This is a genomic window from Flagellimonas profundi (genome assembly GCF_017313275.1).
Taxonomy (GTDB): domain Bacteria; phylum Bacteroidota; class Bacteroidia; order Flavobacteriales; family Flavobacteriaceae; genus Flagellimonas; species Flagellimonas profundi.
In genome coordinates this window covers 115343-230685 of the sequence record NZ_JAFLNM010000001.1, presented here as the reverse complement: position 1 = coordinate 230685, position 115343 = coordinate 115343, and the positions used below count along the sequence as shown (strand labels likewise).

Annotated in this window: 112 protein-coding genes, 2 tRNA genes and 1 riboswitch (2 of these 115 running past the window's edge); of the genes, 65 read left to right on the top strand and 49 right to left on the bottom strand. The window is 43.6% G+C overall.

The window, feature by feature from the left end; all coding sequences use genetic code 11:
* Nucleotides 1–55, bottom strand: the 5' portion of a protein-coding gene (locus J0654_RS01110) for an aminotransferase class I/II-fold pyridoxal phosphate-dependent enzyme (RefSeq protein ID WP_207025878.1). It extends 2351 nt beyond the left edge of the window; the window shows 55 of its 2406 coding nt (coding positions 1–55); its start codon is at nucleotides 53–55; its stop codon lies beyond the left edge, outside the window.
* Between the two features lie 198 nt (nucleotides 56–253).
* Between J0654_RS01110 and J0654_RS01105 the strand changes: the two genes are divergently transcribed.
* The 4 genes from J0654_RS01105 (at nucleotide 254) to J0654_RS01090 (ending at nucleotide 2429) form a co-directional block, all read left to right on the top strand.
* Nucleotides 254–637, top strand: a complete 384-nt coding sequence (locus J0654_RS01105) for a DUF7793 family protein (protein ID WP_207025877.1) — start codon at nucleotides 254–256, stop codon at nucleotides 635–637.
* A gap of 41 nt (nucleotides 638–678) precedes the next feature.
* Nucleotides 679–1581: a helix-turn-helix domain-containing protein gene (locus J0654_RS01100; RefSeq protein WP_207025876.1), complete on the top strand. Its 903-nt coding sequence runs from the start codon at nucleotides 679–681 to the stop codon at nucleotides 1579–1581.
* 97 nt (nucleotides 1582–1678) lie between these two features.
* Nucleotides 1679–2131, top strand: coding sequence for a MauE/DoxX family redox-associated membrane protein (locus J0654_RS01095; protein ID WP_207025875.1), 453 nt, complete (start codon nucleotides 1679–1681; stop codon nucleotides 2129–2131).
* A gap of 61 nt (nucleotides 2132–2192) precedes the next feature.
* Nucleotides 2193–2429 carry a DUF6520 family protein gene (locus J0654_RS01090; RefSeq protein ID WP_207025874.1) on the top strand — a complete coding sequence of 79 codons (237 nt, stop codon included), beginning with the start codon at nucleotides 2193–2195 and terminating at the stop codon, nucleotides 2427–2429.
* Nucleotides 2430–2563: 134 nt separating this feature from the next.
* On the opposite strand, the gene J0654_RS01085 is transcribed toward J0654_RS01090, so the two are convergent.
* From J0654_RS01085 to J0654_RS01075, 3 genes are all read right to left on the bottom strand, one after another.
* The gene (locus J0654_RS01085; RefSeq protein ID WP_207025872.1) at nucleotides 2564–4861 is read right to left on the bottom strand and encodes a zinc-dependent metalloprotease; all 2298 of its coding nucleotides are present in this window, start codon (nucleotides 4859–4861) and stop codon (nucleotides 2564–2566) included.
* A 72-nt stretch (nucleotides 4862–4933) separates the two neighbouring features.
* The gene (locus J0654_RS01080; protein WP_207025871.1) at nucleotides 4934–6340 is read right to left on the bottom strand and encodes a RagB/SusD family nutrient uptake outer membrane protein; all 1407 of its coding nucleotides are present in this window, start codon (nucleotides 6338–6340) and stop codon (nucleotides 4934–4936) included.
* Between the two features lie 13 nt (nucleotides 6341–6353).
* Complete coding sequence (locus J0654_RS01075; protein WP_207025870.1) at nucleotides 6354–9395, bottom strand: SusC/RagA family TonB-linked outer membrane protein; 3042 nt, start codon at nucleotides 9393–9395, stop codon at nucleotides 6354–6356.
* A 767-nt stretch (nucleotides 9396–10162) separates the two neighbouring features.
* On the opposite strand from J0654_RS01075, the gene J0654_RS01070 reads away from it, so the two are divergent.
* From J0654_RS01070 to J0654_RS01045, 6 genes are all read left to right on the top strand, one after another.
* Nucleotides 10163–10447, top strand: a complete 285-nt coding sequence (locus J0654_RS01070) for a helix-turn-helix domain-containing protein (RefSeq protein ID WP_207025863.1) — start codon at nucleotides 10163–10165, stop codon at nucleotides 10445–10447.
* Between the two features lie 236 nt (nucleotides 10448–10683).
* A complete protein-coding gene (locus J0654_RS01065) occupies nucleotides 10684–11295 on the top strand; it encodes a DUF4145 domain-containing protein (RefSeq protein WP_207025862.1) in 612 nt (203 codons plus the stop codon).
* A 227-nt stretch (nucleotides 11296–11522) separates the two neighbouring features.
* Complete coding sequence (locus tag J0654_RS01060) at nucleotides 11523–12836, top strand: hypothetical protein (RefSeq protein ID WP_207025861.1); 1314 nt, start codon at nucleotides 11523–11525, stop codon at nucleotides 12834–12836.
* A 184-nt stretch (nucleotides 12837–13020) separates the two neighbouring features.
* The gene (locus J0654_RS18345) at nucleotides 13021–13503 is read left to right on the top strand and encodes a TraB/GumN family protein (protein WP_207025859.1); all 483 of its coding nucleotides are present in this window, start codon (nucleotides 13021–13023) and stop codon (nucleotides 13501–13503) included.
* Between the two features lie 32 nt (nucleotides 13504–13535).
* Nucleotides 13536–13874: a TraB/GumN family protein gene (locus J0654_RS18340; protein WP_313783524.1), complete on the top strand. Its 339-nt coding sequence runs from the start codon at nucleotides 13536–13538 to the stop codon at nucleotides 13872–13874.
* 132 nt (nucleotides 13875–14006) lie between these two features.
* Entirely contained in the window at nucleotides 14007–15080 is a 1074-nt protein-coding gene (locus J0654_RS01045; RefSeq protein WP_207025857.1) for a nuclease-related domain-containing protein, read from the top strand.
* Between the two features lie 55 nt (nucleotides 15081–15135).
* Here J0654_RS01045 and J0654_RS01040 read toward each other — a convergent pair whose 3' ends face one another.
* The 7 genes from J0654_RS01040 to J0654_RS01010 form a co-directional block, all read right to left on the bottom strand.
* Complete coding sequence (locus tag J0654_RS01040) at nucleotides 15136–16173, bottom strand: acyl-CoA dehydrogenase family protein (RefSeq protein ID WP_207025856.1); 1038 nt, start codon at nucleotides 16171–16173, stop codon at nucleotides 15136–15138.
* The gene (pnuC, locus tag J0654_RS01035; RefSeq protein ID WP_207025855.1) at nucleotides 16148–16741 is read right to left on the bottom strand and encodes a nicotinamide riboside transporter PnuC; all 594 of its coding nucleotides are present in this window, start codon (nucleotides 16739–16741) and stop codon (nucleotides 16148–16150) included. Before pnuC ends, J0654_RS01040 begins: the two co-directional genes overlap by 26 nt.
* Nucleotides 16742–16799: 58 nt before the next feature.
* Nucleotides 16800–16908, bottom strand: a riboswitch (TPP riboswitch).
* A gap of 60 nt (nucleotides 16909–16968) precedes the next feature.
* On the bottom strand, nucleotides 16969–18558 hold the full coding sequence (locus tag J0654_RS01030; RefSeq protein WP_417948390.1) for a type IV secretory system conjugative DNA transfer family protein: 1590 nt from the start codon (nucleotides 18556–18558) through the stop codon (nucleotides 16969–16971).
* 8 nt (nucleotides 18559–18566) lie between these two features.
* Nucleotides 18567–19586: a MobB family relaxase gene (gene mobB, locus J0654_RS01025; RefSeq protein ID WP_207025854.1), complete on the bottom strand. Its 1020-nt coding sequence runs from the start codon at nucleotides 19584–19586 to the stop codon at nucleotides 18567–18569.
* A gap of 1 nt (nucleotide 19587) precedes the next feature.
* The gene (locus J0654_RS01020) at nucleotides 19588–20175 is read right to left on the bottom strand and encodes a PP2C family serine/threonine-protein phosphatase (protein WP_207025852.1); all 588 of its coding nucleotides are present in this window, start codon (nucleotides 20173–20175) and stop codon (nucleotides 19588–19590) included.
* A 422-nt stretch (nucleotides 20176–20597) separates the two neighbouring features.
* On the bottom strand, nucleotides 20598–21047 hold the full coding sequence (locus J0654_RS01015) for a JAB domain-containing protein (protein ID WP_207025850.1): 450 nt from the start codon (nucleotides 21045–21047) through the stop codon (nucleotides 20598–20600).
* Between the two features lie 66 nt (nucleotides 21048–21113).
* The gene (locus J0654_RS01010; protein WP_207025848.1) at nucleotides 21114–21461 is read right to left on the bottom strand and encodes a single-stranded DNA-binding protein; all 348 of its coding nucleotides are present in this window, start codon (nucleotides 21459–21461) and stop codon (nucleotides 21114–21116) included.
* An 809-nt stretch (nucleotides 21462–22270) separates the two neighbouring features.
* On the opposite strand from J0654_RS01010, the gene J0654_RS01005 reads away from it, so the two are divergent.
* The 11 genes from J0654_RS01005 to J0654_RS00955 all read left to right on the top strand — a co-directional run bounded on the left by J0654_RS01005 (nucleotide 22271) and on the right by J0654_RS00955 (nucleotide 31197).
* Nucleotides 22271–22621, top strand: a complete 351-nt coding sequence (locus J0654_RS01005; protein ID WP_207025846.1) for a helix-turn-helix domain-containing protein — start codon at nucleotides 22271–22273, stop codon at nucleotides 22619–22621.
* Nucleotides 22615–23916 carry a type II toxin-antitoxin system HipA family toxin gene (locus J0654_RS01000; protein ID WP_207025845.1) on the top strand — a complete coding sequence of 434 codons (1302 nt, stop codon included), beginning with the start codon at nucleotides 22615–22617 and terminating at the stop codon, nucleotides 23914–23916. The genes J0654_RS01005 and J0654_RS01000 overlap by 7 nt, the downstream gene beginning before the upstream one ends.
* A gap of 65 nt (nucleotides 23917–23981) precedes the next feature.
* Entirely contained in the window at nucleotides 23982–24152 is a 171-nt protein-coding gene (locus J0654_RS00995; protein WP_207025844.1) for a hypothetical protein, read from the top strand.
* A 283-nt stretch (nucleotides 24153–24435) separates the two neighbouring features.
* The gene (locus tag J0654_RS00990) at nucleotides 24436–24723 is read left to right on the top strand and encodes a hypothetical protein (RefSeq protein ID WP_207025843.1); all 288 of its coding nucleotides are present in this window, start codon (nucleotides 24436–24438) and stop codon (nucleotides 24721–24723) included.
* Between the two features lies 1 nt (nucleotide 24724).
* The gene (locus tag J0654_RS00985) at nucleotides 24725–25003 is read left to right on the top strand and encodes a hypothetical protein (protein ID WP_207025842.1); all 279 of its coding nucleotides are present in this window, start codon (nucleotides 24725–24727) and stop codon (nucleotides 25001–25003) included.
* Nucleotides 24996–27407 carry a TraG family conjugative transposon ATPase gene (locus J0654_RS00980; protein WP_207025841.1) on the top strand — a complete coding sequence of 804 codons (2412 nt, stop codon included), beginning with the start codon at nucleotides 24996–24998 and terminating at the stop codon, nucleotides 27405–27407. Before J0654_RS00985 ends, J0654_RS00980 begins: the two co-directional genes overlap by 8 nt.
* 53 nt (nucleotides 27408–27460) lie before the next feature.
* Nucleotides 27461–28009 carry a conjugal transfer protein gene (locus J0654_RS00975; RefSeq protein WP_207027868.1) on the top strand — a complete coding sequence of 183 codons (549 nt, stop codon included), beginning with the start codon at nucleotides 27461–27463 and terminating at the stop codon, nucleotides 28007–28009.
* Complete coding sequence (locus tag J0654_RS00970) at nucleotides 28009–28848, top strand: hypothetical protein (protein WP_207025840.1); 840 nt, start codon at nucleotides 28009–28011, stop codon at nucleotides 28846–28848. Before J0654_RS00975 ends, J0654_RS00970 begins: the two co-directional genes overlap by 1 nt.
* A gap of 12 nt (nucleotides 28849–28860) precedes the next feature.
* Complete coding sequence (locus tag J0654_RS00965; protein WP_207025838.1) at nucleotides 28861–29487, top strand: conjugal transfer protein TraK; 627 nt, start codon at nucleotides 28861–28863, stop codon at nucleotides 29485–29487.
* Entirely contained in the window at nucleotides 29468–30385 is a 918-nt protein-coding gene (traM, locus tag J0654_RS00960; RefSeq protein ID WP_207025836.1) for a conjugative transposon protein TraM, read from the top strand. Before J0654_RS00965 ends, traM (J0654_RS00960) begins: the two co-directional genes overlap by 20 nt.
* A 2-nt stretch (nucleotides 30386–30387) precedes the next feature.
* Nucleotides 30388–31197 (top strand): DUF4138 domain-containing protein, encoded by an 810-nt coding sequence (locus J0654_RS00955; RefSeq protein WP_207025835.1) that lies wholly within the window; start codon nucleotides 30388–30390, stop codon nucleotides 31195–31197.
* Here the strand turns inward: J0654_RS00955 and J0654_RS18410 are convergent.
* The 6 genes from J0654_RS18410 to J0654_RS00925 all read right to left on the bottom strand — a co-directional run bounded on the left by J0654_RS18410 (nucleotide 31080) and on the right by J0654_RS00925 (nucleotide 35685).
* Nucleotides 31080–31397, bottom strand: coding sequence for a HipA N-terminal domain-containing protein (locus tag J0654_RS18410; protein ID WP_417948819.1), 318 nt, complete (start codon nucleotides 31395–31397; stop codon nucleotides 31080–31082). The genes J0654_RS00955 and J0654_RS18410 overlap by 118 nt on opposite strands.
* A gap of 25 nt (nucleotides 31398–31422) precedes the next feature.
* Nucleotides 31423–31668 carry a helix-turn-helix domain-containing protein gene (locus J0654_RS00945; RefSeq protein ID WP_207025832.1) on the bottom strand — a complete coding sequence of 82 codons (246 nt, stop codon included), beginning with the start codon at nucleotides 31666–31668 and terminating at the stop codon, nucleotides 31423–31425.
* A gap of 158 nt (nucleotides 31669–31826) precedes the next feature.
* Nucleotides 31827–33137 carry a site-specific integrase gene (locus J0654_RS00940; RefSeq protein ID WP_207025831.1) on the bottom strand — a complete coding sequence of 437 codons (1311 nt, stop codon included), beginning with the start codon at nucleotides 33135–33137 and terminating at the stop codon, nucleotides 31827–31829.
* Between the two features lie 222 nt (nucleotides 33138–33359).
* A tRNA-Pro gene (locus J0654_RS00935) sits at nucleotides 33360–33434 on the bottom strand.
* Between the two features lie 17 nt (nucleotides 33435–33451).
* Nucleotides 33452–33535: transfer RNA gene (locus J0654_RS00930), tRNA-Ser, on the bottom strand.
* A 113-nt stretch (nucleotides 33536–33648) separates the two neighbouring features.
* Nucleotides 33649–35685: an HD family phosphohydrolase gene (locus J0654_RS00925; RefSeq protein ID WP_207025830.1), complete on the bottom strand. Its 2037-nt coding sequence runs from the start codon at nucleotides 35683–35685 to the stop codon at nucleotides 33649–33651.
* A 113-nt stretch (nucleotides 35686–35798) separates the two neighbouring features.
* Between J0654_RS00925 and J0654_RS00920 the strand changes: the two genes are divergently transcribed.
* Both J0654_RS00920 and J0654_RS00915 read left to right on the top strand, forming a co-directional pair.
* On the top strand, nucleotides 35799–36974 hold the full coding sequence (locus J0654_RS00920) for an acetyl-CoA C-acyltransferase (protein ID WP_207025829.1): 1176 nt from the start codon (nucleotides 35799–35801) through the stop codon (nucleotides 36972–36974).
* Between the two features lie 20 nt (nucleotides 36975–36994).
* On the top strand, nucleotides 36995–37747 hold the full coding sequence (locus tag J0654_RS00915) for a C40 family peptidase (protein WP_207025828.1): 753 nt from the start codon (nucleotides 36995–36997) through the stop codon (nucleotides 37745–37747).
* 48 nt (nucleotides 37748–37795) lie between these two features.
* On the opposite strand, the gene J0654_RS00910 is transcribed toward J0654_RS00915, so the two are convergent.
* On the bottom strand, nucleotides 37796–39058 hold the full coding sequence (locus J0654_RS00910; protein ID WP_207025824.1) for a tetratricopeptide repeat protein: 1263 nt from the start codon (nucleotides 39056–39058) through the stop codon (nucleotides 37796–37798).
* 53 nt (nucleotides 39059–39111) lie between these two features.
* Complete coding sequence (gene gyrA, locus J0654_RS00905) at nucleotides 39112–41640, bottom strand: DNA gyrase subunit A (protein WP_207025823.1); 2529 nt, start codon at nucleotides 41638–41640, stop codon at nucleotides 39112–39114.
* Between the two features lie 261 nt (nucleotides 41641–41901).
* Between gyrA and J0654_RS00900 the strand changes: the two genes are divergently transcribed.
* A complete protein-coding gene (locus tag J0654_RS00900) occupies nucleotides 41902–44460 on the top strand; it encodes an ATP-dependent Clp protease ATP-binding subunit (RefSeq protein ID WP_207025822.1) in 2559 nt (852 codons plus the stop codon).
* Nucleotides 44461–44615: 155 nt separating this feature from the next.
* On the top strand, nucleotides 44616–45035 hold the full coding sequence (locus J0654_RS00895) for an STAS/SEC14 domain-containing protein (protein ID WP_207025820.1): 420 nt from the start codon (nucleotides 44616–44618) through the stop codon (nucleotides 45033–45035).
* A 4-nt stretch (nucleotides 45036–45039) separates the two neighbouring features.
* On the opposite strand, the gene J0654_RS00890 is transcribed toward J0654_RS00895, so the two are convergent.
* Entirely contained in the window at nucleotides 45040–46575 is a 1536-nt protein-coding gene (locus J0654_RS00890; RefSeq protein WP_207025819.1) for an NAD(P)H-hydrate dehydratase, read from the bottom strand.
* Between the two features lie 259 nt (nucleotides 46576–46834).
* Here J0654_RS00890 and thrA point away from each other — a divergent pair, with 259 nt between their 5' ends.
* Genes thrA through thrC form a run of 3 tightly spaced genes read left to right on the top strand, consistent with a single transcriptional unit; the run spans nucleotide 46835 to nucleotide 51505 of the window.
* A complete protein-coding gene (thrA, locus tag J0654_RS00885; RefSeq protein ID WP_207025818.1) occupies nucleotides 46835–49279 on the top strand; it encodes a bifunctional aspartate kinase/homoserine dehydrogenase I in 2445 nt (814 codons plus the stop codon).
* 3 nt (nucleotides 49280–49282) lie between these two features.
* Nucleotides 49283–50206 (top strand): homoserine kinase, encoded by a 924-nt coding sequence (locus J0654_RS00880; protein ID WP_207025817.1) that lies wholly within the window; start codon nucleotides 49283–49285, stop codon nucleotides 50204–50206.
* Nucleotides 50207–50209: 3 nt separating this feature from the next.
* Entirely contained in the window at nucleotides 50210–51505 is a 1296-nt protein-coding gene (thrC, locus tag J0654_RS00875; protein WP_207025816.1) for a threonine synthase, read from the top strand.
* On the opposite strand, the gene J0654_RS00870 is transcribed toward thrC, so the two are convergent.
* On the bottom strand, nucleotides 51502–53118 hold the full coding sequence (locus J0654_RS00870; RefSeq protein WP_207025815.1) for an aminopeptidase P family protein: 1617 nt from the start codon (nucleotides 53116–53118) through the stop codon (nucleotides 51502–51504). The genes thrC and J0654_RS00870 overlap by 4 nt on opposite strands.
* 140 nt (nucleotides 53119–53258) lie before the next feature.
* On the opposite strand from J0654_RS00870, the gene gcvT reads away from it, so the two are divergent.
* The 5 genes from gcvT (at nucleotide 53259) to J0654_RS00845 (ending at nucleotide 57593) form a co-directional block, all read left to right on the top strand.
* On the top strand, nucleotides 53259–54347 hold the full coding sequence (gcvT, locus tag J0654_RS00865) for a glycine cleavage system aminomethyltransferase GcvT (protein ID WP_207025814.1): 1089 nt from the start codon (nucleotides 53259–53261) through the stop codon (nucleotides 54345–54347).
* 7 nt (nucleotides 54348–54354) lie between these two features.
* Nucleotides 54355–55173 carry a sugar nucleotide-binding protein gene (locus J0654_RS00860; protein WP_207025811.1) on the top strand — a complete coding sequence of 273 codons (819 nt, stop codon included), beginning with the start codon at nucleotides 54355–54357 and terminating at the stop codon, nucleotides 55171–55173.
* Nucleotides 55174–55222: 49 nt separating this feature from the next.
* Nucleotides 55223–55510, top strand: a complete 288-nt coding sequence (locus tag J0654_RS00855) for a 4a-hydroxytetrahydrobiopterin dehydratase (protein WP_207025810.1) — start codon at nucleotides 55223–55225, stop codon at nucleotides 55508–55510.
* 65 nt (nucleotides 55511–55575) lie between these two features.
* Nucleotides 55576–56286: a YebC/PmpR family DNA-binding transcriptional regulator gene (locus J0654_RS00850; RefSeq protein WP_207025809.1), complete on the top strand. Its 711-nt coding sequence runs from the start codon at nucleotides 55576–55578 to the stop codon at nucleotides 56284–56286.
* A gap of 116 nt (nucleotides 56287–56402) precedes the next feature.
* A complete protein-coding gene (locus J0654_RS00845; RefSeq protein ID WP_036383580.1) occupies nucleotides 56403–57593 on the top strand; it encodes a site-specific integrase in 1191 nt (396 codons plus the stop codon).
* Nucleotides 57594–57612: 19 nt separating this feature from the next.
* On the opposite strand, the gene J0654_RS00840 is transcribed toward J0654_RS00845, so the two are convergent.
* The 24 genes from J0654_RS00840 to J0654_RS00730 all read right to left on the bottom strand — a co-directional run bounded on the left by J0654_RS00840 (nucleotide 57613) and on the right by J0654_RS00730 (nucleotide 82482).
* On the bottom strand, nucleotides 57613–57864 hold the full coding sequence (locus J0654_RS00840) for a hypothetical protein (RefSeq protein WP_036383578.1): 252 nt from the start codon (nucleotides 57862–57864) through the stop codon (nucleotides 57613–57615).
* A gap of 26 nt (nucleotides 57865–57890) precedes the next feature.
* Entirely contained in the window at nucleotides 57891–58940 is a 1050-nt protein-coding gene (locus tag J0654_RS00835; RefSeq protein WP_207025808.1) for a relaxase/mobilization nuclease domain-containing protein, read from the bottom strand.
* Complete coding sequence (locus tag J0654_RS00830; protein ID WP_207025805.1) at nucleotides 58930–59277, bottom strand: plasmid mobilization protein; 348 nt, start codon at nucleotides 59275–59277, stop codon at nucleotides 58930–58932. Before J0654_RS00830 ends, J0654_RS00835 begins: the two co-directional genes overlap by 11 nt.
* A 442-nt stretch (nucleotides 59278–59719) precedes the next feature.
* A complete protein-coding gene (locus J0654_RS00825) occupies nucleotides 59720–60652 on the bottom strand; it encodes an O-methyltransferase (protein ID WP_207025797.1) in 933 nt (310 codons plus the stop codon).
* 5 nt (nucleotides 60653–60657) lie between these two features.
* On the bottom strand, nucleotides 60658–62004 hold the full coding sequence (locus J0654_RS00820; RefSeq protein WP_207025795.1) for an ATP-binding protein: 1347 nt from the start codon (nucleotides 62002–62004) through the stop codon (nucleotides 60658–60660).
* Nucleotides 62005–62014: 10 nt separating this feature from the next.
* Nucleotides 62015–63604, bottom strand: a complete 1590-nt coding sequence (locus tag J0654_RS00815; protein ID WP_207025792.1) for a DndE family protein — start codon at nucleotides 63602–63604, stop codon at nucleotides 62015–62017.
* Entirely contained in the window at nucleotides 63588–65717 is a 2130-nt protein-coding gene (gene dndD, locus J0654_RS00810; RefSeq protein ID WP_207025789.1) for a DNA sulfur modification protein DndD, read from the bottom strand. The genes J0654_RS00815 and dndD overlap by 17 nt, the downstream gene beginning before the upstream one ends.
* On the bottom strand, nucleotides 65718–67037 hold the full coding sequence (gene dndC, locus J0654_RS00805) for a DNA phosphorothioation system sulfurtransferase DndC (protein WP_207025787.1): 1320 nt from the start codon (nucleotides 67035–67037) through the stop codon (nucleotides 65718–65720).
* Between the two features lie 274 nt (nucleotides 67038–67311).
* Nucleotides 67312–67797, bottom strand: coding sequence for a hypothetical protein (locus J0654_RS00800; protein ID WP_207025786.1), 486 nt, complete (start codon nucleotides 67795–67797; stop codon nucleotides 67312–67314).
* A complete protein-coding gene (locus J0654_RS00795; RefSeq protein ID WP_207025784.1) occupies nucleotides 67794–68558 on the bottom strand; it encodes a hypothetical protein in 765 nt (254 codons plus the stop codon). Before J0654_RS00795 ends, J0654_RS00800 begins: the two co-directional genes overlap by 4 nt.
* 394 nt (nucleotides 68559–68952) lie before the next feature.
* Entirely contained in the window at nucleotides 68953–69183 is a 231-nt protein-coding gene (locus J0654_RS00790; protein ID WP_207025782.1) for a hypothetical protein, read from the bottom strand.
* A gap of 101 nt (nucleotides 69184–69284) precedes the next feature.
* On the bottom strand, nucleotides 69285–69581 hold the full coding sequence (locus tag J0654_RS00785; RefSeq protein ID WP_207025781.1) for a hypothetical protein: 297 nt from the start codon (nucleotides 69579–69581) through the stop codon (nucleotides 69285–69287).
* Nucleotides 69582–69587: 6 nt separating this feature from the next.
* Complete coding sequence (locus J0654_RS00780) at nucleotides 69588–70367, bottom strand: PRTRC system ThiF family protein (protein ID WP_207025780.1); 780 nt, start codon at nucleotides 70365–70367, stop codon at nucleotides 69588–69590.
* A complete protein-coding gene (locus J0654_RS00775; RefSeq protein ID WP_207025779.1) occupies nucleotides 70357–71064 on the bottom strand; it encodes a hypothetical protein in 708 nt (235 codons plus the stop codon). The genes J0654_RS00780 and J0654_RS00775 overlap by 11 nt, the downstream gene beginning before the upstream one ends.
* A gap of 1 nt (nucleotide 71065) precedes the next feature.
* Nucleotides 71066–72121, bottom strand: coding sequence for a hypothetical protein (locus J0654_RS00770; protein ID WP_207025778.1), 1056 nt, complete (start codon nucleotides 72119–72121; stop codon nucleotides 71066–71068).
* 36 nt (nucleotides 72122–72157) lie between these two features.
* Nucleotides 72158–72376, bottom strand: a complete 219-nt coding sequence (locus tag J0654_RS00765; protein WP_207025777.1) for a PRTRC system protein C — start codon at nucleotides 72374–72376, stop codon at nucleotides 72158–72160.
* On the bottom strand, nucleotides 72363–72863 hold the full coding sequence (locus J0654_RS00760) for a PRTRC system protein E (RefSeq protein WP_207025776.1): 501 nt from the start codon (nucleotides 72861–72863) through the stop codon (nucleotides 72363–72365). The genes J0654_RS00765 and J0654_RS00760 overlap by 14 nt, the downstream gene beginning before the upstream one ends.
* A gap of 382 nt (nucleotides 72864–73245) precedes the next feature.
* The gene (locus J0654_RS00755) at nucleotides 73246–74283 is read right to left on the bottom strand and encodes a nucleotidyl transferase AbiEii/AbiGii toxin family protein (RefSeq protein WP_207025775.1); all 1038 of its coding nucleotides are present in this window, start codon (nucleotides 74281–74283) and stop codon (nucleotides 73246–73248) included.
* Nucleotides 74276–74878: a DUF6088 family protein gene (locus J0654_RS00750; RefSeq protein WP_207025774.1), complete on the bottom strand. Its 603-nt coding sequence runs from the start codon at nucleotides 74876–74878 to the stop codon at nucleotides 74276–74278. The genes J0654_RS00755 and J0654_RS00750 overlap by 8 nt, the downstream gene beginning before the upstream one ends.
* 118 nt (nucleotides 74879–74996) lie before the next feature.
* Nucleotides 74997–79868, bottom strand: a complete 4872-nt coding sequence (locus J0654_RS00745; protein WP_207025773.1) for a helicase-related protein — start codon at nucleotides 79866–79868, stop codon at nucleotides 74997–74999.
* 101 nt (nucleotides 79869–79969) lie between these two features.
* The gene (locus tag J0654_RS18335) at nucleotides 79970–80104 is read right to left on the bottom strand and encodes a hypothetical protein (RefSeq protein WP_262897155.1); all 135 of its coding nucleotides are present in this window, start codon (nucleotides 80102–80104) and stop codon (nucleotides 79970–79972) included.
* 3 nt (nucleotides 80105–80107) lie between these two features.
* Entirely contained in the window at nucleotides 80108–80392 is a 285-nt protein-coding gene (locus J0654_RS00740; RefSeq protein WP_207025770.1) for a hypothetical protein, read from the bottom strand.
* Nucleotides 80393–80395: 3 nt separating this feature from the next.
* The gene (locus J0654_RS00735; protein WP_207025769.1) at nucleotides 80396–81679 is read right to left on the bottom strand and encodes a hypothetical protein; all 1284 of its coding nucleotides are present in this window, start codon (nucleotides 81677–81679) and stop codon (nucleotides 80396–80398) included.
* A gap of 2 nt (nucleotides 81680–81681) precedes the next feature.
* Nucleotides 81682–82482 (bottom strand): M23 family metallopeptidase, encoded by an 801-nt coding sequence (locus J0654_RS00730; protein ID WP_207025768.1) that lies wholly within the window; start codon nucleotides 82480–82482, stop codon nucleotides 81682–81684.
* 75 nt (nucleotides 82483–82557) lie between these two features.
* Here J0654_RS00730 and J0654_RS00725 point away from each other — a divergent pair, with 75 nt between their 5' ends.
* The 19 genes from J0654_RS00725 (at nucleotide 82558) to J0654_RS00635 (ending at nucleotide 102920) form a co-directional block, all read left to right on the top strand.
* Nucleotides 82558–83784: a hypothetical protein gene (locus tag J0654_RS00725; protein WP_207025767.1), complete on the top strand. Its 1227-nt coding sequence runs from the start codon at nucleotides 82558–82560 to the stop codon at nucleotides 83782–83784.
* 123 nt (nucleotides 83785–83907) lie between these two features.
* Nucleotides 83908–84723 (top strand): hypothetical protein, encoded by an 816-nt coding sequence (locus J0654_RS00720; RefSeq protein WP_207025766.1) that lies wholly within the window; start codon nucleotides 83908–83910, stop codon nucleotides 84721–84723.
* A gap of 82 nt (nucleotides 84724–84805) precedes the next feature.
* Nucleotides 84806–86326: a toprim domain-containing protein gene (locus J0654_RS00715; protein WP_207025764.1), complete on the top strand. Its 1521-nt coding sequence runs from the start codon at nucleotides 84806–84808 to the stop codon at nucleotides 86324–86326.
* A gap of 96 nt (nucleotides 86327–86422) precedes the next feature.
* Nucleotides 86423–86680, top strand: a complete 258-nt coding sequence (locus J0654_RS00710; RefSeq protein WP_207025762.1) for a hypothetical protein — start codon at nucleotides 86423–86425, stop codon at nucleotides 86678–86680.
* Nucleotides 86681–86709: 29 nt separating this feature from the next.
* On the top strand, nucleotides 86710–89241 hold the full coding sequence (locus J0654_RS00705; RefSeq protein WP_207025760.1) for a TraM recognition domain-containing protein: 2532 nt from the start codon (nucleotides 86710–86712) through the stop codon (nucleotides 89239–89241).
* 2 nt (nucleotides 89242–89243) lie between these two features.
* A complete protein-coding gene (locus tag J0654_RS00700) occupies nucleotides 89244–89645 on the top strand; it encodes a helix-turn-helix domain-containing protein (RefSeq protein WP_072882370.1) in 402 nt (133 codons plus the stop codon).
* 248 nt (nucleotides 89646–89893) lie between these two features.
* A complete protein-coding gene (locus J0654_RS00695) occupies nucleotides 89894–90577 on the top strand; it encodes a ParA family protein (RefSeq protein ID WP_207025756.1) in 684 nt (227 codons plus the stop codon).
* Between the two features lie 89 nt (nucleotides 90578–90666).
* The gene (locus tag J0654_RS00690) at nucleotides 90667–91194 is read left to right on the top strand and encodes a hypothetical protein (protein ID WP_207025755.1); all 528 of its coding nucleotides are present in this window, start codon (nucleotides 90667–90669) and stop codon (nucleotides 91192–91194) included.
* Nucleotides 91195–91204: 10 nt separating this feature from the next.
* Entirely contained in the window at nucleotides 91205–91561 is a 357-nt protein-coding gene (locus J0654_RS00685) for a hypothetical protein (protein ID WP_207025753.1), read from the top strand.
* Nucleotides 91494–91850 (top strand): hypothetical protein, encoded by a 357-nt coding sequence (locus J0654_RS00680; protein ID WP_207025752.1) that lies wholly within the window; start codon nucleotides 91494–91496, stop codon nucleotides 91848–91850. The genes J0654_RS00685 and J0654_RS00680 overlap by 68 nt, the downstream gene beginning before the upstream one ends.
* Nucleotides 91851–91861: 11 nt before the next feature.
* Entirely contained in the window at nucleotides 91862–92182 is a 321-nt protein-coding gene (locus tag J0654_RS00675) for a DUF4133 domain-containing protein (RefSeq protein WP_207025751.1), read from the top strand.
* Nucleotides 92170–94731: a TraG family conjugative transposon ATPase gene (locus J0654_RS00670; RefSeq protein ID WP_207025747.1), complete on the top strand. Its 2562-nt coding sequence runs from the start codon at nucleotides 92170–92172 to the stop codon at nucleotides 94729–94731. Before J0654_RS00675 ends, J0654_RS00670 begins: the two co-directional genes overlap by 13 nt.
* The gene (locus J0654_RS00665; RefSeq protein ID WP_207025745.1) at nucleotides 94728–95360 is read left to right on the top strand and encodes a hypothetical protein; all 633 of its coding nucleotides are present in this window, start codon (nucleotides 94728–94730) and stop codon (nucleotides 95358–95360) included. The genes J0654_RS00670 and J0654_RS00665 overlap by 4 nt, the downstream gene beginning before the upstream one ends.
* Nucleotides 95357–96289, top strand: coding sequence for a TraJ family protein (locus J0654_RS00660; RefSeq protein WP_207025743.1), 933 nt, complete (start codon nucleotides 95357–95359; stop codon nucleotides 96287–96289). Before J0654_RS00665 ends, J0654_RS00660 begins: the two co-directional genes overlap by 4 nt.
* The gene (locus J0654_RS00655; RefSeq protein WP_207025739.1) at nucleotides 96286–96924 is read left to right on the top strand and encodes a hypothetical protein; all 639 of its coding nucleotides are present in this window, start codon (nucleotides 96286–96288) and stop codon (nucleotides 96922–96924) included. Before J0654_RS00660 ends, J0654_RS00655 begins: the two co-directional genes overlap by 4 nt.
* A gap of 62 nt (nucleotides 96925–96986) precedes the next feature.
* Nucleotides 96987–97997, top strand: a complete 1011-nt coding sequence (traM, locus tag J0654_RS00650; RefSeq protein ID WP_207025737.1) for a conjugative transposon protein TraM — start codon at nucleotides 96987–96989, stop codon at nucleotides 97995–97997.
* A gap of 10 nt (nucleotides 97998–98007) precedes the next feature.
* Entirely contained in the window at nucleotides 98008–99000 is a 993-nt protein-coding gene (locus tag J0654_RS00645) for a DUF4138 domain-containing protein (RefSeq protein ID WP_207025735.1), read from the top strand.
* Between the two features lie 2 nt (nucleotides 99001–99002).
* Complete coding sequence (locus tag J0654_RS00640) at nucleotides 99003–99548, top strand: conjugal transfer protein TraO (RefSeq protein ID WP_207025734.1); 546 nt, start codon at nucleotides 99003–99005, stop codon at nucleotides 99546–99548.
* A gap of 15 nt (nucleotides 99549–99563) precedes the next feature.
* A complete protein-coding gene (locus J0654_RS00635) occupies nucleotides 99564–102920 on the top strand; it encodes a TraQ conjugal transfer family protein (RefSeq protein ID WP_207025730.1) in 3357 nt (1118 codons plus the stop codon).
* Between the two features lie 41 nt (nucleotides 102921–102961).
* On the opposite strand, the gene J0654_RS00630 is transcribed toward J0654_RS00635, so the two are convergent.
* Together J0654_RS00630 and J0654_RS00625 are read right to left on the bottom strand one after the other, a co-directional pair.
* Nucleotides 102962–103438 (bottom strand): hypothetical protein, encoded by a 477-nt coding sequence (locus J0654_RS00630; RefSeq protein ID WP_207025728.1) that lies wholly within the window; start codon nucleotides 103436–103438, stop codon nucleotides 102962–102964.
* A 234-nt stretch (nucleotides 103439–103672) separates the two neighbouring features.
* Nucleotides 103673–103858 carry a hypothetical protein gene (locus tag J0654_RS00625; protein ID WP_207025727.1) on the bottom strand — a complete coding sequence of 62 codons (186 nt, stop codon included), beginning with the start codon at nucleotides 103856–103858 and terminating at the stop codon, nucleotides 103673–103675.
* 426 nt (nucleotides 103859–104284) lie between these two features.
* On the opposite strand from J0654_RS00625, the gene J0654_RS00620 reads away from it, so the two are divergent.
* The 11 genes from J0654_RS00620 to J0654_RS00570 all read left to right on the top strand — a co-directional run bounded on the left by J0654_RS00620 (nucleotide 104285) and on the right by J0654_RS00570 (nucleotide 113008).
* On the top strand, nucleotides 104285–104848 hold the full coding sequence (locus J0654_RS00620; protein WP_207025726.1) for a helix-turn-helix domain-containing protein: 564 nt from the start codon (nucleotides 104285–104287) through the stop codon (nucleotides 104846–104848).
* A gap of 90 nt (nucleotides 104849–104938) precedes the next feature.
* Complete coding sequence (locus J0654_RS00615) at nucleotides 104939–107350, top strand: heavy metal translocating P-type ATPase (protein ID WP_207025725.1); 2412 nt, start codon at nucleotides 104939–104941, stop codon at nucleotides 107348–107350.
* Nucleotides 107351–107438: 88 nt separating this feature from the next.
* Nucleotides 107439–107711, top strand: coding sequence for a DUF5661 family protein (locus tag J0654_RS00610; protein WP_207025719.1), 273 nt, complete (start codon nucleotides 107439–107441; stop codon nucleotides 107709–107711).
* An 11-nt stretch (nucleotides 107712–107722) separates the two neighbouring features.
* A complete protein-coding gene (locus J0654_RS00605; protein WP_207025717.1) occupies nucleotides 107723–108676 on the top strand; it encodes a cation diffusion facilitator family transporter in 954 nt (317 codons plus the stop codon).
* A 50-nt stretch (nucleotides 108677–108726) separates the two neighbouring features.
* Nucleotides 108727–109110: a hypothetical protein gene (locus J0654_RS00600; RefSeq protein ID WP_207025716.1), complete on the top strand. Its 384-nt coding sequence runs from the start codon at nucleotides 108727–108729 to the stop codon at nucleotides 109108–109110.
* A gap of 244 nt (nucleotides 109111–109354) precedes the next feature.
* Entirely contained in the window at nucleotides 109355–109759 is a 405-nt protein-coding gene (locus J0654_RS00595) for a hypothetical protein (protein ID WP_207025715.1), read from the top strand.
* Between the two features lie 171 nt (nucleotides 109760–109930).
* Nucleotides 109931–110275 (top strand): four-helix bundle copper-binding protein, encoded by a 345-nt coding sequence (locus tag J0654_RS00590; RefSeq protein WP_207025714.1) that lies wholly within the window; start codon nucleotides 109931–109933, stop codon nucleotides 110273–110275.
* Nucleotides 110276–110440: 165 nt separating this feature from the next.
* Entirely contained in the window at nucleotides 110441–110950 is a 510-nt protein-coding gene (locus tag J0654_RS00585; RefSeq protein ID WP_207025713.1) for a plastocyanin/azurin family copper-binding protein, read from the top strand.
* A 108-nt stretch (nucleotides 110951–111058) separates the two neighbouring features.
* Complete coding sequence (locus J0654_RS00580) at nucleotides 111059–111304, top strand: heavy-metal-associated domain-containing protein (RefSeq protein WP_207025712.1); 246 nt, start codon at nucleotides 111059–111061, stop codon at nucleotides 111302–111304.
* Nucleotides 111305–111411: 107 nt separating this feature from the next.
* Nucleotides 111412–111828, top strand: coding sequence for a hypothetical protein (locus J0654_RS00575; protein ID WP_207025711.1), 417 nt, complete (start codon nucleotides 111412–111414; stop codon nucleotides 111826–111828).
* Nucleotides 111829–111937: 109 nt separating this feature from the next.
* Complete coding sequence (locus J0654_RS00570) at nucleotides 111938–113008, top strand: flavin reductase family protein (protein ID WP_207025710.1); 1071 nt, start codon at nucleotides 111938–111940, stop codon at nucleotides 113006–113008.
* A gap of 64 nt (nucleotides 113009–113072) precedes the next feature.
* Here the strand turns inward: J0654_RS00570 and J0654_RS00565 are convergent, their stop codons facing one another.
* Complete coding sequence (locus J0654_RS00565) at nucleotides 113073–113477, bottom strand: hypothetical protein (protein ID WP_207025709.1); 405 nt, start codon at nucleotides 113475–113477, stop codon at nucleotides 113073–113075.
* Nucleotides 113429–113695 (bottom strand): hypothetical protein, encoded by a 267-nt coding sequence (locus J0654_RS00560; RefSeq protein WP_207025708.1) that lies wholly within the window; start codon nucleotides 113693–113695, stop codon nucleotides 113429–113431. Before J0654_RS00560 ends, J0654_RS00565 begins: the two co-directional genes overlap by 49 nt.
* Nucleotides 113696–113901: 206 nt before the next feature.
* On the opposite strand from J0654_RS00560, the gene J0654_RS00555 reads away from it, so the two are divergent.
* Both J0654_RS00555 and J0654_RS00550 read left to right on the top strand, forming a co-directional pair.
* Complete coding sequence (locus J0654_RS00555; RefSeq protein ID WP_207025707.1) at nucleotides 113902–114492, top strand: helix-turn-helix domain-containing protein; 591 nt, start codon at nucleotides 113902–113904, stop codon at nucleotides 114490–114492.
* A 282-nt stretch (nucleotides 114493–114774) separates the two neighbouring features.
* Nucleotides 114775–115343: the 5' portion of an efflux RND transporter periplasmic adaptor subunit gene (locus tag J0654_RS00550; RefSeq protein WP_207025705.1), read on the top strand. It continues 502 nt past the right edge of the window; the window shows 569 of its 1071 coding nt (coding positions 1–569); it begins with the start codon at nucleotides 114775–114777; its stop codon lies off the right edge, out of view.

The following is a 115343-nucleotide window of genomic DNA, read 5'->3' as shown; positions in this document are numbered from 1 at the left end:
CCGTGAACACCTCGTGTACGGTGTTCAGAAAGTTATGGTGTTTGATCTTTGCCATATGGTTTGATTTGAATTGTCATAAAATGTAATGGCATTTGTAGGAATTTCAATTATACACTAATTAAACACTCCGTTTCAGATAAGTAATAGTCCTTTTGGGATAATTAAAAGCCTTTATTGACTGGGTATCAAGGTGATTCCACAAAACAGATACCAATATTTTTGTAAATTCATTACCATTACCAGTTTTTGCATTATGAATACATCCCATGAAAACAAATACGCCGTGTATTTGTTGACCGACGATCTTTTACACATCATCTATAAAAAAGGACCTATCATTGATCTTGAAGCGGCCCAGGTCATTGTAAGGGACCGAATGATGATCCAAGAAGGCAGGTCCATGCCCGTGCTCTGCGATATCCAGCAGGTACGTATGGTCAACAAGCCGGCCAGGGACTATTTAGCGGTGGAGGGCTCACTCTTGGTCACGGCACTGGCCTTTTTGATCGACCCTCCCGTCACGGATGTCATCAGTTCCTTTTATCTCGGGACCCATCTCCTCCCCTTCCCCACGGCCTCCTTTACGAATAAAGACCAGGCCATGGCTTTTCTCACGGAACAAACAAAACAACAATAACCCTTAACTAGAAGAAGATGCCCAACCAAGATGATTTCAGTATGAAAAGAATCCAACAGATGTTGTTGGAAATGGCTCGAGGTAATTTTTTCTATAGTTTGGATCCAGGTGCCAAGAATGATAACATGGCCTCCCTAATCGTCATGCTCAATATGGTGAACGAGGAAATCCGGGCCTCCTTTGTGCACCAAGGATTTGCCACGGCCCAGGACAGCCCGAGATACCTCATACAAATGTCCCTGCTTCTCGATGCCAATGGAACCATTGAGATGGCCAACAACAAAAGCTGTTCCTTGTTGTCCCAACTCCCCAAGGACCTTATCGGGCAAAATGTTTCGGAGATCATGACGGCCAACACCCAAAAATCATGGCACAACAAACTCCCCAAACTCCTAAAAAAGGATTTTACGGATACCATCATGCCCCTGGAATTCATCACTCCGGAAGGTCTTATCATCTCCAAGGATTTCCATGTCTCCACATTTCGATCATTGGATGGGAACGACCAAAAGATCCTAATGGACACGGTATTGTTTTCCAAAGGTGAACCCATTGGAAAAGGCTTATGGAAGCATGCGCTCAAAATCAGTAAAGGTGCCAAATCCCCAAAAGTTAGACTCAGTCAAAAAGACATTCGGATGATTCGGGAAGTCCATGATATGATCCTTAACAACCTCGACCGGGACCTCCCAAAACTCAAGGACCTGGCACTCCAGATGGGCACCAATGAGTTTAAATTGAAATATGGCTTCAAACAGCTTTACGGAACCACCATTTTTAAGTTTCTGACCCAAGAACGACTCCGGAAGGCCAAGACCCTCACCCTGCACACCAGTCTTTCCCTAAAGACAATCGCCCATATGACCGGGTTCAAGAGCATCCCCCATTTCTCCAGGGCCTTCAAGGAAAAATACGGAAGGCCTCCCAGTAGCCTGCGCAAATAACCCCCCCCATAAAAACCCATTAAATCCCTATTAAGCAATTTTTTATCCCTAAGAAATAATTCCAACCCCTGAACTTTGTCATATCAATACAAAAGATATGTCAAGAAAATCGCCATATACATCCTTTATCACCCTTACTGCCTTTTTATTGGGCATCCTATTCATCTACACGGCATCCAGTAAACTCATGCATTTGGAAATCTTCCAATTACGGTTGGAGCGCATGCCACAACTACCCCCGATTGCCCATTGGATCGCTTGGCTGATACCTTTTACGGAACTGGTGATCGCAGGCCTACTGTTGATTCCGAAGTATCGATTGGCAGGAATGTACGCAAGCCTTATCCTATTAGGCATCTTCACGGGCTATATCATCCTTGTGCTGCAGACCAGCGACTCAGTCCCCTGCTCCTGTGGGGGAGTGTTATCGGCACTTGGGTGGAGGCACCATATCCTGCTGAATGCTTGCTTTATGGCCATGTCCCTCATCGCCATCATACTGAACACCAAACAATACCGGAACAAGATTTTGGACAAACATACTACGTAGTGCCAGGGGAAGCCGAAAAACTGTGGAATAGAGTAGGCATTAATTCATAATACGTAATATCATGAAAACAAGTTTTTTAAAAATCGTTTTTCCGGCCTTCGCCATCATCATGGCAGTGGGCCTCGCCTTTGCCACCGAGAAGGACAACTTGCCCCAACAAGGGTATGCAGCGACCCCTTCCGGTCCCGTGCCCGTCCAGACGGATTGTTTGGATGAGGGAATTATCCAATGTAAGGAAGGCACCTATTTCGTGTACAAGGACATCAACCTTACGATGCCTCTGTACGAGCGCGAATAGGAAATCGTCTTTCCTTTTTACATATAAAGGTGTCCCAAGGGACACCTTTATTGCTAATTCAAAAATACTAACGAAAACCTATTTCGCAGTTATTTAGTTGGCATCCAGCCCTTGATCAAGACCGGATACCATAGCTATTTCTCTTCCAACAGCTTATCCAATTTGACCAAGCACCTGGTCCAATGGCCTTCAGCTTCCGAACCTTCGACCTTTCGAAACCTTTTCTCCAGAACCGCTTTCAACGCAATCAACCGCCCCATCATGATCCCCTTGGTGTAATCACTATAGCTATATGCTTTTTTATCGGCCTCATATTCCTGTCGTTCCTGCCCTATCGCCTTCACCAACCAGTCCAGATAGGTCAATTGAAGCTCCTGTTTCCCAGGGCTCGGAATATCCTGACCCTCCCAGAGTTCTTTGAAAAGGCCCCGTTGCAGCTGTTCCAGGGATGTCTTCAAGATACCTTCGTACCCTTCATAGGCCTCCATATGTTCCAACCGCATCATCCGTTTATGGTTCAAGAGCTTCAATACCAAATATTGTTGATAGCTCAATAAGCGATCGGGATAGGTGGAATACCTAATATCGGTACCAAAGTCCGGCCGTGCCAACCAATACGGTGGATCAAAGGCCTGATCCGTCAAAAAATCCATGGCCTCTTCTTGTGACTCCACCGATATCGGTGTATACATGCGACCAGGACGGTCCAAGGCCTGATAGAAAATCTCATATCCCCCGACCAAGGAAAGGACGTTCCCCATGGTGTCATACCACAGTTCCAACATCTCCCTGTAGATCCGTTCCAACCGTACATTGTCCTTTTGCCCACGGTTCACCAGTGGCAGTAGGCCCATATTGCGTTCCATGTTCTCCAAGGCCAGCCTGGCTGCCTTGACCGGGTCATTGGTCTCAACTACTTCATTGGTCGACCCAGGGCCAATAATCTCACCCTGAACACGGTTGTAGCGGTACCAGGGAACGGTTTCCTGTAAACGGATGAGCTGTTCCAGACTATCGGCCCTTGCCCCAAGGGACATCTCCTTCGGAAATTCCATATACGCCCATCGGATACTATAGCTGTCCATGGGGCCCACCTGCTGCATCAACAAGGAGGGGGGCACACTGTCCCTGGGTTGGGCCAAGTTATTGTGCCTGGCATAGGTCATAATACTGGGAGTATGACCCATCTTGCGCAACCAAGGGATATTGCCCACTTTTTCCACAGGATAACTGTATTCCCCATAATGGGCATCTTTCATACCAAGGGCATGCCCGGTCTCATGGGCCGTCACTGACTGGATCAACTCCCCCAACAGTTCATCAGGGAAAGGATAGGTCCGAGCACGGGAATCCAATGCCGCACATCGGATAAAATATTCATCCATATATCGGGTATAATGGCTTCCCATCAGGATGTCCGATTTTATCAGCTCACCGGACCTTAGATCGATGACCGTAGCAACAGTTGCCCCTCCGCGCCGCTCTTCGAAGGTCCTGATATTCTTGTTACCGGTCCACCGCACTACGGAACTCCCCAAACTATGGGCGCTCCATTCGTCCAGGCTATCCGTTTCCATGACACGAATGGCATCCTTGAAGCCTGCAGCCTCAAATGCGGGCAACCACTCCTCGATTCCCGCCTTGATATACGGACGCCATTGCTTTGGGATATCAGGGGAGAGTAAAAAGACAATAGGCTTGATGGGCACACTGACCTTCCGGTCCGCATGCTTCTTTTCCAAACGCCACTTGATCACGTTCCCTATATCATTTTTAGTACCATTACGGACCACACCTTTTTCCTCTAACCAATATCCCATGCGATAATCAAATCTTCTGGGATCCATAGGTCGGGGCAACGGCATAAAGCTGTAATACACATCCTGGACCGTTTTGGACCCATTCTTCAAAAGGCCCCATTGGACCTTGACCATGAGTTCGTCCTTTAGGTATCGGGTATCCACCACTTTGGTCAAGGAAGGGATTTTGGGCGTATCCGGAACATGGGCCCACCCCATCCCATCACCCCAAAAAAGCTCGGTCACATCCAAGCGATACACAGCTTCCCTGTCCTCACCCATAGGAAATACCGCCAGGACTACTTTTTCCAAGGTAGGGTCACTTCGCAAGGGTATCCAGATACCCGCCTCGGACCAGACCCGATGCTCCTCCAAATAAATCTCGTCCCCATATCGATTAAAAGTCACCTGTTTGGTCCCATATTGGTACCTGGCCTCCGTTCTCGTCCAAAGGAAGGGTTCGCCCAACATGGATTCGGGAAGATCCATCAACAATTGGCCATCCACCAGAGATGCCTTCAAAAAAGCATCCGGTCCCATTCCTCCATTATGGGATTGTACCCCATCATCGGTTGCCGCCTTAGTTCCCATCAATGACAGGACCCACATCGCACAAATCAATATATACTTCATTGTTCTGTTTTTATAGTGCCCCCCTAGCTGAACCACTGACATCTGGTTCACCCAAGGGGCATATCAATAATTTTAATAGCCTGGGTTCTGTGGCAACAGATTGGGATTGGCTTCCAATTCGCTCTCCGGGATCGGCAGCAGCATATCGGTGGTTTGCCAATTGGGTTTTAAAGCCCCCAGCACTTCATCCACCCTGTCCATCAACACCAAATCGAACCATCGGTGCCCCTGTTCGGCAAAAAGTTCCGCACGTCGTTCCCTCAGTATTGCCCCCAATAGCTCCGACTCCGTGGATGCCATGGTATCGGCAAGTCCCGCCCGGTTCCGAATGGCATTGAGATCCTGTTGTGCACCGGGAATGTCGCCTAAACGGGCCCTGGCCTCCGCTCGGATCAAATAGAATTCTGCCAACCGGAACTGGATGGAATATTCCAAGGATTCCGTCTCACTGAAACTGGCCCTGTACTTGTATGGATAATGGAAGGTAAGGGTGTTTTCCGCATCCGAAATACTTTCGACCCAGGCCTCCCGGCGTCCATCACCGTCCTCGAATGCCGACAACAATCCTTCGCTCATGGCATAGGTCTGGCCGGGAACCGTGAAAATGATCAATTGGTTGGCCTCCTGGGTGTTCCTTGGCTCTTCCCCTGGCTTCAATTGCCATATCGTTTCAGTGGATGCCTTGAGAAACACCCCCTCCAGATCATCTTCCAGACCAAATGAGGAGATCAGCTCCGTGGCCAAGTTGGCCGCCCGATCCCACTCCTCGGTATGTCGGTACATACGTGACAGCAGCGCCTTGACCACATAGCGGTCCACAAAGGTCCGTTCTCCGTTCTCCACCTCCGAGTTCTCCAATAAGGATTCGGCCATCAAAAGATCATCGATGATACGCCCGTAAACCTCAGATTCCGGCATTCGTGACACCTCATTGTTTACGGTATAGTCCGTGGTGGTGACATAGGGCACATCCCCAAAGAGGGACACCAAGAGACTGTGCATAAAGCCACGGACAAACAGGGCCTGTCCGATGAACCTATCCTTCTCCCCTTGGTCCAAGCCAGTGGACGCATCGACCCCAATAATGATATCATTGGCACCATAGATAACGCCATAGGCTTGGCTCCACCAGGCCAAGATTTCCCCATTGTCGGGCAGGACGGCATTCTGATAAAGTCCCAACAGATCAAGGTCATTGCCAAAATAATCAAGTTCATCGCTATAGATGGCCAAGCGGGTGGTCAACCCTTGGTTACCGGAGACCATGCCCTCTTCCCTCATGGCATAGTACAGGTTCGCCAAGGCGGCCTCCACAGTGGCCGGGTCCTCGAACACCGTTTCCGAGACCATGATGTTCTTGGGCGGGTCAACCGTTACAAAATCGGAACAGCCCAAGACCATAAAAAGTAATGGCCATAGCAACCCAATCCCAAGGGTCCGCCCTTTATACAACATCGTATTGTGTTTCAATCTTTTCATATCGTTCATTTTTTTAAAAGCCCACTTGTAGGCCCAAGGTTAATTGTCTTAATTGTGGCAATCTCGTATTGGCGGTCTGTTCCGGGTCAGGCCCCTTATAGTCGGTCAACGTAAAGAGGTTCTGTCCCTGCAGGTATACATTGATGTCCAGCCCATTGTCCAGGTTCGGCACCCTATAGTTCAAGGAAATGTTCCGTACCCGGACAAAGGAGGCGTCCGAAACGGCCGCGCTGCTCCTGCGTTGCTGGGTATCGGCACTGTTCCCACCAATGACCAATCCTGCGGAGGCTCGCTGAAACGATGTGATATCCCCTGCCTCCTGCCACCTATCGTACAGCTCCACACTGGCATTTCCGGAATAGCCCGGGGTCGCATTGAAGCGAACGGTATTGTAGGCCCGCTGCTTTTTGAACTGTAGAAAGACATCGAGGGTCAGGTTCCCCCAAGTAAGGGTGTTGCCCAGACCCCCATATAAACGGGGTGCCAGGTCCTCCACCCATTCACGGTCATCGGTACTGCTGATCTCCCCGTCCCCATTGTAGTCCTCAAAACGGTACATCCCGGTCTCGGGGTCCACCCCAAGGGAATGGTACAGTTTGACGATGGTCAAGGGTTCTCCAATGACATACCGATCGGCAAAGGTGGAGGTTTCCAAGCCATCAAAACGGACCAATTTACTACGTGGCACTGCCATATTGAAACTGGTGGACCATTTGAAACGGTCCGTACTCACATTGACCGAACGCAGATCCACTTCGACACCGGAGTTCTCCACTGTGGCATCAAAATTCCCCGTAAGTTCAGAGAAACCCGTGGTTGCAGCCAAGGGAATACCGATTAACTGGTTGGAGGAGCGGTTCCTATACCAAGAGCCATTGATGAACACCCTGTCCTTGAAAAACCCAAGTTCCAGGCCCATTTCCAGCTTCCGGTTCTCCTCCCATCCGAACAAGGGATTGAATATCCCCGAGGGCCTTAGGATGGCCACCCCATCATAATCCTCCCCATCAACGGTATAGGTGTCCAGGAACCGGTAGTCCCCGATATTGTCACTGCCCGTGGTCCCGTAACTGCCCCTTAGTTTCCCAAAACTGAGCACGGAACCTTCACCGAACAAGGGCTCCTTGGAAAATATCCAGGCCAGCCCTGCGGCGCCAAAATTGCCGAACTGACGTCCGGGCCCAAAACGGGAGGAACCGTCCCTTCTACCGGTAAGGTTCAGGATATACCTATCCTTGAATTTCAGATTGACCCTTCCAAAGATGGCATTGTACCGATATTCGCTGTCCTGATCGTTAAGTACTTGGACCGTTTCAGCGGCATTGAGGTTATAGATCAAACGGTTGTTCGGAAAACCCCGCCCCCTGACCACCAACTGTTCGGTGGCCTGTTGTTGAAAGGTGGTTCCCATGAGCAAGTCCAATGATAACTCCCCGAATTTCTTCTTCCATTGTAACTGGGGCTCCACGATCCAAGACTGTCTTAAAGAGGTATTGGTCGTGATGCTCGAATAACTTTGGGGCGTCAGGTTAAAACTCGGGTTCCGTGCCGTATGGGGCAATGTCCGATAAGAACTCAATCGGTAATCGGTAAAGCCAAGACTGGTCTTTAGCACCAACCTGTCCACAATCCTATAGGAGAGCATGGCATTGGCCATCAAGGTATTGGTCTTTACCGCATATTCCTCCTCCAGGGAGGCCAAGGGGTTGTCCCATGTATTGTTCTCCCAATTGAGATTTCCCTCCGAATCGTACAAGGCCGGGGCATTGGGGGCCAAGGTATAGGCCTGAAGGGTAAAATCGGCCCTTGGCATGAGGTTGTCCTCGATGGTATACATGGTGGACAGGTCCAGTTGAAAACGGTCATCCTTGGAACGATGACCTATATTACTATGGAAGTTCGCCTTTTTATAACGTGACTCGCCCGGGAACACCGTGGTTTCCCGTTGATAGGTCCCACTGACCAGATATTGGGTCCGGGCACTGCCCCCTGACACGGACAACTGTGCGTTGTTCCGAAAGGCCGTCCCTCCGATCAGTTCCTTTTGCCAGTCCGTATAACGGTCATTGTCCCAAAGGTTGATATCCGGCCAAAAACCATCGAACACGGGATTCTCCAACAAGGCCCCGAACCCATCGTTGTTGACCCCTTCCCTGCGCAGTTCCAGATACTGTGGGGTGCTCAACAGGTCCAAGTAATGGGAGACCTGGCTCAAGGAAGTGCTCAAATGGGCATCGAAGCGGGTCGCACCGGCCCTGCCCTTTTTGGTCGTGATCAGCACCACGCCATTGGCACCACGGGACCCATAGATGGCCGTGGCATCCGCATCCTTCAACACCTCGATACTTTCGATATCATTCGGATTGATGGCATTGAGCGGACTGATGTTCCCTGAAAAAATCTGGCCAGACACATCAAAGGAACCCAGGGATTGGGAACCGAAGGGCACCCCGTCCACAATGAACAAGGGGTCGGATTCCCCATTGATAAAATTGCGCCCACGGATCTCAACGGAGAACCCACCGCCGGGCACCCCTGAATTTTGTACAATGTTCACTCCCGACAGATGGCCTTGCATAGCCGCCAAGGGATTGCTCACGGGCTGCTTTTCCATCACCTCGGACTTGATGGTGGCAATGTTCCCCGTACGCTCCTGTTCGGAGACCGTATAGTACCCTGCATTGAGCACCACCTCGCCCAAAGCGGTCACATCCTCTTCCATCTGTACCAGGATATCCTCCCTACCGGCCACGGCGACCATTTCGGATGTATAGCCCAACATGGAAAAGACCAGCATATCATCGGCTGCGGCCTCTATGGAAAAAGAGCCGTCCAAACCTGATATCGTACCAATGTCCTTGGACTCCACCACAATGTTGACACCGGGCAAAGGCTCCCCGTCCATATCGGTCACGGTGCCGGACACTCTGGACTGGAAATCAGCGGGACCAAAATCCATACCCGCTTCAAGGCTCTCCACAAGCCATGGGGCCAATAAAAAATAAAACAATAGGAACAGGTTGAATCTGCCCCGATAAATAGATAATTTCTTCATAATTTTGAATTAGTTGATTAATTAATTTGTTTTTCAATCACACCTCTGGACAAACACTACCCCGTCCGGAGGTTTTTTTATGGACACTACCCACAAGTCACGACAAAGTCGTAACTTACCTATGGGCCTAGGTTCAGATATAGGACACCCTGTCCAAGCAAAAACAGTACTTGGAAATAGGGTTCCAAAAAGGAAAAAGACTATGAAAATGTGGTAGGGCCGGATACCCCAAAGTGTATTCGTCAGTTATGGGACAAAGGGATAAAATGAATCCGAAAAAAAAAGATCAACGGGTATCCCATAACTATAGCCACAAAGATTAAATGGGATTCTTGGGCTTTTTACGGAACAGGATATCGAACACCGAGTGTGAAGTCCCAAATACAGGACAAAAACACGATGTGAACCCTACATAAAAAAGTTGCCAAATGTTTCCCATAACCAAAATAAGGTCAGCGACACTTCGAAAAACAAATACAAAAGAAAGAAACGCCAAGAAACAAGTTGGGCGTGAAAACTCAACTTATCAATCTGAGGTACTGGTATACCGTGCAACGATAAGAGAGCCCACGCCCGGGTCGTGAGCCATCTGCTTATTGTCTCGTTGCAAAAATTACCAGTTTTCAGATTGAGACTCCAAGCGAAAGCTTCAAATATTGTCTATACGAAGAATCGCAAAATATGTAATTCTAGACGAATATAACAATATTATTTAATATGTACTATAGTACATAATTATTCTTTGAGAATTTGTTTCACTTTGATGGATGCACGAATCGCTGGATGAAATAGAACGTTATATAATATCTAGAGTTAGAGAAATTCGAGAAGCCAAAGATGTGACGCAAGAAGAATTATCTCTAGCTATTGGAAAAAATATTGGTTTTATCTCACAGATAGAAGCACCTTCTAAAAAGGCCAAATACAATACAATTCACTTGAATTTAATTGCAATAGCATTGGAGTGCTCACCTAAAGACTTTTGGCCTGAATACCCTATAAAAGAAGAAAGATATAAAAACATCAAAGCCGCTCTACCCAAAAACAGTTAGGGATTAAAGTAAATATTCGGTTAGCCCTTTCACCACTTTAAGTCTCTTACAGAAATTCACATTTTCCTTTTCTAGAAAATTCTTATATTTAACATAATCACTCCAAGTTTTTATTGAACAACAAGAAACTATGCTTTTACATTGAAAGGTAACTTGGGCATAGCCATCCAATTCAATATAACTATGCTGAAAAAAGTTAAGCATATAATCTAGTTGGCAAACATTAAAAACAAAAAATGGCATTTTTCAATATATCTCAACATCAGTGGCACCAATTTCAAAAAATTACAAACAAATCATTTAAATGTGGGTATTGTGGAGATAAAGTAGCTTCTGACAGAGGTTATCGAATTGGCGAGAACAGTAATGGGACCGGAGCCCAAAGAGGAGGGATTTATATCTGTCCAAATTGTAATGGACCAAATTTTAATGATTTGAACAGTAATTGGCATCCTGGTCATCCCTTTGGACGGAATGTTGAAAATGTACCTAAATTATTAAATGATTTATATGAGGAATCTCGAAAATGCCATAAGGAAAATTGCTTTACTGCGTCGGTATTATTGTGTAGAAAAATGCTAATGAATATTGCAGTAGAGCAAGGTGCAAAACCAAATCTCCAGTTCATTAAGTATGTCAAATACTTATCCGAAAATGGATTCATTCCGCCAAATGGCAAAAAATGGGTAGATCACATTAGAAAAAAAGGCAATGAGGCAACTCATGAAATAGATCTCATGACCGAAAATGATTCTAAGGATTTGATTTCATTTACCGAAATGATGTTAGTTTTTCTTTATGAATTTCCTTCTCGAATACCCGATATTGAGGAAGAGGGAAAAGAATAAAAACGTTTACCAACAAAACCTATAAACAATACGGGCCTAGGTTTTAAACGGCAAGGTCTACGTATATTTATAATGTCGCGAAATCTATTGGATTTCGCTTTGACAGTAAAAAAGAAAAAACAAAACAAAAAGATTTCGCTAGGTGCCTGGCGGAAAGCAAACACGAGTTTGCTCCCGTACTGTTCATAAATCAACCGTTGTACGCAAGCTGAAAAAACCAACATCATTTGAAAAAACAAATTGAAAATAAAGTATATGACTTCTTTGTGAATTCAAGTGATTTCAATGGAATGCCTTTAAGACAAGTAAGTGAAGAGTTAAAAATTGAATATGAAAATTCTATTGACATTATAAAAACTCTTGTATCTGATGATATAATAACAATACAATCCAGTACAAATCCTCACATAATTTACTCACGGCTTTACCCAATTGACATTCAATTAAAAATTCTTGAAGATGCTAAATCTTGGAAAGTTACGGTTACGAAAATTGGAGAAATATCTTTTGCTTCAGAAAGCACGGAATTTCCTATTTGTTTATATCCAACCGAAAACCTTATAAAATTAAAAAGGGATTTAACGGAGTTTGGAAATGCCGTTTACACTAAAGAATTAGCTATTGCTCAACCACATTTAAAACCTATTTTCTTCGAAATAGAAGTTTTAGAAAGATATGCTAACGACCCACGTTTTGACTTTGAATTCAAAGATTACTCTGGTAGAATTTCTTGTAAATATGATGAAAATGAAAAACCCTATGTTAGGAAGGAAGATGAAGTTTTCCTAAAAACTTTTGGTTTGGGATTTGATAAAAATGGAAAAAGAGTTGCAGTAGCATATTTGAGATATTTAAGTGACTTAACACCTGAACATCAAATTTATTGGAAAAGCCGTGAAAAGAGGGAAGATTGTAAAATGCTTGAGGAATATCATCAAAATACAATTCAAGGAAATTGGACGTCATCCTATTCAATATTTAGTGGTTTAATTGGAGAGTTAAATTGCTTAAATGAAATATCAGAAACCATCTTCTCAAAATCATTATTCAGGAAGAACTTTAATGATGAAAAAAGACCAAGAGAGTTCACATTCTTTTTTACACCTACGTTAAAAAACTACAATGATTTTGTTCATTTACTTGATAAAATGCTATCAGAAAACATAAACAAGGATTTTTTTAAAGATAAAATAGAGCTATTTGACATAGTAGAAATCGAAGATGGATTGGTGGAAAGAAAACCAAAAGGAACTATAAGACTTTTGGAAGAATGGCTCTTGGGTATTTTTAAAACAGAAAAGGAAAGTGAGCTAAAAGACATATTTAAGCCACTTAAAAAAGTAAGGAGAGAAAGACAAAATCCAGCTCATAAAATAAGTGAAAACGAATATGATGATAAATTTACAGAGCTACAGAAAAAACTTGTAAGTGACGCTTATGGTTCAATCAGAGCATTGAGATTTATTTTTCAACAACATCCAAAAGCAAAAGATTATGAAGTACCTGACTGGTTAGAGAATGGAAATATTAAAACGTTCTAAAAGCCAGCGTACAACATTGTATAAAAATAATAGCGGTTTAATCGCTTAAACGAAAATGAATTTTATAAATCAAACGACAGTAACAAACCGAAAAGTAAGTGCATAAAACCCGCTACTATTCTTATACGTTACCGTTGGCGGTAATTTAAACAAAAAAGTGAGCTTAAGAAAAATAATAACTTTGATGCTATTAGCAATATCTTCAACATTAGTTTTAGGTCAAAATAGTAATAAGCCATTTTTTAACGAAACCGTTCTTTTTAAAATTACGGATACAAATTCAGATAGAGTTTCCTATTTATTTGGTACACATCACGCTTTTGGACAAACCTTTTTCGACTCATTGGTAATCGCAAACCAAGCATTGAGTTCCTGTCAAATCCTTATAAAAGAAAACCTAAATATTCCCGGACATTCAGCGGAAGATATCATAAACAGTCGACCGAATGGAATTCAATGGAACAAATATTTGAATAAGGAAGATTTAAATTTTGTAAACACTTTGTTTGCTAATAGTCCAACCGATTATAATAAAATGACCCCAACAGAAATGTATGTTTTCTTAACCAGACACTTTAAACAACAAATTTGCCTATCAAAGGAGGACACAGATACATTTCTTTCTTTAGATGATTATATGCGTCTAAAGCACAAAATGGCAATTTAAAACTCGTTGGACTTGAAACCACGGAGGAACAAATCGAGCTAATTAACAAAGATGTGGAAGGAATGCCAAGAAAATTGCACAAAAGGCGATTGACCAATATCATCCATAAAATAAGAACCAAAAACAGCGATGATTGTGCAGAAACCGATTGGTACAACAGAATGGAAATTGATTATCAATTGAGCAAACCTTGTGGAAACTCATTTGTGCTAACTGACAGAAATAATGAATGGATGAAAAAAATAAGCGAACTTTTGAAAACAAACAACTGCTTTATAGCGGTCGGATTAAGTCATTTAATGTACGAGTGTGGACTGATAAACCAATTAGAAAATATAGGATATACGATAGCACCTATGAAAGTGAAATAAAAAACTACCGCCGACAATGACTATAATTTAATCAGAATCAAGATTAAGAATAACTGATTGAATTCCTGTAGTCTATTGAATTGATTATTCTATACTTTACAGCTATAAAACACGTTAGTATAACTACTAACCATGACACGCATACACGGTCAAATAGAGTCCTTAAAACGAATCCGACACACCTTGGACAAAGAAGGTATATCAAGATTCAATTCCACGGGGGACATTAACTGTTTTCTTCAGAGTTACGACAACCAAAAAGAGGAATTATTCTTCACGACGGAACGTAACTATGACCTGGAACTTGAGGCTCTCCAATCAAAGGCCACCCAACTTGGAATTGAACATTCCGTCTTAAAAAATAATGTAGAGAACCAACTCAATCACAGAATAAGTAGGTTGGACGATAGATGCTCCATTCTTTCCAGACCTGCTAAAAATGCCGTTATCGAACTGTTAAACTGGTATCAACTGCAATTTTACAAAGGAGTGCGATTCTGTTTAGAAAAAAGTGCCAACTACCTCATTCGCCAACAGACCAAAAATAACAAGCTCCAATTGGACAGGGCCTTGAAAAAAGTAAATTCATTCTCGATCAACAGGCAGAAAATCATTTCAGAACGGTTTGCTGCGAGTTTCAAAGAATTAGAACATATCAAAAACGTATGTGATGGTCTTTATCCCTTGATAGCGGGAGCCATCGGGGAAAATTTGGTGGCCAAGGAACTGGAAAATCTTTCAGACGATTGTGTACTTATCAATGATTTCTCATTAAACCTGGAAAGACCCATTTATTACAAAAAAGAGAATACACGCATTTACAGTATCCAAATTGATCACCTACTGGTCACAAAAGCCGGTGTCTTTATCATAGAAACAAAGAATTGGAGCAGGGACTCCATCGACCGATATGATTTAAGATCTCCTGTCAAACAAATCCATCGGACCAATTATGCCCTCTTTGTTTTGCTAAATTCAATGTCATCCAATGCATATGGGACCTTACAGGAACATCATTGGGGCGACCAAAGATTGCCCATCCGCAATATTGTAGCCATGGTCAATCACAAGCCCAAGGCCAAATTCAAACATGTTGCGGTAAAAAAACTGAATGAACTCAATGATTATATTGAATATTTCGAACCGCTGTTCAATTCCAAAGAGGTTTGTAATATTGCCGACCTTTTGATTTCTTGGAATAAATGAAATCCATCTTAATATGCTCTGCCCAATGGAAACCTCATATTCAGAAACCCACTGATTACAACTGGTTTCTTCTGCCCGATGGACTAAAGATATGATGCTGGGTAGCTGTAAAGTAGTCCTTGAAGATTTGGTTCAAGGGGACTCCCTCGGTACTGGCCCGGATACCCAAAGTCGAGTATGCTCCAATAATGGTCTCAGAGATCGATTGTACTGAGCCTGCGGCCTCTTGGTGTATCCCTCGGATTAAACCATCGGGGATTTGGTGCCCTTTGGCCAATAGTGTTTCTATTTTTTTCGAATAATCCGACACATAATACTTTGCCCTGGTGATACAGGCCAATAATCGATCAAGGGATATATTGGTTTTTGTGCTTTTCTTGGCTTCTTCCAAAAAATGTTCGGCCATGCCGATATAGTTGACCCACAGGGTCAAATCGGCAAACACACTGAATGGAACTTTAAAAATTGGCTGGGACAGGTAAAATGTATCATATACAAAACTATAGTTCCCATCCACCCATTGGGAGTTGACCTCAAAGGAATGGGTAGCCGTTGCCTTTAGCCCCATGGTATTCCAATCCTGAATAATATCCACTTGTTCTCTTTTCAAAAGAAAAGAACGTACCAGAGGGGTTCCGTCATCCATTAGTACATCAGCACCATCTTCCCGGATTTTCGCATTCAAGGTAAAATGGGTCAGATAAGGAGCTCCCGTGGCATACTTCCATGTACCGTTTATTACGTAACCATTACCCACCTTGTCCGCAGTACCAAACACCCCTCCGCTTCCACCAAAAACAGGTCTGTTATTTCCGTTGAACAATTCATGGCCCGCCTCCTTAGGTAGATTCCCGATAAAGAAATTAGCTCCACTGCAAAGGGTCACCGTCCAGCCCAAGCTACCATCCAATTGGGCCAAAGATCGTAAGGTATCCAATCCATCGGCGAGGGACATTTCCAATCCACCATGGGATTTAGGCACCCATAGATTCCAAAGATTTTCCTGGGCAATCCATTGCAACACCTCCTTGGGCAGGACCTCTTTTCCAAAGCAAAGTTCACCAATCTCATGCATATGCTTTATCCCTTTCATTATCGATGATTCTTTTCCATTTGATATACCCTGAAACGGCCACAACGAACAAGAATGTGGTCAATCCTGCATAGATGTACAGTTCCTTATAGATCAACAAGGGAACCGAAATCAGGTTGCTGATGTTCAGATAGATCCAGTTCTCGATCTTACGTTTGGCCATCAACCACATACCGGCCCAGGCAAAGGCCACGACCACGGCGTCCCAATAAGGCACATCGGAATCCGTATGTTGTCCCAACCAATAGGCCATCAGGATAAAACAACTCAAAACAATCCCAACGGCAATACCTTGGTCTTTATAACTGGAATAGGAAATCGGGGCCTCTTGCTGTTGTTTACCCATCTTCCAATAAAACCAGCCATAAATGCTCATGACCAGATAGTACAGATTCAATAGGATATCAGCATACAACTGGGATTGATAGAGCACATAGATACTGATCAAAATGGCCACGATGCCGAACAAGTAATTGTGGACATTGTTCTGACGTGCCATTAGTACCTGGACCACCCCAAAGGCGGTTCCGAGCCACTGTAATAGGACAATTTGAGAAAATAATTCCATGTATTGGGTCTCCTTTTTTTGATAAAATACACAGGGGACCCCAAAAGGAAAATAGGCCAAAATGGCCTTGCCTTAATCCCTACGCCAGTATTACCTGGATCAGGTGCGAAGTGATTCACTTCCGGGTATGATCTCAGCCCTATAATAGGACACCCCATGTGATGTTCAAAGGTAGGGAATAGTTACAATTAAAAAGCGATGGAAGGATAAATTCCACATGGGTTCGTTTATTTAAAAATTGAGCTGACCTCTCGATGCACCTTTAAATAATGCTGTTCCAAATCCTCTTCTGAAACTGCTATCGGCTCCGGTAACCCTTTGGGAATATCAGGCTTCGGAAACCGCACCTTCCTATCTTTCCCATCCGCAAAGACCACAAACTCCCCCTGGCGCAATCGAAAGAACACCTCTGCCCTTCGTTTGGACACCTCCTTCTCCCCTTCCGTGATCCTTCGCTCCAGGTTCAGTCCCGAACTCTTGCTCACACTCCGCATCGGAATCTTGACCAGCTCAAAAAAACGCTCGTAGTATCGGGCCGTATCGGGGTCGTTCACCTTTCCAAAAAACTGATAGGATAGATTGGAAAGTATCGCCTTACTCGCCTTCTCCCCATACATCATATCGTTCTGGATCTTGTCCTGAAGCACGTATACACTTACAATATCATAGCTCCGCAAGGTTGCAGGTATGCGGTGCATGTTCAACAATCGCAAGGTGGAAGCCTCTTCCAACAACATAAAGGAAGGTTTGCGGTTCCGCCTACTCATCTGTTTGGAAATCGTATGGATGATCGTTGCAATCACGGGAGACAAAGAGGCATCCTTTTGGGGATTGTTCACCAGGGCAATGACAGATGGGTTGTTTTCATGATTGATGTCCAAGGGAATCTCATCCTTGGAAAGGACCATGAATATCTTCCGGGTACTGATCTTTTTAAAACCGTTGGCCAAGGTACTGAGCACCCCGGCCGTCTGACGGTCCGACCCCATTCCACTGATAAAGGCATCGGCCATGGCACGGGAGGTCACGTTCCCCCGCAAAAACTTGATCAGGCTCTTGGTGGCCAATTGTTGGTAAAGTGCCATCAAATGGGGCAGTGTACAATATTGGGGATAGTCCGTTTTCAATCGCCATATCAATCCACTGACCAGGCCCTCTGCGGCATCCTTAAAAAAACGGGAGGTGCTGTTCTCATCCGCGTCCCGGTGTTCCATCAAATTCTCCAAAAGAACCCGAGACACTTCGTGCACACTTTCCTCATCGGGCAAGTATTTGGGCGCAATGGGATTGACCCGGTGATAGATGGGGCCAAAGGAAACGATTCGAAAAGACACCTTTTTCTCCTTCCAAAGCGGGTACGCCATTTCCGTGATCTCAAAATCCTTGTAATCGTGGATGATCCCGGAAAACCGTTCCTTTCGGAAATGGTGCAACAATCCATAGATGACACTTTCGGTCTTTCCGCTGCCAGCAGAAGCCATTACGGAAATCCCTCTTCGGATATTGCCGAGGACCAGCCTCCTTCCCCGTACCTTCAGTTTCACTTCAAAGACCTTGGAGGGTTCATTGGAATCCTTATGATGATCCACCAGACCAAAGATCACGGTATGTACAAAAAACAATGGGAGCCAAAGGGACAGGGCCCCTTCCAAAAAACCACCCCAATGTCGCAACCAAGCTGTGGCCATGGCCAGTACCAATATGAACACAGCTCCTATGATAAAGCCATGTTTGAGATACCGAACGGCCACCGCCGATATCCCGCCCCAGAGGAACCAACAAATAACGATCCCGGTCCAACCCAACTGTTCCATCATACCATGTTTTAAATTCCGATTGACCCGGATTCCATGGCCTTTCCGATGCCCTTCTTCAGCTTCATCATGGCTTTATAGACCAACTGTGCCTTGTTGGTCGGTATGCTCGGCACCTTGACCCCTGCCTTGAACAACAATTGTTTGGCGGCCTGCTTTTCATTGGCGGGCAGTCCCAAAAGGGCGGCAAAGAATCGTTTGGGGTCCTTATCCAGAAGATTTCGGGCATGGTAGGTCTCCACAAAGTTCCTGCGATATCCAAATTGCTTGTCAAAGGCCTTTTCCGCAGCACGGTAGAACTTGTCCCGGTCAAAGCCCTGTTTGACTTTCTCGCCATTCAGCATGGTTTCCGAAGTACGGAATTTGGAGCCCGGGGACAGGCTATGGGAGTTGGTCACATCCTTTCGGCTGACGATGATATGGATATGGCTTTGATTGCCCTCCTTGGGCATTCCAGGAACAATGCGCTTACCGTTTTGTTTATGAGGGGCCTCAGCTTCCAGAGCCTGGATCTTATCCTGGAGCTTACCCATATCCCCTTGCTCCCTCCCTTCCCTAATGGCCCTGAGTTGATGCTGTAGTTCCAATATCTTTGTGGCATGGGCCTGGTTTTCCCTGACCGCTTTATCCTTTTCGGAATACGTCCGTTCCCGTTCCAGTTTCGCAAAGTACAATACATTCTTGACCGTTATTTCCTTATCACGGTAAAAGGAAGCTGCATAGGTCTTCATGAGTTCCCTGGTGTACTGTTTGAGTTTTTCTGGATCATCGCCGATATGTCTTAGTTCCGATTGGGAGGGACTGACCATGATGGAATAGAACTTCGGGTCCTTTTTGGAGAGCTTGGCGGTATTGGCATCGATCTCGGCAATGACCCTATCGGCCGCAATATTGTTTTCTGTCTGATTGAAAAACAGCTCTTGGTCTTCCAGGGATTTCCCTTCGTTCTCCTTTTCCAGATAGTTCACAAAATCCCGGGCACTCCCCTTATAGGTGTTTTCGAGCTGTTGACGGGTAATGGCGATATACATATTACAGGTTTTTGATTTTTTGTTGGTAGCGCTCAATGAGCTCAGGGTCCAGGTCCAACTTGAGGTAATCCTTCCCCAATCGGTTCTTCACTGGAACAACGTGGTCCAGGACATGCTTAAAGTCCCGTTTCAATCCCTCCATTTCCTCCTTAAGGTGTTCGTGCACGATTTTGGGAACCTGGATCTCCGTATCCAACAGTTCGGGATTGGAGGGTGTTTGCTTTTCGGTCAATTGTTGCTCAAAGAAATCGAAGTCCCCTTCCCATCCGTCCTCTTCCTCGGGTTCCAGTTCCTGCTGAAAAAGGGCTTGGATCATACTGACGGTGGGCAGGGTCTGTTCCTTTTCGATGCTTCGCATAATGGCCACCATGGCATTGAACCTTTTTTTGATCAAATATTTAAGGCCGGCGATGGTCTCGTTCATTCGTTCATCTGGGGATATGCCATTATGGTCAAAGAACTCCACCATGGCCAACAAGGTCATGGAATGGGACTTCCCCTGTCGCTTGGAAAAGCCCTTGAACTTTTGGAGCACCGATTTCTTAATGCTAACGGTGCGAAACGCTTCCTTTTCGTATCCCTTATCCATTTTTAGCTTAAAAATTCCTTGGTTTTATTGGCCCCAGCGCAGTTTTACGCTAAAAATGCCCAAGGCCCTATTTCTCTATATTTCCCAAACCCCTATAAACAGGGCTTTGCAACGCAATGATGATCGGTAGCGCTGCGCCAGCACGCTATCCTCTTGCTTCTCCTTTCTGTCCCGCAGGGCCAAAAAGTATCGCACAACATGTTCTAAAAAACTGTTGCATTGTATCTAAAAGTCAAATCGAATGGTACGGACTTTAGGAAAGTCAAATCGAATCGCCGTACATTTTGATCGTTGCATAACAACAGCTTAAATATATGAATATTAAGCCGTTGCGCATAGAAAAACCCAATCATAATGATTGGGTCGTTTTGTTGCCTTTTGACCCCACCAAAGGGGCCAAATTGCCATCCACTGATCAAGGTTCACATCAGCCCATTGTCCGCAAAACTGTAATAGCGTCCATCGGGTGCCAGGATGATATGGTCCAAAACGTTAACATCAAAAAGCAGTGCCGCCTGTTGGATTTTTTTGGTCAATTGTCTGTCCTGCTCGCTGGCCTTCAATTGCCCAGATGGGTGGTTATGTGCCAAGATAATGCCCACGGAAAGCGTTTTGAGGATAATGGCAAAAAGAATGCGCATGTCCACCAAGGTTCCCGTGATCCCACCATGGGACAATGGATAGATGCCCTTGACCTTATTGGAGCGATTGAGCAAAAGGATCTTGAAGGTCTCGTGCAATCCTATGGTATCGCCATCCCAGTTGTTGAACAACAGGGCCCCTACTTCCTTGGAATTGGTAATCGACAGTGATTTCAGGGTACTGAGCTTCTCCCGGTAACTGATCTGTATCTCGTTGACTGTATGTTCCATTGTTTTCCTGTTAAGATTGAAAAAGGAAGGGATGCCCAGGTCTGTTCCCTGGGCACCCCATTACTTCTAATCTTCATTGGTGGTTCCTCCCAGCAAAAGGATTTCGCTCAACACCACTTCGGTCACATAACGTTTGTTCCCCTCCTTGTCCTCATAGGACCTTGAGGTCAATTTCCCTTCAATGGCAATCTCCTTGCCCTTGGTCACAAAACCTTCGATGATGTCGGCCAGCTTGCCCCATCCAATCAGGGTATGCCATTCAGTGTTGGTCACCCGCTCCCCTTGGTTGTTCTTGTAATGTTCGTTGGTGGCCAGGGTCAGACGGGCCACACGTTTTCCACTCTCCAAGTTGGTGATTACGGGATCCTGTCCCACATTTCCGATAAGTTGCACTTTGTTTCTTAATGTACTCATGATAAAAAAGCTTTAAAAGGTTAAAAATTCCCCCCTTTTCATTTGGTCTTTGTTTCCCAAATTTTAAGGGGCGTTTGTTTGGCTTTCTTCGTGCACAGCACAATAAAAGAAGGGGGTTCTGTCAAGGCTTTTGAAAGGAAATCGGGAGGGTCCATGACGTACAAAACCTTTTTTGGTTTTCACGGAAATGGAAACCCTATTTACGGACAAAACCTGCCTTGGCCTTGACAGGTTCCTCAAGGGCCTTAGGAATTCCATCCGACCCACTTGCAAGTGAGCGTACGGAAAGTTAAGCGAGAAAAGAAAGTGGTGTCCTGATTGGAAATCCTTGGGCACTGCCTGTTTTTCGATATACCGAAAAACAACCAAGGCTTCTTTTATTACCGACCCCTTAAAATTTCAATCTTGGGAAAAGTAACTGAACACGCCTATCCTAACATATTAAAAGATCTTTATGGGGTACATTTAAGGTATACACTCCACCCTATACCATTAGTACCACTAGGTGTTCGTCAACATGGTATAAATCAAAACGGCATTCCAGAAAATCATCCTTTTTAGACATATTCATTTTTAAAATAGCTGAGTGGGGAAAGAATCCCCTTGATTCGTATTATTTTGGTTGATCTAACCGACTGTATCAAGTAAAAATGAACCATACAACCTATATTTTGTTGGCTTTTACCATCACTAAACTTAAAAAACGCTCTTAATGTTGGTAAAAACCAACATTATTCTGTTTAATATCATGTTTTATTCATATATTTGTTGGGAAATACCAACGTTAACATAACAAAAAACACTTAGTGATGGGAAATACCAACATTAATTGGGTTCAGATGTCGGATGCGGCTATCGTACAACAGATTGGCAACTACGTGAAATATGAACGCCAACAACAGAACAAAACACAGCTACAACTGTCCGAATCTGCAGGCCTGAACCGTTGGACCATCAGCCAGATCGAGAACGGGGAATCTATTTCATTGACCAGTCTGCTCCAAATCTTACGTGCACTGGACCGTTTGGCCGTGCTGGACAATTTTGAATACTCTGATGAAATAAGTCCTTTGGAATATGCCAAGCTTAAAAAGCAGCAAAAGCATAGAGTCAGGAACAAAAGCACCCAAGAAGGGGACGAAAAGGATTTGGAATGGTAGACGTAGCAGAAGTACTGATCTGGGGGGAGTTGGCAGGAGCCATCCGATGGGATAAAAGTAGACAACTGGGCCTATTTGAATACAGCCCGAAATTTCTGGAAAACAACTGGGACCTTTCTCCCTTAAAAATGCCCATTTCCCAAGGTCCAAGGATTTACAGCTTCCCGGAACTTAGAAAAGGGAGAAATCAAACCGAGGACACCTTCAAGGGCTTGCCCGGCCTATTGTCCGATGCCCTTCCCGACAAATACGGGAACAAGCTTATCAATATTTGGTTGGCCCAACAAGGAAGACCCGAAAACAGCATGAACCCTGTGGAAAAACTATGCTTTATTGGCAAACGCGGCATGGGGGCCTTGGAATTTGAACCGGCACAAATCAGAAGTGGCACCAAAAGTTTTTCCCTGGAAATGGACAGTTTGGTAGAAGTCGCCAAAAAAATGCTCAACCAAAGGGAGTCTTTTTTGACCAACTTGAAGAAGGATGATGAAAAGGCCATGATGGAAATACTAAAAATCGGGACCTCTGCAGGGGGAGCTCGTCCAAAGGCCGTTATCGCCTACAATCCAAAGACTGCGGAGGTGCGCTCGGGACAGGCCAATGTGCCCAAAGGCTTTGAGCATTGGCTCATTAAACTGGACGGGGTCAGCGGCGAACAGTTCGGTGACAGCCATGGCTGGGGCCGAGTCGAGTATGCCTACTACCTCATGGCCAAGGACTGTGGGATAGCCATCAGTGAAAGTCAGCTGTTGGAAGAAAACGGTCGGGCCCACTTTATGACCAAACGCTTTGACCGCGAAGGCAATATAAAACACCATGTACTTTCCCTATGCGGTATACAACATTATGACTTCAACGATATGTTCGGCTATAGCTATGAGCAAGTATTTCAGACCATGAGATCCCTAAGACTTACCTATCCGGAAGCCGAAGAAATGTTCAGGAGGATGGTCTTCAATGTATTGGCCACCAATTATGACGATCATACCAAGAACTTTTCATTTCTCTTGAAAAAGAATGAAAAATGGCAATTGGCCCCTGCCTTTGACCTATGCTTTGCCTTTGATCCCACCAACCACTGGGTAAACAAACAAACCTTGAGTGTAAATGGAAAAAGACTTGGGATCACTGCCGATGATTTGATGACCATTGCCCAAGACAACAATATTAAAAAAGGTAGAAAAATCATCAAGGAAATCAACGCTATAGTCAAATCCTGGGCGAAATATGCAAAAAAGGCCGATGTGGGCAAGGAACTATGGCATAGAATACAAAACAACCTAAATACATTATAACATCAATTATTGGTACGTTTGAGATGCTGGAAGATGGATTCAAATCAAATAGATACCCCGCTATATTGGGCAATTTGAGAGATAATGGTTATCTGGATGAATCCGATGTCGATATACTGTTAAAGAATTTTGTTTCCACACATACGATCAATTTTGATGGAATAAGTGATGCAAAGGCCAAGATGGTTACCGGAGCATTGATAGATAATTACCAACGCATCAAAGGAGGTGAATAACAAACCCCATATCTCCTTCCACTTTCCGACAGTAAAACACCTTAGAAATCAACCTTCCTTATTGCCGACTTGACGTTTTACCCCCCCTATTCCACCTTACAAAATTTTGGTTATCAACAGCTCCTCTCTTTTCCTCATATCCCATGGTACCAAATCAAGGCATTCAGTACTAAATCAAACCAACTAAAATAATATTCACAATCTTCTGATTATCAATTATATAAATGAATAATAAAGTACTTTTCACCTATCAATAATCGTCCAACCCATAAACGTTTACGATATGCGAAAATCTCTTCTGATCACCTTATTGTTACTGTTCACCTCAAGTGCTATTATGGCCCAGATCGGGGGAATCGAGGATTCGGTCAATGATATCTCCGATACCATCCGGGCCATTTTCCCCATTATCCTGGGTGTCATCTTTTTGGTAGGCTTTCTGTTCAATGCCGGTCATTTTTTCGGAGAGAACTCAGACCTGAAAAAAGGCATCACCCGGGTATTGGTCTTTGTACTTATTGCCGGGGCGGTGGTGGGTATTTTCACTTATCTCATTGGCATCGTGGTCTAGCATGAAAACCTATCGCACTTACCGAAACATTCGTAAACAGGCCATGATCATGGGGCTTCCCATATCCATGTTTGCCCTACAAATGGTATCGGTCATCGGTTCCCTATTGATCATCATCTTTTCCTTTCATTTTGGTGTCATCGTGGGCCTACTGTTGTTCAATGCCCTACTCTATGGGGCATTGGGCCGGTGGGTCAAAAAACCCATGCCAATTAAGGTCAAGAACACCTTTCCCAGCACAATCAGCAATAAACGCTTAAGCTCCTTGAGCCATGTCTAAAATCAACCTGAACACAAACCACCCTATCCTCGATATCCAAAACCATATCGTCTTTGCAAGTAATGGCAATGTAGTCCTTAACTATGCAGTGGACTTTCCCGAAGTGTATTCCCTTTCCGAAAGGGATTTTGAGGAAATGCACAGTATCTGGTTCCAGGCTTTCAAGTCCTTGCCCACGGGGACAATCATCCATAAACAGGATATATATCAAAAACAAGGCTACTCGGCCAAACAGCTCAAGAACAACACTTTTTTGGAAAGGGCCACTCACGACCATTTCAAAGGCAGGGAGTATCTAAAACACGATGGGTACCTTTTCTTTGTGCTTCCATTGGACAACGTCCTCAATGCCTCCAAATATGTGAACCCCTTTCGTAGTACCGCAAAGGGATACCATAGAAAGTTGGACCTGCAGGTGGCAGAGTTCATCACTACGATAAATGACACTGTTTCCTATATCAACAACGCAAAGCACATCAACCTGCTTCCTATGGATCCAAAAGGTGTTTTGGTCCATACCCATAATTATTTCAACGGGTTCAACCTGGATTTTGATACTGACATCGTATTGAACAACAAAACCATAGAGATCGGCGACCATTATTTTGACGCCATGGCCTTCAACAGTGAACTGTGTTTTGGGGAATCTGTGCACAGCAGTATCTCCAATAGCAGGTTCACCTCGGATGACTTTATCTTCCACCAAGGCTTTTTGGACGGTTTGGGATTGGATCTCAAGGAAAACCATATCGTGAACCATATATTGTATCTGGATGACAAACATAAATGGCGCAAGGTCTTGGACAAAAAGATCGAAGAGCTCTCCAAAAGCTCCAATTTCGGCACCCAAAACAAAGTGGTCCTTAAAAAGATCCGACACATTGTGGACCAAATCAATCAAGATGATAGCTCACGCATTATCCGCGGCCATCTCAATATCATCTTCTGGCATCAAGAACGACATCATTTAAAACAAATCGCCTCCAAGATCAAGACAGAGTTCAAGGAATTGGACATGGTCCCTTATCATCCCAGAGGGGAAGAACGCAAACACTACTTTTTAAACTCCCATCCTTGTCATGCCTCCAACTTCAGCAATGAAGACCTCTATGTCTCGGATCTCAAACACGCCCTTTGTCTTTACATCAACAATACCAATTACAAATCGGACGGTACGGGGATTATCTTTAATGATCGCCAGTACAATATCCCCATACACAAAGATGTTTGGGACGCCGAAAAAAAGCGGATCAAGGCCAGGAACTTTGCCATTTTCGCCCCGACCGGGGAAGGAAAGTCCTTTCTGGCCAATAACATCCTAAGACAATACTTTGAAGCGGGCGTTCGCTTGGTGATCATTGACCTGGGCGGTTCCTACGCCAAGTTCGCCCACCTTTATCCTGACCGCCATATCATTCTTCGCTATGCGCAAGGAAAAAACCTCGGCATCAATCCATTCTACCTATCGAACCCGGAAGACTTGAGTCCTGAGCGTTTGGAGGATCTTGCCCATTTCCTGCTCGAACTCTTGGCAGAGGAAAAAGTGAACAAATCCAAGGAAGTGGCCATCAAGAAAGTGTTGCTCCATTATTACAGACACATCCGGTCGGAACATTCCTTGGGCTCCCTGTACCGTTTTGTCGACCGACGGAAAGAAACGCTTATCCAAGAACTACAGCTCAAGGAAGCCGATTTCAATATTTATACTTTTTTGCACATCCTCTCGGAATATGTGGAAGATGGTCTTTACAGCTTTTTGTTCGATACAGAAGAAGATCAGAGCTACACCTTGGAAGATAAACAATTGATCGTATTTGAGCTGGACGAGGTAAAGGACAACAAGGAAATCCTTTCGGTGATGCTCAAACTGATCAAATCGGCCATTCAACGAACCATTTGGCAAAATCGCTCTGAGCGGGGCATCATCCTTTTTGATGAGTTTGCCAAACAATTGAAGTTTCCCAATGTGCTGGAAAGCGTGGAATTCTATTACCAGGCGATACGAAAACAAAACGGGGCCATCGGTATCATCCTCCAATCCATCAACCAATTACCGGAGAACTCCACCTCGGCCAGTATCCTGGAAAATACACAGGTCATTTATTGCCTTAAGAACGAGAAGGGGTATGAGACCTTAAAAAAAAGGTTGAGCCTATCCAGCCATGACCTGAACCAGCTCAAATCCATCCGAAACCATTTGACCGGGGACCGAAAATACACGGAAGTCTTTATCAAAATCGGAAAGGAAAGCAATGTGTTCCGGTTGGAGGTGCCCCCTGAGGTCTATGCGGCCTATCTGACCGATGGCAGTGAAAACGAACACATTATGCAGCTCTTTGAAAAGACCCATGATATGGAGCAAGCCATCACAGAATATATACATCAAAAAAACTTGACAACATGAGTAAAGAGAAGAAACAAAACAGAAGAGGAACCTCCTTTACTTTCGGCCTAGCCATGGCCATGGTATTTTTATTGCCTGTAGGCGCTGCCTGCCAAGGGATGCCGGTATATGACAATACGAACTTCATCAGTATGACCAAGTCCTTGTTGGAGTCGGCCAAACAAACCTCGGAACTTCTGAAGACCGTGGAGTTCCTAAAAGAACAAAAGGAGAACATTGTCAAGGTCAATAACACCATTAAACAACTGAAAGCTGTCAAGGAACTGGCCAAGAACAATGAAATCTTGTTCCAAACGGTCCAAAACGACCTCAGGGACATTTTGAACTCCCCTTATATCAAGGCCGATGAAGTGGCACAGATATCCGACTCGTTTGAGGACATCATGGACACGGCCATCGACGATCTGGATTTTGTCAACCAGATCCTCTCCAATGATTTTTTGAAAATGACGGATGCGGAACGAACGGCCATATTGATTGAAAAGAAAATACAATCCCAAGAAATGGTGGCGGAACTGGAAGTCAAGACCCGTCGCTATCGGGAGATCATCTCCTTTCGGAAGATGCAGGATATTATCAATAATCGAGAACAACAATACTGATGGCCGGATACTTTTTAGGCATAGGATTGGAATATGTGGACGCGGTCTTTCAGACCATCAAGGAAAGTGACTTTTCACAGTACACCATTGTGGGCATGAAGACCTTGGCCATCCTGTTTTTCTTGGTAAATATCCTGAAAAAATACAATGAGGGCATTGCATCGACCGATGGCCATACCTGGGGGCTTACCCCTACGGAACTGGCCAAGAACTTTGTGATCGTGCTCTTGGTCATTTTCTCCACAGAGATATTGGGGGTGTTCGATGGTATTCTTGTGGCCATTGAAGCCCAGTATCGGGACACGGCTCCGGCACTCCTCCCCTTACAGCTACAGGATGTGGATCTGGAACGGGATGTGGGTGCTTTGGAAGCCGCCAAAAAAGCCATGGCCATGCTATATGAAGCCTTGGTCACACCATTATACGGGCTCAAAATGCTGGCCTTTATCATCGGAACCATCTTATGGTTGCTGGATATTTTCATCTATCCACTGTTCCTGGCCGAACGGTATTTCCTGTTGGGCATCTTACAGGCCTTTTTCCCCTTGGTCATCAGCTTGTCAGTCTTTGAAAAGTTCAGAAATCTGGCCTATACCTATTTCAAACTGTACGCAGGGGTCTATATGCTGGTCCCAGCTTTTTTTCTGGTCAATGTCTTTGTCAATAACCTCTATACGGAAATCAATACCAACTTTTGGGGTAGCCTGTTCGGGACGGATTGGGGCAGTGAGTTCTTCGCCCCGGTCATAGAATTCGGGTCCATCGGGTTCATCGTACTGCTCAAGTTCAAACTCTATCGAAAGGCAACCAGCTTTACCCTGCGATTGTTCACCGGTTAAATCCATAAGAAAATGAAAACACCCTTTAAAAACATATATCAGCAACTGCGATTGAACCGTTGGATCGTCCTTTCGGTAGTCCTCGTTTCAGGATTGGTCTGCATCATCTCCATGACCATGGTGGCCCGAATGCACCAAAACAGTCTCAACAATGCTTTTATGGTCAATGATATGGGCGATGTCATACCCTTGAAACTCATCGACCAACGGGAGAACCTAGAAGTAGAGGCCCTGTCCCATTTGGAAGAGTTCCATCGACTGTTCTACGGTGTGGATGCAGCGAATTATGAGCGACATATGGAAAAGGCCCTATGGTTGGGTAATGCCTCGGTGGACGCACTGTACAGACAAAAGAAGGCCGATGGTCTATACAACAGGTTGATGCAATACTCCTTGGTCCAACAAGTGGAGCGTATCCACTCCAAGATTGATATCACAATGGAACCCTACTCTTTTGAGACCCGAACTGTGTTCAGCATCAATAGGGGCGGTATTACGGATACCTATGAACTGGTTACTTCGGGCAAATTGATATCCGTGGAGCGTCATTTCCCCCATAATCCCCATGGATTGTTGATCACTGATTTTTATGAAAACTCACTCCATAAACTAGAAGAAAATGAAGCTACAGAAAAATAAAATCGTATTTGTACTGGTCTTGGCCTGCGTCGTATTGTTCATCACCGCGTATGCCCTGCTCACCTTTGGAAAGGAGAAAGAGCCCGAATTGAACACGGACCAAATCCCACTGCCAGACCTTGAGGAACCCCCTATGGAATACAGGTCCAAATTGGAGGCTCTGGAGGCCATCAAAGAGGAACGTGAGTCCACGGCACCTCCGATGTATCCAGAGCATATGGTGGACGACAAGGGCTACTTCAACCCTGATTATATGGAATATGAAAAACAGCGTATCATCGATAGCCTTTATATAGAAGAACAAAAAAAGCATAGTCGGTCACTATCCTCAAAACAATCCTTAGCCCCAGCTACACCTAAACCAGAAATCAACATCCCAATAGTTTCCGATTCCAGTACATTAACCAAAAGCATCGATTCCAAAGTACTCGGGTTGGAACACCAACTTTTCTTTGCCTCGAAACCCAGAGCCAACAGCAAATTTTCCAATGAATTTCCTGTAGTACGGGTCAGTGGCCGTCAACAAATAAGAGAGGGACAACGCTTGGAGTTGATGCTCACTTCCGCCCTCACCATCAATGGATTTCATTTACCCAAATATACACGCCTGTATGGCTTTGCCAAGATCCGTCCCAACCGGGTATTAGTCGAGGTTTCCCGACTAGGGAATCATCCCATTGCACTCAAGGCATATGATCTTCAAGATGGCAAGGAAGGCATTTATGTGGAAAACCATCTAAAGGGGGCCATTGTGAACCAAGGCCTGGATGAGACCATAAGGGAGGTAAATATCCCAGGAGTTCCCCAATTGAGTGGCATCAAGAACATCTTTAGGAAGGACAACCGTGCCATTAAGGTTGAAATTCCCAATAACTATCAATTCCTTTTAAAACCCTGATCATGTATTTAAAGTATCTCTTCACACTTATCATCATCTCAACAATATGGACAAACTCGCATGGCCAAAGAGCCTTGGACACCATTTATGCCAATGAACACCAGAACGTGGGCCTGTTTTTCCCCAATCCCATTCAAAAAGCAGTGTCCGGTCATCCAGGTTTTGTATTCACCTATAACAGGGAACAGGAGGAATACCTTGGTTTGTTGCAAGCTGTTCCTGGAAAACCCAGTAATTTATTGGTGATCACTACCGATGGTATAGTCTACTCCTTTCATTTGGTATATGCGAAGACACTTCCGAAGTACAACCACTTTATCACAACACGGGAAAGCATAGGGACCCTTCGGCCAAATCAAAACAATAAAAACCTTGATTCAAAAGTCACGGATTCCCTTACAAAGCAACAGAAAACATACAAGGACCACTGTTCCCACCTATTGGAACACAACACCAAAAATCTGGTGACCGAACGAAAAAGAGGACTTCGGCTCCGCTTGGAATCCCTTACCTATCATGGTGATGAAGTGTATCTGGTTTTGAATATCAAAAACAAATCAGGTATTGATTTCGAACTTGGACATTTGGCTATTTCAGTAATCAATGGCAGTAAAAAAAGAAGGGCAACCTCCCAAGAAATACCATTGGATATTGCCTACTTCTATAAAAAACCGGATATCGTTCAAACAGGAAATCACCAAAGACTTGTCTGCGTGGTCCCAAAGTTTGTCTTGGGTCCCAAGGAGGACTTGAAGATCCAGTTATGGGAAAAAAGTGGTAGTCGTACCATGTCCCTATTGGTTCCGAAATAACCCTCAGCATCTATTCTCGTGATTTTACAGACCAGTTGTTTATTGGCCGCCTCCAGTAATATATTGTAAAAAAAGGGAAAGAAATGATCCGACCTGTATGCTTCCGTTGATTTGGCAAGCGTAAGGCTAATGGGAGGTTTGTTGCCATCCCTGAGCCAGTCCTCCGTATAACGAAACGTATAATGACCATGATTGTCCAGGGCAAGAATACCTGTCCATTGCCCTTTATAATGGATTTTTGACTATCTCATTTCCTATTTCCGGAATTTCCTTAACCTTAAGTGTTATTTCCAATCCAAAAACATCCGCAATTTTTTCCAAGGAGGACAAGGTTGGATTGGCATCCCCCTTCTCAATCTTATACAGGGTATTTATACCCACCTGGGCAATTTCCGCAGGATGTTCCTGGGTTATCCGCCTTTGAGTGCGAAGCTCTTGTATAATATGGCCTATACGTTGTTTTGCATTCATATTAATACACTTATATCCACACTATACTGCGGTTTTAGGGTTACATTGAATGTTTCATCAAAAAAATATATCAATTTCCACATTATAATGTGGAATTAAATGAAATAATCTACTATTTCTTATTTTTTTAAAACCTCCATGCCCATTGCTTCCAAATCCTACTTAACTACCCTTAAATGTCCCTTCCTTTTATGATTCGTTGCAACAGCTGATTCGGATTCCAACGTTTGACCACCGTCTTTTGGACCCTTTAAAGCTTCTTTTAGTTTCGACATGTCCTTGCTGATTTTCTTTTCCACCACCCTTGCATATTTTTGGGTAGTCGATAGTTTGGTGTGACCAAGGAGTTTTGACACAGTCTCTATGGGGACATCGTTCATCAAGGTGATGGTGGTCGCAAACGTATGTCTGGCGACATGAAAAGTAACCTTCTTATTTATTTTGGCTCGTTTAACCACCTCTTTCAAGTATTTATTCACCTTTTGATTGGAAAATACGGGCAATAAGGAGCCGTCCTTCTTATAGTCCGGGAAATACTCATATTTTTCCAGGATACATTTGGCATCGTACAGAAGCGGTACCTTTACAGGGGTATTGGTCTTTTTCCGCCTGACATTGATCCATTGATCCCCATCCAATCCCTTGACAATATCACCGGTTTTGAGCAGTTTTACCTCGATATAGCTCAACCCTGTGTAACAGGAAAAAATAAAGATATCGCGCACCATGTCCAAACTGGAATTCTTGAGCACCAAATTCCTTAATCGTTGTATCTCCTCCTCTTCCAAAAAATCACTGTCATAGGACTCGAACTTCATTTTATAAAGGGTAAAGGGATTTCTTGAAATACAGCCGAACTTATGGGCCAGAGTGACCATTTTTTTGAACCGCTCCATATGTTTCATGATACCATTGTTGCTCAGGGGAATGTTCTTCACTATGGTCTCACAATTGCGCAGATAGGTCTCGAACTCGATTAAAAAAGCATAATCGACCAAGGACAGTGGTGCATCGGATGTTCGGTACCTTTGCTTGACGAACCTGAGCAAATAGGTCTCTGTGCCCGAATAGTTCTTGATGGTCCCTTTGGCAAGTTTGGGGATCTCATGCTTTCGATGGAAATCAAATATGTCCTTTAGGGTCTGAACGGGCTTGTCATTGCCCAAGAACCGGTCCTTGATCGCCCTGGCCGATATGGGTGCGCCTTCCGCCATCAACTGTCTGTGGCAATCCAGGAGCTTGGCCTGGATATCATCAAGATACATATTGATGCTTGCAGCCCCTTTGAAGCCGCGGTGAACCTTGCCTGAAGAGTGGCACCAATGGTCCTCCAAAACGGTTCGGTGGACGCTCAGATCGGAGCGTTGTTTTTCAAATCTGATACGCGCATAGATGGGAACTTGACCGTCAGGTTTTCTGGCCGTTTTCTTCAGCCAGAAACCGATGTTGAATGCATGTGAGTTTTTCATGTGTTTTCGCTTTAAGTGGAACAATCCGTTAGCGAAAGTCAAATCACACGAAAGATCAAATCAGGGCATATAAGTTAAGAAATCCTCCCGAAAAATAATAGGACACCCTATAGGACACCCCCATATATTGCCTTTATATGGCAATAAAAAAAGCCAAAGAAAATTAATTCTCTGGCTTTCAATAAATTATGGTTTTCAATTTTAACAAAAAAACCATAAATGTCGGGGTGGCAGGATTCGAACCTGCGACCTCCTGCTCCCAAAGCAGGCGCGATAACCGGGCTACGCTACACCCCGAAGTATGTTGGAAAAAGCGGAGAGACCGGGACTCGAACCCGGGCAGCACTTACGCGCTGACAGATTAGCAATCTGCTCCGTTACCACTCCGGCACCTCTCCTATTGAATTCTTAAGAACGTGCACTCTAAAAATGCGGATGCAAATGTACCTTTTCAGATGTAAGATCGCAACTATTTTTTCATTTTTTTATCGGAACTTTTATCACTCCTCTGCTATTCAGGATATTCCACCCTTAAATGATAGATGTTGGTAAGCTTTTGCTTAAGTACTTTTTTAACCATTTCTATTTCCTTAAGCGTAATATTGGCATTTAAATACTGGTTGGCCTGCATTTGCCCTTTTACTATCTTCTCTACGAACTCGTCAATTATGGTAAATGTAGGGTTCTTCAAACTCTTGGAGGCAGCCTCAACAGCGTCCGACATCATTAAAATTGCCGTTTCTTTGGAAAAAGGTATTGGGCCAGGGTACTTAAAATCCTCCACAGCCGTCTCTTGATCCAACTCTTGTTGTTTTTTATAGAAATAATAGACCGTAGTTGTTCCATGGTGAGTCCTGATAAAATCGATTACACGATCAGGTAAATTGTTTTTCCTGGCTATCTCAATACCGTGGATAACATGATCTATGATAATTTTAGCACTCTCTTTTGGTGGAAGGTCATCATGAGGGTTAACACTGGTTATTTGATTTTCCGTAAAATAAGTCGGGTTCTCCATTTTACCAATATCATGGTACAATGCCCCTACCCTGACCAGCATGGCATTCGCTCCTATTTCATTGGCTGCAGCCTCCGCAAGGTTGGCAACTTGCAAGGAATGATGAAATGTTCCTGGCGCTTTATCCGAAAGTTCTTTGAGCAATTTGGAATTTGTGTCGGACAGTTCCAACAACGACACATCAGAGACAAGTCCAAAGATTTTTTCGAACATATAAATCAGCGGTTGGGCAAAAAGGGTCAACAGGCCGTTCAAAACAAATACACCGAACAAAATCCATTCAATGTTTTCCAAGTTACCTTCATGGATGGCGTGGAAAGCAAAATATCCCACGATATATATCAACGTAATCTGTCCTACAGAAATAAAGAGATTCGCTCTCTTATACAGTTCTGAAGCCGTTAGAATTGTAACGATGCCCGCAATGATCTGTAAAAAGATATATTCAAAACTATTGGGCACTATAAAACCAAGAATCAATACCGTTAACACATGCACAAACAATCCCAACCGTGCATCAAAAAAGTTTTTCAATATCAAGGGAAGAATACACAACGGAACCATATAAATATAGCTTTCGTAGTGTTTTACCATAAGGGTGGTAGCAAGGACCATCAATAAAATATTGAAGAAAATAAAAGTGACCTTGTTGTTGTTCTGAAAAATCCCGTTCCTGTATCGTTTCAAAAACAAAAACAGCATTATGAGCACCAAAGCCACCAGAATGGTGTACCCCAATAATATAAAATAGTAGTTGCTCCCCATCCATAGTTCCGACTCATATTCATCTTTGAGGGAGTTCAATACTTTAAAATCCTCGTTCTCCACAATCTCCCCCTTGGCAATAATCAGTTTGCCTTGGTCTACCTCGCCCCGGGTATATGAAATTTTGGAGAGCTCATCGTTCAACGCACTTTCCGTAAGTACCTCATCATAAAAAAGATTGGCCTTAAGACTATTTTTGATAATGGACTGAAGACGTACCGAACCATCAACAGTTGCATCCGACAAAAGCTCTGTAATATTTTTTTTTGCTTGTTCAAGACTCAAATAATCGCTCGGAGCAATGGGTTGTGCCTCGTTGTTCCGCACTACGACCGTGGATTCTGATTGGGGCAAATTTTGAAAAACACCATGCACATAGACCTCATCAACAACGGCTTCGGAAATATTTCTAAGGGATTGTCGCTCCGATGAAGAAAAGTCTCCGGATTGGAAAATGGTGTTCAATTCTTCCAAAACCTCATTTTTTACATCGGAAACGAGCGAAGCATTAAAAGTGTAGTAATCTGTTTTATTGGTTCGAATCGAGGATTGCTCCTCTTGAATCTCCTCTTGGGTCTTTTTTATCGAAAAATCTATGGGCGCATATAAATTCTCATACTGCCAAGGCTTCCCCTTCTGAAACTCATATTTAAACTTGCCTCCCTTTGGGAAAAAAAATACAATCAGGGCTACCGATACCACATACAGGAAATACTTGTAGACCAGTGATTGATGTTTGTATACATTATCCAAGGTTTTTCCCATTCCATAAAACTGTTAGCTTCAAAAATAGAAAATATATATAAGAAGTACGTTGCCCAAGTTCCTTATCGCTTTGCATTTAAATTTAGTATTTTCGCAGGAGTAAAAATGCACATATGAAAAAAGTAGTTATAGTTTCTGCCGCAAGAACACCTATTGGAAGTTTTATGGGAGCCCTATCCAGCGTTCCCGCCCCAAAATTGGGTGCTGTGGCCATAAAAGGAGCTTTGGATAAAATAGGTCTAAAACCTGAACTTGTCGAGGAAGTTTTGATGGGAAATGTAGTGCAGGCCGGAACAGGTCAGGCACCAGCGAGACAAGCTGCAATTTTCGCAGGCATTCCCAATACCGTGCCGTGTACAACGGTAAACAAAGTGTGCTCCTCTGGAATGAAAACCATCATGCAAGGTGCGCAATCCATTGCTTTGGGCGAAAACTCCATAGTTGTTGCCGGGGGTATGGAAAACATGAGCTTGATTCCTCACTATGCCTACATGAGAAAGGGAACCAAATTTGGCCCTTCCACATTGATTGATGGTATGCAGAAAGATGGTCTGGTAGATGCTTATGACCAGAATGCCATGGGCGTATGTGCCGATGCTTGTGCTACAGAATATAAATTTAGTAGAGAAGACCAAGATGCCTATGCCATTCAATCCTATAAACGTTCTGCTGAAGCTTGGAAGAACGGCAAATTCGATAACGAGGTAGTTCCAGTTGAAGTACCCCAGCGCCGAGGAGAAGCTATTGTAGTGAATGAAGATGAAGAATTTAAAAACGTAAAACTGGAAAAAGTTCCCGCTTTAAGGCCTGCCTTTTCCAAAGATGGGACGGTTACCGCTGCCAACGCCTCCACCATAAACGATGGTGCTGCGGCAGTTGTGCTGATGAGCGAAGAAAAAGCCAAAGAACTTGGCTTGACACCTTTGGCTACCATTAAAGGATATGCCGATGCGGCCCAGGAGCCCGAATGGTTCACCACAGCCCCTGCAAAAGCACTCCCAAAAGCATTGGACAGGGCAGGAGTATCCATTGAGGATATTGACTTTTTCGAATTCAATGAAGCATTTTCGGTGGTGGGTCTGGCCAATATGAAAATTCTTGGGCTAAACGACTCCAATGTCAATGTAAATGGTGGTGCGGTTTCCTTGGGACATCCCTTGGGTTGTTCAGGAGCGCGAATTACCATAACATTGTTGAATATATTGGAACAAAACAATGCCAAATTGGGAGCTGCCGCCATATGTAATGGTGGTGGTGGAGCTTCATCCATTGTTTTGGAAAGAAATTAGTGATTCAATCTGTACAGTAAATGCAATATGGAATTTGTCCTCTAAGTATTGTTCCCATTAGAACAAATCCGGACGATTGTGCCGAAATGTCATCCCAATTGTTGTACGGGGAGCATTTTAAGGTTCTTGAGGCCAGGAAAAAGTGGAGCAGGATCAGAACGGCTTATGACAATTTTGAAGGCTGGATACCAAACAACCAACTTAAACTTATTGCAGAAGATGTTTATAAACATATTGAAGCCCTAGAACCTCAAAAAATATGTTCGGATGTTGTATCACATATCTGTACAAGGGATGGGATGTTACAACCCATTATAATGGGTTCCATGATCAACTCCCCTGAATTGTTGGAACATACATTCGAGGGCCATATCTCTACCGATAAAAACCCCAAGGACAGTTTGGTGGATACGGCTATCATGTATTTAAAGGCTCCGTATCTAGCGGGTGGAAAAACTCCGTTCGGAATCGATTGCTCCGGGTTTACCCAAATGGTGTACAAGATCAATGGATACACATTGGCCCGAACTGCCGAGGAACAATCAAAGCAAGGAGAAGCCTTAAGTTTTATTGAAGAAAGCGAGCCTGGTGATCTAGCCTTTTTTGATGACAACGAAGGTATTATAGACCATGTTGGCATTATTTTAAAGGACAATTACATTATCCACGTAAACGGCCATGTCCGTATTGATAGAATTGACCACACCGGTATATTTAATTCCGAGGAAAAACTATATACCCATCAATTACGGGTCATAAAAAAAGTGATATAAAAAAAAGCCCCGAACGTATCGGGGCTTTTTTTTAGGAAGAACACTTGATTATTCTCCCAAAAGCTTTTTGATTCTCATGAAGTTCTCATTGTCTCCCAAAGCTCCATAAATGTTTTTCAACTGGGTCAAGATACTTTCGTTGTCCGGGTTGGACTGAAGCGCATCTTCCAAAACAGCTGCTCCTTCTCTGAACAAGCTATCTTTCTTCTCCTTAAGCTCGTCGTATTTTGCAATGTCAGCTTTAGAAGTTCCCAATACGTTCATTTCATCAATAAGGCCGTTCCCCTCGTTCACATAAGTTGTGGAAAGGTTCAACAAGGCATTGATGTAACCTGGGTCAATGGCCAACGTTTTTTTATAGGCATCCCTAGCATCTTCCAAGTTACCTTGCTCCATATTGATCACACCGATATTGTACAACAAATCTGGGTTGTCGGGAGCCATTGCAGATGCCTGCCCCATCAAATCCTTGAATTTTTCCTTATCTCCAATAGCATAGTACAAGTTAGCTTCTCCCAAAACCAAGTTTACATCGTCTGGATTTTCTGATCTGGCATCGGCATAAGCTTCAATTGCCTTTTCATTTTCTCCCATTTGCTGATAAATCAAAGCAATGTTCTTAACGATTTCTGGTTTTTTGGATGGGCTCACCTCTTCTTTTGGATCTTTGTGTGTTCCAGCCTTTACATAAAGGTCACGAGTGGCTTTATCCATGCTCTCGGTTTCTCCGGTCTCCACATTCACCGCTGTATAGGTTACAGATTCCCCATTGTAGTCAAGATCCTTCAGTTCTTTGTAATATTGAAGGGCCTTTTCCATGTCCTGACCGTTTACTGCACTACTTGCAGCGTAATAGAGATAAACAGTGTCCTTTGGGCTCAATGTATAGCTCAGGTACAATTTCTCGGCAGCTTCACTGAACTTTTTGTTGTTGTTGTCCTCTACTGCAGAGTTGACCAAATCAGCTGTCATTTGTCCCATTTTCTCTTGGGCAACGGAAGTATATTTAGACTTTCCGCTTGCTTCTTCAACAGCAATTACTTTTTTGTAAGCCTCCAATGCAGACTCGTAGGAAGATGCATCTCCTTTCTTTGCCAATTCGTAGTTCGCATTCCCTAAAAGTGCATAATACTCGGCCTGATCTTTTTCCTTGGCCGAATCGATTAGGGAGGCAGCGCTTACCAAAGCAGCTTTTGCAGCTGCTGCATCACCGTCCTTCAAAGCCCTTTCCGCCGTCTTCATCTCATCCTTCTGGGCAAACCCCATAGTGGATACTCCTAAGGCTAATAGTATTAATATTCTTGTTCTCATGTTAAAATTGAAATTATTTAGTATTTATCGATTTATTGCTTATATCTACTTAATTATTCTTTTTCGTCCGTATTATCATCAATAGCCGTGCCATCTTCTCCTTTTACTTCGATATCCCTGATATCGGCTTCATCGACAGGGTCATCTTCCTTCATCACTTTGGCAACTGCCGCAATGGCATCATTATCCTTTAGATTGATCAAACGAACCCCTTGTGTGGCTCTTCCCATCACCCTAAGATCTTCAACCCCCATACGGATGGCAATGCCCGATTTGTTGATAATCATCAGATCATCCGTATCGGTTACATTTTTGATGGCCACAAGACCTCCGGTCTTATCGGTAATGGAAATTGTTTTCACCCCTTTTCCACCCCTATTGGTGATTCTATAGTCTTCAATATTGGAGCGTTTTCCATAACCTCTTTCGGATACTACAAGAATGTCATCTTCAAAATTGTGAACAGATACCATTCCAACCACTTCATCATTATCATCTGCCAAAGTTACACCTCTTACACCGGAAGCGTTTCTTCCCATCGGTCTTGTTTTGGATTCTTCGAAGCGAATGGCTTTTCCGGACTTAAGTCCTAGGAATATTTGACTGGTACCGGTCGTCAATTTAGCTTCCAACAATTCATCACCCTCTCGAATGGTTATCGCATTGATACCATTTTGACGAGGTCTTGAGTACTGCTCCAATGAAGTCTTCTTGACCGTACCTTTTTTGGTCGCCATGATCACAAAGTGACTGTTGACGTATTCTTCATCTTTCAGATCTTGGGTACAGATAAAGGCCTTTACCTTATCATCTTGTTCAATATTGATCAAGTTTTGGATGGCCCTACCCTTGGATGTTCTGCTTCCTTCAGGAATTTCGAATACGCGCATCCAGAAACATTTTCCCTTTTGGGTAAAGAACAACATATATTGGTGGTTGGTACCCACAAACAAATGTTCCAAGAAATCTTCGTTTCTGGTAGACGATGCTTTTTGTCCGACTCCTCCCCTATTTTGGGTCTTATACTCTGTAAGGGACGTTCTTTTGATATAACCGGCATGGGAAATGGTAATCACCACTTGCTCATCAGGAATCATATCCTCAATGCTCAAATCCCCTCCTGCATAGTTGATTTCTGACCTTCTGTCATCACCATACTTTTCCTTGACCTCCAGAAGCTCATCTTTTATGATTTGCATTCTACGCTCCTTTTTATCAAGAATGTCTTTCAAATCTTCTATGGTCTTCAACAGCTCGGCATGTTCTTCACGCAATTTGTCCTGCTCCAGACCTGTAAGTTGGCGCAATCGCATCTCCACAATGGCCTTGGCCTGAACCTCCGTTAGTTTAAAGCGCTCGATCAATTTGTTACGGGCTTCCTCAACATTGGAAGAAGCTCTAATGATGGCAATTACCTCATCAATATTATCGGAAGCAATGATAAGTCCTTCCAGAATATGAGCACGGTCCTCGGCTTTTTTCAGTTCGAACTTGGTTCTGCGAACAACAACTTCGTGCCTGTGCTCCACAAAATAGTGGATAATATCCTTTAGGTTCAATAGTTCAGGTCTACCATTGACCAATGCAATATTATTGACACTAAATGAGGATTGAAGGGCCGTGTACTTGTACAACATGTTGAGTACGATGTTAGGAATGGCATCACGCTTTAATATATATACGATACGCATTCCATTTCTATCGGACTCGTCCCTAATGTTGGATATCCCTTCTATTTTTTTATCGTTGACCAGGTCGGCAGTCTTTTTGATCATGTCCGCCTTGTTCACCTGATACGGGATTTCGGTAACGACAATGCATTCTTTGCCCTGAACCTCCTCGATGGTTGCCTTGGCACGCATTACCACACGGCCTCGACCTGTATGGAAAGCCTCTTTTACACCGTCGTACCCATAAATGATCCCACCTGTAGGAAAATCAGGAGCCTTAATATGTGTAATAAGCTCATCGATCTCTATGTCATAATTATCTATATAAGCTACCGTACCATCTACCACTTCCGACAAGTTGTGGGGTGGCATATTGGTTGCCATACCCACGGCGATACCAGAAGCTCCGTTCACCAACAAGTTGGGAATACGGGTAGGCAGTACCGTTGGTTCTTCGATGGTATCATCAAAGTTTAGTTGATGGTCTACCGTATCCTTATCGATATCGGCCAACATCTCCTCTGCAATCTTGCGCATTTTGGCCTCGGTATAACGCATGGCCGCAGGGCTATCGCCATCTACGGAGCCAAAGTTACCTTGACCATCCACAAGCATGTACCTAAGGCTCCATTCTTGGGCCATACGTACCATGGTATCATATACTGAAGAATCACCGTGGGGGTGATACTTACCTAATACCTCCCCAACAATACGGGCAGATTTCTTATGCGAACTATTGGACCTGACTCCCAAATCGTGCATTCCATAGAGCACTCTTCGGTGAACAGGCTTTAAACCATCACGAACATCTGGCAGGGCACGTGACACAATGACCGACATTGAATAATCAATGTAGGCAGATTTCATCTCATCCTCAATATTAATGGGAATTAACTTTTCTCCTTCCGCCATGCTTATTTATTATTGTTTTTTTGTGGTTAAATTATCATGGCAATATACAGAAAATAGCAGCCTCTATAACGCTTTGCGAATACTTTATTAAAAAAATTATCAACATTGCAGGTATTATCAAAAATGTGGTGATAAAGCTTTGTTAAATAGTCAGAAAATGGTAAATATTCCGACATTTACCACTACTTTATCGAATAAGGGTACGGTATTTGACCACCGTAACAATAGTTTTATTAATTTTAATTGCTGAAAAAGAAACGTATGGACGATAATTTTTCCCCCCGCGTAAAGGACGTTATAGCATACAGCAAGGAAGAAGCCCTTAGACTGGGCCATGATTTTATTGGTACTGAGCACCTGATGCTAGGTCTTTTAAGAGACGGAAATGGCAAGGCCATAAATATATTGGATGCACTCGATGTGGATTTGGACCACCTGCGTAGAAAGGTGGAAATACTGAGTCCAGCGAACCCTAATACCGGAACAATTCAGAAGGACAAGAAGAATCTTCACCTGACCCGCCAAGCGGAACGGGCTTTGAAGACCACGTTTTTGGAAGCAAAGCTTTTCCAAAGTTCTTCCATCAATACAGCGCACCTGTTGCTCTGTATCCTTAGGAACGAGAATGATCCAACAACCAAGTTATTGCACAAATTGAAAGTGGACTACGACAATGTCAAGGAACAGTTCAAATCCATGATCACCAGTGACGATGACTACATAGACACACCCCAAGCGGAATCCTTCCCTGGGGACACAGACGATATGGGAGATAGTAAAGAAAGTTCTTTCGGCTCTGGAAGTGCTTCCCAGAAAGGAAGCAAAAAATCCAAGACCCCTGTTTTGGATAATTTTGGGCGGGACCTTACCCGTTTGGCCGAAGAGAACAAATTGGACCCCGTTGTGGGCAGAGAAAAGGAAATTGAGCGTGTTTCCCAAATATTGAGTAGAAGGAAAAAGAACAACCCATTACTGATTGGTGAACCAGGTGTGGGTAAAAGTGCCATTGCCGAAGGTTTGGCATTGCGCATTATCAACAAGAAGGTTTCCCGAATACTTTACAACAAACGTGTGGTAACCTTGGATTTAGCTTCATTGGTTGCCGGCACCAAATACCGTGGCCAGTTTGAGGAACGCATGAAGGCAGTAATGAACGAGTTGGAGAAGAACGACGACATCATCCTGTTCATTGATGAGATCCATACGATTGTTGGTGCAGGTGGCGCAACAGGAAGCTTGGACGCTTCCAATATGTTCAAACCCGCATTGGCAAGGGGCGAGATTCAATGTATCGGAGCCACTACGCTCGATGAGTACAGACAATACATAGAAAAAGATGGTGCATTGGAACGTCGATTCCAAAAAGTAATGGTTGAGCCTACCTCTGTAGAAGAGACCATTGAGATTTTGATGAACATTAAAGGCAAGTATGAAGAGCACCACAATGTAAATTATACCGACGAAGCCATTTTGGCCTGTGTAAAATTGACCAACCGTTATATGACGGACCGCTTTTTACCGGATAAGGCAATCGACGCCTTGGATGAAGCTGGGTCACGAGTACACATTGTTAACATGGACGTTCCGAAACAAATTTTGGAGCTCGAAAAACAGCTGGAAGATGTTCGTGAACTAAAGAACAGTGTCGTTAAAAAGCAAAAGTACGAGGAAGCCGCCAAGCTCAGGGACGATGAAAAACGTCTCGAAAAAGAATTGGCTTCCGCACAAGAACGCTGGGAAGAAGAAAGTAAACTGCACAGGGAAACCGTTACAGAAGACAATGTAGCCGATGTAGTTTCCATGATGAGCGGAATCCCAGTGAACAGAATAGCACAAACTGAAAGCAACAAATTGGCCGAACTGCCCAACCTCATCAAAGGATTCGTCATCGGCCAAGATGAAGCTGTATCCAAAGTGGCAAGAGCCATCCAACGTAACCGTGCCGGTCTTAAAGACCCGAACAAACCTATTGGTTCGTTTATTTTCTTGGGTCAAACAGGAGTTGGTAAAACCCAATTGGCCAAAATCTTGGCCAAGGAACTTTTTGATTCCGAAGATGCGTTGATACGTATAGATATGAGCGAATACATGGAAAAATTTGCCATATCGCGATTGGTAGGTGCGCCTCCTGGGTACGTAGGATACGAAGAAGGTGGACAATTGACGGAAAAAGTACGTCGCAAGCCCTATTCCGTAGTATTATTGGATGAGGTGGAAAAAGCACACCCAGATGTCTTCAACATGTTGTTGCAGGTATTGGACGATGGATTCCTGACCGATAGCCTAGGTCGTAAAATAGATTTTAGGAATACAATTATTATCATGACCTCCAATATCGGAGCAAGACAATTGAAGGATTTTGGACAAGGCGTTGGTTTCGGAACTGCGGCCAAAAAAGCACAGGCGGACAGTCACCAGAAAAGTGTGATCGAAAATGCGTTGAAAAAAGCATTTGCACCCGAATTCCTGAACAGAATAGACGATGTAGTGGTCTTCAACTCTTTGGAAAGAGAGGACATCCACAAAATCATCGATATCGAATTGAACAAATTGTACAAGAGAATCAAGGAAATCGGTTATGATTTGAGTCTTTCAGATAAAGCCAAAGATTATATTGCCGACAAAGGCTTCGATAAGCAATATGGAGCACGACCACTGAAGAGGGCCATCCAAAAGTATATTGAGGATGCGCTTGCAGAAGAAATCGTAAACTCCAAATTGGAAGAAGGTGATAGCATTTTTATGGACTTGGACGAGAAGAAAGAAGAGCTCACCATCAAAATAAAAAAGGCCGAGAAATCACCCGAAGCCGAAAAGTAATTTACAATAAACCAAAAAAAAGCTGACGTGAGTCAGCTTTTTTTATGCTTTGAAATTACCATACATACGATATTTTAGCGTTTAATCTATTATTTTTTCGTTCACTGTCATTACCATATAATTTCGTAGACGAGACGCTATAATTACACTTGGGAATGAAAATAACTTCTAAAAAGAAGACCGTAGTGGTACGCGAGTATCAACTCGATATAGGAACCGTTCAGGTTTACCAAAATTATATGGTTGCTTCTTTTGATGAAGGTACCACCATTACTCTTGAAAGAGCTTACCAAATGATAGGTATATCGGAAATCCATTTTAGGGATAAGGATTTCGCCTATATCAGCTTAAGAAAAAATTCATACGCCGTAGATCCGACCGTATATAATTACCTCAGAGGTATGGACAACCTCAAAGCTTTCGCCATCGTCTCCAAAAAGGAGATAGACATGCATAATTTCAATATTGAGAAAATGTTTTATAAAAAGCCTATGGAGTTTTTTATAGAGTTTGACAATGCTTTGGCTTGGGTGCAAAAAAGACTTAAACCTAAAAAAGGAAGAAATAGCGCCTAAAAAACTAGCCATTGTCTTTCTGTTCCACTTCAGGTTGACGGAATAGTTCAGAAAAGGCATTCCCAATATAGTCCACAATTATAGATGCCTTGAGCGCCTCATAACCCTTTGAACTTGTAGCCAAATCACCTGCCAAACCGTGCAGGTAAACTCCAAATATTGCAGCTTCAATAGATGAGTAGCCTTGGGCAATAAGCCCGGTGATCATACCTGTTAACACATCGCCGCTCCCTGCCGTGGCCATACCAGGGTTTCCAGTTGTATTTACATAACCTTTACCATTAAAAAGGGTAACTGTATGGGCTCCTTTGATCACTACTATCAAATTGTATTGAGCAGCAAAAATTTTGGCTTTTTCCAACTTTTCAAAATCGGAAGACCAGTGCCCGATCAATCGCTCCAATTCCTTCGGATGTGGGGTGAGAACCGATAACTCGGGAACATCCCTGAGCATTTCAGGGTTTTGGGATAAAATGTTCAGTCCATCGGCATCTATCACCATGGGAGACCCCATCTTTTTCAAAAAAGCACCAAAGGCCGAAACCGTATCATCATCTTGGCCGATACCAACTCCCACTCCAATAACAGAAGGCTCAAATGGAATTTCTATACCTGAAATATTCTTTTCTCGAGACCCTGTCAAAACCATGACCTCCGGAATAGCGGTTTGCAGGGAATTATACCCGCATTTGGGAATAAAAGCGGTAACCAAACCACTACCCACACTTAAACAGGCGCTAGCGGCCAATTGCACGGCACCTATCTTGCCATAACTACCACCAACAATCACCGAATGCCCATAGTTGCCCTTATGTGAAAATTTGAGCCTCGGTCGGTACATGGGCAATACTTCAGGGCGTCCGATCAGTTCAAAATCCGTTTCTGTATTGGAAATGTAATCTTGGTCAAGGCCAATATCAAGGATTTCCCATTGATTGACATACACTCCGGTTCGGGGCAAAAAGAAAACCAATTTAGGCACCTGAAAACTCAGCACATAGCTGGAATTGATTACATACGAAGGCTCCCAAGGACCCCTATCAACAGGCAAGCCCGAGGGCACGTCCACAGATAAGGTAAAAGCACGGGAATTATTAATGTGCTTGATCAAGTTGCCCACCCACTCGTCGGGAGCTCGGTTGAGACCGATTCCAAAAATGGCATCTACCACAATATCGTTGGGTGAAATCTTGGGCAACTCACTTTCTTCATTGATAAAGTCCGGCCATACCTTACCATCCTTCAACCGTTCCAAGTTTAGCAGGAAGTCTTCCGATCGCTTATCGCTATAGTTGACCACATGAACTTTTATGGAATAACCATGCTCATTCAATTTTCTGGCCAGCACCAAACCATCTCCACCATTGTTGCCAATACCACAGAACAACTGGATCTTGACCTGGGTACCACGCAAACGGGAATGCATCCATTCGAAAAGCTGTGTAGCTGCTCGCTCCATCAGTTCTTCACTCTTTATCTGCTCTTTTTGGATTGTGGATTTATCAGCTTGATAGATTTGTTTGGCGGAAAATATTTTCATTCAGCAATAAAAATTGGTTATTCATAAGGATTTCGCAAAAAACAACACCAATGATTTGATGAAGTACACAAAAGTACTACATTTATCACCTCATTTCAGAGCAATGAAGTTAAAACAAACGGATAGTAACCTTAATTTGATGAATCCTTTTTCATCTACCTTCACTATTACCACTACCACCCCTTTGGGGTAAGTCTGCTATATATAATTCCGTCCGTTTTTTAATCTATTTAGAATTTTTTTTCAACACTATTTCTTTATGAAAGTCTTAAAATTTGGAGGCACTTCGGTGGCCAATCCAGAAAATATAAATAAGGTCAAATCCATCCTTGCCCATCAAAAAAATGACCAAATAGCTGTGGTCGTATCGGCCTTTGGAGGTGTAACAGACCTGCTTCTTAAAGCGTCCCGTTCGGCATCCGAGCAAGATGTAAGTTACAAGGACAGCCTCAAGGAAGTTGAGGACAAACATATTTCCGCCATTAGGGAATTGATTCCCGTTACCTCACAAAGTACGGCACTGAGCAAGGTGAAAAGTGAACTCAATATTTTGGAGACCTTGCTGGAGGGTGCTTTTCTGATCGGAGAACTGACCCCAAAACTTTCCGACAAAATTGTAAGCTATGGCGAGCTGTTATCGTCCTTCATCATTAGCGAATTCCTAAAATCCGAAGGTTTGGACGTTGCCTATAAAGATAGTCGGGAACTCATTAAAACCGACAACAATTTTGGTAAGGCCAATGTAGATTTCAGCATTTCCAATGCAAATTGTGAAACCTATTTCGCATCCACAAAAAAACAAATAACAATTTTACCAGGATTCGTTGCCTCCAGTAAGAGCGGGGATTTGACAACTTTGGGCAGAGGAGGTTCGGATTATACCGCTGCTATAATCGCAGCCGCCATAGATGCGGATATTCTTGAGATTTGGACTGACGTTAGCGGCATGTACACTGCTAATCCAAAATTGGTGAAACAGGCCAAATGCGTATCCCATATCAGCTACCAAGAAGCTATGGAACTTTCCCATTTTGGAGCCAAAGTACTTTACCCGCCAACCATTCAACCCGTTTTGGGCAAAGCTATTCCAATCGCTATTAAAAACACCTTCGACCCTGAAAACCCAGGTACTTTGATTGCTAAGAACAATAACGGAAATGGAAAAACAGTTCGCGGCATCAGCCATGTAGGCAACATTAGTCTACTTTCACTGGAAGGGCCGGGCATGATAGGTATCCCCGGAATATCCAAGCGCTTCTTTGAAACACTTTCGGTCAAGAACATCAGTATTGTTCTGATTACCCAAGCATCTTCAGAGCACTCCATTTGTGTGGGTATTTCCGATGAAGATGTGGATTTGGCGGCCGAGGCAGTGAATGAGACCTTTGAATATGAGATTTCAAGGAATAAGATCAAACCTGTTATCGTTGAAAAAGATTTGACCATTATTGCACTGGTTGGTGACAACATGAAAAGTCATCAAGGTCTGAGCGGTAAAATGTTCAGCACACTTGGTAAAAACAATGTGAATATTCGGGCCATCGCCCAAGGGGCATCCGAACGTAACATTTCGGCCGTCATTAAAAAGGAAGATGTAAAAAAAGCCCTGAATTCGTTGCACGAGACTTTTTTCGAGGAAAACATCAAACAGCTCAACCTATTTGTGATGGGCGTTGGTAATGTAGGTTCCAAATTCTTGCAGCAAATCCGTCAACAGAAAAAATATTTAAAGGAAGAGCTAAAGCTCAACGTTCGTGTCATAGGCATCAGTAATTCAAGAAAAATGGCCTTTGATGAAAATGGAATTTCTCTTAAAGATTGGGAAAGCATCTTGGATTCTGGTGAACCGGCGGACAAAGAAGTGTTTTTTGACCGCATCAACTCACTGAACTATCGCAACAGTATATTTGTGGACAACACGGCAAATGCCGAAGTTTCCAAAAGTTATTCGAGCTACCTTAAGAATAGTATATCCGTGGTCACCTGCAATAAAATCGCATCCTCTTCGGATTATGAATATTACAAGGAATTGAAACAATTGGCGAAGCAATACAATGCACCTTATTTATTCGAGACCAATGTGGGCGCAGGACTTCCCATTATCGACACCTTGAAACATCTCATCGCCTCGGGGGACAAAGTGAGAAAAATACAGGCGGTGCTATCCGGTAGCTTGAATTTTGTCTTTAATACGTTTGATGATTCCACTACCTTTCACGATGTGGTGAAACAGGCACAGGAAGAAGGCTACACCGAACCTGACCCTACAATTGACCTTAGCGGAGTGGACGTGATGCGAAAGATTCTTATTTTGGCCAGGGAGAGCGGTTATCAATTGGATATTGAGGATATCGAAAACGAGGCCTTCCTGCCCAAGGAAAGCTTGGAGGCCGACTCCAACGAAGCATTTTTTGAAAGCCTGAAGAAATACGAAGCCGACTTTCAAAAGTTGTACAAAGATGCTGCAGAAGCGGATAGTAAACTAAAATATGTGGCACAGTTCGAAGATGGAAAGGCCAAAGTGGGCCTACAACAAATACCTAAAGGACATGATTTTTACAATTTGGAGGGAAGTGACAACATTGTGCTGTTCTTCACGGACCGTTATGTTGACCAACCCTTGATCATAAAAGGTGCCGGAGCGGGAGCCGATGTTACCGCATCGGGTATCTTTGCGGATATCGTTCGAATCGGAAATTTTTAAGGGATGGAGGAAATTAAAGTATTTTGCCCAGCAACCATAGCCAATGTCTCCTGCGGATTTGATGTACTCGGATTGGCACTGGATTCAGTAGGAGATCAAATGACAGTGCGCAAAACTTCCGACAAAGGGATTCACATTACCAAAATAATGGGCCAGAAACTTCCGCTGGAAACGGAAAACAATGTTGCCGGTGTAGCAGGCTTGGCTCTATTGGAAAAGAGTGATTATGATGGTGGTTTTGAAATTGAGATAGACAAACGCATAAAGCCCGGTAGCGGCATTGGTAGCAGTGCTGCAAGTTCTACAGGGGCTGTTTGGGCCATGAACGAATTATTGGGCAAACCTTTTTCCAAGTTGGAACTGGTGGAATTTGCCATGCAAGGGGAAAAACTGGCCAGCGATGTGGCCCATGCCGATAATGTTGCCCCTGCTATTTACGGAGGATTCACTTTGGTCCGCAGCTACGAACCTCTGGACATTATCCCGATACCAACACCATCGGAATTGTATGCCACGGTAATCCATCCACAGATCGAGATCAAGACCTCGGACTCCCGAAAAATTTTAAAAACCACGATCTCCATGCAACAGGGTATCCAACAATGGGGCAACTTGGGCGGATTGGTCGCAGGGCTTTTCCAAAATGATTACGATCTTATCGGACGCTCGCTGCACGATTATATAGTTGAGCCTATCCGTTCCATTTTAATTCCAGCATTTGACGATATTAAGGCCAATGCTTTAAAAGCAGGTGCACTGGGAAGTGGGATTTCAGGATCGGGACCTTCGATTTTTGCCTTGAGCAAAGGCGAGGAAACCGCCAAAAAGGTGGCAGAGTCCATGAAAAACACCTATCAAAACATTGGAGTGGATTTCGATATACATATTTCCAAAGTAAACAGCCAAGGCGTAAAGAAAATTGCTTGATCCATGAAATTCTATAGTCTAAACAATCAAAATATACAGGCTTCGTTCAAAGAGGCCGTCATTGCTGGAATCGCTCCGGACAAGGGACTTTATTTTCCAGAGAGCATTACACCTCTTCCTGCTGATTTTTTTGAACAGATTGAAGAGCTGTCCGATCAGGAAATAGCCTTTCGGGCCATTCATCAATTTGTGAGGGAAGACATTCCCGACGATGCATTGAAAGAGATCATCACGAACACCTTGGATTTTGATTTCCCAGTGGTCGATATCGAGGAAAATGTGGCGACATTGGAACTTTTTCATGGTCCGACCATGGCTTTTAAAGATGTTGGCGCACGCTTTATGGCCAACTGCCTCGGTTACTTCTCTCAAGGAGAAAAACAAGATGTAACAGTTCTCGTAGCCACTTCGGGGGATACTGGAGGTGCTGTGGCCAATGGCTTTTTAGGGGTCGATGGGGTAAAAGTGGTCATTCTCTACCCTAGCGGAAAAGTAAGTGAGATACAAGAAAAACAATTGACCACCTTGGGTCAAAACATTGAGGCCATGGAAGTGGATGGTGTTTTTGATGACTGCCAGCGCATGGTCAAGACCGCTTTTCTGGACGCCGATATCACGGACCATAAAAAATTGACCTCGGCCAATAGTATCAACGTAGCCAGATGGCTGCCGCAATTGTTCTACTTTTTGTTTGCTTATAAACAGGCTAAATCAAAGGGAAAGGAAATTGTCTTCTCCGTGCCATCGGGGAATTTTGGAAATATCTGTGCAGGAATGGTGGCCCAAAAATTGGGAATGCCGGTCAAACATTTTGTGGCCTCTACCAATGTAAACGATGTAGTACCCAAGTTCATGGAAAATGGTGTGTACGAACCCATGCCTTCCATCGCGACCATATCCAATGCTATGGACGTGGGTGATCCCAGTAATTTTGTCCGCATCAGGCATTTGTACCAAGATGATTTGGAAAAACTACAGGAAAGCCTGTCCTCCCACTCGTTTACGGACGATGCCACCAAGGCAATCATGAAAGAGGTGTATTCCAAAACAGGCTATGTTATGGACCCACATGGTGCCGTAGGATATTTGGGACTAAAAGAATATCAAAAATCCCATCCCGACACCTATGGTATTTTCTTGGAAACGGCGCACCCCGTCAAATTTTTGGATGTGGTGGAGGAAACCTTGGAGGTTAGCCCAACGATTCCTCCTCAGATTATGAAGGTTATGGACAAAGACAAAAAATCACATCACATTGCCACTTACGAAGAATTAAAGCAATTCCTCCTGAAACATTAATCCAACTTGGGCAGTTTAAAGCTGTCCAAGGGACTGGGTTGCTTCATTACCTCCTCAATGGCTTCGGTAGTCCGCGGTGCCAATCCTGAAAGGTTTACGGGTCCATCCTCGGTAATCAAGATATCATCCTCGATCCTAACGGCAATGCCCCACCATTTTTCATCGCAATCACTGTTTTCTGGGATATAGATACCAGGCTCTACGGTAATGACCTGATTGGGTTTGAATGCTTGATAAGTACCCGCATCGTGCACATCCAACCCTAAATAGTGCGAAGTACCGTGCGGAAAATAGGTTCTGGCCTCTTTGGATTCTTTTATAATTCCCAAATCCATCAATCCTTTGGCAACCACATCGTATGCCGCCTTGTGCGGCTCCCGGAATGAAGCTCCGACCACACTTACAGCAATCCCAGCCTCTTGGGCGTTGTATACGATATCATAAATGGCTTTTTGCTCTGGCGAGAATTTCCCATTTGCAGGTATGGTCCTAGTTACATCGGCTGTATACCCATGGTACTCCGCCCCCAAGTCCATCAGCACCAAATCATCACCCACTTTGGTCTTGTTGTTTTCAATGTAGTGAAGTATGCAACCGTTGTGCCCTCCTCCCACTATGGATGGGTAGCCCTCATACTCGGCTCCATATCTTTTATATACATATTCGTGTACCCCTTGTATTTCAGTTTCGGACATATTGGGGTGCATGGCTTTCATGACCTCTATTTGACCAACTGCTGAGATTTCAATGGCTTTTTTCAACAGTTTCATTTCTTCAGGGGTTTTATCTTGACGTAATTCAGCCATTACCTTTGGCAGAATACTGGAATCCAAATTATTGGAACGTTGAATCACGAGTACCTTGTTTTTGATTTCATCTCGTATCTCATCGTTGTTGGCCGCTACAAAATCATTCAATATCTCATCGTCCTGCAACTCTGGATAACTTTCCAGATAGCGCTCAATGGTCTCTACAACATCATTGCTGTTTTGGGAATTGGCAGAGGATATTCTCTTGTAAAGATTGTTTCGGACAGGATTATAATCAGCAGGATAGTTGGTCTTTATCTTAAAGGTCTTAATCAAATCAAACAAATCTGCCTTACCTGATTTATCGCGGTAATCGTTATGAAAATCCACAAAAGACACATTATCAAATGAAGTGAAATCCAAAGGAAAGTTTTCAAACTCACTGCCATTATATACGGTTTTGAAGCTCAATTTATCCTTAACCCCTTTAACTCCCAATCGCTTACCGGTCCATTGCTCTGCTCTTGCATCCCTTTCCTGAACATAAAAAATCTCATTGAAAGTGTTTCCAGAGGCATCTGTCTGCTCTTCCGAAAAAATGATCAATACCGCATTGGGTTCCTTATAACCGGTCAAATAATAAAAATTAGGATTTTGATGATACACATAGTCAACATCGTTTGACCGATTTCGTTCGGCGTTGGCGAAAAGCACTACTGCGGTGTTGGGAGGTAATTTCTCCCTCACGGCATCCCTTCTTTCCTTATGGAAATCGGCAGGTAAATAATCGGTGGGTAAATCCTGTGATATCGCCATTGCTGAGAGAAACAAAGCCGATAAAAGGTTAACGGTTAATTTTGACATGCTTTTATTTTTTTTCAAAATACGAATTTTGGACATATTGCAGCGACCGTATCGATGTAGTTTTAGTAAAATCATAATACCTTAAAGTAAGGGTATCCTCAATTAATTCTATAAATTTGCCCATCTTAAAAATAAAGTCAATGAAAAATACTGCACTTACTAAAACGCATGAAGCGTTGGGAGCCAAAATGGTACCGTTTGCGGGTTACAATATGCCCGTTTCTTATGAGGGTGTGAACATTGAGCACGAGACTGTTCGCAAGGCGGTCGGGGTGTTCGACGTATCCCATATGGGCGAGTTTTTGATCGAAGGACCAAAAGCTTTGGAACTTATTCAAAAAGTGACCACCAACGATGCTTCCAAATTGACCGTAGGTAAAGCGCAGTATAGTTGTATGCCCAACGAAACTGGAGGTATCGTGGACGACCTTATTATTTACAGGATTAAGGACGAAACCTATCTTTTGGTGGTGAATGCTTCCAACATTGACAAGGATTGGGAACATATCTCCATGTACAACAAGGCCATCGGTGCAGAGATGCGAAATATTTCCGATGACTATTCGCTACTGGCCATTCAGGGCCCTAAAGCGGTGGAGGCCATGCAATCTTTGACTTCGGTAGACTTATCGTCCATCAAGTTCTACAACTTTGTTGTAGGTGATTTTGCAGGGGTCGAGCACGTCATTATTTCAGCAACGGGATACACGGGTTCCGGTGGATTTGAAATTTATTGTAAAAATTCCGAGGTCCAACAAGTGTGGGACAAAGTATTGGAAGCTGGTGCCGACTATGGCATTAAGCCCATCGGTTTGGCCGCACGTGATACTTTGCGTTTAGAAATGGGCTACTGCCTATACGGAAACGATATTGATGATACCACTTCTCCTTTTGAAGCGGGACTGGGTTGGATCACCAAATTCACCAAGGAATTTGTGAACAGCGAGAACTTTGCCAAGGAAAAAGCGGAAGGTTCCAAAAGAAAATTGATCGCATTTCAAATGGAAGAGCGAGGCATCCCAAGAGCAGGATACCCTATCTTGGATACTGATGGCAACGAAATTGGAAAAGTGACCTCTGGTACCATGTCCCCTTCCCTTTCCAAAGGAATCGGACTTGGTTATGTAACTACTGAATTTTCGAAAGTTGACACACCTATCCATATCAAAATACGGAAAAACAGTGTTTTGGCGACCGTAGTAAAACTCCCATTTTATAAAAACACCTAGTTAGCCTTTGGATAAAAAAAAGATATTGATATTAGGAGCAAGTGGATTTGTTGGCAATGCCATATACAAAGAACTCTGCTCCTATTTTGATACTTACGGCACCTATTATTCCAACCGCTCTTTTGCCGAAAACAAACAATTTATAAGGTACGATCTGGAGGAGGATGATATTTTTCAGGTGCTCGAGCAAGTAAAACCCGATATTATCGTATCCGCGCTTCGTGGAAATTTTCCTGCCCAGATACAGGCACATCAGCATTTGATGGAGTATTTGGTAAAGACAGATGCCAAATTGTACTTTATTTCATCGGCCAATGTGTTTGATGCCTATAGCAAGTTTCCATCGTACGAACATGACAAAACCTTGTCGTTAAGTGTATATGGTCGGTTAAAAATCAAGATCGAGAACATGATGATGCGGTTACCCAAAGGAAAATCCGCCATTTTGAGGGTGCCCATGGTCTTTGGCAACTCGTCGCCAAGAATCAAGGAAATCAAGGAAAACATAGCGAACAACGAGCCTATTGAAGTGTTTCCGAACTTGATCATCAACGTAACCAACGACGACAGGCTCACACAACAAATCCATTACCTCATCAACAGGAACAAAACAGGTATTTATCATTTGGGCAGTAGCGACCTCATCCAGCACGAGGAATTCATCAAAGAGGTCATTGATCATTTGGGAAATTATCATCCCATATACAAAAGAGTCTATACCACCAATGAAGACCGATATTTAGCAGCTTTGCCCAAGGACAATATTCTCCCGAAAAACCTACGTATTAGTTGTCAAGAGATTATTGAACATCATCTTCCTGTATAAGTTTTCCATTCCATTTGTTATTGGTTAACTTTAAGAAAAACACAGATGTATGAAGAAGTTGAACACCAATGAAATTGAAGAGGCATTAAAAAATCTATCAGGTTGGGCCCTAAAAGATGAAATGATCGAGAAATCGTTCACTTTCAAGGACTTTAAAGAGGCTTTCTCCGTGATGACACATATCGCTTTTGAATGTGAACAGCAAAACCATCATCCCAATTGGGAAAATGTCTACAACAGTCTTTCCATAAAACTCAGCACGCATGATGCGGGCGGTGTTACCCAAAAAGATATTGACCTGGCAAAAACCATTGAAAATATTGTAGCCCAAGGTTGATAATATTCAACTTGACAAAGGTGCTTTTTTTGCTAAATTTGCCTTCATCCAGAATTTAAGATTTTATGGGAAGAGCGTTCGAATTTAGAAAAGCACGAAAAATGAAGCGTTGGGCAGCCATGTCCAAAGCATTTACCAGAATTGGAAAGGACATTGTAATGGCAGTTAAGGAAGGTGGTCCCGACCCTGATGCCAATTCCAAGCTACGTGCCGTGATTCAGAATGCCAAGTCCGTGAACATGCCCAAAGACAATATTGAGCGTGCCATTAAAAGGGCTTCGGACAAAAGTCAGGGTGACTACAAAGAAGTGCTTTTCGAAGGCTATGCACCCCATGGGATTGCCATTTTAATCGAGACCGCAACGGACAACAATACCAGGACCGTTGCAAACATTCGCAGTTACTTCAATAAATGCAATGGAAGTTTGGGCACGTCAGGTTCAGTTGAGTTTATGTTTGACCATACCTGCAACTTTACTATTAACGGAGAAGGAATCGACCCTGAAGAGCTGGAGCTTGAAATGATCGATTTTGGTGCCGAAGAGGTTTTTGTGGATGAGGATGGCATCCATATCTACGCCCCTTTCGAAAATTTTGGGGCCATTCAAAAAGAATTGGAATCCAGGGAAGTCGAAATCATTTCTTCAGGCTTTGACCGTATCCCACAAGTAACCAAAGAACTTAATGAAGAGGAAGCTGCCGATGTGGAAAAATTACTTGAGAAAATTGAGGAGGACGATGATGTACAGAATGTGTACCACACCATGCAGGAATAAATACGCTCACACCCTTTAAATACACGTAAAAGCCTCTATATCAATAGAGGCTTTTATTGTTTATAATCCTTTATATTTCATTATATTTATGCATATTCCGAACTAATACCGAACTAATGAATTTTAACTATTATCTTTCCTCTTATTTAAAAAAGAACGGTACCCAATTAATCAGACTTAAAATTGAGACTTCTAAAAAGGATGTCCAGTATATTGACTCTGGAATATCCGTACTAAAAAACCAGTGGGACGACAAAAAGAAAAAAATAAAAAGGCATCCACTTGAAGAAAAACTGAACGCCAATCTCCAATCCTTATTGATCTCTGTTCAACAAATCTATTACAATAATAAAGGGATTTCGGCCAAACGCTTGCTCCTTCTTTATAAGAATAACAAGAAGTATGATACTAGTTCTTTTTTGGACTTCTATCAACAAATAGTCGATGAAGCTAGGTTAAAAGGTAAAATCCGCACTGCCAACACACAACAGAAGTACATCCAAAAACTAAAAAAATTCTCGAGCTACGTTTCATTCTCCGATCTTTCCGTACAATTCGCCAAGGATTATGAAAAATGGATGCTTGAAAAAGGGAATAAAATTAATACCGTCGCCTCGAATTTCAAGTCAATGTATGCAGTTCTAAATAAAGCAATGAAAATGGGTGTTATAAAGGAAAATCCCATAAGAGGCTATACAATAGTAACTGAGAATGTTGAAAAAGACTCATTGACTTTTGAAGAAATCACCAAACTTTCAGAATTGGAAATCCCTGTAAGATTCAAAGGGATGATCAAAGCCAGGGACATGTTCCTATTTTCCTTCTATACAGCTGGCATGAGATTTTCTGATATATGCAAGCTTAAATGGGAAAATATTGCCGGAAATGAAATCGTATATACTATGGGCAAATCCAGAACTAGAGCCGGTGCAAAAAGAACTTTGCCTTTGACTCCTAAGGCTGTGGCTATACTAGAAAATTATAAAGGCAGAAACAATACTTTTATCTTTCCTCCCCTTTATGGAATGGACAATAAAAATGCAGAAGAAATAGAACACAAATTATATATCGCCAATAATGCTATTAACCGGTCATTGCGTAATGCCTGTGAAAAAGCAGAAATAGGAAAATGGGTAAATATGCATATGGCAAAACATTCCTTCGCCGACTTTGCGGTAAAAAAAGATACTGGGCTGTTAATGATCTCCAAACTATTGGGGCATACCAAATTGTCCACCACACAGCATTATTTAAAAGATTTTTACCATAAGGAAGAAGCAGAGGAAATGAATCGATTGTTCGGTTGAAGTGCTTTTCATGCAATACTTAAACTACTTCATTAATAGTGATATAATACCCTTTGTCCACTCTTATCGATATTTCCCCTTTTCTGAGTTTTTGATTGACCGAATAAATGTCTTCATAAGCATACAGGTATTTTTTGCCAACTTTGAAAAAACTGACTAATCCTAGATCCCGTAAAGCCTGCATGATCTGGCCATTGTACGATACACCAAGCTTTTCGCAAAACGCCTTACCGGTCAGATTAAGGGGTTGTATGTTTACTTGATTGCCCATTGAATTTTACGACACTCTGATTCGATTTATTTGTTCAATCCCTTTCTTTTCTTCTTTCTTTCAGACTTTTTTCTGGCACCATGGTCAGTAAGTTCCAGCTTAAAAGGATTCCATTCCGATTCATCCATTAAAGACTCGACTATTCCATTTTCCTTAATTTCCCCCACATGACTTTTTGATTGTTGAGCAGAATTTCGAGTGCCTTTTGCAGTCCCATTATTTCTTGGTTCAACCTTGACTGTTCCTTCATCGTTTCCTTCGTCAGCTTGATCAGTTCCTCGTTCTTTTCCATTAGCCGATAATATAACTGAACGGTCTCTTGTTTGCTCATAATCGATTTGTTTTATAATACTGTTCCATGAGAATTTTTTGCCTAGGGTACTGCCTTTATATACCACATCATGATATTTGAAAGATATCCCCGAAACCCTGCCTGTGGTTTTGCTTACGTTGAATCTTGGCGAGATATTTTGCTCTTGTAGCAACTTGATAAATTCTGTTGTGTCCATTGCTTTTGAGATTGCCGAACCAATTCGCTCCTGTAGGACAAGTTTGATAGGTACATCGCCTGTTCTCAGGGTTTTCTCTATTTCCTTTTGATCAAGTGATTTTTTTCCACCAATTTTTGTTGAAATTTGAGTCAATCCATATTTCCTCTCCAAATCATTGAGCACTTCCCGGCTTCTTCTTTTAATGTTACTGTCACTCGTTATCCTACCCGAATACCTGACCCTATTGGCCACTATATGGATGTGTTCGTGTTCCGTGTCCTTATGACGGTACATAATGAACTGGTTGTTATCGAAACCCATCTTCATTAGATAGTCGCATCCGAATGAAGCAAACTCCTTATCGTTTAATTGATCTGAGTAGGGCAGGTTCAAGGAAACATGGAGGACCGCATTGCCCAATCCTGGCCGCAATTGCCTGATCAAATTGAATTCCTGTGTCATATTCACCGCTGTGGATTGTCCGATATTGGAATCGATTACATACCCTACACCTTCGCTTACCTTTTTTTCATTGTAGGCAAGAACACCGTAAAAATCCTTTCCTATGGTTATCTTACCTATCATTGTTCGCTATACTTGATTTGAGCTGTTGCAACAGCATTTTTACCTCCTCCAATTGTTTAATGATATTGAACGGGTCACGGATACCTGAGTTTGACACCCTGGCAAGTTGGTTCAGGTTGTTTCCCACCCGGCTCAAGTCGACAAAGAGTTTCCTGTCCAATGGGGTTATCTTTTTATTCGGCAAGGATTTTCCCGTACATTTTCTTCGGATATATTCGGCAACGGACAGCCCGATGGTTTCTGCATTAACGGAAACTTTGGAATGATCAGCAGCAGTCATCCTGACATTGACCTGTATTGTTTTTAATAACCCAAGTTCTTTTTTTGGCCTTCCCATTTCAAATGATTTAACGGATCACAAGGCAAACTGCAAACAAGGTGCGCAGGGTTTTTGTTAGCAAAAACACAACTTGCTTCGTGACCTCCAATTAATTATATCACAAACCTATGGCCTATGGATTACTTGCAAGGGTTTTGTCGTACACGGTTATATGTACGGTAAATCTATCCAATGTATTTTCTTAATTGAAAATCAAGGATTGGGCGAAATCACAAAGATGTATTTTTGTGGGAAGGGAAGAATAAAGAATACCGTTTTAAAATTCAAAATCTTGAACCTATTTCATACTTGATGAAGGCTCTCAAATTTGTTTAAAGATCTACAACTGAGCCTATAAAAGGTTCTTTTCAAGTACTAGGTTAAGAAGTGGACAGTACACATAATAGCGTATTTCTATAAAACTCATTTTAACCTCGGTCAATATTAAAAAAGATTCCAATCACACTCTGATGTCATAAAAATGAGGCATATACTTATAGCTCTTTTTGTATTTTTCCAAATCATTCTCAGAAATCACGTTCATTTCCAATAATTCTTTTTCTTTAAGGTGAATTTTACTATTTATCAACTCTACTTCTTTTCGAGTTAAATTTGGCATTTCGATTTTGTATGCATTGTCCTCAGGATTAAAAAAATCAAAATCAACTAAACTTAATTCTTCCGGGTTAAAATTGTCGCCTCCCAAAACCCCACCATATGTAAACATATTAGCTCCTCGGTTTTCTCTGTAGATTACATTGAACAATTGATGAAAGTTAAGCTCCGATTCTATCCCAGATCTTTCTTTAAGTACTTTCTGAATGTGAGACAACAACATTTTTCTAATAGTTTTATGGTTATTTAGGCCCGAAAAATCCTCATTTGACAAATCGAAAGGAACCAAACTTCCAAACTTCTCTTTAAACTGCTCTGTAGTATATTCAGTATTTGTTTCAGAAAACTTGAGTTCTTTATTGCAAGAAATCACATAAATACTTCCTTCGGGTAGTTTTGAGAACAACAAGGTTATGTCATCGAACATATAATCATCCAATACCCCATCATAGTCAAGCCAAACTAGGCTCTTTTTCTTTAAGTCTATTTTATTTAAAGCCGAGGTACTACCTTCCATAAATATCTTAATAAATGAGTAGGGAGAATTGAATTCTATTTTTTCTTTACTAAAAGAGCCAGCTTCGATTGTCGTCATTTCATCAACATGTAGTTCCTTATGGAAAAGTTTAAAATCGGTAAATGTAAGCCCCCCGAATCCAATGTATTGGTATTTATTCCCAAAATAACCACACACACGCTGGAGGATTGCCAACATCATTTTTCTTTCAGTAAACTTAACAGGGCGAACCTCGTAGTTTAACTTTTTTGGACTATTCATATCTCCTAATTGGTTAATTCTTCCATTTTTAGGTAATATTCAAAAGTATATTCTCCCAATTGCTTAAAACTCGAGCATTCAGAATGTTGTTTGGCTTTGGAAGCCAGCTCCCTATCTACATTATAGGCTATCCGAACATGGCTTTTTTTATCTGCAATTGTATCTAAATCGATTTCTGGAGAAATAAACAGCCTTTCCTCATCTATATTTGCGGTTTTGAGTACTGCCACAGTAATATTGGCTTCTTGTTCGCCTAACATCTTTCTGTAATCATTGGCTTCACTTCCCAGCTTTCTAACTTCTTTTAGGAAACCCAATACCGAACTCATTGCTTCCCTCATAAAAAAAAGTACTTTTTTATAAAGTTCGGATGTGGTATCGATACCCTTTTTTGTAGTTGTTAAGGGTAGTTTTATTGTATCTTCTGAATCAAGGAAAACAACTCCCTTGAACATCACATAATCTGGATGCCACTTGGGAATATTGGAGGTTCCCCAACCTGTTTCTTCATATTTATTCTCTTCAACAACCAATCTGTCATTGCAATATATATACCATCCGGATGCTTTAGGTTCGCCAACATGACTCAATCCTGCGCTAATTCTAACAGTCACCCCATCAATTATCCCTTCATACATATAGGGCTTTGACTGCTCATTAAATAGGACAACCCCTCTTTTTTTAAGCTCCTTTCCATTTAACCTTATGATAAGACCTTTTTCTAAGCTAAAATTGAGAAACCGCTCTATATCATTCTCCAATTCCACTAAAAATTCGGGGTCTGAAAATATTGCCGAAACCTCTTTTTTTAAATTTGAAACAGCTATATATGTTCCGTTTTCTTCAAGATTAACCGTTTCTAAACTAATTAATTGATATTCAAAATTCCAATCATCGATTTCTATTTGTTCTTCATCATCATTATCCAATGTTACTGTCTTTTTCTTATTTTTCCATTGGGAAACATCGACATCGATTTGGAAGTGATCATTATCTGTTTTGGACTCAACTTCAAAGTTCATACCCATCTTGAAAAGCGCTCTTTTCATTCCTACTCCAAAACGACCAATTGATCCGGCATTATGAACCATTTCATCTGGACGACCAAATCGAAAAGCATATTTTTTTGCTGTTTCTAATGTGAAACCCCCACAATTATCCTTTACCTTAAACCCGTCATTACTGACCGTAATATCAATATAAAGACCTGTATAGTCATTAGGATTTATTGCATTCGCACCATCAATTGAATTATCCAATAAATCAAGTATTGCATCTTTTATTGAAATGTCACGGGTTATCATCTCGATAAAAAAAGTTTTTGTGGGATTCCCATTTATTTGATTGTCCATTTATTTGCAGTTAGATTTCATCCTTATGAATTTGATTTAATGTAAACAATGAACCTTTTTCAAACTCTCCAATATTTGAAATGGCCATTCCAGTCTCAATCTTCTCAATACTCCTAGCCGCCTTGATTCCTTCCCGATCACTTAATCCCAAAAACTTGCTTATGGCCTTCGAGTTACCCTTATCATTGATGTCAAGTAAAAATGCATTGTCACAGTTACTCGAAAATTCCGTTTCAGGCTGTGTAAACTCGGAAATACCTTGGGACAAAAGAATGACCGACACCCCTTTTGAACGGATTTCCCTGAGCATGGAATCAAGAAGATTTTGAGCCTTTTTATCCTTGAATATGACATGTGCCTCATCGATTACCAATGCATAACGAATCCCCTTGTAATTATTTTCAACAGGAGTGTTTTCCATATTCATAAAGATGTTATATACATAATTGATAATCAAAAAGACCGAGGTAAACCTAATCGCATTTGGTAAATCCCCACTTAAGGAGAAATAATGGTTTTTTAGCAAAAATGAATTTGAGTGGTTCTTTTGAAAAATATCAAGTTCGCTCAGTCCTTCCAAGATTTCCGTCAGCGTATCACGTTTATCCCCATAAACTTCGAGCACCTTTTCATAAATGAGATTCAATGTGGGGTATTCCCCCCCGGTCATGTCATGAAAAGCTTCCTTAGTCGCATGCTTCAGCTCCTGTTCCTGTCGCTTTCCAATATTGGAGTATTTGGCTATTATATCAACAAACTTATTGATTCCCATAAGTTTGTCCTTCTCATTGATATTATCAATAAAACTCAATGGGTTGAACGGAAATGGTTTGTGTGGTGCATCAATGAACTCACATTGGGTTCTAGTGAAAAAAGGCTGCATCACCTCAATATCTCCTTGCTTTAGCCCCTTAAAATCAAGAAAAAGATAGTTGACCTGTCCGTTACTTGACTTATGCAATCGATTAAGAAATGACAGGATAAACTGTGTTTTTCCCGATCCGGATTTTCCTGCCACTGCAATATGGGCATTGCTCCGCAAGGTAATATTATTCAACTCCATTGTAATCGGGTTATCTTGTCCATCATCAATGGGATTGCCTACTTCTATCAAAATAGGTTCAACAAAATAGCTCTTATCGATGTTCTGATTTGTATTCCGAACCGCAGAATTACTGACGGTCGTATCCTCAAGATAGGATATGCCCCTATCCAAATACTCTTGAAGAAAATCAAAAAAGGTAAAATTTGGATTATCCTCAAAAAGTTGGTTGATCATTTCGAGGCCATGGTCCACATGTAATTTAACATATTTTGGAATATCTTCATGTGTTCGATAAACTTCATAATGTTGACAAATAAGGGCTATTGAAAGATCTCGATAACGGGCATCAAAAAGAATATGGTCCTTGTACTCTTTGCCCTTGGAATCATATTCAGTGAACTCGGGTTTCGAAAATTTCTTTCCTGTTTGCAGGGAATATCCCAAAGCTAATCGAGCAATCACATTCTCCTTTGTGCCTGTAGGTAATTTACGGGTCAATTTTTGGACAACCTCCTTGTTTTTGCCGGAGGTATGTATGTTAATTTGATGCCACATATAACTCGTTGTATTTTGAGATCAATTTTTTGGGTTCAACTTCAAGAAATTCAGAACCTATGGAAGGAGTGTTCTTTATGATGTACGTATTGCTGACGTTCTTTATGAGAAGGTCATATTCCTCAGATGTTAACTCTTTATGTATCAAAGGGAAAAGAATCACCTGTTTTGATACTTTTGGATAAAAATGCTTGATAATGTTCTGGGCGTGCTCCCTGTCAAATTTTTGCATTGGACTATCAATGAAAACTGGAAAGTCAATATTTGACTCTTCCACAAGCGCACTGAGCAAGGCTGATGAATACATTTGACGTTCACCCATCGAAAGCGAACCCTTGTCGATTTTGACTTCCTTACTACCAATTTTAGTGTACAAACTTATTTCAATGTCCTCGCCAGAGAGACTGATATCAACTTCTACACGGGAAATAAAATCGTTTTTATGCATTAAAAGGTTCAATCCTTCTTTTATCCTGACCTCCAAGGATTCTTTTTTTCTTTCCTTAAATCTGGCAATAAATTTTTTAAGGGTCTTTACTTCATTTTCAATAATTTGATTTGCGGCTTGGTTCTTTTGCGAAACCTCAATCTTTTTTCTTAGTTCTGCTTGACGCTGGCGGGCTATCTTTTTGTCATTATTCAACCCTCCAAGCTTTTGATTCAAGACATCGATTTCCGATTCAGCTCCTGAAATGATACCATCAAGTTTTTTCTTTTGTTCCTTAAGGCCGGAAATGTAGGCATCATCGGCATCCTTTTCTGCCTTTCTCAGTTTACGTTGAATACTGGCAATTTCCGACCGTGCATTTTGGTATCCATTCGATATTTTTCTAAACTCTTCCTTGAAGGAATAGCGAAGGGTATCGATCAATTGATCCAATTCATTGACCTGAACAGAACTGAAATCATGAAGTATCGTAAAATCATCTGGAATTGAAGCACTATCCCCAAAGAAGTGTTTTCCAATAAGTTTTTCTATGTGTTCCTCATAAAATCTCCTAACACCAACATCCACTATTATATCGGTTTGGGAACGCAAGGTTTCAAGTTCATTAAGAAACAGTCTGGTTTTTTCTTTAGCATTGGATTGAGAATTTTCGCTTTCCTTTATTATTCGCTCATTTTCCAATTGAATGGCCATGTTGAATAAAGTATCTCCTGCAAGGCCAAAGGGAATGATTTCATAATAATCCTTTAATTGGATTCTTAAATCTTGGATAACCGTATCCAATTTGGATTCCTGTTCCTTTAATTCCTCTACTTCTTCCAGTGACATATGGTTACCCTCTTTGATAAGGGTCCGTTGTATCTTATCCGCTTCCGCTTTTTTTTCGACTTTTAATTGAGTGGCATCATCAATCTCTTTCTCAACATTCTCAATATCGATTTCAATTTTCTCCAGGGCAGCTTCAATATCAACAAAGTCCTTTCTGTCTTTTGGTTTTGCGGATTCCTTGCGGTATTCGTCCTGAAGGTTCTCCAACTGGGTCCTAAGTGCTTCATACTTGTGAATCCCCAAGACCTCTGAATATGCGGTGCCAAGTGCCTTTCTCTGCTCTTTGCCGTTCACTTCTGCCAACGAGACAATTTTTTCAGCATCAAAAAAGAAAAACTTTGCAATTTCAATTGGCAGTATGAACTCTCTAACAAATATTTCCCCACCATCCTGATTTTGGGTGGAAAGGTCATCCGTTATCTGGTTTGGGTGCCCATCAATAAGAATTTTTAGGTTTTCTGCTGTACCTGTTTCAGTGTTATAGGAACGGATTACCTTTACTTCATTACAGGTAATGTCCGGTATTTTAACCTCCGTGAATGTAACGGCAACGGAAAAGGTCGATTCCCCGTTCTCACGAGCTATGTGGTTGAGACTATTCCCTATGAATTTACCATATCCACCTTTATCCCAAATTTCCTTTTTATAAAGGTCATCCACCTTTTCCATTTGTCTTCCGTATAGACACCAAACAAGGGACATTAAAAAGGTGGTTTTACCAAAACCATTTTTTCCACTTATCACGATCAGGTTCTTTTCCTTATCTGGAATAAGTGAAATGTTGTTGACTCCCTTATATATGCGGAAGTTACGGAGCTCTATTTCCTTTATGTACATCTATTTTTTATCGATCATTTTTTTTATCCTCCTTTCAAGATCCTCTTTCAATCCTCGCTTTTTTGTTAAAAGCGCCTTATTCTTGGATAAGGCAAGATGATCTTGGATAAGGCTAAACTGTTCATCATTCTCGCATACTTCCTTTAGAAGCTCTTCCTCTTTTCTGAAATTTTCATCCTGTTTGTTCATATCCAGCTCTTTTGAGTAAACATTGTTGTATATGTGGGCCACTTTATATTTGAAGATAAAGTCCCTGTACCAAGTAACTTGGATCGCCACCATTTCCTGATTTGTTATAAGTTCAATTTCAGGATAGGTTTCTTGAATGGTCTTTTGGGTCTCTAAAAGTCTTTCCAAAATTTCAGCCCTATATTTAGCTTTATAGGTTCCCATGCCGTTCTTGGCATCAGTTCCATTTCTCCGCTTGGTAGATCTATTTTTAGGAATGTTCCTTCCTTCCATGAGCTCGTTCCTGAATTCAAGTAATGGTGCTAGCCAATTAAAGCCATTGTCTACTAACGAGGACATGGATTTATCCTTTTTGACCACCGTGCAGGTCCAACACCCAAACCTACTGTTTCCACAAGAAGAATGATTTTTATTGGAAACCATTGTTGGACATTCATAATCGTCCGAACTTGCATCCGAATAGATTTGAAAAAGTTCATCATTACTGGCACCCCAAGGTGATGGCATGGTATTGATAATGTACCATATCTCTTCCAACAATAAATTTTTGATTGGAGAATAAATAAATGCATTTCTAAGATTGGAATGTTTGGACAATCGCTTTCCCCTTATCTCATGCTTTTTGATCATTCGTGCCCTATTCTGGCTCTCATCCGAACGTGTCCCGACCAACACAATTGCCTTCCCTTTTTCATCGATTTGATCGACCACAAAACGGGAAGTAGGCTTGATTTTCAGTTTCTCCGTGCACCACCTAAAAGCATTGTTTGGCACTGGGTATCCCTTTCCAATAATGTTCAACCAAAAGGAATCTTCAAGCCTCGGTGTAGTTTTTTGGACTTGGATATTCAATCCATCTCTGACTGCTGTCTCTTGGATTTTATCGAGAACTTTGTCCACATAGTTTGATATAATGGGATTTTCAACCATAGTATCATTACAAACTACGTAAACATCACGGGGGGATATTCCATTGATATCACCAAGGTTTTTCAAAGCTGTCCATACCAATTGCAGCAGTACTGTGGAATCCTTACCGCCACTAAAGCCGATTATCCATGGTATGGCACCGTCATCCAAAAGGTATTGATCGGTTATTTCATTGATTATATGTTCAATTCTTGAACTCATCTTCATTATCAAAAAATATTTTTATACAAATTAAAGGTTTTTGTTGGTTTTTCTTACCCATTCGTCAGAGCATAACGTATGCATCGCAAATTGAATGAAAGCTCGAAAGAGTCGTTTTGCGAAACCAGTTTTTGACCAAGTTCGATTGGGGAGGGGAATATTGCTGAAAAATACGTTATTTATTACTGCTTTTAAAATGACCAATGAATTTTTAAATCGCAACACGGTCGAAATGAAAATTTCGGTAGCTGAAGAGATAATATTATAACTGTTATTAGCAAAGCTTTATTTCCCTGTAAATAAACCGTAGTGAAGCTTCGGCATTGGGTTCTTGAAAATATGTATCGAATCTCTCGACCAAATGTTCCAATGCAACCCTATATCTCGCCTTTCCGTGGCCATTGTCCTCATAATACTTGCATGGATTTTTGGGATGGATTTCTGTCGGAGTTGTAAATGCTTTAATATTGCGGTTCATATATTCAAATCGTAGTGAAGCCCTTCTATGGATATTCTCAAGGGTAAGTTCACTTGGATACTCAAGTACGTCATAATATAGTTCTTCTAATATGACAATGAATGCCCTTCTACGGGATAGTTTGGGTTTTATTGAAGCCTTTTCCAAGTCATCTCGTAGGTCTTGGACAATTCTTTCGGCTATCCTGATTTGGGATTGAGTATATTGCTTGCGCCCGATCAAGGAGGTCTCCTCTTCTCCCAATTTTTGGAGATGTCTGAGCAATCCATCCGAATCAATCATAAATTTGGCCCTTCCTTGCCTTTTTGTCTTGATATTTCCTTTTGGATAGCACTTTTCAATATCTTTGAATGTTCCTGTATCCTTACCGAAAGCCTCATCATATTTTCCTGAGCATAAGAACCTACGAAAAGAAATTCTGCTATATTAATCTTCTGGGGCTCTAACATTCCCCGGACCATCATTTGCAGAAACAATTTTTCCTGGGGATCCAACTTTTCATTCAGTTTGTCCAATTGCTCTCCCAATTTTTGAAGAAAATCCTTTTTATCTGCAATTTTATCCCACTTGATGTGACCAAAAGCATTTTGACCCATATATGCCATCAAGTAACGTCCGTATTCCCATTTTCGGTAAGAGGTGGTCGGGTCCAGCAGTTCCATTTCTACAAAATCCAATAACCTTTCATTGGAAAGAATTTTCTCAAGGTTGTGTTCCATTTGAAGTAGCTGTTGGAGCTCGGCCTTGGATCCTTGGTCCAAATTGTTCAATAGGTGTCCAACGAATGTTTGGGACACTTGAAACAACGGGAGCCTTTCCTCTATGAGGGTATTTAAAAAACGTTGGCGTTTCTCCTCCACCAATTCATCATAGTGGAGGCCATAAGCGAATAAGATTGCCACAAGTGAGTTCAACTGCTCTTCGGATAGGACTGTCTTTAAGGTGTTGGAGTCTTTGCCCCCAAGCTCATTTAACGTGTCCCGAAAAGACTTTTCGCCAATAGGCTTATCAAAATTCAATATGTCGTAAGCAATTTCTGCCATATGAATACTTTAGTGTGGTTCCATACATAAAAACAGTAGTTTTTAAACGGTTTTCAAAACCACAATTGTTCCTTACGGTTTGCAACTTTCCAATTGGATGATAGATTTACCTTAATCCTCTACGGAAGCACAAATATGTTTTCATCAAATCGACCAAACCCTTGGTTTTGTTCAAACTGTTCTCAAAATACATAATACTTAATCTAAAAATCAATCTTGGACATTATTTTTTCAAACAAAGACAATTAATTTAGCGGCAAAAAGACCAATGTTGACCTTTTTGTCGGCAAGAATTCATAGCAGGCCATTGATAAATTTTTGGGCATAGGGGATGCCCTAACAATGGAAAGGGAGAAAAAGAAAGGTCGCAAGGGTAGTGCCTTTAAATGAAGGTTCAGATCAACCTGAAATAAATAAGCGCCCTCATAATCTGCATGGTCAGTTCAAAAATGGCAAATATGGGAAGTACAAACCAGATGCCTGGGATAAGCCCTATTAGGATGATCACCAATAAGAATGGCAACCTCAACAATCGCTTGATGCGTAGGATCCCCAAATAAGTGTATAGAACCACCCAAAGAAAACCCACCAAGGGAAGATCGTTATAAAGTTCCGAAAATATCATATTCTTTGATTTTAAGTTCGATTTCAGTTATGTGAAAAATCGGCCCGCAAAAACCCTATAAATGACCGATTGGAAAACTTCGATACCGAGTCTTTTTCCGTTCATTTTTTCACCAATTCCTGTAGGCTTACCACATGGAGTTTACAGGGGAAAAAAGTGTCCGCTTTGTAAGCGGTACGGATAAAGCCGATGTAGCACCCGTCTCCGTATTCCAGTACCTTTATACCTTTATACCTACTGTCATTTGGGCCCTCCAAGACCTTGCCCCTGCACTGTACAAGATGATAAAGTGCCTGTAATTTTGTTCCTTGTACCCTGTTCCAGTTTCCCAACAGGGCAAGATCATGGATCACCCAATAATTGGATGCCTTTATGAACACTTTTTTATTATCCTTCATGTTCTCCTAGACTTTCACAGGGTTGACCGTCCCGCTTTTGAGGTTCACAAATCCCCCGTGGACGGATAATTGTCTATGCGACAACAACCTGAACAGGCAGTCCGATGCTTGAGCCACCAAGACATCGTTGATATAAAGGGACTGTTCCATCAACCGATCGGCATAGGCACATCCCCTTCCCTGTTGGGATTCGGTATCGTGATCTTCCAAATTCGGGAAAAGGTCGGTTATCTTCTTCAGTCTGCTTACGCACTCCAAAGAACCATCGCCCAATTTTCTATCTTCCTCGAACAAGCTACCAAGAACGAACTGCCCCGTGTCCCTGCTATTGCCCATGTCGAGCCAGTAGAACATTGTCCTATGTTCAGAACCCCTATGGGGGTGCCTCAAAGCCAAAGAAAGTGCCGTCCTGTATTTGGCATTGTCCACACAGGTCACGATGATGTTCGATCTGATGTCATCACCAAAGGTCATGGCATTCATCGGTATTCCTTCCCATTGTAATCCAAAGGCACGGTTGATCTTGGTCAGGGCATTGACTACCTTGTTCTGTCCAAGGTCATGTGGGGTGAACAATTGCCTACCGATGTTCATGGGTTCGACAATATCCCCATCAAATGCCCTGACGTGCAATCCGGGATGTCCCGTTTGGCGAAGGGCATAATCCAATCTCGCCAATCTCGCAAGGAATAGCGAACCATTTCCACCTACCCCTATCAACGAGATCGTGATCGGGTGTGTGGGGTTGAAGAAATAATTGGGGGCGATATGTATCCTATCTTTCATAGAGTTGTTTTATGGTCATGTTGTTCGCAATGAGTAGGGCATCGTCGAAACGCTGCTTTCCATTGAGATTTTTCATCCTTTCTACAAGGTTTCCCTTGATCAGGTCGTTATGGTGGGTTTCCGTGAAAACCGAGGAAAAGAACTGTTTTTCCATAAACCCCATGATGTCCTCATAATGCTCGAACCCGTTATAGTCCATGGAAACATTGCCCATGCAGACCCTGCCCCGTGCATTGACATTGGGCAAGGGGGCATGGTATAACCCTGTATCTCCGTCAAGGACATCGCTCCGCTTTAGGGCGAATACGTTCAGAGTGTTCCCTTTCAACGAAAAGACCAGTTTGGGGAGGGGGTACTGTCCTATCGGAATGCCCATCCTTTCATCAAAATACAGGGTGTGCCGTTTTGGATGGACGATCCATATCAAATGGAGTTCCCCCTTGAAATCAATGTGTACCAGATTCTTGGGCAACAATCCCTTAAAGGAAAATTTTATCAATTCCCCTTCCAAGCACCTGAAGAGGTTCCGTGCGGTATCCTTGGTCAAGGGCATCCCCGCTGTAAGACATTCCCCAACTATCCTATGGTAGGCAAAATAATGCTCCGTATTGTAATGACTTGGTGTACTGGCATAGCCTATCAATGCAAATCTCGGCACCAAATGATCGTCCATGTCCAATTCCATGATCTTTTCCATATCAAATCCGTTCTATCAGTTCGTTCAGTTCACAAATAAAGTTTTCCACTTCCTTCAGTTTTTCCTCCAGTCCTTCCTCAAATGCCCCCATCCCATCATTGCTAACAGTCGCATGGGCATAGGTGGAGAGCAGGTCGTACTCGTTGGAGCAATCATTGAGCATATTGATGTACGATCGGGTAAATTCGCTCTCGTCATCATCGGTTATCAAGAACGTATGGTAAAAATCGACCATGCTCTCATATCCATCACGGACGGAGATCCGTTGTACCACCTGAAAATCCAATCTTTCCGAGGCCAAAAGGAGTTCCTTTAGTTTCTTGTACACCTCCCTTTTGGGTCTGTAGCTTTCCAATCTGGATTTCCAGTCCCTTACTTGAAAGTCGTTGTATTTCCTTTCGTAGCGACTCAGGAAATCAACTGAACCTTTCAATCTCTCCCCATAATCCTCATTGTGGGCTTCCCTGCAATATTCCATTTCCTCGATCAAAAAAGTCCATATCCAATCGATCCTGTCCTCGCACGTATCAAAGATCGAATCAAAGGGAAGTCCCTTGATAAAGGATAGGAGTATATCGAACAATTTTCTGTTCTTGCGCTTCATCCCGTACAATGGCTTTAGGTTGATACAGTAGATATTGCCCTTGTTCCCTATGTACCGTTTCAGGTCAAGTTCCAACTCCCCATCGCAATTGCGACATACATCGATAAGATCGACCCTTGCCCTGTCCCTGAGCCTGTTCGCACATCTGAGAATAAGGTCTTGCAGACTGTCCCTTTCATCGAACCTCCAAGAATTGATGCTCCCCGTGAACTTTCGGGTAACCTCCACCATCAGCCCTGCCAATTGGCGAAGTCCGTCCCCTGAATACTTTTCCGATATATCGTTCATGGCAATGGGCCATACATTCACGTCAGGAAGCAGTCCGTTCTTTTTGACAATGCCTTCATCCGCCTTGTCCCTGTACGGTGGCTGTCCTGTTGGAACGCCCTGAACAGGTCGTTGTGAAACTCCGTGAGTTCCCGTGAGGTGATGGTCTTTGATGGTGTTGTACATTTTCCCTTGTTTAAAAATTCATCCACGTTCATATCATCAACCTTTGGTTCCCGCCAATAATTGGAAGTGCACCTCATGGAACCCATCGATAATGCCCTTGTCCATGACATTGGCATTGGTCAGTTCGGGATATAGTGCGGAATAATGCTCCATGATCCTTTCATGTCCCATTTCGGGGTCGATATCCTCCAGTTCGATCTTTTCCCTGTTACCGTTCAGGAAAAGGTACTTTCGTGTTATGTTAGCGATCTGCATCTTGGAAAAGGTTTGGTGATTCATATTGGGACATCTGCTCCAAGACCTTTTTGGCCTCTTTGTTCTCGGGGTCAATAGCCAAGATCTCCTTGGCAGCCTTGATCGCCCTCTCATGGTCTTTCATCGGGTTGAAGTCCTTTTCCTTGATAAGGTTCTGCAAGGCGGTGGTCTTCTTGCCCAAAGATTCCTTTTGTTTCTTGGCCTTTGCCGTTCTGCCCTCGGAAGCCTTCAGGGATGCCTCATAGGCCTCCACGCTGTCGAACATGGTCTTTGTGCGCTCCAATGGTCTTTGGACGGCCTCGAAGAACTTGTTGTCCATTTCCTCAACGCTTGCTCGTAGGCTCAATGGTCTTAGGGATTTCAGTCCCTTGTCATCGGCATGGCTCTTGGGCAGTACGGACACCGATACTTCTCCATCGGAAAAGGTGATGCTCAGCCCCAACTGTCGTACCCCCGTTTTTTCAAGGGATGAAAAAAATTGGTTCATAAACGATGTATTTAACTGTTTTACAATTGATTAACTATTGTAAATATACGATCAGGGGGTGGGTAGGGCAGGATAATCCGAGGAAATATCCACCCTTTTCTTCTTCCTCCCTTTCCACAAAAAAGCACCCGTCAGGGTGCCATGTCCCATGACAGCATCCATGGGTCGACAGGGGTCGTTGTCCCATTTTATGGGTAGGGAAAAGAATGATCCGAGCGGTGGGAAGATAAATGCAAGTGGGCGTTTTTTCGCCCGCTTGCTTTTATGCCCGGTTCCGAGGGGGTTGAACGCCCGGACCGAAGGGAAGGGTCTTCAACTTCCGCAGGAACAGGGATGACAGCATAAAAAATACTTCATTATGGTAATCCTGCCCATTCTGTTCTTATTTTTTGGGAGGGGAAAATTCCAATTTTATTTTCCAATCCAAGGCATTCATCTTTTCTAAAAAACCATGGATTCCTTGTATCAGATCTTTGTACGTCGGGGAATCCCCATAAATCATCTGTTCCTGCATTGTCCTATAATCGGCCTGCCAAGCTTCTTCGAGATCCGATGGCGGGATGGGCTGTATAGTCTGGGGTTGGTGCAGGTTATAATCCACCCCGCCAAGTCTTGTGAACACATATCTGTGGCTGACAATGGTTTCATATAATCCTATGTCATGGATGGCATTGGTCGCAAATTCCGTTTTCGCCAATTGATAGATATCATAAAGGTGGCGGCTAAGCCTGTCCACCCTTATCTTTTCCTTGGGACGTTGGAATTCCTCGTGCAAAAGGAACAGTTTTTCCAAAAAAGTCCTTTCGGGCGTTACGGATGGGACCATCACCGGAGGCTCCATGAATTCGGCATCGGGATATTGTTCATCCACAAAGGAACTTATCGGTTTGGGGCTAAAAGGTTCCCTTAGGGAACGGCAACCGATCTCGACCTGGACCCTTAGCTGTATGTATCCGGGGGATTTGGTGATATGGGGATAGTAGATTTCTATGATACGTGGATCTTGGTCGCTTGATTCGGCGGGAACGATATTGAAACCGACATCATTGAATCCGTTCTCCGTGAACCGTCTTTGCAGTTCAGGGTAGAATTCCCCTGAAATATAGGAACTTGTTTCTTTCCTGAGTTTCGTGAGCTGTTTTTTTGATAGTTCCCCGGAATACCCAAAAAAACTACGGTCAACGGCGAGGTCAATATCCTCGCTGAACCGTTCTATCTGTTTCCATGCCTTGCTCAAGGATGTCCCGCCCTTGAACACCAAATGTTCACCTATTCCCATTTCAAAGATCGTCCTCAATGTATGGACGACCCACCAGTCCTTTTCAACTGCAAAATCGGGCACTCCCGTTCTGTTCCCTACATTTTGATAGATGGCCAGTTTATCCTCTTTGGGGATGTTGTAAAATGTGGTTTTATCCATTGTCCAAGCTCTTTTCCATAATTTTCTGTATCCATACCGGTGCCAGTTCTATATCATGGAGCAGGTCCTTTTGGTCTTCTTTTTTCAAAAGGGCCATGATTTTTGCTTCCTCCTCTTCCGTTAATCTGTCCTTTCCAATTTCACGGAGGGCCTGTATCACCAATCTGCTTATCCCGCCCTTGGCCGATAGATTCTTGGGGGTGGTCTTCTTCAGTTTTATACTTCGTTTGCCCAGTTTTATTTCCCTGGGGGCTCCATCGGTAAGAAAGACAAGTTTCATGGGCACTTGTGTACTGAGCCCCAGCGCACTTAGGGCATATGCCCCGGTGGGCACCAACCTAATCTTGTCCCTTTTGGCTATGGCCATTGCGATTTCCTCCGCCGTTGGCAATACCTCCCCTGCATATTTGCTTATTTTGGGACGCGCATAGATTCCCTGGGCCACCCTTTGTACATAACCTTCCTTTTCCAATCTATGGAGGGCCAAACGTACCGCTTCGGATGAACCCAGCCCCCGAAAGTCGTCAGGGAACAATAGCTCTCCCCGTTTCTTCCTGGAAATACTTTTCTTTATTTTGGACTCGATACTCTCCATAGGCTTATTTTGTAACAAATTTAGCAAATATTTGTTACAATAATTTTCCATGAAGGCTTTTTTACCATTTGGTATTGTACCCGAGGGTATAAAATTGCAACCATGGCCTTGGAACGGTTCATAATGATCGGCCCGTCCCTACATCCAAGGACTCCGAATGGGAGATTACCGATTTTTCAGGTTCTTTTTCCTTATCAGTAATATCCACATCGAACTTTTTGTCCAGTTCATCGTTGATCTGTTCCATTCTTGTTTCCACCTCCTTGAGTTCGTCCGATTTATCAAAATCAAGGTCCAAGATCTTTTGGTTGGCGGTAATGTGGTGTCCATGGTCAAGGGCCAGTTCCTTTTGGTCCTTAATTGACCGGGGAACCTTGGAAAGGGCATTGTACATGTAATCGGCAACACTCTTGGGGTTCGTAACGATTCGTCTGGCCCCATGTCCATAGGTCGCATTGTCGGTCCGGACAAATAGGGAATGGGTCTCCACATCCTCTATCCTGATGCACAGCCTCGCCCCATCCATCTTTAGGACCTGGTGTTCCGAAGCCATGCCATTGTGCTTCTGAAAAAAATCGATAATGGCCTGTCCAATATCCGTATCCTGGGCATTTGATGGAAGCTCCATAGCATCCCTGACAAGTCCATAATAAGTTTCCTTGCTTTCCATCAATTGCCATATCGGCAGGTCCCTTTCGAGCTTTTCAATGTTCTTCGATACCTTTTCCCTCTCCCTGGAATGGAACCGGATGTTGTTCTCCGCTTCAAGCCTGTTACGCTTGAAGATGGATCGTTCCAGTTGAAGCTCTTCCAGCCTCTTGCCCAGTTGTTCCTTTTCCAGAAAGAGCGGGTCGTTCTTGGCCACGGCCAACAGGGTCTTGTAATCGATGGACCCGTTGTCGTCCACTGGGCCCATGTCCAGTCTGTTGAACTGGATGGTTCCATTGGTGATCTGTTCGATAAAGTTCTTTTTGGTATTGACATTATTGAGCATCAGGGCATCGGTGGAGTTCTCGACGATATAAAAGGAGATGGTGACCTTATTGTCCCAATATTTTTTGGCCATTTCATTCCCTTTCCTTGCGCCCCTTCCGTTACGCTGGTCCACGTCCGTGGGCCGATGGGGAATATCGACATGGTGGATCCTGACCATCCTTCGCTGGATATTGGTTCCTGTTCCCAATTTTTCCGTGGAGCCAATGATGATACGGTACTTGCCGGAGTTCAGGTCATCAAAGCATTGGAGCCTTTTTCCATCGGTCTTGAAATCGTGGATGAACACCACCTCTTCGGACGGGACATCAAATTCCTCGGTCAAGATCCGCTTGATCTCCGAATAAACGTTAAAGGTGTCCTTTGGGGTGCCCAGATCGGAAAAAATCGCCTGGGTACCTTTAAAATCGTTGCTCTCGGTATAGGTCCGATAGACCTCACGGGCGATGATTCGCAATTTGGCCTCCCCGGGATCCTCCAGATCGGGGTTGAGCAATCTGGGATCGATGGAGGCATGCCGCATATGGTGCAGCGCAATCAGGGAAAGTGCCCCCTTTTGATCCTCGGTATAGGTCTTGTTGCCATACAGATGGTCACTGTTCCCTGTTCCAAGAAAGGTCTTTATTTGTTCAAAATAGGCCAATTGGCCCTCGGTGGGCTTGATGGTATGTACATCCATCACCGCTTTGGGCCGATCGATATGGTGGGTCCGTGCGTTGACGATGATGGAAATTTCATTGTACAGGGTGGACAACAGCTTCATCTTCTTGAAGGAGCGGAACCGCTCACGGACCTTATAGTCCCCCGAGACCGTGGGCTCGAACTCATAGGATTTATTGGCGAAAACCTGGGCCCATTGGTCAAAGGAGGCTATGTTCATTTCCTTGAGCCTTTCCGGGATCAGGTACTTGAACAGGACGTACACCTCGGTTATGGAATTGGAGATGGGCGTGCCCGATAGAAAAGTGGCCTGAAAGTCTTTCCCTCTGGATCTTTGGAGGGTCCTGATCGCCGTGTACAGGTTTTTGCTCCTTTCAGATCCGGTACTGGTGTTCAGGCCTGCCACCCTGGAATGCCTGGTGGTGTACATCAGGTTCTTGAACTTATGGGACTCGTCGACCATGATATGCTCAAATCCCAATTGGTCAAAGGTCAATATCCTGTCCTTTCCTTTTTCGATCTGGTGGTAAATGTTCTGGAGCTGTGCCTCCAGGTTTTCCTTTCGTATCTCCAGCCCCTTCAGTACCCTTTTATTGATATCGTACTTGTTCTCATAGATCACTCCCAGGTCCTTTTCCAGATTGTCCAGTTCCTCTTGGATGATTTCCTTGATGATCTCGGGGGACTGGGGTATGAACTTGAAGGTATCGTGGCTCATCAATACCACATCGGGACGTTGGGAGACGACCTTGGCAAAAAAGGCGTTCCTTTTCTGGAGTCCCGCCACCTCCCTGTCGTTGGCCACCAACAGTTTCATTTGGGGAAAGGCATTGCGGAACTCCTTTTCCAACTGTACCACCGTCGATCTCAGGCCGATGATCACCGTCCTTTTGGACAGGCCGAGTTCACGGAGTTTTTCGGTGGAAAGTGCCATATCCAGGGTCTTTCCGAAACCGACCTCCTTATTGACCAGGAGACCTTGGTTGATGATGATCCCGGCCACGGTGTCTTTTTGACTACTGTAGGGTTCAAAGTGTCTCAATCCCTGGAACTCCAGATAGCTCCCATCATATTTGGGCATGATCTTGGCATCATAAATGGAATAAAATTGGAACTCCAACGACTTTTTGAGTTCACTGTTCCCGATCACATATTCGTTGAATTCCCTGTATAGGATCTCAAACTTTATGTTCACCTCCTGCATCTTGGTCTTGTCGGTCCTTTTAAAATCCCCGGACCCTTTTGATATATAGGGTATGGTCGAGTTCAGGACACCTTCCAGGATGTCCTTGAAACCGTAGTATCGGTGTTCGGAACTGACGTAAAACTTTTTGACGCTCGCATAGTCGTATTTTTCGATCTTGACCATGTATTTTGAAGTGGTCTCATTGTAGCTTATGTGTGCCAATGTACCATAGGTGTCGAAAATAAAGGATTGGGTCACCTCAATGGGAAACCAGGGCTCATGGATCTTGACATCGAGATCCTCGAACGGGGTAATCGGCGGGTTGACCTTTTCCAGTTCCAAAATGGACCGGGAGAGGATGTCCTTGTCCACAAAGGAACGGAACTCCCCAAAATCGTTGTTCCGGTACCATTGTATCTTTTTATGGATGACACCGGACACAAACAGATATTTTGGGGCAAGCCTGCACCCATCTTCGGTCGGGTCGATAAACAACAGGCCCTTGGAAAGGGATTCCCTGATCACGGTTTCATTCGGCTTGTCCGTAAGCCCGGCAATGGCATCGATATCGATCCGATTGTACCGGTTCAGGGAAAAATAAATGGCATCCTGTAGGGTCAACCGTTCGGGGCTTTCTTCCACTTGTGGGGCCCAGGGGGTCAAAAGAAATTGGCCCTTGGCAAAAGTCCCTTGTTCAGGGCTTTCCAATGCCAGTATCAAAGGTCCCTGGACATCTAGGGTCACTAAATGGTAATTGGCCTTGTCGTTCAGGTTCCCGTATTGGAAAAGGAACACGTCGTATTGATAGTTCAGGTCCTCCCAGATTTTCTGTCCATCTACGACCTTGGGATCCAACAGCTTTACATAGGTGTCCCGTAAGGAGATGATCTTGGTCAGTTTATCGAACTCGGCCGGTTTGGTCTTCAAGTAGTAATACTGGCCGGAATCGGTAATCTTTGCAATTTTTTGTTCCGCTACGATTAGGCTGCCCGGTCTTAATGGGCCTTCATATGACTGTTGAGGGTTTCTAGGCACAGCGGCCATATCCGTTTTTTTCTCCGTTACTGTCCTTGATTTGGTAATCGATGACCTTAAGGTCAACAAGGCTTCCCTTATGGCGGGTTCGATAGTGGCAATATTATTGGGGTTCTTTACGGTATAATCGGAACGATCATAAAGCCCTCCCGGTTCCATGGTCCCCAGGATATTTTCGGGATGGGCATCAAAATAGGCATTCATTTGGATTTCGTTGCCTTCAAAATCGACCTTTGCCGTTCCCATGAAAAGTCGGTTCCTTTCCCCCTGTTCCAAGGATGGGTTCTTGGCACGGCTTTTTTGGAAGACCAGGATATCGGCGATCACCGAGGTGTTTTCCTGCTCAAAGGCATTGTCCGGCAACCTGACCCCACCCAAAAAATCATTGTCCTTAATGACATCTTCACGGATTTGCCCATATTTTGCCTTATCAAGGAAATTCTTGGTACATATCAATACCACCAATCCCTCTGGTTTGGCCAATGCCAGACTTTTATGGACAAAGTAGCTATGGACATTGCTGGTAAGCCCGTCCCTTAACGGATGGCCTGCAAGGTCGGGATCGAAGACCTTGTTGGCACCAAAGGGGATGTTGCTGATGACCAGATCATAACTTTTGGTGGCATCGCTCTGGCCGATACCCTCAAATGGGATGCCGAACACCCGAACATTGTCCCTGTGCTTGAAATTATGTTCCAAGATCCGTGCGGTCAGGATCTCCTTTTCAAAGGCCGTGACCCTGGCCTTGGGATATCGGTGCAACAGTTCCCTGATGATCAACCCGTTCCCCGCACTGGGCTCCAAAATGGTCCCTGGGGAAAAGTCGGGTATCCCGGCCAAAAATTCCATCATGGCCCGGATTACGGGCACTGGGGTATAGAACGAGTTCAGTGAGCCCTTTTTTAGGCTGTCCACAAGGGTATCCGTATACGTATCGCCCACATATTGGTTCAATGCACCTAAAAACCGTTCCCGGTATTTTTCATTTTTGAGGATGTCGAAAATGTTGCCGAACCCTGGATTGTTGATGAACGTATGCCCGAGGGTGTCCGAATTTCGCAATGCGTCAATGGTCCGGACCATAAAGTCCAGATATTTCTTTTTTGAGTATTTCATAGATCGTGAGTTAAGGAATTTTTTGGACCGTCCATTAAGGTCGGCCCTGTAGGGGTTGTTACCCATGTTTTAAGGTTGTAATGCCATAGTGCTATGTTCTTTTAAATGTTAAAGCCGAATGCATGAATGTCAAGGGAGATCATTATATCGTACAGGTTTTTATCCCTGTCCAATTGGATCCTGGCCAAAACAACTGGTCTGCGGTCCGGGCCGCTATTGCCAAGGATGGATCTCATGACCTATAGTTTTAGCATGTTCTGTTCTTTGGGTTTCTTGATCTGCTCCTTTTCCAGATTATATAGCATTGGATCGAATCCATAGGGGTAATCATTGCCATCAAATGTGGGCGATTTTCCCATATCCTGGAACACAAAGTCTCGTAACGGAAATGTAGGTTCCCCCGTTTTGGTGGTATGATGGGGCACCCCCTCCACAAGTACATAATGGGTCCCCGATCCATCCCTTACGATTTCCCTTTGCCAGTGGTCATACTGGCCCGTTCTGATGATTGTTCTTGTTTTCATGGTTCATATATTTAGCGTGTTTTCGATTTTCCTTATGTCCAGTTTCTGTTCTTTGATTGCATCCAATGCCATCTGTAGATTTTCCGAATCCGAAAAATGGGTCCGAAGGTGTCCCATGACCGGTCCATTGACAGGCCTGAAATGTAGTTCTTGATTATTTCGGCCGGTTTCGGCATAGTGCCATCGGCCATCCATATAATGCCTTTTTAGATAAGCGGTCCGTCCACCGCTTTCCAATCGGATCGCACCCTTTTCGATCACGAAGTCCTTTTCCTTTACAATCTTTTTGGCCAAGTAGTACTTGACCTTGGCACTATGGGCAAGGGACTCCATAGCTTCCCTGAAAGTTGTCCAGTCCATCCCCTGGGTCTTTTCACCGTTCCTTTTACCAATGTACAACTGCCCCTCCCTGATGCCGAGGACAAGTCCGAACCTGAGCTTGGCAATCCGATCGACCCGTTCGTTCCGGAGCATTTCTTGGATTTCTTCACGGGTAAGGTGCAGCAAATCCGCAGAGGTCTTGAGAAAGGGTTGGAAGACAAGATAATGTGCATTGGCCTCCGTCAACCTTAGGATTTCATGGCCTTTTATCGATGCTGGGAACAGGATCGGTCTGTGCAGGTGCTCCAAGAGATGCTCCAAGAGATGCTCCAATACCCCTGCATCCAATGGCAATACCCCGTTCCCAAAGTATTTATTGGACCTAAAGGACTTTTCGATAATGAGGTCATACATTTTACCGAGGGATTCGAAATCGGATGGAACGGTCCTTTGGATGTCCCTTGCAAAAAAGGAATGTCCTAACTCAAGTCCGTCCGTTGCCTTTGGATGAAGACTGGACAATCTTCCCAAGAGTTCCGGCCAATCCAGTGGTTTCCATATGGGAATGTTATCATGGTCCCTCAGGGCCATAACGGGGGCTTTCCGATGTCTGTCGTACCCGAACCGGATCGAGGCCAGGAGGTCGTCATTTTCACTGACCTTGATGGTTCCCATGGCAACCACTCCTTGGTCGAGTTTCACCAACCCTTCTTTTTTCCGATGATAGGAAATCAGGCCGTTCAACGAAGCATCCGCATGCCCCGTTTTGGCCATATCCAGGTTCCTGTGATACTTGAGCCTTTGGATGTCCTGGATGTCCTCCGGGCGGACCCTTTCATATTCCAACGTGGCAAAGTCCCTAAAGTCCCTGTTCAACAACTTTTCCTTAAGGTTCCATAATCTGGCCATGAGCTTTCTTGCCCTTTGCCATGGGTCTGGTCGTCTGTTTTCCTGTAATGGCTCCATAATTATTGTTCGATGAGTTCAAGTATGATCTTACGCTTCAGGTCCAATGAGGGTATGGGATCGATCTTTTCGCTGTTCTTGCTGACCTCATAATGCAGATGGCATCCAGTGGAATCCCCTGAACTGCCCACAGTCCCGATCAATTCGTGCTGTTGGACAAATTGCCCCTTGCCCACCAAGACCTTTGTCAGGTGCCCGTAAAGGGTCCTGAAACCAAAACGGTGCCGGATGATGATGTGGGTACCATACCCCGTTTTGGAACGAAGGATTGAAACCACCGTACCCGATGCAGTGGCATATACCTGTTTGTCCCTGGGGGCGGCAAAATCCAGGCCCATGTGTTTTTTCCTTTTTCCGGAAATGGGATGTACACGGTACCCAAAGGCACTGCTCAACCTATAGTCCCCCTTTTCCAAGGGCGTACACGAGGGGATTTCGTCCAACAGTCCGGGACTGTACCTGAAATAGGTTTCCAGGGAGGACATATAGGTGTAGTCCGGGATCTGGAAAAGATACTTTACGATCCTTTCCTCTATTTCAAAGAGCAACCGCTCCCTTTCCCTGTCCGAGACCACGCTGTCCATTGGGGCATTCCCTGTATTGGCCCTGAGGGACATACCATAGCGGTCCATGGCCACCATCTGTTCCCCGATATCCTCCTCCATCATGGAAAAGGCCTTGCCCAATAGAAGTACCGTTAGGGCAACGATAAGGAATATGAGGTACCGGACCTCCTTCTTGCCAAAGGATATCAGATGTCCCAATATCCGTTTCAGACCTTTTTTATTGAAAACCATTGCCATTTGAAAAGTTTTTATATATTTGTGGTGTCAGTTACAAACTTATTAATTATTTACAAATAAACGATTTTTAATCATATGTTGGACCGTTGGTTGGACAAAGACCATTTGATAGACCTCGCCGCCCTGTTCGGGCATTTCGGTCACGAACCTGTAAAAAGGGAACCCACCCATTTCCTGTTCAAAAGGAACGGCTGTTACAGCGTGGTCATCCATACCGAAAAAGGGTTTTTATATTACCACGTGGAGAGCCCCCAGAACAAACTGTCCGCTTCGGACCTTGTCTTGGAAGAGGTCTCCAGGACAGAGGGAAAAAAAAGCGAAACCCTTTGGGACAAGGTCGATCAAAAGTACCATCAGGTGACAGCGGCCAAGGAATTGATGTTGGATATGTCCAAGGATATCGGCCTGGAAAGGGTTACTACGGAATTCAACCACTTCCATTCCTATGCGGTGCCGTTCAAGGGAAAGTCGGAGGGGGTTTACTCCGATGTTGCCGGAACGGATGTCTTTAAGGACCGTATCTATGAGGCTCCTTCAGGGGAGCCATTGTTCCCCCTCTACAATATCCAGAATGAGACCGCCGGATATTTCCTGGACAGTGACAAGGGGGTCCGGCCCTATAGGGAATCCGATGCCAAACATTCCCTTTGGTATTCCAATATCCCCAAAACAATCGAATGGTTGGTCGTGTTCAAGGATCCCAGGGAGGCCATAGCCTTTCACAGGAAGTTCCAACTCGACAATGCCGTCTATATGGCCCTTGGGGAGATCAATTATGAGACCACCAAAATTTTGTTCGAGATCCGCAAATTGACCAAAGTAAAAAAGATCATCCTCTCGTTCACCGGTAGCAAAAAGATAGAAGGGTATCTACGGGACCTCAGTTTCATTTCCTTCATCGATGACACCAATTTCATGTTGAAACTTGGTGAAGGGGACCTAAAGGTCAAGTTCCAGGTAGGGGACGAAAAATCCTTTCTGCGCTTTTATAATTCCATAAAGGCCTTCAACCAAGGATTGGCAAAAAGTTTTTTAAAGTACAACAAGGCCCTGGACCAATTCCGCATCAACCGCCACAGTATTGTGGTAGGGAAGGAAGGGGACGGTATTTCGATAAGGGTGCCCCTTGAGGTGGGTGCCATCAAATATTTTGTCTGGTCCTATCATAAGAACTATCTGGGCAAAACATTGGACATTCTCAAACCCAAAATGGCCAATTGGCATTTGGAATGGGAATCGGACCAAAGTATTACATTAAAGGGGAAGGAGGTGCAGATGGAGGATTACCGGATAGCTTTATAAAATGGAAAAAGAGCGCTCCCGCCCTCTTTCCGAAATATTCCTTAACTCATCGATAAATGAATATCAACAAGTACCGCAAAGGTACGAAAATCAATATTCCTTAACAATTAAATACTCAGTAAAATGGAAAAACAAGTAGAAAGGGTTTTCGTAAAAGTGAACCAAATTTGGCAAAAAGGGGAAATCCTCTCCAAAGAGGAAAGCATCCTAAAGATCAAGACCCAGGGAGGCCTGGAATTCAACATTGACGAGACCAGTCCCTATGTTGAGAAAATGCGGTCCCCCGCCCAACGGTTCGCCTATGGGGAGGCCAAGGAAAAATTGGAGGGCGCCTATATCAGTTTTGACAAGCTTCCCGAGAACGTACAGGATGCCCTTGTCAAGGGAGAGGAGTACATCCATCGCTCCACCTATGTCAACGAAGGGGAACTCAAGGAAAGTGTCAAGGCCGTCCAATTGATGTACAGTTCCCAGAGCGGGTCCAAATTGGATGTACAGATCAAGAGGAACCAGCCTGTGACCCTTGCCCAGGCCACCGCCTATAACCACCAGTTCTCCAAGGAAGAGTTCGAGGCCATGGTCAATGACGGTAGATCCATCGTCTTCAATGGGGCGACCAAGGATGGGGAAATGTTCCCGAAGCTGGCCTATTACGAGCCAAAGCTCAATGACATCAGGACGAAGACCGCCCTTTCAGAGAATACTTATTTCTATGGGCAGCAATTGACCAAACAGCAGGCCGATGCCATGAACAAGGGAGAGACCGTGGAAATTTCCATCGCCACCAAAAAGGGCAGGAAGACCTATAACGTCACCTATAGCCCAAGGGCAGAAAGGTTCATTACAAAATCCCCGGAAAAGGCCAATGTAAAGAATCTGGAAACCAAGGGTCCGTTGTGGTCGGGGACGAAAAAAAAAAGAAACAGCATAATGCCATGAGCAAATAGGGAGCCAAAAGGTCCATTTGATGAACAAAAGCCGGCATATTCCGATATATCGGCTTTTTTCAATCTTATCAATCATGAAGAACACCATCAGCTATAAAGAAGACCCAGAATATTATAAACGGTTGATCGGCAAGATCAACCGGGAAGTGGACTTTGGAGGCCATCTATTGCGCACGGGCCATGTACTGCTCAAAAAAAGTGCAGGATCAATGGAATTCGCCAAGGAGGGCGACCGGATCGTCCTGATGACCTCAAGGGACCCCATCCCCTATTTCAACCGCAATGACTCGGAGGACAAGGGACTTTTCTTTTCGTTCCTAAAGAATAGGGAGGAGAACTTTTACAGGGCCGTCGAACAGGGCCTGGAAATCATTGACAGTGCCCACGAACATATTGCACGAAGCCCAAAGGTCCCCCAAAAAAAGACCAAAAGAAAATCCTTGGAGGAAAATTACAACATAGTACCAATTCGGAATGCCATATACCTGACCAAGGAAAGGGGCATTGCGATGGAAACCCTTGCATCCGATCCCTTTAGGGACAGGATCTTTAATGCCTTCCACCATAACGACAATGGAGGCAAGATCGCCAATGTGGCCTTTCCAAAATTCGATATCGGGGGAACCCCCAGGAACTATATCCTGTACAACAGGCCCTATAGGGACAGGCATACGGGGGAACTCAAGAAATTCCGCTTGGTGCTCAACGGAAAGGACCATTTTCTGTTCAGTTCCAATCCACCGAAAGAAGGGGCCCAACGGATCATTTTTGGGGAAAGCGGGGTGGATCTGCTGTCCTTCCATGAACTTGAGGGAAAAAGGGGTGATCTATATGTTTCCTTTGGAGGGAACGTCTATACCGAAAAACTGGATTTCTTTTATGAGCTCATCACCCCCTTTCTTTCAAGAAAAGGAATCCATCTCGTGTCCATTTTCGACAACGATGCCACGGGACACCGATTTGATGTCCAAGTTTTCACCAAGCTCATCAATGGCATGGCAAAAGGGGTCTATATCGAGAACAGGATCAACCGGGAGAGGGTATCGATGAACATCCACTACCATAAGGACCGTCGCGGTCAAATGGCCCATGATGCCCGTACGATCGAAGATTCGGTCGGTAATGCGTTCCCAAAGGGCCAAGGGTTCAAGACCATCCTTTTTTCGGACAAGTTGGCTCTTGAATTTTCAATCCCGGAATCCAGATCCACAACCATCTTGGATCCACAGATGGCCAAGGCACTACGGGTATTTTTGACCACCTTGGGCGGACTGTACCTTCCTGTAAGGGCCAAGATCATGAAATCGTTGGGCAAGGATTGGAACGACGACCTGAAAAGCAGCAAGAAGGAAAGGTACGAACAACTTGGGACCGTGGATCCGGATAGGATACGCCCAAGGGACAAGATCGTCCTCAAGACCAAAAGCGGACCGGAGGGCGCCCCCAATGAGGGCATCGTAGAGGAAATACGCCCAACCGGGGTCTTGGCCGATTTTGGGCTCCGGTATTCCTATATGATCCCCTTTCGGGCCATTGCGGCGCACCTTATGCACAAAAAGACATCAAAGGAGAACATCGCACAATTAAAAATATAAAACCCTCAAAGAGGGGTTTTTTGGGACATATCAAACACCAATATCCATAGAAAGGGTAATAAACAAATATCAATGTATTGACTTAAATTTAAACAAATGAAAATAATGGAAGAACTATCGGAAGGGTTGAAGGACCACCAATACTACTATGAACTGCTGGATGCACTTATCGAAGAGAACGATATGGAACTCAAGAACCGCCTCCAAATGGGGGATGGATATACCCAGTTCATCCGGGACCAATCAAAGGTCCTGTTGGACACTACCATCGAAATGGTACGGGAGAAGGGGATTTCCTTTCAGGAGGCATCCGACATCGCTTTGGAGGGATGGAGGGAAAAGACCTTTGGTTGATCCCATAATGGACCATATTCTTCCCTTCCATGCAAGATAAAAGGTTGGCACATTCGGCCATGTTCCTCTCCGTGGCACTTTTTGCGGTGATCGGCTATATCGATCATTATGCGCTATTGGCCTACCATGGGATCGATGGCCCGATACTCCGATGGATCTATGGTTTTTTTATGAAGTTCGGGCCGTTGCACCAAAAGTATCTGGGCAAACTGTTATTGCTCATGGCCATTGTGGCTGCGGTCATGTTGTACCATCCCAAAAAGATAGCGGAAAAGACCTATACCAAGGGCGTGTCGTACCTGACCCTTGGAATTTTATTCTTTGGTGCCGGTGATGTCCTTAAGGTTCCCAATATTGTTTTGTATTGGTCTTCGGTACCGTGCTATTTCCTGGGGTTCCTGTTTTCCCTATCGGGCAGTGTCCATCTCTTTCAAGTGCTCTCCTTTACCGACCTTTCCAAAGAGGACCCTTTCAATGAGGGGAACGAGACGTTCCAGCAGATGGAACAAAAGATCGATACCCCCTATTCGGTGAACATTCCCTATGACTACCGTTTCAAGGGAAAGATCAGAAAAGGCTGGGTCAACTTCGTCAACCTCTTTAGGGCCCTGTTGATCATCGGTACACCGGGAAGTGGGAAGTCGTTTGCCCTTTTTGAAGAGATCATCGAGCAGCTTATCGGCAAAATGTTCACCTTGCTCATCTATGACTTCAAGTTCGATACACTTTCCCGTATCGCCTATAACCATTGGCTGAAAAAGAAGGAACAACTCGGCACTGATGATCCGGAACAGTTGGGTTCCCTACCCGGGTTTTACACCATTTCCTTCGATGATCCGGAAAGGACCCACCGGAACAATCCCATTAGCCCCTACTTGATGAAGTCACAGATCGATGCCTCGGATGCGGCCACCATCATCATGAAGAACCTCAATAAGGAATGGATCAAACAGAACGATTTCTTTTCAAGGAGTGCCATCAGTTTTGTTTCGGGGCTCATCTGGTACCTGAAGAAGAAAGCGGAGGAGACCGGGACCAACATCTGTACCCTCCCCCATGTCATCATCCTTTCAACGGTCAATATACAGGTGCTCTTGGACATTATCCTGAGGGACATGGAAGTCCGTAACCTGATGATCCCCTTCAAGGATGCATTGGAACGGGAAGCTGGACAACAATTGGCCGGTCAGACCGCCAGTGCCCAGATATCACTCTCCATGCTCGCCACCAAGGAGATATTCTATGTGATGACCGGCAATGATTTCCAATTGGACATCAACAGCACATCCAGGCCCAAGATCGTATGCGTGCAGAACAATCCGGACCGATCGGAAATCTATGCCGCACCCATCGGGCTTATCATCAACAAGGCCCTTCAGGTGGTCAACAGGCCCGGGGGCAGGCCCATGGGGGTGATCCTTGACGAGGTGCCCACGATCTTCATCATGGGCCTCAGAAAGATCATCGATACGGGGAGGTCCCATTTGGTGGCCACTGTCCTTGGCATCCAAAGCGTCTCCCAGCTCATCGCCGATTACGGCAAGGAACTGGCCGATGTGATCTTTGACAACTGTGCGAACGTCTTCAGCGGTGCTGCCAAGGGGGAAACGGCCCGGCGCATCAGTGACATTTTTGGGAAGATCCACCAGGAAAAACTGTCCAGGACGGTCTCAAGGAACGACACGACCACCAGTATGGGCACCCAAATGATGGAACTGATGCCCAAGAGCAAGATAACCGGGATGTCAACGGGATATTTTGGCGGTATCGTGGCCGATACTTTTGAACATCCCATCAAGCAAAAACTGTGCTTTGGCCTATTGAGACCGAACATGGAGGCAAAAAAACACCAGGACAAATTCCCCCTTCCGATCACCAGGGACTTCAGGACCCCGGACCATGACAAAAAGGTAGGGGAACGCCTGGCATTGATGGAGGATATCGGCTTTTTTGACAAGGTGGCCCTACTTGATCTCGCCCAAAACGATTACATCGAATTCTATAACGTTTACCTGGAGAGCTTCACAAAGGAAAATTGCGATGGCCCGATGGAGCGAATGCAGTTCACTTCCTTGGTCCGTGACCTGAAACTGTACGATCATTTAAAGGACCTGGGGCAGTTGGTCGACAATAAGGAAGCCAATGGCTCCCAGATAAGGGCCTTCATGGAAAACCTTGTCGGAAGGATGTTCTTGGAACGGGAAATGGAACGGGTCCTGGACGAGGCCTTCCACAAGGTACTCGGGGACATTGATGATCTGGTCAAGGACGAATATTTCAAGATCAAGGGGGAACATCCCAAGTCCTCGATCTTCGATCCCGATAAGATAACGGATGAAATCGGGTCTTCACTGGACGCAAACAGGGAGATAGCCCTGGAATTTTTGGAGGACTTCAACCAAATGTCCGGCCCAGACCTGTTCGAGGATATGGACGGGTCACAGGAAAGACCTACTTTTAAGGAAGATAATAGCAAAGGGGAAAGTCTGGCCGCCCTATGGGATGGGGCCGATCTTTTCGAGGAAGAACCCTATTCCTCCTACCCCGTTCAAAATTTATAGACATGAAGGATATCGACGAACTTAAGAACGCGAAAGCGGAGGATTTTTATTACATCGGAAAAAGGCTCAGGGAGATCCGGGACGATCTGGTCGAAGCGGACGATACCACGGACAAGCGCAATTCCCATTATTCAAGAAAAAATGTGTGTGAGCGATTGGGTGTCGATTATTCGACCTTGACCAATGTGGAACGCGGTACGATCTCCCCTACCACCTTCAAACTGATCCTGTACTATTATTCCTTGGGCTACAATCCCATGTGGATCATCGCCACGGACAATGAGTTCATCCCGAAGCGCAATATCGGGGAAAACCTCGTCTATCAGGAAGGGATCCAAGAAAATTTCAAGGCCTTGGAGTCCAATATACTGGAAGCCCTTTCGGGGTTCAAATCAAAAATTTAAGCAACGATGGAAAACTGACACGGACCATCATTGGACATCTATATTGAAATATTCATTTATTCATTTATTCATTTATTCATTTATTCATTTATTCATTTATACAAATAAACATTTCACCAAATGAGCAATCATCCAACTGTATGATTATACAAATACTTATATCAACAAATATCCAAACCATTGAACAAATGCCTATGTAATTGACCCTATATACAAATATTCCTTTACTCACTTAAATACATATCAATATGAAAACAAAGATCATTTCAGTCGCCGGAGAAAAAGGCGGCGTGGGCAAAACGACCCTCAACATCATGTTGGCCACCAACCTGTTCCATACCTATGGAAAGAAGGTCGTCCTTTTGGATGTGGACGACCCCCAGTTCTCCATTTTCAAAAAAAGACAGCGCGAACTGGACCTTATCGGCGAAAACGAAGAAGACAATATCCCGATATATCCGATAATCCGGGTGACGGTAAGGACCATTAAGGAGAAGATCCTGCAGCATTATGGAAAAGTGGACTACATCATCATCGACTTTCCGGGAAGCCTGAGCCTCGAAATGGTACAGGGCCTTATGTTCGTCGAACATATCTTCATACCCTTCGACCATGACGAGCTGGAAATCGACAGTACCTTCAATTTCTACAGGACATTGAAGAAAAACTTCTTGGACAATGGGGACCGGGTACTGCGATCGGTCCATCTTTTCTTCAACAAATATCGGGAAGTCCAGAAGAACAAGTTCGCGAACTTAAAGGGCGATGTCCTGACGGCAGGCCTTCCCTTCATGCAGCATGTGGTCAAGGAGAAGACCATATACCGGGAACAGTACAGGAGCACCCTCCATCCCATCCCGGAACAAATGGAGACGGGACCACGGGATATCAGGAACTTTTTTGAGGAAGTCCTTAAATTATCCAATAATTGATATGGCCATGAAACCCTCAATGAGGGATTTTTTAGGACGGACCAAATATGGCTACAAAAGACAATGACCAAAAATCAAGCAATGAACAAATGAAAAAAAGTAAAGATACGGGCCAACTGATAAAGGCCATAACGATGGACATGGACAAAACGGATGGCATGTTGGACAGGTTAAAAAAGGAAAGATCCTCCGGAATGGAGACCGATCAAACTGGGGAAACGGCCGATCTTACCAACGATGCCATAACGGGAACTCCTGAGAAGAAAGTACCGTTGGGCAAAGATCCGGATGGTGCCGAAACCCCGAAGGCTGAAACCGTTGCACGGCCCATGGAAAACGCGAACCGTCCAGCCAAACGGAAAAAAATGACAAAATCCGAGGAAAGAATTTGGCAGGAATTCAATAAAACCGTTGAATCTGAGTTTTATAGGGACAAAAAAGATGTGTTCCAGATGTCCTTGAGCGGGGAATGCCTCGCCGGTTATGAAAGGCTGGCCCTTGGATTGGGCTATAAAATGGGAAAAAAGATCAACCGGAACGAGATCTTGAGGAAGGTCCTGGAAGAATTCGTCCATAAGAACGGGGCCAAATTGGAGAAACTGATAGAAAAACTATAATAAACTGTATTTGAACCTTTTCTGGAAAATAACATTGGGCATTACGGCCATGTATTACATATATGTGGGCTGGGTCCTGTTGGTAAAAAAGAAAGGGGAAACCAAAAAAATCAAAGAAAATGATGATTATTTGTATTTAAATAATAAATTTGTAAATAATTCACAAGAAGGACAAGCCGATTTGGAAACCATACTCAGCCAGGTGGATGAAGTCGAGAACAACTCCAAACTCCTGGAGGCTTTCAAAAACAAAGGCTCTTCAAGTGAAGCATTGAACAATTCCTTAACTCGCACAGAAAATGAAAAATTCAAGATCATCCGTAACAGGGATGTTACGGACAAAGAGGGTCCCGACCCGAAAACTTAAAATCTTGCTCCTTATCGGGCTGGGCCTTTGCCTGCCACATGATTCCTTTGGGCAATTGAACGAACTGACCCAAGAACTCCAACAAGGGGAACGTGACCTCTCCAGGATCGCTGACATCGTCATCAGTGCCGTCAAGACCATTGCCGGGACATCCACCATTTTGGGTGGATTGGTATTCCTTTACTTAAGGGACCAACAGAGCGACCTGACCAAAAAGGTGGGACAGGTCATACTTGGCCTTGCCATTTTCTGGATCCTTTTGTCCGTTGGGGACAGCATGCGTTCCTAAAAAAGGCCCTCATGGAAGACAAGTTTATCCTTATACGGAAAGGACTCCAGAAGGAGGTCCTGTTCCTCGGCCTCAAGGCCAGGTACATCAATCATTGCATCTATATAGGCCTTGGCGTACTCTCACTTGGGTTCATCTTATCGATGGTCATCCCCACGTTCATGGCCCTAGTGGTAACCACCTGTACCCTATTTTCCATGTTCGCCATCCTCTTGTTCCATTCCAGGACCTACGGGGCCAGGGGGTTCATCAAAAAGATGGCCGATACCTCCAGACCGGACAAGATCAAGATTTCCCGACCGTACAAAAATATGCCCCTATGGAAAGGATAGCCGATATGATGGACGTGTTCCCCATTTATGGGTATGAAAGGAAATCCCTCATTTCAAAGGAAAAGGGTTGTTTGACCATTCCCTTGAGATTGGAGCTACCAGAGGTGTTCACTTTGGACCAAAGGGATTACAATACCTTGAACGGACTCTTCTTCAATATCGTCGACATATTGGGTCCCAACATGATCCTGCACCGACAGGACCATTTCTTTGAGGAACGGTACGGCCCCATCCCGCAACGGTTGAACGGTGATTTTATGGAGATCGGCAATGAGCGGCATTTTGAGGAGCGTCCTTTTCTAAGGGCCGAGCATTACCTGTTTATCAGTTTGGTGCCAACGGGATACTTCAAATACGGCCCCACCAAGGTCAATTCCTTTCTCTCGAAAAAAAGGGATTTCTTTTTGGACAGGACAATTCCCAAAGAATTCCTTGACCGGGATCTTTTGTTGGATTTCGAGGCGAAGGTGGAAAGTGTCTCGAACCTATTGAACGGATCGGGCCTTATCCGTTCGGAAATAATGGAGTATGATGGACTTTTTAACGATGATGGGCTCTATTCCAAATATTTTAGCCTCTCCGCATCCAACAAAAACCTGCCAGATATCGACTTTTCCAACAATTCCATCAGGATCGGGGAGAAACAGGCCCGGTTCTTTACCGTGGAGAACCTGGACCAGTTCACCAAGGAATATCTGGGGCCCTATGAACTGTACGGAAAATTCACGACACGGCACAACCGGTTCCCGATTGGCAATCTGTTTTCGATCGGGTTCAAGATACCCCATGAACACATCATCAACCAGTACATCTATATCCCGGAACAGGAAAGGGCCCTTAAGGGGTTGAGGAAAAAGGCCAAGCGCTTCGATCAGTTCGGCAATGGAAAGAAAGATGACAGCAATGGGATCTATGCCGATCAGATCCGGGAGTTCAATACCGACATCTTGGAGAACCATAAGGAGATCGTCTTTTACCATTTGAACGTTTTGGGGTTCAACAGCGCAGATGGGAACCATGGAAAAATGTGCAGTGCCGTGGCGGACGGTTTCAAAAAGCTCAAGATCAACGCCAAGGAAAACAACATTGACCGAAAGAACCTGTTCTTCGCAGGGGTCCCGGGGAATGCCGTGGGCCTCCCATCGGATATGTACATGCCCATGTCCAGCGATATGGCCGCCTCATTGGTATACTTTGAGGGCGAATATCGTGACGGTTCGCAAGGAATCGATGGTCTACGGTTGATCGACAGGGTCAGTGGAAGGCCCCTTTCCGTCAGTGTCTACCGGGAACCCGAGAGAAACCATTGGATATTCAATCGCGGCATGTTGATCGCCTCTGGATCCGGCGGTGGCAAGTCCTATGTGGCCAACCATTTCATTGCCTCGGAACTCCGTCAAGGGGCGGAGGCCATCATCATGGAGGACGGCAATTCCTATGAACGGATTACAATGGTGTTCGGCGGGACCATCATCGAACATGACGACAAGCGCCCCTTTACCTTCAACCCCTTCAAGTTGGACGCATATGACACCATTGAAAAGGACAATGGATCAAGGGCATTGAGCGAAGCCAAGGTCATCAACCTGGTCACCCTATTGAAATTGATAACGGGTGACGACCGTGGCGTTTCTAGGGATACAATATCCCACGAGGTCAAGAATACCGTTCTTGAAAACCTGTTGCCCGGATATTATTCCCATATGTGGGAGACCGGGAACACCGATTTCCGGTTCGATACCTTTTATGAATACTGCCAAGGACATCTCAAGGTCCTTGTCGGTGCAAAAAGGATTTCCAAGGAAGTGTTCGACCCCGATGTCTTTCTGTTCCTTTTGGAGAAATACTATAAGGGCGGACCAAGGGAAAGGTTGTTGAACCGAGAAGATGAAAGGATCGCCCGTTTGGGCGGGGAAAGGTTGGTCTATTTCAAACTGGGGAAACTCATCGACAATGAACTGTTGTTCCCCATTACCGCCCTGATGGTCATGGAAATTTTTGACAAAAAACTCCTCGATAGGGACAAACTGGCCATCAACAAGATGATGGTGGTCGATGAGGCATGGAAGGCCCTTTCCAGAAAAGAGTTCGAGGATTATTTCAACAGCCAGTCCAGAATGGCCAGAAAATATGGTGGCCAGCCCATCTTCATTTCCCAAAAAGTGGATGACTTTATCGCCTCCGAGGTCATCAAGAATGCCATTGTGGTCAATTCCCATATCAAGGTCTTCCTGGACATGGGGGATTTTGAGAACGCCTTCGAGAACATCCAGGAAATGATGGGTCTCAGTGATAAACAGAGGCAATCCATCCTTTCCCTGAACAGGGATCTGCCGCTCGATCGGAAATATCGGGAAGTGGCCTTTTGTTGGAAGGACAGGGTGAAGGTCTACGGAGTGGAAACCTCATTGGTGGAAAAATGCATTTATGAGACCAACCCGATGGAATCGCACAGAATCAATGAACTGCATAAAAAGAACCATAACAATTGGGAACTGACGGCCAAAGATTATTCCCTAGGTCCTTCTCATAAAACACAGAAAAAATGAAAAAACTCATCTACCTATTCAATTTGGTCCCCTTGGTCGCCCTGGGCCAGATTCCCGTAACCGATGCAGCGACCAATGGTTCCCTCGGGATCGCGAACAACCAATTGGCCCAGATCCATATTCAGATTCGATCATTGGGAAACCGATTGGCCACCACCAACCGGAAATTGGACCGGTTAATCGACCTGATGGAGAAGAACAACGATCAGACCACTAGGTCAAGGGAAATCCTAAAAGAGGAACTCGATGCCATGAAGACCGCTCCGGACTATGTACTGGAATCCACGGAACTCTCCAACATCACAGAATTAAAGGATAAGATCTTGGAAGCCTATAGGACATCTCAGGAAACCATCGGGAACCTTAAGAATTTGGAGTCCGAGGAGTCCAAGGAATTCCTGGCCATTGCCACTGATGCGCTGTTGAGGACAAAGGACCTTTTCCAGCAGAGCAGGACCATCCTGAACACGAGATCCCTCATGCACCCCGAGGAACGTCTCAAGAAGATCAACGACATCACCGTTAAGTTGAACGGGGTATTGGACGGTCTGATCGCACACAACAAGCGAATAAAACAGCTCGATGCCAGCAGGGAAATACGAAGAACATTGATAGACCTGAACCGATGACCTTTCTGGCCCTGACACAAAATATGACGGATGCGGGCATCCGGGAAGAGGTGAACGAACTTTTTGACCAATATATCCTGGATGCCTTTGACGCGGTGGATCCCATCATGGACATTGGCCAGGAATTCGCCTATATCGGGATAGGCATCATCGCATTGAAGGTGTTCATGAACGAACAGACCCGGGCCGATTTTTTCGCCTACCTCAAATGGGTTCCATTGGCGTTCATCCTGTTAAAGTACAAGGTGTTCGCCCGGTCGATATTCCAATTCTATGAAGGTATCGGAAAATCGTTGAAAGGGAACGATGTCTCATGGGATATCCTGCAATTGAAGATATACCATGCCCAGACAAGGGCCATGGGGGACATCGGTTCCTCATGGAGCCTGTTCGATATGGACTGGTCGGCGCTGGAATCCCTGATCTTGAGCGGGATGACCTCCGGGATCACCACCTTCGCCTCCATTGTTTCCACCGTGGTCTTCATCGGGATAAAGGCCATGTCCGTGATCTATCTGTTCGTCCTCATCGTTTTCGGCCCCCTAAACATCGGGCTGTCCTTCATCCCTGCCCTATCGGGCATGTGGAAGGCCTGGTTGCAGAAATTCATGTCCGTCTGCCTTTGGATCCCCATGTTGCACCTTATCGACAATTTTATGCTCAAGATCATGGAAAAGCTCATCGACTCCCTTTTGTTGCGTACGGAGGCCAATCTGGGACTGGTCCTGACCAGTGCTCTTTTGATGCTGATGAACCTGTTCGTCTATCTCAAGGCCCCCACCCTTTCCAATTTTATCGTACAGGGAATGAACGTGAATGCCGGGCAATTGAAGGAAAAGACCAAGCACTATGCCAAAAAAGCCGCGCAAACTGCCATTGATATAAAAACAGGTGGGACTACAAAAGGTGTAAGAACTTTGATCCAATGAGAAATATGGAATTCAACGAAGGTTATAGGGTTTTCAACGATATTACAAGGGCAGAGAAAAGATCCAACCGCTTGGTTGTCCTATCTTTAACTTTCATGCTCTTTAGTTTTTTGTGCTGTACCTATGTTGTCCATAGGGTCAATGAAAGTGCAAAGAACAACTTTTACCTTTTGGACAGCGGCCAGAAATTGGCCACTGTCAGGGTCAAGGACTACAAAAGGGCCATCGATATACTGTGCGAGGGACATGTGGGGATTTTTCATGAACTTTTCTTTGGCCTGGAGCCGGACCTGGGGTTCATAAAAAGGAATATCGAGGGAAAGGCGCTTTTCATGGTCGATCGTTCGGGCATGCGGCTCTATAACCGTTTGGTGGACCAGGACTATTACGAGGATATCGCCAAAAGTGGCTATTCCATTGAACTGGAGAAGGACAGTATCATCATTGACTATTCTTCCTATCCGTTCAGGTTCAGGTTCATCGGAAAGCAAAAAATTGAAAGGGACGGCGAGACCGAATATCGGAACCTGGTCACGACCGGCTATTTGATGGAGACCAAATCAACCCCCAATAATCTGAACGGCCTTAAGATCGTCCGTTTCGATGTATTGGACAACAGGGACCTACGCAAATGATATTTGATGACAACATAACCCGGTACGTTCAGATCTCGATTATCGGGTAAAGAAATTTTACTATGGCATTGAACACCCATAAATTGAACGACTGGATCAGGGACCATAAAGGGTTCGCCCTCGCCCTTCCCATTGCCATCCTGCTCCTTATATATTTTTTGTCCACCAGTTTCAATGGATTGAAGGGTGCCATCCAAGATGGAGGAATGACCGATGGCTATAATGATTCCCTGCCGGATAGGTCAAGTGGGATGGAAATAAAAGATCCCAACACCTACTATAAGGAGTCGATCAAGGATTCATTGGACAGATCCCAAAAAAAAGATGGGCCTGCAAACATAGTGGACAGGGAGAAAGAGAACGATTCCCTTGAAAAGATCCTGAAAGACCTTGAAAATTTCTCATTGGTCGATGGCAATTCCTTATCCAAACCTGAAACGGGGCGATTGGAGGGCACTGTCCCGAACAACACGGATGTTTCCGGCACAAACGGGCCTTCGGAGACCGAAAAGCGCATCGAATACCGAAAAATGTTACAGCGCGCAAGGGAGGAACGCAGATCGGGAAGCCAGGATTTCTCGGCCCCGAACGAAAGCGTTTCACAACATAGTGCCCTTTTGGCCGATATAAGGGCGAAGGCCACGGTATATAGGGACCAATTCGTCGTTCCCGGCAGTAGGGTGACCCTGATCTTACGGGAAGAACTCAGGGTTGCCGATCGGATTTTCCCCAAGAACACCTTTGTCTATGCCACCGTGAACATCCAAGGGTCCAGATTGTTGATGGATATTTCGAACATAGGGAATTTTCCAATTGCACTGAAGGCATATGACCAGGAGGATGGCGGTCTCGGTATCTACAATGAAAGGGCGGGGAAACTGCTCACAGAATTCTACGCCGATGTGGAAGAGGGTGCCTTGGGGGACATCTCAAGGGACCTGTCCAATGGAATGGACCTCCCCATGACGGAAAACGCGATACGGGCATTCGGCAAGTTCTTCTCCAATAAAAAAAGGAAGGACCGCGACGAAATATTGTTGATCAACGGGTACAAGGTTTTCCTGAAAACGTAAACGGCACTCTATGGGTAAAAAACTACTATTGTTTCTTTTCTTTTTATTGATGGACCATGGGCTTTCCGCGCAGGGAATCCGTGATACCATCGAGGTTTCCAGAAAGTTCAAGACCATCTTGATCTTTCCGGAAGATATCGCCGAAAGTATCATTGGGAGCGATATCGGATTTGCAGTGGACTTCCCAAAGGAGATCGGGAGCCGGTTCAACCCTCGTATCCTAAAAGTATACTATGATGATCTGGCCACCGAAAAGGAAAACTATACCAACCTGACGGTCATCACCAGATCCGGGAACCTCTTTGATTTTATCCTGAAACTGGATGCCCGCCCCAAAAAATTGACTTGGACCATTGGGCCCGAAATGGCGGTGACCAATATTGATGATAGGGCCATTTCCTATCAGGGACCAAAGTCCATTCAAGTTCCAGAACCTAATTCCAGTATAGGTTCTCCCCTAAAATCGGAGGAATCCCGTTCGTTGACCATGCAAGAGATCGAGAAAATACCGAAGGACTCGGTGTTGGAATTGGCCACCACGGACCTTTATGCCCACGACCCCATCGAGTACTATCGGTTGAGGAGTTATTACATGCAGTTCGATAAGGCGTGGATCCCGCGTTATTTTGCACGGAAAGGCGATGTCTTCCTGTGGCTCAAAGGGGTTTACTATAACAACGACGAGCTCTATATCCAGTTCAGGCTGGAAAATAAGGAGGGGGTCGACCTCGATATCAACTTTATCAAATGCTTCATCAAAAGTTCGTACAGGAACGCTTCCGAACAGAAAATCCCGATTGATAAAAATAACGGTCTTCTGTTCGAGTACAAGGTCCCCAGGATCGTAAAGGGGGGAACCGAGAACCACTTTGTCATCGTACTCAAGAAATTCTCCCTGGACAACAAAAAGGAACTTTTGGTGGAACTCGATGAAGAGGGAGGAAACCGTAACCTGTCCATGTCCATTGGCAGGGACATTATAAACAATCCTAAACGATTTTGATTATGGGAAGATCATTGGTGCTTTTTTCGTTCTTGTTTATGGCCATATCCCTTTCCGCGCAGCAGGGCGGGAACTATGCCTCTTCCGTGGGTCTCAGCGGTGGATATGCAGAGGACGGTTTCGGGATCATGGCAACGTACAATTACCATCTGGACAGGAGTACCTATGCCCAGTTGAGCATATTTGCCGCCATTGCGGAGGACAAGGGGGATTATGATATCCCCTATAATATTTTCACGGTCCAGCCTGGCTGTTTCTTCAAGGTCTGGGAACAACCCAATTTCAGGAGATATGCATTGAATATAGGTGGGGGCGGGGTCATTGGATATGAAGTGATCAACAACGGGAACAATACCCTGGAGACCGGGGCCGTGATAGATGGCAAGAGCAGGTTCATCTATGGAATATATGCAGGTGTCGAATGGGAGATGATCCTAGGGAACGACCTTTCCCTATTGATAAAGGCCAATGAATATTACCATATCAATTCGGATGTCGGCAATTTTTATCCCTATGTGGGGATCGGCCTGCGTTACTTTTTATTCTGAACATAACTGGACACTATGAAAAAAATTACTCCACTACACCTTGTTTCCATAATTCTGTTGAGCCTTTTGTTTGTTCTGGCATGCAGTAAGGATTTTGACGGCATCGTCCAGGATTCCTTTGATTTTACCCTTACGGAAGACCACAACAACGATGGTTTTGTCTTTGAGGCGGTCAAGACGGATTTTTCCGTGGAACCGGAAAAAGTGGTCACCACGACCTCCTATTATATGAAGTACCGTATCGAAAACGGTAAGGGATACTACCTGTCCATAGGGAATGATACGATATACCAGAACGATACCATTCCCATCGGGGATTTTGATGTGTCGTTCCGTTATATGCCAATCGATACCGGTGCACATAAGGTCAAGTTCCTTGCTTGGGACTCCAACAAGATCGAAAAGGAACTGGATCTGGTCTATAATACCACATATGCAAGTTTTGGCTTTTTATTGGGCAAAGGGACCGACCAATTTATCATCAACAGCAAAAATCCCGTAAGTGTGACCCTTTTAAGGGACAAGGACACCGAAGATCCCGCAAACAACGGAAACCAGGAATTTGAGGTTTCCTACCAATTGGAAAACGGGACCGGCAAGGTCTATTTTGGTGATGCCGCCTATGATCCCGGGGATATCTTTGCGCTCCCCAAAGGGGTCAGCGACCTCGAATACCTTCCTGAGACCTTGGGCGAACACAAGTTGACCATGGTGGCGAAGGCCCCCGATGGCGCTACGATTACAAGGGAACTTGTCCTCGATGTGGGAAACCTGAACTTTACCTTTCGGGCCACGGGCGCTTCCACCCAAGTGGAACTCGACACCAACATCGCCATCAACATCGACCTCCAAACACAGGACGGGGAAAGTGAAGTCACCTACAATATCGGACATTCCTTTTCCCCGGGCAGTGAGGGTGGTGGGACCGTTAGGGACCAAAATGGGGGCGTAATGGACGCCGGGGCCTTTAGATCCATATTCCCGGGCAATTACAATTTTACCTTTAAGGACAATGTGCTCGGACAACGGAAGATCTACTTTGATGTTCGCGACAGCAACGGCCAGATGAAAAGGGACAGTGTGGAAATCGAGATCGCCAATATTCCGTTCACTTTTAGTGGCAATGCGGAGAGCAACCAGGTATTTGTCAACCAAAGGACACAGCTCAATTTCAACATCAGATCCGGCGGAAATACCTCCAATATCGATTATTTCATTTCCTACAACATAACCGAGGGCAATGGCAAGGTCATGGGGACGGGCGGGAACAATATCCAGAACAATACGGACTACCCTGTCGACCTTGGAAACTTTTCCCTTTTCTATACCCCGGAAAGCCTTGGGAGCCATCAGATCAGTTTTCTTGTGACCGACAATTTTGGGCAAGAGGTCGGCCCCGTCGAAATAGATCTGGATGCAAAACAGTTGGAACTTGATTTCAGTGCCTCTGCCAACAACAGTGAGGTATTGGTGGACCAACGAGGGGCCATATCGCTGAGCCTTATCGAAAAAAGGGATTATGATGGGGTTTCCTACGAGCTGAACTATTTCATTACGGGTGGGGATGGCCAACTCTATAATGGGAATTCCCCGATAACGCCCAGTCAATATTTTACCGTTACACCGGGAAGTTTTGCCTATGATTTTATAGGGCAGCAGGCAGGAACCTATGAAATCTCCTTTTTATTGCGCGACAGTAATGGTCAGCTTTTGGAAGAACAGGTCACTGTAGTGGTGGGCAACAATGATTTCAGTATTGTCATGACCCCTTCAAAGGCAACCGAATTTTCAAACAATCCCGTTGGTATCATCGTTAACATCGATGAAGTCCCGGATGGAGCGAACGACACCTATACCGCCTTTTATTCATCGAGCCAGAACGGAGCCATGTTGGTCAATGGGGTTTCCTATGGACCAGGGGAGAATTTCCCAATGGGCCCTGGATCAAACAATATCACCTATACAGGCCTTGAACCAGGGCAGCACAGTATTGTACTGAGTGTCAAATCAGGTTCTGACGTTACCCGTACATCCAATGCGACCATTACCTTTGACCAGGTCGACTTCACCTTTACGGGGGGCATTCAAAGCTCGGATATTACCGTAGAGGAAACCACTTCCCTGAACTTCAATATTTCCGAGAGCGTGGGATCCTCCGACTATACCATGCGCTTCAGCATGAACGGAAATGCCACCATCAAGGACAGTAATGGCAATGTGGTGAGTCCCGGGAACCTCTATGGGGTACCAAAGGGCAATTTCAATTGGAGCTTTGAGGGAACCGATGATGGGACGGTAAGCATGACTTTTTATGCGAAGAACGACACTGGGCTTGAAAAATCGGTGAACATCGCCGTGGACGTTTCGGCCAAGGACTATAATTTCACAGCTTCCGGAACTGCCCAACAGGCATACACAGGGGAGGAAATCGATGTGAATTTCAATATTTCCGAAATCGGTATTGGTGGGGACACCTATGAAATGTATTTCTCCGTCAGCGGCAATAACGGTTCTTTTCAGTATAATGGCAACACTTATTCGGCTGGGGAAAGTTTCACCGTGCCCGTGGGCACATTTTCCGGAAAATATACCGGGAACAGTGAAGGGAACCATAATCTGACCTTTACGGTGCGTTCCTCTTCCGATGTGGAGAAGACTGCCAACGTCAACGTGAATTATGAGATATACCAGGAACCGTTCACACTCAACATCAGCCAATCGGCCCAAGATAAGTACATCAACGACCCATTCGATATCACCGCCATAACCAACGCTACTTCGGGCCATGACCAGAGTGTTGGCTACACATTGGTATTCACTTTTACCGGGGCAAGTGCAGGAACCATACATTACAAGGGGATTACCTACAATGAGGGAGAGATTGTTCCTCTGGATTATGGAAGTGCACCAATGCAGTTCTTTCCCGAAACGGATCAAAGTTTTGTGATCAATTTCTTGGTGCAGAATTCCACCGGTCAGTCTCAGACCGAGAGTGAATCCATCGAAATGTTGAAATTGCCGACCGTTGCGGCCAAGGGTGAAAAGCACAACATCAATTGCGGTGGCCTTAATGGTTGTGACTATCAAGTGAGGATATACACTTGCTTTAGCATAAATTGTTCGGAGGCCTATAACCGGGCAAGCCTGGAACAGGTCGAGGTCCGTATTTTCAACAGACAGGACAACCGATGGGATACTAAGCTGTTGAACTATAATGAAGCCAAGGGAAGTGGTGTCGACAGGTATTTTGAAATGGAGACCGAACCCCGTGAAAGTAGATTGAAATATCTGGACCAGCCTTATGAAGCAAGGGTACGGGACAGTGATGGGCAATGGAGCGATTGGACTTCTGGCTCCGTGGTAAGGGTATAAAATTCATTAATGGTCTATGCCCCACTTATTCAATATCCGTATCAACTACGTTTGAAAGTATATGTGATAACGACATCCTGATCATCCAAAAAATCATCCTGTTCCAATACAAGTCGGTTTTTGGTAAACTCCATGATCCTCATATCATTTCTGTTCTCAAAGTGTAGAATTTCATTGTTGAGCAATTCATATTTGTCCGATTCCACCGTACTATATGGGTCAACTTCACCACAAGAAAGACCATTTTCATTAAGCCTAAACTCGTTTTTTTCTCCGATTGGTCCTTCCGTAAAAAAAGTCAGGTTGTCCTTTAAACACTGGTGGATTTCGTTTGTGTTGTACAGGTCAATGTTCACGGTTCCATCCCCGTTGATGTCCACTGCAGTATCAGAATCAATGCCCTCATATTCCCATTGGCCGAAAAGAGCTTCGTCCCTGTCATCAACAAAGACATTATCATCATAGCTACAAGAAAAAAGAATGATTGTTGATCCAATTATTACTAAGTAATTCCGCATGGTTATAAATGTTTATGATTATCAAAGTTACAATAATCAATGGTCGATATAAAAGCGTGCTTAAATAATCCACCTAATTCCATACGCTATGTGTGTTTTCCCGAAAGGACGGCCCAGAGGCCCATTACCCTGTATTAGAGGCGGTCGATCAAGTTCCTGCTCACCTTGTACCCTCTTTGTCACCAGATGTGCATGCGCCTCGCCCCCCTTGAAGGGATGGTGGAATTAGTGCCGTCAATCTCGCGCATGAGCCTCAGGTTCATTTCCCTCTCGCCCCTTGGCCTGTAATACAGCCCCGGGCGATAGACCGACAATGTTCTGCATTGCCTTGCAATGGTCATCTTGGAATGCCCCTTGCGTATCATTTTCCTGCGTTTGGAGAGCGGTCTCAGCGCAAGGCGTCCTTCTTTCCCGATTCAAACACCTGATTGGCCCCATCGAGGAAATCGCGCTTCCATGCGATTATCCGGATAGGGTGCATCTTGTAATACTGAGCAAGTTAGGCAAGGCTATATCGCTATTTCAAGGCTTCCAGAACCACTTTGGTCTTGAACCTCGAGGTAAATTTTCTTCGTGTCATATTCACTAAATTGAATGATTAAACTTAATGACCTAGTTTTTGGGGTATCTACAGAGGATTATGTTATCAATATCAGAGTACATAAAAAGTTATTAATTAAAATCATTTTAACCGTTAACATTCCTCTACAACGGGGAAGATTTTGGCTATTTTCCACAATAATTATTCTTATCTGCACTCCTTAGCCGCTCACAACAAATAAATTTTTAATCTTAAATTTGTAGTTGTATAATCATTGAATAAAATGAATTGTGATTTAGCGAAATATGAGTACATTATTTATCAAAAATATGGTCTGCAACCGTTGCATCCTCGTAGTTCAGAACGAACTCGACAAGCTCGGCATAACGGCTAACAATATAAAACTGGGCGAAATAACCCTTAAAAAAGATTTAACCACGGCAGAGCGTGAAGCATTGGAAACTACTTTAGACCCTTTGGGCTTTCAGGTCATCGACGACAAGAAGAGCCGGATGATAGAGAAAATAAAGAACGTTATCATTGACCTGGTGCATCATCAGGACAACGATGGGAAAACCAATCTTTCGGACGTGTTGAGCGATGCGCTTCACCACGATTACAATTACCTTTCCAACCTGTTTTCCGATATTGAGGGTACGACTATCGAAAAGTATTTTATCGCACAGAAAGTTGAAAAGATAAAAGAACTGTTGGTGTACGATGAGCTGTCGTTGAGCGAGATTGCCGACCGTATGAATTATTCGAGCGTGGCATATTTGAGCAACCAGTTTAAGAAAGTAACGGGGCTTACACCGAGCCATTTCAAGCAGATACGGGAAGACAAACGCAAGCCACTGGATAAGGTTTAAGTAAATCTTACAAATCAAACCCAGAATTTCACAATAACAGTCCTCTTTATTGTTGCCACCTTTGCATTATGAAAATAAAGCAATCGAAATATGGCAACAAATAATGAAACAATATACATTCCTTTAGAGGATGTAGAAAGCGAGCACTGTGCATTAATCGTTGAAAAAGGACTTGCACAGGTAAAAGGCATAGAAACCTATCAGGTAGAGCTAAATAACCGCAGAGCGGCTATTACCGTAAATGATAATGAGGTAGTAGGCGAAGCTGTAAAAGCAATCAAAGATTTAGGCTACGGCGTTCCGACCGTTAAACAATCCTATCCCGTTTTAGGTATGACCTGTGCATCCTGTGCAGGCAGTGCCGAAAGTATGGTTAAATACGCTCCGGGTGTGGTAAATGCCGAAGTGAATTACGGTACAGGCAATCTTACCGTCGAGTTCCTGCCAAATATGACCAATTCCGAGCAAATCAGAAAAGCGGTGCAGGACGGCGGTTATGACCTTTTACTTGAAGACGAGAACAAGCAGCAGGAAACCTTAGAAGCTATCCACGCCGAAAAATTCAGAAAACTTAAAAACAAAACCATTTGGGCGGTAATCTTATCGCTCCCGGTAGTCATTATCGGTATGTTCTTTATGGATATGCCCTATGGTAATGAAATAATGTGGGCATTCTCCACTCCGGTAGTGCTTTGGTTAGGCAAAGACTTTTTTATCAATGCGTGGAAGCAGGCGAAACATCGTTCTGCCAATATGGACACGCTTGTAGCATTGAGTACAGGTATTGCTTACATATTCAGCGTGTTCAATATGCTGTTTATGGACTTTTGGCATCAAAGGGGTTTACACGCTCACGTCTATTTTGAAGCAGCAGCCGTTATTATCGCATTCATCCTGTTAGGTAAGCTATTGGAAGAAAAAGCCAAAGGCAACACCTCATCAGCTATTAAAAAGCTGATGGGCTTACAGCCGAAAACGGTTATAGTGATAGAAGCTGACGGAACCGAAAGACAAAAAGCTATCGAAGATGTAAACGCAGGCGACATTATTTTGGTTAAGCCGGGCGAAAAAATCGCAGTGGACGGAATGGTCGTATCGGGCAACTCGTATGTAGATGAAAGTATGCTAAGCGGCGAGCCTATTCCGGTACTGAAAAAAGAGAACGAAAAAGTATTTGCAGGAACCATCAACCAAAAAGGCAGCTTCCAATTTAAGGCGGTAAAAGTGGGTAAAGAAACAATGCTTGCCCACATCATCAAAATGGTACAGGATGCACAGGGGAGTAAAGCTCCGGTACAAAAACTGGTAGATAAAATCGCAGGGATTTTCGTTCCCGTAGTAATCAGCATTGCCATTCTTACATTTATTCTTTGGTACTTCTTAGGAGGCGACAACGGCGTAGTGCAAGGTCTTTTAGCAGCCGTTACCGTACTGGTTATCGCTTGTCCTTGTGCTTTAGGCTTAGCTACACCGACCGCTATTATGGTAGGCGTGGGTAAAGGTGCTGAAAACGGCATCCTGATTAAAGATGCCGAAAGTCTTGAATTAGCGAAAAAAATAAATGCTATCGTACTGGATAAAACCGGAACAATTACCGAGGGAAGACCACAGGTAACTGGCATACAATGGCTGAACAATGATGATACAACTAAAGATGTTTTATTGAGTATTGAAAAGCAATCGGAGCACCCATTAGCTGAAGCCGTTGTGAAACATTTGGAAGGCGTTTCCGCCACTGCATTATCCAACTTCGATAGTATCACAGGTAAAGGCGCAAAAGCCGATTACAACAACGATACCTACTATGTAGGTAATAAAAAGCTGTTAGCCGAAAACAATATTACCATTGCCGACCAACTGCAACAGCAGGCGGACGAATGGGGCACACAGTCTAAAACCGTTATTTGGTTTGCGAACAGCAAACAAGCTCTTTCGGTAGTGGCTATTGCCGATAAAATCAAAGAAACATCGGTAGCAGCTATCAAAGAAATGCAGGAAATGGGCATAGACCTTTATATGCTGACCGGAGATAATGAAGCTACCGCAAAAGCGATTGCATTACAAACAGGCATCAAGCATTATAAGGCAGAAGTATTGCCACAGCACAAAGCAGACTTTGTAAAAGAACTGCAAGCACAAGGCAAAATGGTAGCGATGGTTGGGGATGGTATCAATGACAGTACCGCACTGGCAACAGCCGACGTAAGTATAGCAATGGGCAAAGGTTCGGATATCGCAATGGACGTGGCTAAAATGACCATCATTTCATCAGACCTGACCAAAATACCACAGTCGATTAGATTGTCAAAGCAGACAGTAGCCACCATTAAGCAAAACCTGTTTTGGGCGTTCATCTATAACCTTATTGGTATTCCGATTGCCGCAGGTATTCTTTACCCCATTAATGGCTTTTTATTAAACCCGATGATTGCAGGTGCAGCGATGGCTCTAAGTAGTGTTAGCGTGGTAAGTAACAGTTTACGTTTGAAATGGAAGAAGTAAACCTTACAAATGGAACAAGGAATAACGAACTAATTACAAATGTTTTGCTGTGAAATTTGCTACAGCAAATCAAAAATTAAATATAACAATGGAAAAGAAAGCACATTTTACAGCAGAAGAAGCTAAATCTATCGGCGACCAGTTGAAAATTGATTGGAACAAAATACCGTTAAGTGAATTTCGCATTGGTCTTGAAGTAGAACTTGAACATGGATTACATGATGAGGCAACCAATGTTACAGGTAACGACCCTATTCTTACGGCAAAAATCGCCTTGGCACATTTAAACGCTTTTTCAGATTACTATACAAGACTGTACAAAGGTTTTGGAATGGAAGTGCCTCAATTAGACAAACAATAATTCAAGAAAATATGGGACATGACCACGGGCACAGCCACTCGCACAGTGCAAATAAAAAGACACTGACCATTAGCTTAATTATCATCACTGCTTATATGGCAATAGAGGTAATCGGCGGATTACTGACCAATAGCCTTGCTCTATTAGCCGATGCCGGGCATATGTTGAGCGATGCAGTATCATTATTCATTGCATTGATGGCATTTAAGTTCAGCAGTAAAGTAGCTGACTACGGGAAGACGTATGGCTACAAACGATTTGAAATACTTGCAGCAGTTATCAACGGCGCAACGCTGATACTGATTTCAGGCTATATTATTTACGAAGCGATAGAACGCTTTCAGAACCCACCGGAAATACAATCAAGCGGTATGCTCATTGTGGCATTCATCGGCTTACTGGTTAATGTACTTGTAGCCTGGATAATGATACGTGGTGCTGATGTAAAAGAAAACCTCAATATGCGTGGAGCCTACCTTCACGTTATCAGCGATATGCTGGGTTCGGTAGGTGCTATCATTGCAGCTTTACTGATTATGTTCTTCGGTTGGGGATGGGCAGACCCATTGGCAAGTATTATCGTTTCCATACTGGTATTGCGAAGCGGTTACTATGTTACCAAATCATCGGTACATATACTGATGGAGGGAACACCGGAAAATGTGGAGGTCGAAAAGGTAACAGAAAAAATCCTGAAAACGGATGGTGTTATCGGTATGCACGACCTACATATATGGACGATTACAAGCGGCTTGAATGCACTTACTTGCCACTTGGTTGTGGATGGGAAAATGACGATTGGGGAAAGTGAAACATTGCTCCGCAAAGTCGAACACACACTGGAACACCTGAACATCCATCACGTCACTATACAATTAGAAACGCCTGAACACAAGCACGACAATTCGATGTTGTGTACTGTAAAGGCAGACCCGTCAGGACACGACCACCATCATCATCATTAATCTAATTGAATACTGTTTATAATTAAGTTTTAATCTCTAAAAAAATAAAAATGAACAAATTATTGATAGGTGCATTCGCCTCTTTAGCCATCTTCTTAGCCTCTTGTGGTGGCGATACCAAAACTGCAAAGGACGGACACGCACACACCGAGGGCGATGGACACGACCACGCAACTGAACAAGTGGTTGATAAGCCTGCCGAAAAAATTGCAGCCAAAAATAGGAATGAAAAAGGCGAACTGATTGATGCCCACGGACACCTGATTACAGGTTGCCCAGGTCATAAAGAAATGGTAGGTTCAGAGGGCGATATGTGCCCAAAATGTGAGTATATGACAATGATACCTATCACTTGGGATATTACAGGGGTTGATACCGTAAAAGTAACGAAATTGGCTGATTATAACCCGCCTGCTGACAAACTGAAAAAATAATGTAGAACTTAGCTTTATTGCGTTTGCTAAGACGGTGGTTCCTTAATTGGGACTGCCGTTTTTTTTTACCCTACACCCGTAAAAATTACAAATCTTAGCAGTCATATCGCACTTTCAAGCCCTTAGCTTATAGGTAGATTTGTTTATGGTCTAACGATACAGAGGGAATTTCCTAATGATGAACAATGATATAAAGAATGCGAGCCTTGTCCGCAAATCCATTAAAAACGTAAGGACAGTCTTAATGAGCAAGAGCTTAAAGGACTTGAAAATATTTGACATTATATCGGCTGCGGAAATATCAAGAAGCAGGTTCTTTAGCTTTTTTGGAAGCATTAATACGATATTAGAGTTGGTAATTTCAGAAGAACTTATAAAATGTTACCAACTCATCTCGCAAAATGTTATTGCAATTGATAGCAAAGAACTGATTACAGTTGAACTGAAGCAATTGAGGACAATTTATTTTAGAAATAATCCAATACTTTTCGACTATTATAGTAATGTAAATAAGTTACCAGACAGGTATAATGTCCTAAAAGAAGCCGTAGCACTAAAAGAACGTGAATTGTATGCTACAACTTTAGCAAGTAACATTATTAATCTTGGCTCTTATCAGAGAGCCGATAAGTCCACTAAGTATGAATAGCAATCAAAAAGTGATATTCACCTTTGTAAAATAATACCTTAAATATCACGTAATCCCAAATCAGTAAATCTTACAAATTAAACAAGGAATTTTACACGAAATCATTTGTGTTAAGGTCTAACATTTATGTGATATCGCTTAATTTATTCACATTTTTTAAATTTTAAGATTATGATACAAACAAAATTCCAATCTTGCATCGAAGCCTGCCTTAATTGTATAGCTCTATGTAATCAGTGTGCCGTAGCGTGTTTAAACGAGAAAGATGTAGCACATCTTAAAAAGTGTATTCAGCTTAATCTTGAATGCGTAGCTATATGCCAGGCAGCAGCAAATGTTCTGAGCCTTGATGGTAAATTCAGCAAAGAAATTTGTAAACTGTGCATCGAAATTTGCAATGCTTGCGCCGATGAGTGCGAAGCACACGCAAATATGGGAATGGAGCACTGTAAAGAATGCGCTGAAGCGTGTAGAAAATGTGCACAGGCTTGTGAAGAAATGATTAAAGCTGCTTAATCTGTTATTATCATTGTAAAAAAAGAGGGTTTGTTTAAACACTCTTTTTTTGTGCCTTGCCAAATCAGTAAATATCACAAATCAAACACGGAAAAGCGTAATAAGGAACTAACCTGTTGTACTGAAATTTGCACTATCAGATAACAAATAAAATCTCAAATAGAAATGAAAAAGTTAGTGTTAGCATTGTCGGTAATTGCATTTACTGCCTGTAACAACAATCAGCAAAAAGAACAGAACACACAGGAGAGTAATAAGCCTGTAACAGAAGAAACTGTTGCCCCGGCAGAAACAGGGAACGAAAACGTAATTACCATAAATGGCGGCGATGATATGAAGTTCGACAAAACCGAACTGAAAACCAAAGCAGGCGAAACCGTAAAGCTCATCCTAAAGCACGTGGGTAAAGTGCCGATTGAGGCAATGGGACACAATGTTGTCATTCTTGCCCAGGGCACGGACTTTAATGCCTTTGCTAATGCTGCAATAGATGCTAAAGACAACGGCTACATACCTAAAGGAATGGAAAACGCCGTAATCGCTAAAACAGAAATGATTGGCGGCGGGCAAACCACAGAAATTACTTTTACGGCTCCGACTAAAGGTTCATATGATTTCTTATGCTCGTTTCCCGGTCATTACATCTATATGAAAGGCAAACTAATCGTGGAATAACACGGCGATTTCCAAATCAGTAAAAATCACAAATCTTACAAGGAATACCATAATAGTAACACCCCGTTTAATACGGAAATTTGTATAACAATAAAAAATAAGTTCAAAATGAAAAATGTAGAATTAAGCATACCAGATATGCAAAGTGCACATTGCCAGTCAAGAGTAAACGGAGCAATCAAAGACATTGACGGCATTAAAGTAGAAAAATTGGAAGCAGGAAAATTATCTGTTTCGGTTGAAAGCGATGAAGTGAAAGAAGAGTTGGTTGAGGCTATTGAAAAAGCAGGCTACAAAGTTGGCGGCGACGACAGCGAAAAGGCTTCAAGTTGTTCAACAGGATGCTGCGGATAAGTTTTGGGCAGTCCCGGAGAGTGTACGCAGGTACATCTTCGGGATTTTTACCAAAGCTACACCAAAGTATGAAACAGTTAAAAACCTCGTTCCATAAATGAAAAGCTATGTTACAGAAACAAAATTCAGGCGACTGTTCGGACATAATGACGAAAGTTTGCAATGTAGCAGACCGGATAATTCAGACCCGATTGGATACAGGTATATCTGCACCGTTTGCCGTGCAGGTTACTAACGAACTTAAAACGGATTATCAACAGTTGAACAATCTGTTTCTCGTTAAATGCGATATAAGCCTTGAAATTATCTATATCAGGCGTATTATCGAAAAGGTAAAAGAGTTACTGGTGTACACCGAGCAATCGTTGTCACAAATCGCTAAAGCGTTGGGCTATCAGAAGCCAACTGAACTATCCGAGCAATTAATGACTTACACAGGATTAACATCTGCCCATTTTAAGCAGATACGAAAAAACAAGCTCGAAATCATCAAAAGACAACAGGAAAAGCAAAACGGACTATAATTGTCAGAACAGCAAACTTTTAAATAGAAGTCTTGATGAAACCTCGCTTTGTGTACAGAAGCAGAGGTTTTCTTTTTATCAGCAATGCAAGACAGGAAACTACCCAGGAATGAAGAAATACACGTGGCGAACACATAAAATTACAAAGGAAACAGAAGATACCATTACCCTATACTTTGACACGGAGCAGCAGGCATTTACTTACTTGCCCGGTCAGTATCTCAACATCAGGCTTACCATAAATGGCGAACTACTTATACGTTCGTATTCGTTCAGTTCGGTGCCTTCTGACGAATTTCCTGCCATTACTATCAAAAGGGTTACTGGTGGCAAGATGAGCAATTACATACTGGATAATGCATACCATATCGAAGCCTGGGAAATAGAAGCCCCCTTTGGCAGCTTTGTCTTGGAAGAGCAGATAGCAACCCAATCCCAAATCGTACTGTTGGCAGGTGGTAGCGGCATTTCGCCTTTGTTCTCAATGCTAAAAAGTATTGAAAGCAGCAGCCAAATTCCCTTACTGGTGTACAGTAACAAAACACCGGAAGATACCATATTTTGGAATGAATTGGAAGCGATGCAGGCAGCGCAAGAACTGAATATTTGTTATTCCTTTACCGCACCCGATTTTATTTCCACCAAAATCAACCACGTTGCAGGCAGGTTTAATCTGCTTGTTTTACGTTCGGTTATTAAAAGACTTGTTGGCGAGGTTCAGGCAGCCCATTACTTCATCTGTGGACCAAATGGGCTGATGGATTTGTACCGGGATGCTTTAATTGGTTTGAACATTCCCAAAGACCATATCCATTTGGAATACTTTGACCCGGTTCCGTTGGATCCGGGCGATTTGGAAACGAACGGTATTGCCAAAGATGTGATTGTAAACTATTACGAGGATTATTACGAAAATGATGAAAAACAAACCTATGAATGCACTTCACTCATTGAGGTGCAGCCGAAGCAGTCGCTTTTGGATGCGATGAAAGAGCATCATATCAAAGTGTCAAGTTCCTGTAAGAACGGAACCTGCGGGGCTTGTTGGGCATTAAAAACAGATGGAGAAGTTAGGATGCTCCATAACGGCGCATTAACAGAACAGGATATGGCAGAGGGAATAATTTTGCTATGCCAAAGCTATCCAATGAATGCAGATGTTTGTGTTACGATACAATAACAACCTTATCATACATAGGGCAAAACGATTGCTTTGCCCTTATTTTAAATAATAATGGGAGTTGTCAATCTTTCTTTAGTGCCAGTTTGCGGAGCATTGCCGTACTCATACTATCCGTGTAAGCTCCGTAAGCCGTAACCAAAATGCCTTTTAATCCGTCTTTCGATACAATCCCATACACCGTAGCCTCATCGCTTGGATTGCTTTCTCCCTCATAGCGATAGACCTGCTCAATTTCAAAATCATCAACAGTATATTTGTTGGCTCCACAGATTAAACAGTTCTCTTCGAGATTGAAATCCACATTATAACCTTCCTGCGTAGGTTTTGTATCGCTACCAAAACCGTAGCATATTTGTACGTTACATTTGTCATAGTAATAGTATTTTATATTGTTGCTTATCGTTTCCGACTGTCCTGTCAGAAATCTTCTTTCAACAGGTCTTTGAGCTTCCGGTGCTGTATGCACAATTCGGCATACATTGTTTTCAGCCTGCTGTTTTCTTCGTTTAAATTTACCAGTTCTACAAGAATATCCATCCCCAAATCCTTGTATTTGTGTTTCAGTTCAAAAATGTTAGTGCCGTAAACGCCGTATTTCTCAAAAAGCTCCAGTCCGCTTTTGCCTGTGTTGTAATCTTTAAGCACCTTTAAAACCTGATGTTCGTTAATCTTTTTATTCTTCATTTTATACGGATGTTGTCTGTTACAAAATTCCGTAAGATTAGCGGGAGCTGCTATGTACTTTTCCTTGTTTAGTTTATGATATTTAATGTTGCAGCACTCGATTTCATAAAATTTCACAAAACAAAGCCGGAATATCATAATAGTTTGTCGGTGGCAAATGCAGAATTTTGACTATTGAATAAAGGAACTTATACACTTTAAAAGCTATGACACTATTAATAAAAGGAATGGTGTGCAATAGATGTACGTATGTTCTTGAACAGGAATTAACAGCTTTGGGTTTTGAGGTCTTGGATATAAAACTGGGGCAAGTCATCATAAAAGATACGGCAGACTTTTCGCAAAAGTTGGGAGCCATAAAAACGATGCTGAAAAGCATCGGCTTAGAACTGATGTACGACAAGAACCAAAAGACGATAAACAGGATAAAAGAGTTGGTGGAGAAAGGTATCACGTTGCAACTGCAAAGCGGCACTCCTACCAAATTTACAACCTTAATCAGTGGTAAGCTGCACAAGAACTACGATACATTGAGTGCCTTATTTTCTTCGGTGGAGGGAATAACACTCGAAAAGTACATCATTCATCGGAAGATTGAAAAGGTAAAAGACCTTTTGGTACATACCGAAATGTCGCTGACCGATATTGCCCACGTGCTGGGTTACAGCAGTCAGGCATACCTTTCCAACCAGTTGAAAAAACACACCGGCTTTACATCAAGCTATTTCAAGCAGTTAAAGCAGGAACAGGGGCAAAACGTTACTATGCAGATGGACGAAGAGCATACCCCGCATTGAGGCTTTTTCAATCCATTCGCGGGCATTTTGCTATTTTTTTAATGCGAGCATCAGAGCTACTGAAACATCAGTAGCTCTATTTGTTTCAGGTAGATACCACCAAATCAAAAAAGTAAATTTCACAACTTTTACCCGTCATTTCGTATAGCTGCGCCTTAGCTGTAACCCGACCTTTGCCATTATTAATAATTGATGTTTTGTATTTGCAACCAAGTTCCCAAAACCTGTTGGCAATTTTGCAATGAAGAAGCATTATCACTAAAAATTAAAGTTGTTATTATAATGAGAACAAGTAAAATTGGTTTGTTATCCATCTTCCTTATCGGAGCAGGATTGATACAGAGTTGCAAACAAAAAGAAGAAAAACAGTTAAAAGATGAGCCTCCGGTAGTCACCGTGGCCACTATCAGCAGTTCGGAAACCGAGCAATCCGTTTCCTATTCGGGTTCTATTGTACCCGACAATATGACCACCGTAAGTTTTGCCGTTCCCGGAACGATAAACAGCGTGGGCGTGAATGAGGGGCAACGTGTCAGCAAAGGACAGTTCCTTGCAAGCATTGATGCCACTGAGTACGAAGCTGCATTGCAGATTGCCAATGCCAGCTTAGACCAGAGCCAGGATGCGTTCAGAAGATTTGATGAATTGTATAAAAAAGGAAGTTTCCCCGAAAAGGACTATATCGACATCAAAACTAAAGTAGCGCAGGCGGAAGCCAATAAAAAAATCAACCGCAAGCGTATTACCGACAGCCGTTTGCATTCACCGACCAATGGTATTATAACCGTTAAAACTGCCGAGGTTGGCGGTATGGCAGCACCGGGCGTTCCTGCCTTTACCATTGTAAAAAC

What these genes read in the sequence shown, in the direction of transcription:
- J0654_RS01105 (WP_207025877.1), top strand. Translation starts at nt 254, where the DNA reads ATGAATACATCCCATGAAAACAAATACGCCGTGTATTTGTTGACCGAC.
- J0654_RS01100 (WP_207025876.1), top strand. Translation starts at nt 679, where the DNA reads ATGAAAAGAATCCAACAGATGTTGTTGGAAATGGCTCGAGGTAATTTT.
- J0654_RS01095 (WP_207025875.1), top strand. Translation starts at nt 1,679, where the DNA reads ATGTCAAGAAAATCGCCATATACATCCTTTATCACCCTTACTGCCTTT.
- J0654_RS01090 (WP_207025874.1), top strand. Translation starts at nt 2,193, where the DNA reads ATGAAAACAAGTTTTTTAAAAATCGTTTTTCCGGCCTTCGCCATCATC.
- J0654_RS01085 (WP_207025872.1), bottom strand. Translation starts at nt 4,861, where the DNA reads ATGAAGTATATATTGATTTGTGCGATGTGGGTCCTGTCATTGATGGGA.
- J0654_RS01080 (WP_207025871.1), bottom strand. Translation starts at nt 6,340, where the DNA reads ATGAAAAGATTGAAACACAATACGATGTTGTATAAAGGGCGGACCCTT.
- J0654_RS01075 (WP_207025870.1), bottom strand. Translation starts at nt 9,395, where the DNA reads ATGAAGAAATTATCTATTTATCGGGGCAGATTCAACCTGTTCCTATTG.
- J0654_RS01070 (WP_207025863.1), top strand. Translation starts at nt 10,163, where the DNA reads ATGCACGAATCGCTGGATGAAATAGAACGTTATATAATATCTAGAGTT.
- J0654_RS01065 (WP_207025862.1), top strand. Translation starts at nt 10,684, where the DNA reads ATGGCATTTTTCAATATATCTCAACATCAGTGGCACCAATTTCAAAAA.
- J0654_RS18345 (WP_207025859.1), top strand. Translation starts at nt 13,021, where the DNA reads ATGCTATTAGCAATATCTTCAACATTAGTTTTAGGTCAAAATAGTAAT.
- J0654_RS01045 (WP_207025857.1), top strand. Translation starts at nt 14,007, where the DNA reads ATGACACGCATACACGGTCAAATAGAGTCCTTAAAACGAATCCGACAC.
- J0654_RS01040 (WP_207025856.1), bottom strand. Translation starts at nt 16,173, where the DNA reads ATGAAAGGGATAAAGCATATGCATGAGATTGGTGAACTTTGCTTTGGA.
- pnuC (WP_207025855.1), bottom strand. Translation starts at nt 16,741, where the DNA reads ATGGAATTATTTTCTCAAATTGTCCTATTACAGTGGCTCGGAACCGCC.
- J0654_RS01030 (WP_417948390.1), bottom strand. Translation starts at nt 18,558, where the DNA reads ATGATGGAACAGTTGGGTTGGACCGGGATCGTTATTTGTTGGTTCCTC.
- mobB (WP_207025854.1), bottom strand. Translation starts at nt 19,586, where the DNA reads ATGTATATCGCCATTACCCGTCAACAGCTCGAAAACACCTATAAGGGG.
- J0654_RS01020 (WP_207025852.1), bottom strand. Translation starts at nt 20,175, where the DNA reads ATGGATAAGGGATACGAAAAGGAAGCGTTTCGCACCGTTAGCATTAAG.
- J0654_RS01015 (WP_207025850.1), bottom strand. Translation starts at nt 21,047, where the DNA reads ATGGAACATACAGTCAACGAGATACAGATCAGTTACCGGGAGAAGCTC.
- J0654_RS01010 (WP_207025848.1), bottom strand. Translation starts at nt 21,461, where the DNA reads ATGAGTACATTAAGAAACAAAGTGCAACTTATCGGAAATGTGGGACAG.
- J0654_RS01005 (WP_207025846.1), top strand. Translation starts at nt 22,271, where the DNA reads ATGGGAAATACCAACATTAATTGGGTTCAGATGTCGGATGCGGCTATC.
- J0654_RS01000 (WP_207025845.1), top strand. Translation starts at nt 22,615, where the DNA reads ATGGTAGACGTAGCAGAAGTACTGATCTGGGGGGAGTTGGCAGGAGCC.
- J0654_RS00990 (WP_207025843.1), top strand. Translation starts at nt 24,436, where the DNA reads ATGCGAAAATCTCTTCTGATCACCTTATTGTTACTGTTCACCTCAAGT.
- J0654_RS00985 (WP_207025842.1), top strand. Translation starts at nt 24,725, where the DNA reads ATGAAAACCTATCGCACTTACCGAAACATTCGTAAACAGGCCATGATC.
- J0654_RS00980 (WP_207025841.1), top strand. Translation starts at nt 24,996, where the DNA reads ATGTCTAAAATCAACCTGAACACAAACCACCCTATCCTCGATATCCAA.
- J0654_RS00975 (WP_207027868.1), top strand. Translation starts at nt 27,461, where the DNA reads ATGGCCATGGTATTTTTATTGCCTGTAGGCGCTGCCTGCCAAGGGATG.
- J0654_RS00970 (WP_207025840.1), top strand. Translation starts at nt 28,009, where the DNA reads ATGGCCGGATACTTTTTAGGCATAGGATTGGAATATGTGGACGCGGTC.
- J0654_RS00965 (WP_207025838.1), top strand. Translation starts at nt 28,861, where the DNA reads ATGAAAACACCCTTTAAAAACATATATCAGCAACTGCGATTGAACCGT.
- traM (WP_207025836.1), top strand. Translation starts at nt 29,468, where the DNA reads ATGAAGCTACAGAAAAATAAAATCGTATTTGTACTGGTCTTGGCCTGC.
- J0654_RS00955 (WP_207025835.1), top strand. Translation starts at nt 30,388, where the DNA reads ATGTATTTAAAGTATCTCTTCACACTTATCATCATCTCAACAATATGG.
- J0654_RS00945 (WP_207025832.1), bottom strand. Translation starts at nt 31,668, where the DNA reads ATGAATGCAAAACAACGTATAGGCCATATTATACAAGAGCTTCGCACT.
- J0654_RS00940 (WP_207025831.1), bottom strand. Translation starts at nt 33,137, where the DNA reads ATGAAAAACTCACATGCATTCAACATCGGTTTCTGGCTGAAGAAAACG.
- J0654_RS00925 (WP_207025830.1), bottom strand. Translation starts at nt 35,685, where the DNA reads ATGGGAAAAACCTTGGATAATGTATACAAACATCAATCACTGGTCTAC.
- J0654_RS00920 (WP_207025829.1), top strand. Translation starts at nt 35,799, where the DNA reads ATGAAAAAAGTAGTTATAGTTTCTGCCGCAAGAACACCTATTGGAAGT.
- J0654_RS00915 (WP_207025828.1), top strand. Translation starts at nt 36,995, where the DNA reads ATGCAATATGGAATTTGTCCTCTAAGTATTGTTCCCATTAGAACAAAT.
- J0654_RS00910 (WP_207025824.1), bottom strand. Translation starts at nt 39,058, where the DNA reads ATGAGAACAAGAATATTAATACTATTAGCCTTAGGAGTATCCACTATG.
- gyrA (WP_207025823.1), bottom strand. Translation starts at nt 41,640, where the DNA reads ATGGCGGAAGGAGAAAAGTTAATTCCCATTAATATTGAGGATGAGATG.
- J0654_RS00900 (WP_207025822.1), top strand. Translation starts at nt 41,902, where the DNA reads ATGGACGATAATTTTTCCCCCCGCGTAAAGGACGTTATAGCATACAGC.
- J0654_RS00895 (WP_207025820.1), top strand. Translation starts at nt 44,616, where the DNA reads ATGAAAATAACTTCTAAAAAGAAGACCGTAGTGGTACGCGAGTATCAA.
- J0654_RS00890 (WP_207025819.1), bottom strand. Translation starts at nt 46,575, where the DNA reads ATGAAAATATTTTCCGCCAAACAAATCTATCAAGCTGATAAATCCACA.
- thrA (WP_207025818.1), top strand. Translation starts at nt 46,835, where the DNA reads ATGAAAGTCTTAAAATTTGGAGGCACTTCGGTGGCCAATCCAGAAAAT.
- J0654_RS00880 (WP_207025817.1), top strand. Translation starts at nt 49,283, where the DNA reads ATGGAGGAAATTAAAGTATTTTGCCCAGCAACCATAGCCAATGTCTCC.
- thrC (WP_207025816.1), top strand. Translation starts at nt 50,210, where the DNA reads ATGAAATTCTATAGTCTAAACAATCAAAATATACAGGCTTCGTTCAAA.
- J0654_RS00870 (WP_207025815.1), bottom strand. Translation starts at nt 53,118, where the DNA reads ATGTCAAAATTAACCGTTAACCTTTTATCGGCTTTGTTTCTCTCAGCA.
- gcvT (WP_207025814.1), top strand. Translation starts at nt 53,259, where the DNA reads ATGAAAAATACTGCACTTACTAAAACGCATGAAGCGTTGGGAGCCAAA.
- J0654_RS00855 (WP_207025810.1), top strand. Translation starts at nt 55,223, where the DNA reads ATGAAGAAGTTGAACACCAATGAAATTGAAGAGGCATTAAAAAATCTA.
- J0654_RS00850 (WP_207025809.1), top strand. Translation starts at nt 55,576, where the DNA reads ATGGGAAGAGCGTTCGAATTTAGAAAAGCACGAAAAATGAAGCGTTGG.
- J0654_RS00845 (WP_036383580.1), top strand. Translation starts at nt 56,403, where the DNA reads ATGAATTTTAACTATTATCTTTCCTCTTATTTAAAAAAGAACGGTACC.
- J0654_RS00840 (WP_036383578.1), bottom strand. Translation starts at nt 57,864, where the DNA reads ATGGGCAATCAAGTAAACATACAACCCCTTAATCTGACCGGTAAGGCG.
- J0654_RS00835 (WP_207025808.1), bottom strand. Translation starts at nt 58,940, where the DNA reads ATGATAGGTAAGATAACCATAGGAAAGGATTTTTACGGTGTTCTTGCC.
- J0654_RS00830 (WP_207025805.1), bottom strand. Translation starts at nt 59,277, where the DNA reads ATGGGAAGGCCAAAAAAAGAACTTGGGTTATTAAAAACAATACAGGTC.
- J0654_RS00825 (WP_207025797.1), bottom strand. Translation starts at nt 60,652, where the DNA reads ATGAATAGTCCAAAAAAGTTAAACTACGAGGTTCGCCCTGTTAAGTTT.
- J0654_RS00820 (WP_207025795.1), bottom strand. Translation starts at nt 62,004, where the DNA reads ATGGACAATCAAATAAATGGGAATCCCACAAAAACTTTTTTTATCGAG.
- J0654_RS00815 (WP_207025792.1), bottom strand. Translation starts at nt 63,604, where the DNA reads ATGTGGCATCAAATTAACATACATACCTCCGGCAAAAACAAGGAGGTT.
- dndD (WP_207025789.1), bottom strand. Translation starts at nt 65,717, where the DNA reads ATGTACATAAAGGAAATAGAGCTCCGTAACTTCCGCATATATAAGGGA.
- dndC (WP_207025787.1), bottom strand. Translation starts at nt 67,037, where the DNA reads ATGAGTTCAAGAATTGAACATATAATCAATGAAATAACCGATCAATAC.
- J0654_RS00800 (WP_207025786.1), bottom strand. Translation starts at nt 67,797, where the DNA reads ATGATTGATTCGGATGGATTGCTCAGACATCTCCAAAAATTGGGAGAA.
- J0654_RS00795 (WP_207025784.1), bottom strand. Translation starts at nt 68,558, where the DNA reads ATGGCAGAAATTGCTTACGACATATTGAATTTTGATAAGCCTATTGGC.
- J0654_RS00790 (WP_207025782.1), bottom strand. Translation starts at nt 69,183, where the DNA reads ATGATATTTTCGGAACTTTATAACGATCTTCCCTTGGTGGGTTTTCTT.
- J0654_RS00785 (WP_207025781.1), bottom strand. Translation starts at nt 69,581, where the DNA reads ATGAAGGATAATAAAAAAGTGTTCATAAAGGCATCCAATTATTGGGTG.
- J0654_RS00780 (WP_207025780.1), bottom strand. Translation starts at nt 70,367, where the DNA reads ATGAAAGATAGGATACATATCGCCCCCAATTATTTCTTCAACCCCACA.
- J0654_RS00775 (WP_207025779.1), bottom strand. Translation starts at nt 71,064, where the DNA reads ATGGAAAAGATCATGGAATTGGACATGGACGATCATTTGGTGCCGAGA.
- J0654_RS00770 (WP_207025778.1), bottom strand. Translation starts at nt 72,121, where the DNA reads ATGTACAACACCATCAAAGACCATCACCTCACGGGAACTCACGGAGTT.
- J0654_RS00765 (WP_207025777.1), bottom strand. Translation starts at nt 72,376, where the DNA reads ATGCAGATCGCTAACATAACACGAAAGTACCTTTTCCTGAACGGTAAC.
- J0654_RS00760 (WP_207025776.1), bottom strand. Translation starts at nt 72,863, where the DNA reads ATGAACCAATTTTTTTCATCCCTTGAAAAAACGGGGGTACGACAGTTG.
- J0654_RS00755 (WP_207025775.1), bottom strand. Translation starts at nt 74,283, where the DNA reads ATGGATAAAACCACATTTTACAACATCCCCAAAGAGGATAAACTGGCC.
- J0654_RS00750 (WP_207025774.1), bottom strand. Translation starts at nt 74,878, where the DNA reads ATGGAGAGTATCGAGTCCAAAATAAAGAAAAGTATTTCCAGGAAGAAA.
- J0654_RS00745 (WP_207025773.1), bottom strand. Translation starts at nt 79,868, where the DNA reads ATGAAATACTCAAAAAAGAAATATCTGGACTTTATGGTCCGGACCATT.
- J0654_RS18335 (WP_262897155.1), bottom strand. Translation starts at nt 80,104, where the DNA reads ATGAGATCCATCCTTGGCAATAGCGGCCCGGACCGCAGACCAGTTGTT.
- J0654_RS00740 (WP_207025770.1), bottom strand. Translation starts at nt 80,392, where the DNA reads ATGAAAACAAGAACAATCATCAGAACGGGCCAGTATGACCACTGGCAA.
- J0654_RS00735 (WP_207025769.1), bottom strand. Translation starts at nt 81,679, where the DNA reads ATGGAGCCATTACAGGAAAACAGACGACCAGACCCATGGCAAAGGGCA.
- J0654_RS00730 (WP_207025768.1), bottom strand. Translation starts at nt 82,482, where the DNA reads ATGGCAATGGTTTTCAATAAAAAAGGTCTGAAACGGATATTGGGACAT.
- J0654_RS00725 (WP_207025767.1), top strand. Translation starts at nt 82,558, where the DNA reads ATGTTGGACCGTTGGTTGGACAAAGACCATTTGATAGACCTCGCCGCC.
- J0654_RS00720 (WP_207025766.1), top strand. Translation starts at nt 83,908, where the DNA reads ATGGAAAAACAAGTAGAAAGGGTTTTCGTAAAAGTGAACCAAATTTGG.
- J0654_RS00715 (WP_207025764.1), top strand. Translation starts at nt 84,806, where the DNA reads ATGAAGAACACCATCAGCTATAAAGAAGACCCAGAATATTATAAACGG.
- J0654_RS00710 (WP_207025762.1), top strand. Translation starts at nt 86,423, where the DNA reads ATGAAAATAATGGAAGAACTATCGGAAGGGTTGAAGGACCACCAATAC.
- J0654_RS00705 (WP_207025760.1), top strand. Translation starts at nt 86,710, where the DNA reads ATGCAAGATAAAAGGTTGGCACATTCGGCCATGTTCCTCTCCGTGGCA.
- J0654_RS00700 (WP_072882370.1), top strand. Translation starts at nt 89,244, where the DNA reads ATGAAGGATATCGACGAACTTAAGAACGCGAAAGCGGAGGATTTTTAT.
- J0654_RS00695 (WP_207025756.1), top strand. Translation starts at nt 89,894, where the DNA reads ATGAAAACAAAGATCATTTCAGTCGCCGGAGAAAAAGGCGGCGTGGGC.
- J0654_RS00690 (WP_207025755.1), top strand. Translation starts at nt 90,667, where the DNA reads ATGAAAAAAAGTAAAGATACGGGCCAACTGATAAAGGCCATAACGATG.
- J0654_RS00680 (WP_207025752.1), top strand. Translation starts at nt 91,494, where the DNA reads ATGAAAAATTCAAGATCATCCGTAACAGGGATGTTACGGACAAAGAGG.
- J0654_RS00675 (WP_207025751.1), top strand. Translation starts at nt 91,862, where the DNA reads ATGGAAGACAAGTTTATCCTTATACGGAAAGGACTCCAGAAGGAGGTC.
- J0654_RS00670 (WP_207025747.1), top strand. Translation starts at nt 92,170, where the DNA reads ATGGAAAGGATAGCCGATATGATGGACGTGTTCCCCATTTATGGGTAT.
- J0654_RS00665 (WP_207025745.1), top strand. Translation starts at nt 94,728, where the DNA reads ATGAAAAAACTCATCTACCTATTCAATTTGGTCCCCTTGGTCGCCCTG.
- J0654_RS00660 (WP_207025743.1), top strand. Translation starts at nt 95,357, where the DNA reads ATGACCTTTCTGGCCCTGACACAAAATATGACGGATGCGGGCATCCGG.
- J0654_RS00655 (WP_207025739.1), top strand. Translation starts at nt 96,286, where the DNA reads ATGAGAAATATGGAATTCAACGAAGGTTATAGGGTTTTCAACGATATT.
- traM (WP_207025737.1), top strand. Translation starts at nt 96,987, where the DNA reads ATGGCATTGAACACCCATAAATTGAACGACTGGATCAGGGACCATAAA.
- J0654_RS00645 (WP_207025735.1), top strand. Translation starts at nt 98,008, where the DNA reads ATGGGTAAAAAACTACTATTGTTTCTTTTCTTTTTATTGATGGACCAT.
- J0654_RS00640 (WP_207025734.1), top strand. Translation starts at nt 99,003, where the DNA reads ATGGGAAGATCATTGGTGCTTTTTTCGTTCTTGTTTATGGCCATATCC.
- J0654_RS00635 (WP_207025730.1), top strand. Translation starts at nt 99,564, where the DNA reads ATGAAAAAAATTACTCCACTACACCTTGTTTCCATAATTCTGTTGAGC.
- J0654_RS00630 (WP_207025728.1), bottom strand. Translation starts at nt 103,438, where the DNA reads ATGCGGAATTACTTAGTAATAATTGGATCAACAATCATTCTTTTTTCT.
- J0654_RS00620 (WP_207025726.1), top strand. Translation starts at nt 104,285, where the DNA reads ATGAGTACATTATTTATCAAAAATATGGTCTGCAACCGTTGCATCCTC.
- J0654_RS00615 (WP_207025725.1), top strand. Translation starts at nt 104,939, where the DNA reads ATGGCAACAAATAATGAAACAATATACATTCCTTTAGAGGATGTAGAA.
- J0654_RS00610 (WP_207025719.1), top strand. Translation starts at nt 107,439, where the DNA reads ATGGAAAAGAAAGCACATTTTACAGCAGAAGAAGCTAAATCTATCGGC.
- J0654_RS00605 (WP_207025717.1), top strand. Translation starts at nt 107,723, where the DNA reads ATGGGACATGACCACGGGCACAGCCACTCGCACAGTGCAAATAAAAAG.
- J0654_RS00600 (WP_207025716.1), top strand. Translation starts at nt 108,727, where the DNA reads ATGAACAAATTATTGATAGGTGCATTCGCCTCTTTAGCCATCTTCTTA.
- J0654_RS00595 (WP_207025715.1), top strand. Translation starts at nt 109,355, where the DNA reads ATGAGCAAGAGCTTAAAGGACTTGAAAATATTTGACATTATATCGGCT.
- J0654_RS00590 (WP_207025714.1), top strand. Translation starts at nt 109,931, where the DNA reads ATGATACAAACAAAATTCCAATCTTGCATCGAAGCCTGCCTTAATTGT.
- J0654_RS00585 (WP_207025713.1), top strand. Translation starts at nt 110,441, where the DNA reads ATGAAAAAGTTAGTGTTAGCATTGTCGGTAATTGCATTTACTGCCTGT.
- J0654_RS00580 (WP_207025712.1), top strand. Translation starts at nt 111,059, where the DNA reads ATGAAAAATGTAGAATTAAGCATACCAGATATGCAAAGTGCACATTGC.
- J0654_RS00575 (WP_207025711.1), top strand. Translation starts at nt 111,412, where the DNA reads ATGTTACAGAAACAAAATTCAGGCGACTGTTCGGACATAATGACGAAA.
- J0654_RS00570 (WP_207025710.1), top strand. Translation starts at nt 111,938, where the DNA reads ATGAAGAAATACACGTGGCGAACACATAAAATTACAAAGGAAACAGAA.
- J0654_RS00560 (WP_207025708.1), bottom strand. Translation starts at nt 113,695, where the DNA reads ATGAAGAATAAAAAGATTAACGAACATCAGGTTTTAAAGGTGCTTAAA.
- J0654_RS00555 (WP_207025707.1), top strand. Translation starts at nt 113,902, where the DNA reads ATGACACTATTAATAAAAGGAATGGTGTGCAATAGATGTACGTATGTT.